Below are 115,343 nucleotides of genomic sequence, written 5' to 3'. Positions count from 1 at the left end.
TGAATCGTACGGTCAGAAGAGAAATAGCCCATATTGGCAATATTCAACAGCGCTTTACGCGTCCATTCATCCGGACGGCGATAGAGCTCATCTACCTTGTCCTGCGTATCCACATAGCTGCGGTAATCTGCCAGCAGCTGATAGTGGTCACCCAGATTCACCAGCGAATCAAAGATATTACGGTAGCGGCCAGGCTCCTGCGGGCTGAAGGCACCGGTGCCTATCTGCGTCAGGGCCTGATGCAATTCGGCGTCCTGCTCATAAAATTTATGTGCGCTGTAACCGGTCTTGCGCAACTCCTCTACCTGTGGCGTGGTATTGCCGAAGATAAAGATATTTTCCTCGCCCACATGCTCCAGCATCTCGACGTTTGCACCATCCAGCGTGCCGATAGTCAGCGCGCCGTTCAGGGCAAACTTCATGTTACTGGTGCCGGAAGCTTCAGTACCGGCCAGCGAGATCTGTTCAGAGAGATCGGCTGCCGGGATAATGATCTGCGCCAGGCTGACGCTGTAGTTGGGGATAAAGACCACCTTCAGCTTATTTTTCACCTGCGGATCGTTATTGATCACATTCGCCACATCATTGATCAAATGAATGATGTGCTTCGCCATGTAATAAGCCGAAGCCGCCTTACCGGCGAAGATGTTGACGCGGGGCACCCAGTCCGCTTCCGGATCGGCCTTGATGCGGTTATAGCGCGTGATGACATGCAGCACATTGAGCAGCTGACGTTTGTACTCATGAATACGTTTGATCTGCACGTCGAACAGCGCATTGGGATCGATAACCACATCCATTTTCTGCGCGATATACTCGGCCAGCCGCTTTTTGTTGTGCAGCTTGGACTCACTGATTTGGGCGAGGAAGCTGGGGTAATCGATGTGCTGTTTAAGCTCATCAAGCTGCCCTAACTCGGTACGCCAGTTGCGTCCTATCGCTTCATCCAGTACGCCAGATAAGGAAGGGTTAGCCAGCGCCAGCCAGCGACGCGGGGTAACGCCGTTGGTCTTGTTGCAGAAGCGGCCAGGGAAGAGCGCGGCGAAGTCCGCAAACAGCGACTGCACCATCAGATTGGAGTGCAGTTCAGAAACGCCATTGACTTTATGACTGACAATGACCGCCAGCCAGGCCATACGAATTTTCCGGCCATTATTTTCATCAATGATGGAAATACGCGACTGTAAATCCCAGTCGTCCGGATAGTAATCCTGGATGGTTTTCAGGAAGTAGTCGTTGATATCAAAAATAATCTGCAGATGACGCGGCAAAATTTTGCCGATCATATCCACCGGCCAGGTTTCAAGCGCCTCCTGCATCAGCGTATGGTTAGTGTAGGAGAACACCTGACAGGTCACTTCAAACGCATCGTCCCAGCTGAATTTATGCTCGTCAATCAGCAGCCGCATCAGCTCCGGGATCGCCAGCACCGGATGGGTGTCGTTGAGGTGAATGGCGATTTTGTCGCCCAGATTATCGTAGGTCTGGTGCATCATCCAGTGACGCTTCAGAATGTCCTGCACCGTGGCAGAGACCAGGAAATACTCCTGACGCAGCCGCAGTTCCCGTCCGGAATAGGTGGAATCATCCGGGTAGAGAACGCGGGAAACGTTTTCAGAGTGGTTCTTGTCTTCCACAGCCGCAAAGTAGTCGCCCTGATTGAATTTACCCAGATTGATCTCATTACTGGCCTGCGCCGACCACAACCGTAAGGTGTTGGTGGCATCAGTATCGAAACCGGGGATGATCTGGTCGTAGGCCATCGCCTGCACTTCTTCCGTTTCCAGCCAGCGGGAACGGCTACCTTCCACCTGAATTCGTCCGCCAAAACGCACTTTGTAGCGGGTATTGAAACGCTGGAACTCCCACGGGTTACCATACTCCAGCCAGTAGTCCGGCGACTCCGCCTGGCGACCCTCAACAATGTTCTGCTTGAACATGCCGTAATCATAGCGGATACCGTAGCCGCGTCCCGGCAAACCTAAGGTCGCCAGGGAGTCAAGGAAACAGGCTGCCAGACGTCCTAATCCGCCATTGCCTAATCCCGGATCGCTCTCTTCTTCAATCAGCTCTTCAAGATTAAAGCCCATCTCATCCAGCGCTGCCTGAGCATCTTCATAAATGCCCATCGCCAGCAGCGCGTTAGAGAGCGTTCTGCCTACCAGAAACTCCATCGACAGATAATAAACCTGGCGGACATCCTGAGAAAGCTGCGCCCTGTTCGATCGCAGCCAACGCTCCACCATCCTGTCACGCACTGCCAGCAGCGTGGCGTTAAGCCACTCATGTTTGTTGGCAATGGAAGGATCTTTTCCTATGGTAAACATCAGTTTATAAGCGATAGAGTGTTTCAACGCCTCAACGCTGAGTGTAGGTGCGGTATAGGTGAAAGGTGCTTTCATATCATTTGTCCCATATCCATTACAGCAGTCGTTGATAGAGATCGCGGTAGGCTACGGCCGCCACCTGCCAGCTAAAATCCATCCCCATCGCCTGACGCTGAACATAGCGCCAGAGTGAAGGACGGGACCAGAGAACGAAGGTACGCCGGATCGCTCTTAGCAGTGACCAGGCGTTGCTGTCCTCAAAGACAAATCCGCTTGCGATGCCGTCAGCCAGGTTTTCCAGCGAGCTGTCGTTAACCGTATCTGCCAGACCACCGGTGCGTCTGACCAGCGGCAGCGTGCCATATTTCAGGCCGTACAGCTGCGTCAGGCCGCAGGGTTCAAAGCGGCTTGGCACCATAATGACATCCGCGCCCCCCATGATGCGGTGTGAGAAGGCCTCGTGATAGCCGATCTGTACGCCCACTTGTCCTGGATATTCCGCCGCCGCCGCCAGGAATCCTTGCTGAAGTACCGCATCTCCGGCGCCCAGCAGAACCAGCTGTCCGCCCTGCTCCAGCAGGCCAGGCAACGCTTCCAGCACCAGATCCAACCCTTTCTGCCTGGTGAGGCGGCTGACCACCGCAAAGACCGGTACCTTGTCATCAATCTTCAGGCCCATAGTAATTTGCAGCTGACGCTTGTTCTCTATTTTGGCATCCAGCACGTCACGGTCGTAACGCGCGTTCAGCAGGAGATCGTGCGCCGGGTCCCAGATAGCGGGGTCCACGCCGTTAAGTATGCCGGTCAGCGTCCCTTCCAACTGCCGCTGCCGCAGCAAATCCTCCATGCCGTAACCAAACTCCGGCAGGGTGATTTCACGGGCGTAGGTTGGGCTTACTGCCGTGACATGGTCGGCATAGAACAAGCCCGCCTTCAGGTAGGAAATCTGGTTAAAGAATTCCAACCCGTACATGCTGAAAAACGACGGCGGAAGCTGAATCTCTTCCAGATGTTTCGCAGCGAACAGCCCCTGGTAGGCCAGGTTATGCACGGTGAACACCGATTTTGCTGGCCTTCCTCTTGCCGCCAGATAGGCGCAAGCAAGACCGGCATGCCAGTCATGCGCATGCACTACTTCCGGCCGCCAGTGTGGATCTGCCCCACAGGCAAGCTCACACCCCATCCAGCCCAGTAAGGCAAAACGGAGATAGTTATCCGTATAAGCGAACTGCGACTCATCGTGATAGGGGCTGCCGGGTCTGTCATAGAGTTCCGGGGCGTCTATCAGGTAGATACCCACGCCATCGTATTGCCCAAAGAGCAGATCTACCGGGCCAGCGAACGTTTGCAGCGTTGCCACGATCTGCGTATCGGGGATCCCCTTTTTCAAATCAGGAAACGCCGGAAGCAGGACTCTGGTATCAATGCCTTCTGCAATTTGCGCCGCCGGTAATGCCCCAACAACATCAGCAAGCCCGCCAGTTTTTAATAGCGGGAAAATTTCTGAACAGACATGTAAAACCTGCATTATCGGCTCCTTTACCTTGTGCTGACGCGGTCCTCCGCATCAAATACCTGTGCCTGAACTAACCAAATAGGGTGATAATTTGTTAATTTCGCCAGCCTAATTTGGCCAGCATGGATCGTGTTACCAACACTATCCCCTCTTCTGAACGGTAAAAGCGTCGCGCGTCGTCATCCGGGTTCTCCCCGATTACCGTTCCTTCAGGCAGTTCGCAGGCGCGGTCGATTACGCAGCGGCGCAGGCGACAGGATCGCCCCACGACAACATCCGGCGAGAGAACAGAAGACTCGATATTGCAGAAAGAATTAATTCGTACGCGGGAAAACAGTACTGAATTCACTACCACCGAGCCGGAAATAATGCAGCCGCCCGACACCAGTGAATTCATGGTCATGCCATGACTGCCTGAACGATCCTGAACAAATTTTGCCGGCGGTAGCGGCTCCATATGCGTGCGGATCGGCCAGTCGCGGTCATACATATCTAACTCTGGCGTCACGGAAGCCAGATCAAGATTGGCTTTCCAGTAAGCCTCCAGCGTCCCGACATCGCGCCAGTAAGGCGGCGACGTTTCGTCGTTTTGCACGCAGGAGATACTGAAGGAGTGCGCCAGAGCTTCTCCGGTAGCCACAATTTTTGGCAGGATGTCCTTGCCAAAATCGTGATTGGATTCCGGATTTTTAAGATCTTCCTCTAACAGCTCGTAGAGATAGTCGGCAGTGAAAGCATAGACGCCCATACTCGCCAGCGCCTGACCAGGATCGCCAGGCATATGCGGCGGTTCAGCCGGTTTTTCCAGAAACTCCACCACCTTGTTTTCATCACTGACCGCCATTACGCCAAAAGCGCTCGCTTCAGCGAGGGGTACTGGCAGGCAGGCGATGGTGCACTTGGCCTCGTTTTCAACGTGGTCGAGCAGCATCCGGGAATAGTCCATTTTATAGATATGGTCGCCCGCCAGGATCACGATATATTTCGCCTGATAGCGGCGAATAATATCCAGATTCTGGGTAACCGCATCCGCCGTGCCGCGATACCAGTGCTCGGTAGAGAGCCGCTGCTGCGCAGGCAGTAAATCAACAAACTCATTCATCTCTTCATTCAGAAATGACCAGCCACGCTGGATATGCTGAACCAGCGTATGCGACTGATACTGTGTGATCACCGCGATCCGACGGATCCCGGAGTTCAGACAGTTCGACAGCGCAAAATCGATAATACGAAACTTTCCGCCAAAGTGAACGGCGGGTTTTGCACGTTTAGCGGTCAGGTCTTTTAACCTGGTACCACGTCCACCCGCGAGGATCAGGGCTACAGTTTGTGTTGGCAATTGTCTTGCCAGCATCAGGGGATCGTTCTTCTCAATGACCATGTCTGACTCCTGTTATGATTGCTTTTGGAACACGCACACACCGTGGGCTGGTCCATGCCAGACAGTTACAAGGATCGGGTTATCATCCCCGGCGAAGGGCGGAATGGCGTGCCATCGCCCTTGAGGCAGTCTGATGTCGCACACTTCTTCGGTGGCGTTCAGGGTTATTAACCAATTTTGTGACAGCAAAATTTGCAGACGATGCTCGCCCCGCTGCCACTCCTGCGCGCTAAGCGGTTGACCTTCCTGGCCCAGCCACTCTACGTTTCCGTCTCCCTCCTGCCACCAGCTCTCCGCTTGCAGCGCAGGGATTTTCTTGCGCAGGTGAATCAAAGCGGCAGTAAAGGTAAATAACCCGCTGTCATTCTGTTCCCAATCGAGCCAGGTCAGCTCGTTATCCTGACAGTAGGCGTTATTGTTGCCATGCTGGCTGTGCCCGTGTTCATCACCGGCCAGCAGCATTGGCGTGCCTTGCGCTAACAGCAATGTGGTCAGCATCGCGTGCACGCTGCGGCGACGGTGTTCCACAATCAAAAGCGGAGCTCTCAGTCCTTCAACGCCATGGTTGTGACTGAAATTGTTGTTGCTGCCGTCACGGTTATCTTCCCCGTTGGCTTCATTATGTTTTTCGTTGAAGCACACCACATCCCGCAGGGTAAACCCGTCATGGGCTGTGACCAGATTAATGCTGGCGGCAGGTAAACGTCCCGGCTGCTGAAAAATATCGCTTGAGGCGGCAAATCTTTTGGCAAAGTCGCCGTTAGAGATCTCGCCGTACAGCCAGTAACGCCTGACGGTATCGCGGAAATGGTCGTTCCATTCAGCAAAGGACGCAGGAAAATTCCCTACCTGATAGCCACCCGGACCGATGTCCCAAGGCTCAGCAATCATTTTGCACTGCGAGAGGATCGGACAGGCTTCGATGGCGCGAAACAACTCCGCGTCACGCCTGTACTCAGGCGTTCTGCCCAATACGGTGGCCAGATCAAAGCGGAACCCATCAACGTGGCACTCTTCCACCCAGTAGCGCAGACAGTCCAGTGTCCAGTTCATTACCGCCGGGTGGCTGATATTCAGCGTGTTTCCGCAGCCGGTCCAGTTCTGATAGCCGCCCCGCCCATCGAGCCAGTAGTAGCACTGGTTATCAATGCCGCGCATGGAGAGCAGGGGTCCCGTCTCTTCCAGCTCGGCGGTGTGATTAAATACCACATCAAGGATCACCTCGATTCCCGCCGCATGCAGAGCCTTAACCGCCTGCTGGAACTCATTGCGGGCAGGCACGCCGTTCACGCCTGAAGCATAGCGCGTATCCAGCGCACAGGGAGCGAGCGGGTTATATCCCCAGTAATTGGTCAGGCCCTGGCGGAACAGACGCGGCTCATGGGCAAAACAGGCCACCGGCAACAGTTCCAGGCTGGTGATGCCGAGCCGTTTGAAATAGTCGATCATCACCGGATGGCCCAGCGCCGCGTAGGTTCCCCGTATTTCCGGGGGTATAGCGGGATGACGCTTTGTCAGCCCTCGGACATGCGCCTCATAAATTACTGTCGCCCCCCAGGGCACGCGCGGAAAAGCGTCATCTTCCCAGTCGAAATCGTCTGCCAGCACCACGCTTTTCGGGGCAACCGGCGCGCTGTCGAGGGTGTTCATCTCTGCTTCCCCACCCAGAAAACGCGGGTCGTCAGTGACTTCACCCTCTACCTGACGGGCGCAGGGATCGACCAGCAATTTATTTGGGTTGAAGCGGTGCCCCGCCCCGGGCTGCCACGGGCCATGTACCCGATAACCGTAACGCTGGCCGGGTTTAATAGCGGCCAGATAGCCGTGCCAGATATCGCCGGTACGGCCTGGTAAATCCATACGTGCTTCCTGTCCCTGTTCATCAAACAGGCAGAGTTCAACTCGCCTGGCATGCTGAGAAAACAGGGTAAAGTTCACGCCTTTGCCGTCATATACTGCGCCGGCAGGCGTGGCTTCTCCAGGAAGCAGTTGACTCATGACGCTTCCCTCACCAGCCACAAAGTGGATAACGGCGGCAACGTAATGCAGACCGAATGCTCACGGTTATGGCTGGAGTGCGCTTCGCTGTGAATAGTTCCCAGATTACCTGCGTTACTGCCGTGATAATGTTCTGAGTCGGTGTTCAGCACCTCTTTCCAGCTACCTGCACCCGTTACGCCAAAGCGGTAGTTCTCACGTAGCACTGGCGTAAAGTTGCTGACGACCATCATTTCGTTGCCTTCGCGATCGCGGCGCACAAAGACAAAGACTGAGTTTTCAAAGTCATCGACCACCAGCCACTCAAAGCCCATCGTGTCGAAGTCGAGCTGATAAAGCGCAGGATGGGCTCTGTAGGTGTGGTTCAGGTCGCGTACCAGCCGCTGTACGCCATTATGCCAGTTGTCGTGCCCCTCCAGCAGATGCCAGTCCAGGCTGCTGTCATGATCCCACTCTCTGCCCTGCGCAAACTCACAGCCCATAAACAGCAGCTTTTTACCCGGGAAGCCAAACATCCAGCCGTAATAGGCCCGCAGGTTGGCGAACTTTTGCCAGGCATCGCCAGGCATGCGGTCCAGAATCGAACGCTTGCCGTGTACCACTTCATCGTGAGAGAGCGGCAGCACGAAGTTTTCGGTGGAGTTGTAGAGCATACCGAAGGTCAGGTTGTTATGGTGATGCTTGCGGTACACCGGATCCAGCTTCATATAGTCAAGGGTGTCGTGCATCCAGCCCAGGTTCCATTTGTACCAGAAACCTAATCCCCCCATTTCAGGCGGTCTGGAAACGCCAGGGAAGTCGGTAGACTCCTCTGCAATAGTGACGGAGCCTGGTGCATTGGCCCCCAGGGTACGGTTGGTGTAACGCAGGAAGGCGATCGCTTCCAGATTCTCTCTGCCGCCCAGGTGATTAGGCACCCATTCGCCCTCTGCACGACTGTAGTCGCGGTAAATCATCGAGGCCACGGCATCCACACGCAGTCCGTCAATGCCAAACCGTTCGATCCAGTAGAGCGCGTTGCCGGAAAGGTAATTACTTACCTCACGGCGGCCAAAGTTGTAAATCAGTGTGTTCCAGTCCTGGTGATAACCTTCACGTGGATCACCGTGCTCATACAGCTCGGTGCCGTCAAATTTCGCCAGGCTAAAGTCATCAGAAGGGAAATGCCCCGGTACCCAGTCGAGCAGTACGTTAAGCCCCGCCTCATGCGCAGCAGCAATGAAATTGCGGAATTCGTCGCGGGTGCCGAAACGTCGGGTTGGCGCATACATACCGGTAGGCTGATAGCCCCAGCTTCCGTCGAACGGGTGCTCATTAATCGGCATCAGCTCAAGGTGAGTAAAGCCCATCTCTTTAGCATAGGGCACCAGCTGCTCAGCCAGCTCCTTGTAACTCAGCCAGAAATTATTATCGGTATGGCGACGCCAGGAGCCGAGGTGAACCTCATAGATAGAGATAGGCGCATCAAAATCGTTGGCTCTCTGCCGCGCTTCAGGTATCTCCATTTTAGGCGGAATACCGCAGATCACGGAGGCGCTGTCCGGCCGCATCTGCGCCTCGAAGGCGTAGGGATCGGCCTTCAGGCGCAAATTGCCATGCAGGTCAATAATCTCGAACTTATAGAGATGGCCCGGCACGGCACCGGGGACAAACAGCTCCCAGACGCCAATTTCACGGCGGAAACGCATCGGATGGCGACGACCATCCCAGAAGTTAAAGCTTCCCACCACAGAAACGCGCTGGGCATTTGGTGCCCAGACGGAAAAGCGGGTGCCGATCACCCCATCAATCACATCCGCATGGGCGCCCATGGTTTCATAGGGACGCAGGTGGGTACCTTCAGCCAGCAGCCAGCTGTCCATTTCAGCCAGCAACGGGCCAAAGCGGTAGGCATCATCAATCAGGTTCTGCTCACCATGCCAGGTAACAGCCAGCTGATACCGGAAAGGATTTTTACGTCTTGGGATCACCCCGTGAAAAAATCCGCGTGAATCGATGCACTCCAGCTGAGCGCATTTGCGCCCGGTATTGGTTTCAATTACCCAGACTTCCGTGGCATCGGGCAGCAACGCCCGCACTTCCAGACCCTGACTGGTCTGGTGCATACCAAGAAGTGAAAAAGGGTCGGCGTAATGGCCGGAAATCAATTCGTTAATATGCCGACGATCCGTAAGCTCGGACATGACTGTCTTCCCGTGATGTATGGCAGGCGATCTCCCATCCCGCTGGCGGGCGATGAGAAATGCACTGCTCTTCATTGAGCCAAAAGCACGCTGACGGGAATGGTGGCCATCCAGTGCGAAAACCGCCGCAGCGTGCGACAACTTCATCAGATAATGTAAAACGCTTCAGGCCGTATCGTGTTACCCGTTTCGGCCAGTTTTTTTCGGTAATGTTTTTAAGCATAGCCAGGGCGCCACTAAAGCCCGCACCGAAATCATAAAAATATGCTTTTCAGATCAAACTTTCGGAGATTAGTCAGGGTGAAAGTGGAGAATGGAGAAATTATGAACAAAACAAGACGTTTTTTGGCAACGTTTGGAAAGTAAAAAGGAAAAAACCCCTGAAACTGGAGAGTCAGGGGCAGAGACAGAAAAGATCGAGGGGGTTAGCCCACCAGCAGACGCAGCATACGACGCAGCGGTTCGGCCGCGCCCCACAGCAGCTGGTCACCGACGGTGAAGGCTGAAAGATACTCCGGCCCCATATTCAGCTTACGCAGGCGTCCAACCGGGGTTTTCAGCGTGCCGGTCACGGCAGCAGGCGTCAGCTCGCGCATAGTCAGTTCGCGATCGTTCGGCACCACATGAACCCAGTCGTTATGGGCAGCCAGCAACTGCTCCACTTCTTTCAGCGGCACATCCTTTTTCAGCTTCAGCGTGAAGGCCTGGCTGTGGCAACGCAGCGCGCCGACCCGGACGCAGAGGCCGTCAACCGGAATGGTGGCCGCAGGCTGCAGAATTTTGTTAGTTTCCGCCTGCCCTTTCCACTCTTCACGGCTCTGACCGTTTTCAAGCTGCTTGTCGATCCAGGGGATTAGGCTGCCGGCCAGCGGCACGCCAAAGTTGTCGGTCGGCAACACGCCGCTACGGCCCATCTCAGTGACCTTGCGTTCAATATCCAGGATAGCAGAAGCCGGATCCTGCAACTCTTTCGCCACGTGGTCGTGCAGCATGCCCATCTGCGTCAGCAGCTCGCGCATGTGCCGTGCGCCGCCGCCGGAAGCAGCCTGATAGGTAGCCACAGAAGCCCACTCCACCAGATTATTGCTAAAGAGGCCGCCCAACGACATCAGCATCAGGCTCACCGTACAGTTGCCGCCCGCAAAGGTTTTAATGCCTTTATCCAGCCCCTGCTGAATAACGTGGTGGTTAACCGGATCGAGGATAATCAGCGCGTCATCCTGCATACGCAGTGTGGAAGCCGCATCGATCCAGTATCCCTGCCAGCCAGCTGCCCGCAGTTTTGGATAAATTTCAGTGGTATAATCGCCGCCCTGGCAGGTAATGATGATATCCAGCGCCTTCAGCGCCTCGATATTATAGGCATCCTGCAGGGTTCCGGCAGAGTGGCCGCCGAACTCAGGGGCCGCCTGGCCGTGCTGAGAGGTGGAGAAAAATACCGGGCGAATGACATCAAAGTCCCGTTCTTCCACCATACGCTGCATAAGAACGGAGCCAACCATGCCGCGCCAACCGATAAGTCCTACTGATTTCATGTTGCACCTGCTGAAGGCGCTGCCGGGTACGACAGGCACGCCTGAACTGTTAGAGTGATAAGAAAGAGATCTGTTAACACCTTACAAAATGCTGGAAAAGTGGCAAGTGAATTAAATCGATTAGCAGCATTTTTTTAGCAATGCTGCTTATAACGTGCAGCGATCGGAACGAATCTGGGAAGTAATGCAATGACAGAAATGATCTCCGCGACAATATTATTGTTGCTTATTATGGATCCGCTGGGCAATTTGCCGATTTTTATGTCGGTTTTAAAGCATCTGGAGCCAAAACGTCGACGCCGCGTAGTCATGCGCGAGATGCTTATCGCGCTGGCTATCATGCTGCTGTTTCTGTTCGCCGGGGAAAAAATCCTCATCTTTTTAAATCTGCGAACAGAAACCGTGTCGATTTCCGGCGGCATCATTCTGTTTTTGATCGCGATTAAGATGATTTTTCCCTCCCATGAAAGTAACAGCACCGGGCTTCCTGCCGGAGAGGAGCCGTTTCTGGTGCCGCTGGCGATCCCGCTGGTGGCAGGCCCCTCTTTGCTGGCGACACTGATGCTGCTTTCCCATCAGTATCCTGACCAGATGGGACATTTAGTCGGCGCGTTGCTGATTGCCTGGGGAGCTACGGTAGTGATCCTGCTGCTTTCAGGGCTTTTTTTACGTTTGCTGGGGGAGAAAGGGGTAAATGCGCTGGAGCGTTTGATGGGGTTGATTCTGATTATGCTGGCGACCCAGATGTTTCTGGACGGCATCCGCGCCTATCTGAAAATCTAGTGAGACAGGGCGCGATATCGCGCCCCTTCTGTGGTCAGGATAACAGTTCGAAAGCGATCATTCCGACAATAGCGCCCACGGTGCCCAGCAGGGTTTCCATCATCGTCCAGGTTTTCAGCGTTTGCGCTTCGGTTGCACCGGTAAAGCGGCCAAACAGCCAGAATCCTGCGTCGTTAACGTGGCTGAAGATAATAGATCCGCCAGCAATACAGATAGAAAGCGCCGCCATCTGGGCGCCTGAGTAATGCAGCGGTTCAATTACCGGCATAATCAGGCCAACCGCCGTCAGGCAGGCCACGGTGGCCGATCCCTGAATGATGCGTACTGCGCCTGCCAGAATAAAGCAGGCCAGCGCAACCGGCAGGCCGGCACCGGTCAGCGCATTACCCAGCGCCGGACCCACACCTGAATCCACCAGTACCTGCTTGAACACGCCACCAGCTCCGATGACCAGCAGGATAATGCCCGCAGGCTGCAACGCGCTGCCGCAAATCTGCATCACGCGCTCTTTATCCATGCCCTGACGGTAAGCCAGGCCATACATCGCGACCAGACAGGCGAGCAGAATGGCAATAAACGGATGGCCGATAAATTCCAGCCATTGATAGAGCGTGGTGCCCGGTTCGGTAAAGCGCGCGCCGATTGTTTTCAGGCCTACCAGCACCAGCGGGAACAGGATCAGCGACAGGCTGAAGCCAAACGAAGGCAGCTTGCTCTCATCAAAGTCGGGATGCGACTCTTCCGTTGGCAGCGTGAATTCTACATGGCGGCTGATAAAGTTGCCGAACAGCGGACCGGCAATCAGCATACTGGGGATAGCCGCACAGAGGCCCAACAGGATCATCCAGCCAAAATCGACGTGCATCTGAGACGCCAGCAGCATCGGCGCAGGTCCGGGCAGCAGAAAGGCAGCAGAGGCGGCAACCCCGGCAAACAGCGGGATCACCAGCTTAACCAGGTTGTCGTGCGTGCGGCGAGCCACGGCAAAGGCAATGCTGATCAGCAGCACTATCGCCACCTCAAAGAACAGAGGCAGGGCGCAGATTAACCCGGCTATGCCCATCGCATAGTGCGCGCGGCTCTCGCCAAAGGTCTTCAACATCTTGATAGCGATCTGATCGACCGCCCCGGTTTCATGCAGGATTTTGCCGAACATGGCGCCCAGCGCCACCACGATTGCGAGGAAACCCAGCGTGCCACCCATGCCTTTTTGCATGGTGTCTGCAATTTTATCGAGGGGCATGCCGGAGAAGATCCCGGCACCGACGGAGACTAACATCAGGGCGACGAAAGCGTGCATACGCGCTTTCATCACGAGGAACAGCAGCAGTAACACGGAACCTGCTGCCGTTAAAACCAGTGTTGCAGTAGCCATTACATCCAACTTATTTTTTGATCGCACCTTCGATGGTGGCGATGGTATCGGCCACAACCTCATCCAGCGTTTGATTAATATCGACGATCAGAACATTGCCTTCATCAAGGCCAGGCTCCTGAAGCGTTTCAAATTGCGTGACCAGCATCTGCGGCTTGAAGAAGTGACCTTTTCTCGCCCGCAGGCGGGATTCAATGGTGTCAAAATCGCCCTTAAGATAGACAAAGGAGAGGTTCTCATTGCCTTTACGCAGGATGTCGCGATATTGCTTTTTCAGTGCGGAACAGACAATCAGCGAGATATCATTGGTGCGCTGCATGGCAAACGCCGCATCGTTGATCGCTTGCAGCCAGGGTCTGCGGTCATCATCGTTCAGAGGATGCCCTTCAGACATTTTCTGGATATTAGCGCGAGGATGAAGAAAATCCCCGTCGAGAAACGCCGCTTTCAGCTGGTAGGCAACGGCGTTAGCAACCGCTGATTTGCCGCTTCCTGATACGCCCATCAGCACGAAAACGTGGTGGGTCGAAGGGGTGGTTTTCATTTATTTATGCTCCGGCAGAGAGTCCAGGGAGAAGACCGTGCAGCTTCAGCCCAATTTGTTATCGGTAACATTGTCTGGACGGCCATGCAGTAAGGCAACAGCTGGGCGGGAAAAAGTGGTTATTTGTGAGGTGGTTCAAAAAAATGAGCGTTTCAGAGTCGTCGCGGCACAAAGAGACAAATTTTCCCTTCAGGCACCCATTAGCTGGAGAATTCTTCTCCAGCCGGTGCCGACTGCCTCTCAGATCCGCGGACTCAGATGCTGCCACCTTCGGAAATGGTAAACCCGACATCCACCTGGCTGGCTTCTTTCTGCTCGCCGCGAATACGGGCCAGCAGCAGCGAAGCGGATTCACTGCCCATTTTTTCACGCGGCGTCACCACCGTTGCCAGTTCAGGCGTGACTACCTGAGTAATATCATGGCCGTGAAAACCCGCTATCGCCATCTCCTGGGGTACGCGTAGCCCCTGACGCTGGCACTCAAACATCGCTCCTACTGCCAGATCATCGTTGGTACAGAACAGGCTGTCGGTCGCAGGGTAGCGTCGCTGGGCTTCCTGAAACAGGGTTGCCCCCATAGAGAAAGAGGAGGCTTCTTCCATCATAATGCTGTGAGGCTCAAAGCCCGCTTCCCGCATCGCCTGCTCGTAGCCCTGCTGCTTCAGCAGCGTTCGTTCATCCAGCCTGGCTCCCAGGTAAACGGTATGACGATACCCTTTTTTAAGGATGGCATGTGTCATCTGCCGCGCGGCTTCAACGTTGTCAAAGCCTACCGCCATATCCAGACAGGGCGAAACGGAGTCCATCATCTCCAGCACCGGGATACCGGCCGTCTCGATCATCCGCAGGCTGGCTGGCGTGTGCGTTCGCTCGGTCAGGATCAGCCCGTCAATGTTCCAGGCCAGCAGCGAGCGGATTTGCAGCTCTTCCTTTTCCGCGCTGTAACCAAAGTGGCCCAGCATGGTCTGATAGCCAGCCGCATCCGTCACCGCTTCAATTCCCCGCAGTACATCGGCAAAAACCTGATTGGTCAGTGACGGCAACAGGACGCCAATAGCCCGACTGGTAGAGTTGGACAAAATATCCGGTGCTTTATTAGGAATATAGCCCAGCTCATCCAGCGCCTCGGCAATGCGGCTCTGTAGCGCGACAGAGACCTGATCGGGGTTGCGCAGATAGCGGCTGACGGTCATTTTAGTGATGCCCACACGATCGGCAACGTCCTGTAATACCGGTCTTTTCTTCTTCATTATCGTCAGGGATTGGGGAGAGATAAGCAGAGTGTAACAAAAATGACAGGAAAACGGTGAAGGGTGCGGGAAACCGCACCCAAAGTGTGATGAAGTTAAACTGCGGGCAGATCAAACAGCAGGATTTCAGCATCGCTTCCGGCTTCAATCGCCAGAGCAGTTTCGTCCCAGATGGCGAAGGCATCGCTGGTAGAGGCGTTTTCACCGTTAACGGTGACATCCCCTTTCACCACCTGGATCCAGATACGGCGTCCAGCGTCCACCTCTACGGCGCCCTGCTCACCCTGTTTCAGCACCCAGCGGGAAAGCGTCATATCCTGGAACACCTTCAGGGAACCTTCACGGGCATCCGGCGACAGCACCAGCTGACGGCCCTGCACATCATCGAAACGGCGCTGGGCATAGCGAGGCTCAATGCCGGTTTTTTCCGGGATGATCCAGATCTGGTAGAGATGCAGCGGCACCTCTTTGCTGGCGTTGTACTCAGAATGGCGGACGCCGGTACCGGCGCTCATAATCTGGAATTCACCCGCCGGGATCTGCTCTTTGTTACCCATGCTGTCTTCATGCTCAACCGTACCGGAAAGCACATAGGTCAGAATTTCCATATCTTTATGAGGATGGGCGCCAAACCCCTGACCGCCATCGATCACATCTTCATTAATCACCCGCAACGCCGAGAAGCCCATGAAGTTGGCATCATGGTAGCTGGCGAAAGAAAATGTGTGATAGCTGTCCAGCCAGCCATGATTGGCGTGACCGCGATCTTCTGCTTTGCGTAAGTAAATCATGTTCAGTTCTCCTCAATGTTTTCACATAGTCTGGACCTGAACACTGGGGGATGATAGCGGAGAAAATTGTCTCCTCTGTTCAAAATATTCGATTAACGGAGCGGGCTTTTGGATAAGTTTTCAGACTAAGCAGCAGGCAAAAAAAAAGCCAGCACCCGAGCTGGCTAAATAATACTTGAAAGCAATGTGAGCAATGTCGTGCTTTCCCGCTGGTCCGTGAAGCCCATGCCGGAATGCATGGTAATAATAATCATTATCATTCGCACTTGTAAAGTATTTTTTTGCTTGATTTATCAGCTAAAGGCCATGATCTTAAAGTGGATTACCTAAAACAGGGAGCAGGGAAATGAGTGAGATCGTGATACGCCATGCCGAACCGGGCGATGCCGAAGCGTTGCACCGTATGCTGAGCCAGCCCGAAACTTACCGCGATACGCTACAGCTTCCCCATCCGGCGCTCAAAATCTGGCAGGATCGCGCGGCGGTTTCCCAGGCTGGTTGGCATCGTTTGGTCGCCTGCATTGAAGGTAAGGTGGTCGGCGACCTGACGCTGGAAGTGAACAGCCGCGCGCGCCGCCGTCATACCGCCTCTTTCGGGATCTCTGTGGATTACAATCATCGCGGCAAAGGCGTGGCGAAAGCGCTGATGCAGGAGATGGTCAACCTGTGCGACAACTGGCTGGGTGTGGACCGCATCGAACTGACGGTGTTTGCTGACAACGCCACGGCCATAGCGCTGTATGAAAAATTTGGCTTTGTTACTGAAGGCATCGCCCGCCGCTTCGCCGTCCGCGAAGGGAGGCAGGTAGATGCGCTCTATATGGCCCGCCTGAACGATGAGGGCTGAAGCTGTCAGCAGCGTGTTCACCGATAACCGGTAAAAGCGCCCTATATCGACAAACTCGCTTCCCCCGTGGGTCAGGTGGATATGCAGGCGCCCCCTGCCGATAAGCGACAAGACAGATAAAAGGCATTCCCGACCTCAGGAATGCCTTTTTAACACTGTCAGCCTTGCTCACTGACCGTTAAATCATAAGCTGGCTACTCAGTATCCCGCCGTTAAATCATCAATTGAGCGAGGATCTGACGCACCATACAGCGTGCCGTCCGGCCCAATCATAATGCTTTGCGTGCTGCCCATGGCAGGCAAAACTTTCACATGCTGCCCCCGAGCTTCCAGTAACTTAAGCGTATCCGGGCTGAAGCCCTTCTCTACGCGCAGCTGGTCAGGCAACCACTGATGATGGAAGCGCGGCGCATTGGTCGCCTCCGCGATGTTCATCCCATAATCGATGCTGTTCACCACCATTTGCAGCACGGTGGTAATAATGCGGCTGCCGCCGGGGCTGCCGGTTACCAGCCAGGTTTTGCCCTCTTTCGCCACAATAGTCGGCGACATCGATGACAGTGGGCGCTTATAAGGCTCCACGGCGTTGGCTTCTCCACCAACCAGCCCATAGACATTGGGCGTACCCGGCTTGGCCGAGAAGTCATCCATCTCATTATTCATCAGGATGCCGCTGCTGCCCGCCACAATACCGCTGCCGAAATAGGTATTCAGCGTGTAGGTGACGGCGACCGCATTGCCCTGCTTATCCACTACCGAGAAATGGGTGGTCTGATTGCTCTCGTAAGGGGCCAGTTTGCCGGGTTTAATTTCTGCAGAAGGGCGCGCTTTGTTGACGTCTATCTGCTGCGCCAGCGATTTAGCATAGGCTTTGCTGGTCAGCGCCTGCCACGGCACCTTCACAAAGTCTGGATCGCCGAGATATTCCGATCGGTCGGCATAGGCATATTTTTCCGCTTCTGCCATCACCTGCAGAGCATCTGCGCTGCCGAAGCCCATCTTCGCGAGGTCAAAATTCTCAAGGATATTCAGGATCTGCACAATATGAATCCCCCCTGAAGAAGGCGGCGGCATGGAGAAGACTTCATAGCCCCGATAAGTGCCGCTGATGGGTTTACGCTCAATGGCCTGATATTTCGCCAGATCCGCTTTACCGATCAGCCCGCCATGCGCCGCCATCTCCTGGTCAATCTGGTCAGCTATTTCGCCTTTATAAAAGGCATCAGGTCCCTGTTTCGCAATCAGTTCTAAACTGTGGGCAAGATTACGCTGCACTAACGTTTCACCGCGCCCATAAGGCATGCCGTCCTGTTTATAGAAAATGGCTTTGCTGTTGGGGTGGGCAATCAGCACCTCCTTGCCATACACCTTCAGATCGTCCGCCAGCGCTTCGTTCACCACAATTCCTTTGCTTGCCAGCTTGATGGCTGGCTGGATCAGACGGCTCAGCGGCATGGTGCCGTACTCTCTGTTCGCCAGAGCGAAACCGGCAACGGTTCCCGGCACGCCGGAAGCCAGGTGGCTGGTCAGGGACTTTTTGCTGTCGGCATTGCCCTGCGCGTCCAGGAACATATCACGGCTGGCGCGGGTGGGTGCCATTTCCCGGAAGTCGATGGCGGTGGTGCGGCCAGAAGCGGTGCGCAGCATCATAAAGCCGCCGCCGCCCAGATTGCCAGCCTGGGGATGCGTTACCGCCAGCGCATAGCCCACGGCAACTGCCGCATCAACGGCATTACCCCCCTGTTTAAGGATCTCCACCCCGACCTGCGTAGCGGTAGCATCTACTGAAGAGACCATCCCATGCTGCTCTTTAACGGGATGAAACGTATCGGCATTCACACCATAAGAGACCGCCGGTGCGGCAGGCGCAGCGTACGCACCCTGCCACAGCAACAGCCCGAGCGTCAGCCCCGCAAACCGCATCATCTTGCTCTGTCCTGTCATCTTCACCCCTTGTTAGTATTATTTACGTTTGTTTACTGCTGTTAAGCGTGTACGAAATAAGGGAAAAAGCGAGGCAGTAAACAAATTCGGGCAAGTTTTAACACCCGTTTTGTGAGCGTGACGTACACTTATGGAGAGAAATAAGGAGGGCAGTTTATGAAATGGTTAGTTATTTTTGCCGCACTGGTGCCGCTCAGCGGCATGGCAAACACGTTGAATAACAGCAATGAACCTAACAGGCCGGGTTACAATCCCAGCACGCAGCGCACGCAGCAGCAAATGCAGACGCAGCAGACCCAGCAGAAACTGAAGTTACAGCAGGATCAGCAGCAGCAGAGCCAGCAGATGCAGCGTAAAGTGCAGGAGCAGCGCAACAGCGCCTCCCAGCGCGTGCTGCAGTCCCAACCCGGCTCTGGCAGCATGCCGCCCGTGCAGCAGAACAACAGCAACAACAACAGTAATTAAGTTCAGCTAAAATCTGGTCCCAGGGTGTCGATAGCATCGGTACAAATTGCATCGACGCCCCATTTCAGAAGCTTTCTTGCCCGTTCAGGGCTGTTTACCGTATAAACCAGAATGCGCAGCCCAGCCTGTTTCAGCTTCGCCACGCGCTGTTCCGTCAGTACCCTGTGGTTGAAATGGATCGAGACGCACCCCAGCGCGGCGGTCATCTCCTGCCAGTTTTCATGCCATTCATCCAGCAACAGCCCACGGGGCAGCTCCGGTGCGGCTCCTTTGGCTGCCTCCAGCGCGGCGTAAGAGAACGAAGAGAGCAGCGGTGCCGTTTCCGTGTGCCACAGATCCCTGGCGGCCAGGGCGACCGCACGCCCCGTTTCCGCTTCCAGCCCGGTGGTGGGTTTGATTTCAATGTTAGCCATCATCTGATAGCCCGCACATCGCGCGGCAACCTGAGCCAGCAATGGCAGACGTTCGTCAGCAAAACGGCGGCCATACCAGCCGCCCACGTCCAGCTGAACCAGTTTTTCCCAGGAGAGCTGTCCGGCTACTCCCCAGCCATTGCTGGTTCTCTCCAGCGTGTCATCATGCAGCAGAAATATTTCGCCGTCCTGCGAGAGCTTGACGTCAAACTCGATCATCTTGTGGCCCAGTTTCGCCGCGACATCAATGCCTGCCAGCGTATTTTCCGGTGCCAGCTTTCCCCCGCCGCGGTGCGCGACAATTCCAGGGTAAGGCCAGGCTTTATTCATCATTCGAGCCGTTGTCCTGTAAAGGTATCAAAGAAGTGTAGTGATTCGTCGGGCAGATGCAGCCAGAGCGTGCTGCCCGGCGCCGGGCGCTCGCGGTGCGGCAGACGAACCACAACACTGTGGCCGCCCAATCTGCCGTGCGCCAGATTGTCCGCACCCAGCATTTCCAGCGTCTCTACCACCAGCGGCAAACCGCCAGCCTGCTGTGTGGCGAGCTTAATATGCTCCGGTCGGATGCCCAGCGTCAATGCACGTCCTGCCCATCGCGCTTTGGCTTGCGCTAATGGCACCACAAAACGGTCTGAAAGCGCCAGACGGGTGCCATCGTCGTTCAGCTCCCCTTCCAGCAGGTTCATGGCGGGCGCGCCGATAAAGCTGGCAACGAAGCGCGTGGCCGGGCGCTCATACACTTCCACCGGTGTTCCCAACTGTTCAAGCACGCCTTTATTCATCACCATCACCCGCTGCGCCAGCGTCATCGCTTCCACCTGATCGTGCGTGACATACAGGCTGGTGGTATTCAGACGGCGATGCAGTTGTTGCAACTCAAGGCGCATCTGCACGCGTAAACGCGCGTCCAAATTAGAGAGGGGTTCATCAAACAGGAATACCGCCGGTTCACGGACAATTGCTCTGCCCATCGCCACACGCTGGCGCTGTCCGCCGGAAAGCTCACGCGGACGGCGATGCAGCAGCGCTTCCAGTTCCAGACTTTTCGCCGCTTCCAGCACCCGCTGACGTACATGCTCTTTGCCCATCCCGCGGATTTTCAGGCCATAGCCCATATTCTGCTCCACGCTCATGTGCGGGTAGAGCGCATAGTTTTGAAATACCATCGCAATGCCGCGATCCTTTGGCTCAAGTTCGGTCACGCGCTGGTTATTGATATAGATATCGCCGCTGGTGACCTGCTCCAGCCCGGCGACCATGCGCAGCAGAGTGGATTTCCCGCAGCCTGAAGGCCCTACCATCACCATGAACTCACCGTCATGGATAGTGATATCCAGCGGCTGAATAATCTGGGTTTTACCGTCCCAGGATTTGGTAACGGCCTGAAGTTTTACGCCTGCCATAACTTATTTCTCGCTCTCAACCAGCCCGCGCACGAAGGCGCGCTGCATCACTAAAACAATCACAATGGGCGGGATCATGGTCAGCAACATTGCCGCCATCACCAGATTCCACTGGGTCGATCCGTCACCGTTACCAATCATGCTGCGAATACCGGCCACGGCGGTGCCGAGATCGGCTTCACTGATAATCAGCAGCGGCCACATATACTGGTTCCAACCGTAGATAAAGGTGATCACAAACAGCGCCGCCAGGTTCGTTTTTGACAGCGGCAGCACAATATCCCGAAAGAAGCGCATCGGACTGGCGCCGTCGATGCGCGCCGCCTCAATCAACTCATCCGGCAAGGTCATAAAGAACTGGCGAAACAGAAAGGTCGCGGTGGCCGAAGCCATCAGCGGCAGCGTTAAGCCGCTGTAGCTGTCGAGCATATTGAGGTTGGAAATCACCTCCACCGTGGGGAAAATCCTCACTTCAACCGGCAGCATCAGGGTGATAAATATCATCCAGAAAAAGAGCGAGCGCAGCGGAAAACGAAACCAGACCAGCGCAAAAGCTGAAAGCATCGATACGGTGATTTTTCCGGCGGTAATGCTTAACGCCATAATGGCGCTGTTCATCAGCATCCGGCCAAAGGGCGCGCTGTTCTGCGCCACGCCGTGCTGCCAGATATTGGCCATGTTATCCAGCAGATGTGTACCGGGGATCAGCGTCATCGGCACCTGAAACACTTCACTGTTACTGAGGCTGGCAGCCACAAATGCGACGTAAAGCGGAAACAGTACGGTAAGAATGCCTAATCCCAGCAGGGTATGGCTGAAAATGGTCAGCCCGCGACGGTGCTCAATCATTGGTAACGTATCCTCTTCTCAACGTAGCGGAACTGGATCACTGTCAGAAGGATGACCAGCACCATCAGCACCACCGACTGCGCGGAGGATGAAGAGAGATCGAGTCCGGCAAAGCCTTCACGGTAAATTTTATAAATCAGCGTGGTGGTGGACTGCACCGGGCCGCCGCCCGTAGCGGCATCAATCACCGGGAAGGTATCGAAGAAGGCGTAGACCAGGTTCACCACCACCAGGAAGAAGCCAACCGGGGTAATCAGCGGCAGGGAGAGCTGGAAAAACCGCCGTACCGGCCCGGCACCATCAATGGCCGCCGCTTCGGTCAGCGATTTCGGAATGGATTGCAGCGCGGCAAAGAAAAATAAAAAGTTGTAGCTCATCTGCTGCCAGACGGAGGCCAGCACCACCAGCAACATCGCCTGGCCGCTGTTCTGCGCATGGTTCCAGTCGTAGCCAATCAATCGCAGGAAATGGGTAATTAATCCCAGGCCAGGACTGAACAGGAACATCCACAACACGGCAGCCACGGCGGGCGCAACCGCATAAGGGAGTAAAAACAGTGTCTGATAGAAGCGCTTAAGGCGCAGGACGTGATCCACCAGTGCAGCGAAAAAGAGCGAGACCAGCAGGCCAATGACCGTGACCAGGCCGCTGAAGATCAGGGTGGTCAGGAAAGAGTCGAGATAGTACTCATCCCCCATCAGGCGTTTGAAGTTTTCCATGCCGACAAAGGTGCTGGAAAGGCCAAAGGGATCGACGCTCTGCACCGAATACCACAAGGCTTCACCGGCAGGCCAGAGGAAGAAAATCGTGGTAATCAGCAGCTGCGGCAGCACCAACAGATAAGGCAGCCAGCGCGAGCGAAATACGGGACGGGAAGAAGACATAGGGTCGCTCTGAAATAGGTGGAGGGCGGTAAAAAGCCGTCAGGCAGAAAACGGACTGTGGTGAAAGCGGCAATAAGGGGCAGCACGCCGGGAGATCATAGTTTTATCCCTGGTGACCTGGCAGCCGCATCCCTGCGGCTGACGCCCGGCTTATCTGTCCCTTCTGGCGTTTCATCACTTATGTAGTACTGGATAAACCCGGCCCTGATGGCAGCGCCTACTGCTTAACCGTCTGCCCGAAGCGGCGCAGCAGCAGGTTTCCACGGGTTACCGCATTATCCAACGCAGCCTGCGGGGTTTTCTTGCCAGTCCAGACGCTTTCCAGCTCTTCGTCAACAATGGTCCGGATCTGCGGCATGTTGCCCAGACGCAGGCCTTTGGTAAAAGGGAGTGGCGGCTTGTTCAGCATCTGACGGGTAGCGATATCCGCGCCCGGATTCTTGTCGTAGAAGCCCTGTTTGCGGGTCAGCTCATAGGCGGCGGTGGTAATCGGCAGATAGCCGGTTTTCTGGTGCCATTCCGCAGCGATTTCCGGTTCGGCCAGGAACTGCATAAACTCGGCAACGCCTTTGTAGGTGCCCGCATCTTTGCCTTTCATGACCCACAGGCTTGCTCCGCCGATGATGGCATTCTGTGGCGCGTTGGGGACGGTTGCGTCGTAAGGCATCATACCTACGCCGTAATTAAATTTGGCGTAATGGCGGATATCCGCCAGCGAACCGGAAGAGGCGGTGGTGATGGCGCAGTCGCCGTTATAGAACTTGGCGGTAGACTCATCTTTACGGCCAAAGTAGGTGAACTCGCCTTTCTTGTTCATCTCCTGCAGCATTTCGATGTGACGAACCTGCACCGGCTTGTTAAATTCCAGCACCGCATCAGTGCCGTCAAAGCCGTTGTTTTGGGTCGCCACTGGCAGACCATGCCAGGCGCTGAAGTTTTCGATCTGGATCCAGCCCTGCCAGCCGCTGGCGTAACCGCAGTTCATGCCTGCTTTACGCAGCGCAGCGGCATCCTTCTCCAGCTCCTGCCAGGTATTTGGCGGCTGTTCCGGGTTCAGGCCCGCTTTTTTAAAGGCGTCTTTGTTGTAATAAAGCACCGGCGTGGAGCTGTTAAACGGCTGAGAGATCAGGTGGCCATTCGCATCGCTGTAATAGCCCGCCACGGTCGGCACGAACTGCTTTTCATCGAACTCAATGCCCGCATTTTTGAACACATCGTAAACCGGCACGATAGCTTTAGAGGCCATCATGGTCGCCGTACCCACTTCGTAAACCTGCAAAATAGCGGGCGCTTTACCCGAACGCACAGCGGCAATCCCGGCGGCCAGGCTCTGCTCATAATTGCCTTTGTAGGTTGGCACGATTTTGTAATCGGGATGAGATTCGTTAAAGCGTTTTGCCAGTGAATCCACTTCCACGCCCAGCTCGCCTTCCATTGAGTGCCAGAAAGGGATCTCGGTGGCTGCCAGAGCGTGGCCGCTAAAGGTCACTCCCAGTACCATGCAAAGTGTGGTTTTACGGAATGAGAACGATGTCATATCGGTTTCCTGTGCCCGGTGTCATTCGCGCGATTTCGCGCATTCTTATTGTTCGGGAGGTAAAATGACACGGGAAAATGACAGAAAAATAACGGACTTATGACGGAAACGTGACAGGCAGGTGACAGCAACATCACTTGCTGATAAAAGCGCGAAAGCCATCCCTGGTGACAGCCCGGCTCGCGTTACAGGTGGCGCGAGCCGTTTTATTCACGAGCTATGCACTCGTTTTATCCTTGTTAACGATCGGTAAAAATAAAAGGCCAGCAGACTCTGGCCTTTTGCTTACAGCGTCAGCCGCCGAGATAGGCGCTGCGCACCGCTTCGTTAGCCAGCAGCGCGTCACCGGTATCTTCCAGCACCACGTGACCGTTTTCGAGCACATAGCCCCGGTCTGCCAGCTTCAGCGCCTGATTGGCATTCTGTTCCACAAGGAAGATGGTCATCCCCTCCTGACGCAACTGTTCAATGGTATCGAAGATCTGCTGAATGATAATCGGTGCCAGCCCCAGCGAAGGTTCGTCCAGCAGCAGCAGGCGCGGCTGGCTCATCAGCGCACGGCCTATCGCCAGCATCTGTTGCTCACCGCCCGACATGGTACCGGCACGCTGTACGCGGCGCTCATAAAGGCGCGGGAACAGCTCATAAACCCGCTTGATCCGCGTCTGATACTGCTGGCGATCGGCAAAAAAGCCGCCCATGGCCAGGTTTTCTTCCACGGTCATGCGGGAAAATACGCGCCGTCCTTCTGGTACAATCGCAATCGCTTCACGCATGATGCGCGCCGTTTGCCACTCAGTAATCGCCTTACCGTCAAAAGTAATCGAACCTTGAGTGGCGCGCGGTTCGCCGCAAAGCGTGCCCAGAAGGGTAGTTTTGCCTGCGCCGTTTGCGCCAATCAGCGTCACTATCTCGCCCTGATTGATCTGCAGGCTCACGTTGTGCAGCGCCTGGATCTTGCCGTAGTGCGCGCTGACGTTATCCAGTGAAAGCATCGGGTTCATATCAGGCTTCTCCCAGGTAGGCGCGGATCACGTCCGGGTTATTACGGATCTCTTCCGGCGTGCCGTTGGCCAGCGGCGTTCCCTGATTAACCACGTAAATACGGTCTGAAATACCCATTACCAGTTTCATATCATGTTCAATTAACAGTACCGAGACGTTGTGTTCGCCTCTCAGCTCCGCAATCAGCTCATCCAGCTCGTGCGTTTCTCTGGGGTTCAGTCCTGCGGCAGGCTCATCCAGCATCAGGATCTCTGGCCGGGTGACCATGCAGCGGGCAATTTCCAGGCGGCGCTGCTGGCCATAAGCCAGGTTCCCCGCCTGACGATTCGCCATCTCCAGCAGACCAACGCGATCGAGCCAGCTGGCGGCCCGATCCAGCGCATCGCTCTCAGCCTTACGAAACGCAGGCGTCTTCAGCAATCCGGCAAACACGCCGCTTTTCAGATGCTGATGCTGCGCCACCAGCAGGTTTTCAATCACTGTCATTTCACGGAACAGGCGGACGTGCTGGAAGGTCCGCACAATGCCCATCCGGGCAATTTTCTGCCCCGGCAGACCAGCAAGCTGTCTGTCGCCCAGCATAATGCTGCCGCCCGTCGGGCGATAAAAACCGGTCAGACAGTTAAATACGGTGGTTTTACCGGCACCGTTTGGGCCGATTAACGACACAATCTCTTTATGGCGCAGCTCCAGCTCAACGTTGTTTACGGCGAGCAGGCCGCCAAAGCGCATCATCAGACCATTTACGGCTAACAGCGGCTTCATGATGGCTCTCCTTTTGCCACACTCTTCAGCTTCAGGTGAGGCCGCTTCATCGGCAGCAGCCCCTGCGGACGCCAGATCATCATCAGCACCATCAGGCCACCCAGCACCAGCATGCTGTATTCATTCAGATCGCGCATCAGCTCGCGGGAAACTACCAGCAGTACCGCAGCCAGGATAACGGCAAACTGCGACCCCATCCCGCCCAGCACCACAATCGCCAGCACAAACGCGGACTCGGCAAAAGTGAAGGATTCAGGGCTGACAAATCCCTGACGCGCAGCAAACAGGCTCCCGGCAAAACCGGCAAACGCGGCGCTGATGGTGAATGCCGTCAGCTTAATACGCGTTGGGCTAAGGCCCAGCGAGCGGCAGGCGATTTCATCTTCACGCAGCGCTTCCCAGGCACGGCCCAGCGGCATACGCAGCAGGCGGTTGATTACAAACAGCGTGATCACCACCAGCAGTAGCGCCACCATATAGAGGAAGATAATGCGATCGCTGGGGTCGTACTTCAGACCAAAGAAGTTGTGGAAGGTATCCCAGCCGCCGTCGCGCACGCTGCGGTTGAATTCCAGACCAAACAGCGAAGGTTTTGGGATCTGGCTGATGCCGTTGGGGCCGCCGGTGATGGCGGTATTGTTCAGCAGCAGAATACGGACGATCTCTCCGAAGCCGAGCGTCACAATCGCCAGATAGTCACCACGCAGGCGCAGCACCGGGAAGCCCAGCAGCAGGCCAAACATGGCGGCCACCAGCCCGGCTAACGGCAGGCATTCCCAGAAGCTCATGCCGTAATAGTGATTCAGCAGCGCAAAGGTGTAGGCGCCGATAGCATAGAAGCCGCCATATCCCAGCACCAGCAGGCCGGACAAGCCCACCACCACGTTCAGCCCAAGGCCGAGCATCACGTAGATCAACGTCAGCGTGGCAATATCAACCGTACCGCGAGAGACCAGAAAAGGCCACGCAACCGCGGCAATAATCAGCAGCAGCATAAACAGTTTCTGTTTTGGCGTGGAGCCATCAATGCCCGGCAGCACCAGCGCAGGACCAGAGACTTTCTTGAGGCCTTTCTGCATCAGAGGGCGCAGCAGCTGGAAGAAAAATACCACTGCGGCACCTGTGGCAATCCAGTTCCAGCGTACGCTTCCGGCGTTATTGACCACCAGATGCGTGCCGTCCAGATTCAGCCGCATGCCCATAAAGAACGCGGCCAGCACCACCAGCATCAGCGAGGAAGCGATGGCATTAAGCAGGTTGAGCTGTTTCATACTTTCTCAACCTCCGGGCGGCCCAGGATGCCGGTTGGCATCACTAACAGCACCACAATCAGCAGCGCAAAGGAGACCACATCTTTGTATTCAGTACTGAGATAGGCGGAGGTTAACGCTTCAGCAATGCCGAGGATCAGCCCGCCGAGCATCGCGCCTGGAATACTGCCGATACCGCCCAATACGGCGGCAGTAAAGGCCTTCATGCCGGCCATAAAGCCGATATAGGGATTGATCACGCCGTAGAACTGCCCCAGCAGCACGCCAGCCACCGCCGCCATTGCGGCACCAATCACAAAGGTCAGGGAGATCACGCGGTCGGTGTTAATGCCCAGCAGGCTGGCCATTTTAAGGTCTTCTGCACAGGCACGACAGGCGCGGCCCATGCGGGAATAGCGGATAAACAGCGTCAGCGCCAGCATCGCAAGGAAAGTCACCACCCAGATAACCACCTGCATGGTAGAGATCGTTGCGGCAAAGCCATTGCTTTCGCCCAGCGTCCACTGCCCGGTAATCAGGCTTGGTAGCGCCAGATCGCGTGAGCCTTGAGTCAGGCTGACGTAGTTTTGCAGAAAGATCGACATCCCGATGGCGGAGATAAGCGCGATCAGGCGTTTCGACGAGCGTACGGGTTTGTAAGCCACGCGCTCAATGCTCCAGCCGTAGGCGCTGGCAATCACAATAGCGACAATAAATCCGGCACCGATCAGCATCCAGCTGACGTCGATGCCCATCATCATCAGCGCGGCGATCACGATAAACGAGACGTAGCTGCCGATCATATAGACCTCGCCGTGGGCGAAGTTGATCATGCCAATAATGCCGTAAACCATCGTGTAACCGATAGCGATCAGCGCATAGGTGCTGCCCAACGTCACGCCGTTGAACATTTGCTGCAGGAAATAGAGAAACTGCTCGGACATACCTTGGTACCTTACTCACTACCGCTTAACAAAGAGTAATCTGTGGCGAAACGGGCGACCCACTGGCCGCCCGTTCAGACTGGGTTATTTCACGGCGGATGAGGAACCGTCTGCGTGCCATTTGAAAATGCCGAACTCAAAGCCTTTCAGATCGCCTTTCGCGTCCCAGCTCAGGTCGCCCATTACGGTTGGAACGGGTGCGCCCTCTTTCAGGTTTTTCGCGATATCTTCTGGCTCTGCGCTTTTGCTGCGCTCCATGCCGGTAGTCAGCGCCTGCAGAGCAGCATAGGTGGTCCAGACGAAGGGTCCGGTTGAGTCCAGTTTTTTGGCTTTCAGCGCATCGACAATCGGTTTGTTCGCCGGAACCTGATCGTAACGCTTCGGCAAGGTAACCAGCATGCCTTCAGAAGCTGCACCGGCGATGTTAGAGAGGGAAGAGTTACCTACGCCTTCAGGTCCCATAAATTGAGTTTTCATACCGGCAGCACGAGCCTGACGCAGGATCTGGCCCATCTCCGGGTAGTAACCGCCGAAGTAGACAAAATCGACGTTCTCTTTCTTCAGGCGCGCTACCAGCGTGGAGAAATCTTTGTCGCCAGCGGTGATCCCTTCAAACATCACCACGTTGCCGCCCGCTTTTTTCAGGCTCTCCTGGACAGAGCGCGCCAGGCCTTCGCCATACTGCTGCTTGTCATGGATAACGGCAATGCGCTGCGGCTTGATTTCGCTAAGAACATATTTCGCCGCTGTAGGACCCTGATCGGAGTCCAGTCCGGTGGTACGCATGATCATTTTATAACCACGAGTGGTGAGATCGGCGTTAGTGGCAGCTGGCGTGATCATCAGCACACCTTCATCTTCATAGATGTCGGAAGCGGGCTGAGTGGAAGAGGAGCAGAGGTGACCAATCACGTAGCGAATGCCGTCGTTAATCACTTTGTTGGCAACGGCCACGGCCTGTTTTGGATCGCAGGCATCGTCATATTCCACGCCAACCAGTTTGTCGCCGTTAATGCCGCCTTTGGCGTTGATATCAGCAATCGCCTGTTTAGCCCCAGTGAATTCCATATCGCCATATTGCGCCACCGGTCCGGACATCGCGCCGACAATGGCCACTTTAATATCTTTAGCCACGGCAGCGTGGCTCATCGCCAGTGCCACACAACCCGCCAGGAACGCGCTACCTTTCGTGATTTTCATCCAAACTACCCCATCTGTTGTGATTGCTGTTTTATTACCGTTAAGCCGCATATAAACCTTCGTAGAAAGAAGGAGTTATCACGAATTAAGGCAATTTTTAGTAATAAGGCTTTAATTTTCAGGTTATTAAACAGGAGTTTTCTTCTGTAAATCAACTGACACATTCAGAAATCCCCCTGTTGCACAGAGGAAAACGCTGGCAGTAACCGTGGCATTTCACGCACCAGGATAGCGGGTTATGCTGCCTTTCAGAGCAAGGTTAAGTATTTGCTCTGGTCTGGGACGGCGCAATAAACAGATTGCTTTGTTTTCGTACAGGAAAAGTTACGCGCTCCTCTTTGCATAAATTCGCTACAATATGCCTTTCGTACTAGTCCGGTAATGACCATGAAACTCACTATCATCAGGCTGCAACACTTCTCCGATCAGGATCGGCTGGATCTGGCGAAAATCTGGCCCGCTGCCGATATCAAAACGCTGGAAAAGGCGCTCACTGAAGAGCAGCAGATCTGGGCGGCAAAGTTTAACGACCGCCTGCTGGCTGCGGTGCAGGTAACGATAAAAGGAACGCAGGGGGAGCTGGCGGATTTAACCGTGCGGGAAGTGACGCGTCGTCGGGGAGTGGGCAGTTATCTGCTTGCGGAGCTGCTGGCGCAAAACCCCTCAATAACCCAGTGGTGGCTGGCGGATTCTGACGTGGAAGAGCGGGCAACGATGGCCGCATTTATGCAGCACGGCGGGTTTGTTGCGCAGGCTGGGGGCTGGGTCAGGTTGGCTAACTACTGAGCAAGCCTGCAAAGTGAGGTCGCTGTAATTGCAGGGTACAGATACAGAAAAGGGCGACCAGAGTCGCCCTTTTCTTATTAACAGCATGCCTTACGCTTCAATCGCAACACGCAGTTTTTTCATCGCGTTCTTTTCCAGCTGACGAACGCGCTCTGCGGAAACGCCATATTTATCGGCCAGCTCCTGCAGCGTGGTTTTGTTGTCATCGTCCAGCCAGCGGGCACGGATGATATCCTGGCTACGCTCATCAAGACCCAGCATCGCATCGCTGAGTTTATCAGCCGCGTGAGAGTCCCAGTTATCTTCCTCAATGCCGTTGGCAAAGTCAGAGGATTTATCCTGCAGATAGAGCATAGGAGCCATGGAGCGACCTTCGCCTTCATCATCCGGCGTTGGATCAAAGGTCATGTCCTGAGCCGCCATACGCGACTCCATTTCCAGTACGTCTTTGCTGGAAACGCCCAGTTCACGCGCGACCATCTCTACCTCATCCTGATTAAACCAGCCCAGACGCTGCTTGGCTTTACGCAGGTTAAAGAAGAGTTTGCGCTGAGCTTTGGTGGTGGCCACTTTCACAATACGCCAGTTACGCAGGACATATTCGTGAATTTCAGCTTTGATCCAGTGCACCGCGAACGATACCAGACGCACGCCCACTTCCGGATTAAAACGGCGAACCGCTTTCATCAGGCCGATGTTTCCTTCCTGGATCAGGTCAGCCTGCGGCAGGCCATAGCCTGAGTAGTTACGAGCGACATGAACAACAAAGCGCAGGTGAGACAGGATCAGCGTTTTAGCTGCTTCCAGATCGCCCTGGTAATGCAGCCGTTCAGCCAGCGCTTTTTCCTCTTCTGCCGTCAGCATAGGCCAGGCATTGGCCGCCCGGATATAGGAATCCAGGTTGCCTAAGGGAGCAATAGCTAAAGTTTGCATTTCTTTGGTCATTCAAACCCTCTCTCTATTTAATAATGATGCTGCGCCCTCATACCTTAAAGCGGCGCCGGTTTCCCTGCTCAATCCACAAGATTACGTGAACGGCAGCCAGAATTAAACGCAATCTGTGCTACTTCGACGTCAAAGTTATCCACAAGTTCACTATTAACGGTGAATAAACTACACACCATCTGGCAGGAGAAGTATTGCTGGAGGAAGTGACAAAAAGATGACTTCCTCTGCGGCACAGTAGCCATGCAACAGAGGAACATTATAGCAAAAAAACGTGTAGAGGGGTTACTGTGGCGTAAATCGACGTAAATGTTGTACCGTCGCCAGCCAGGCGGCTATCCAGCCAATCATTGCTGAGATTAGCAGCAGCAGCAGGCTCTCATCCCACGCCAGCCCGGTCAGGTTAAAGGTAGTGCCGAATACGGCAGCCACCTGCGTCACCACCGTTTCCAGACGGAACACCAGCACCTCAGAAAGGATCAGCGAAAGCAGCGCCCCGGCAAAGCCCAGCAGCGCGCCGCCATAGAGGAACGGGCGCAGGATAAAGCCATCCGTCGCGCCAATCAGCTTCTGCACGTTTATGGTGTCACGGCGGGCAAAGATGCTCAGCCGTACGCTGTTCCCTATCACCAGGAACACCGCCACTATCATCAGCACGCCGATCATCGCCGCCACCTGCCCAACCAGACCAGTCAGCGCCGCCAGGCGGGCAAACCAGCTGTCATCCATTTTCACCTCATCCACGCCCTGCACTTTCGCTACGCGAGCGCTAAGGTTATTCATGGTGTCGGAATTCTGGAAGGTCAGTTTTGGGGTGATGATGGCTACCGCCGGCAACGGATTCTGCTCAAGCATATCCATCGCTCCGCCAAAGCCAGACCAGTTGCGGAATTCGCCCATCGCCTCTTCGCGCGACAGATAGTTAACCTTGTCGACACCCTCTTCTTTCTTCAGCTGCGCGACAACGTTTTCGGCGGCGTCATCATCCAGCGTTTTGCTCAGGTAGACCGTCAACTGCGGGGCCGGATACCACTGCTCCGCCGCCTGGTTGACGTTTTTCCACACCATATAGCAGACGCTGGGCAGCGTCAGCGAGATGGCAATCACCATTACCGTCAGCAGCGTAGCCAGCGGCTGACGCCACATATCAGACAGCGTGCCGCGCAGCGCATAGCGCCACTGTTCCTGCCAGCCGCCTTTCAGCGCCTTGCTTTTTGAGGGCTGCTTTTGCCTTGCCGCTTTAGGAGCGGGCGCCCGGGAATTGCGTTTATTCGCCACCCTGACCTCCGTGCAAACGTCCCTGATTCAGCGACATCAGGCGGTAGTTACGCCGGGCAATCAGCGCCCGATCGTGGGTTGCCATCAAAACGGTGACGCCAACCCTGTTAAACTCTTCAAACAGACGCAGAATATCTTCCGACAGCGCGTCGTCCAGGTTACCGGTAGGCTCATCTGCCAGCAGCACAGCGGGTTTATTCACCACCGCACGGGCGATGCCCACGCGCTGCTGCTCACCGCCGGAAAGCTGAATCGGATAACTTTTAGCTTTATCCAGCAGCCCCACCTTATCCAGCGCGGCAGAAACGCGACGGCGGATATCTTCTCCGCTGGCACCGGCGATAATCAGCGGGATCGCCACGTTGTCGTAGACGGAGCGATCCATTAACAGGTGGTGATCCTGGAAAATCATGCCGATCTGACGGCGTAAAAACGGCACTTCACTGCTTTTCAGGCGGCTGATGTCATGCCCGCTGAACCAGATATGACCAGCGCTTGGGCGCTCAATGCCACAAATCAGCTTCAGCAAGGTACTTTTCCCTGCGCCAGAGTGTCCGGTCAGAAACGCCATTTCTCCCGGGCGAAGATGGAAATCTACCCCCTGAAGCGCTTGCCGACCGCCGAGATAAGCCTTACTGACCTCTTCAAAGCGAATCATCCTAATTAGTCCTCTCGGGCAAAAAGTGCCTCTATAAAATCGTCAGCCTTAAACGAGCGTAAATCTTCAATGCCTTCCCCCACGCCGATATAGCGGATAGGAATGGCAAACTGATCGGCTACTGAGAAGATCACGCCCCCTTTTGCCGTGCCGTCCAGCTTGGTCAGGGTGATCCCCGTCAGGCCCACCGCCTCATGGAACAGCTTAGTCTGGCTGATGGCGTTCTGACCGGTACTGGCATCGATGGTCAGCATCACTTCATGCGGCGCCTGTTCGTCCAGCTTTTTCATCACGCGGGTAATTTTCTTTAACTCTTCCATCAGGTGCGCTTTGTTCTGCAGGCGTCCTGCAGTATCAGCAATCAATACGTCAACATGACGCGCTTTGGCGGCCTGAATGGCATCGAAAATCACCGAAGCGGAGTCCGCACCGGTTTGCTGCGCAATCACCGGAATATTATTGCGCTGTCCCCAGACCTGAAGCTGTTCCACCGCTGCGGCACGGAAGGTATCCCCTGCGGCCAGCATGACGGATTTGCCTTCAGCCTGATACTGGCGCGCCAGTTTACCGATAGTGGTGGTTTTACCCACGCCGTTGACGCCCACCATCAGAATAACGAAAGGCGTTTTGCGGCTGACATCCAGCGGCGCTTCCACTTTAGCCAGAATCTCTGACATTTCCTGCTTCAGCAGCCCGTAAAGCGCTTCTGCATCACGCAGCTGCTTGCGGTTTGCCTGCTGGGTAAGATTGCTGATGATACGGCGTGTGGTTTCCACCCCGACGTCAGCGATCAGCAGCTGCTCTTCCAGCTCCTCAAACAGATCGTCGTCAATCTTTTTGCCGCGGAACAGCCCAATAAACCCGGAGCCCAGATTCTGGCGCGTTTTCACCAGGCTGCGTTTCAGGCGGGCAAAAAAGCCCTCTTTGGTTGGCCGCTGTTGTTCCGCCTGCTCTGAGCTGTCGGCCTGTTCCACTTTGGCTAACGCGGCGGCAACAGACTCTTCTTCGTTAATTTGGCCGGACTCTGAATCATCAGCCGCCAGGGCCAGGGCTTCCAGCTCTTCCGGAGAGATCTCCTCTTCCGGCTCGACTTCAGCCGCTTCTTCCGGCAGGTATTCCTCTTCAGGTGCTGGCTTAACTTCAGCAACCTCTTCCGGCAGGTACTCTTCTTCTGGCGCTGGTTTAACTTCAGCAACCTCTTCCGGCAGGTACTCTTCTTCAGGCGCTGGTTTAACTTCAGCAACCTCTTCCGGCAGGTACTCTTCTTCAGGCGCTGGTTTAACTTCAGCAACCTCTTCCGGCAGAGTTTCTTCTGCCGGGCGCGCCTTCAACGCCTCTTCAGCGTGGGCGGCCTGCTGCTGAGCAACGGTTTCCGTCACTTCAACAATCGCTTCCGCGCGCTGTTCAGCCGCTGGCGTGGCCTCATCTGATGATGTCTCAGCCGCGGGATGCTGTTCCTCTGACGTCTCTTTTATCTCTTCCTGAGGCGCCTGCTCCTCACGCCCTAATCCCAGCCAGGAAAAAAAGCCACGTTTTTTATTTTTTGCCATGGTGCAACCACACTCCTCGCGGGGAAAAAACTGTCAGGTCTCTGAAAATCATCTTAATCCCCTAGTCTAACACTTTCCTGCTAACGCAACACAGCACCCTTTTTACGTTTCCTCCGCCCCGATCGCGCGTTAAACTGTGCAACAAATTATGTAGAGTTCAGCAGCATGAATAAAAAAACCCGTGGCGGTGGCGCCGGACAAATCCGCATTATTGGCGGTCTGTGGCGCGGCAGAAAACTTCCGGTACCGGACAGCGCCGGACTGCGTCCAACGACCGATCGCGTTCGTGAAACGTTATTTAACTGGCTGGCGCCCGATATCCAGGGCGCCCGCTGTCTCGATTGTTTTGCCGGAAGTGGGGCGCTGGGGCTGGAGGCTCTCTCCCGCCATGCCGCCTCAGCGACACTGCTGGAGCTGGAACGCCCGGTAGCCCAGCAGTTAGAGAAGAATCTGGCCACGCTGGGCGCAAAAACAGGCCGGGTGATAAACGTGAATACCCTGCAATTTCTGGCGCAGGGCGGCGAACCACACGACCTGATATTTATCGATCCGCCGTTTCGTAAGGGGCTGCTGGAACAGACCATCGCCCAGCTGGAAACCCAGGGCTGGCTGGCGGAAAGCGCGCTGATTTATGTGGAAAGCGAAGTGGAGCACGGCCTGCCGCCGGTGCCGGTAAGCTGGCAGCTCTGGCGGGAAAAGATAGCGGGTCAGGTAGCTTATCGCCTTTATCGCCGCCAGGTTACTGAGAAGGAGCAAAAAAATGCTGATTAATGCAGGCCGGTTACTGATGATCTGTGTCTGGGCATTTTTACTGCTCAACCTGGTGCATCCGTTTCCCAAACCGCTGAAATACTTTATTGATGTTGCGCTGTTTTTCATGGTGGTGATGCACGGCCTGCAGCTGGTGCTGATGCGTGCCACGCAGCCGAAGGATGCGCCAAAGCTGAGCGGCCTGATGCAGATCAAAATCTTCTTTTTTGGCGTATTTGAACTGCTGGCCTGGCAAAAAAAGTTTCTGCCGAAAAAGTAAAAGCAGAAAACCAGCCGAAAGCGCTGACAGGCCAGGCGCTTTCGGCAGGCTTTCAGTTAGCGTTAAAGGAGATAAAACGCGTCCCCTGCACCTTCAGCTGCCCTCTGTCGCCTTTATCTATCTGATTATAATCTTTTTCTTTGAGAACCAGCTTAAAATCCCCTGCGCCATTCAGCGGATGGAACCATGCCTCAAAGCGCATCTCCTCAACCGGTATAACTTCACGCTGGCGTGACCGACGGTCAGGCAGCGGGAACTCGCGCTTGGCTTTTACTTCAGCCGGCATAGAACGAACCGGAGAAGCGTCATTCACTGCGACTTCTCTGCGCTGCTTAATAAACTGGCGCGTAGCCAGTACGGCAATCACAGCCAGTACGACGAAAAACAGAAGTTTCATATTTTCCTTCTTTCTCCCTATCAGGCAATGCGGATGGTTTACTGGCCTGAAAGGATACAACCAGAGCCCTCCCATTGTCACATCGTGATAGCCTGGCCTAAACTCAATTCAGATTTGTGGAGTTTTGCATCTGAAAACAAAGGGACACATTATGATTTGGTCGTTTCTGGCAGTGCTTTTTTCCGGTTGGTTATACGTTGATGCCTCCTATCGTGGTCCTCAATGGCAACGCTGGGTATTTAAACCCGTCACGCTGCTGCTGCTGTTAGCGCTGGCCTGGCAGGCTCCGGTTCTCAACACTACAGATTATCTTATCCTGTTTGGCCTGCTCGCCACGCTTATTGGTGATGCGCTGACCCTGCTGCCTAACCGGCGTATGCTCTATGCGATGGGCGCTTTCTTCCTCTCTCACCTGCTCTACACTATCTGTTTCGCCAGTCATATGACGCTGACCTTTTTCTGGCCCATACCGCTGGCGCTGGTGATTATTGGCGCAGCGCTGATCGCCACCATCTGGTCGCGCCTGGAGGATCTGCGTTGGCCGATTTGTACCTTTATTGGCATGACGTTGCTGATGGTCTGGCTGACCACAGAGCACTATTTCTTCCGCCCAACGGATTACAGCTTCACGCTGATGATTGGTAGCTCACTGCTGCTGCTGGCGAATATCGTCTGGCTTATCAGCCACTATCGTCGTCGTTTTACCGCGGACAGCGCGATTGTTGCCGCTTGCTATTTTGTCGGCCACTTTATGATTGTGCGCTCACTCTACCTGTAAGCGCAGCAAAGGCCTTGACTCTGGAGTCGACTCCAGAGTGTATGATGGCGTGTCGGCGGGAGCGTTTCCCGCCGTTACTCATCAGGAGGCGTTATGCACTCACACTCATCCCTTTGCTCTTGTGGTCATCGCCATACCCCCGGTCAGCCTGAATGCGGCGCTAAACCTCGCCCCGTGATCAAAAAAATTTCGGCTATTACTCCAGCCACTCCTGAATCAAGCTGTTGCCCTGAGGTGGACGGTGGTTCAGGCAGCGAAGGTGATAAGGAAAGCGACAGAACACGTTTTAGCTGGTTAATCGAAGGGATGGACTGTCCAGCCTGCGCCCGTAAAATTGAAAAGGCCGTCGGCAATGTGCCTGATGTTGTTCAGGCGCGCGTGCTGTTTGCCACCGAAAAGCTGGTAGTCAGCGCAGATAAGGATATCCGCCAGCAGGTGGAAGCCGCCGTTTCCAGAGCGGGTTTCAGGCTGAAACTCAGCAATGCCCCTCATACAGCCGAACCCTCTCCCGGTTTCTGGCAGGAGAACCGCACCCTGCTTTTGCTGTGCGGATTAATGCTCGTCAGTTGGCTGATCCACATTTTCCACCCGCAGGCAGGCGAGATTGCCTTCACGCTGACCACTCTGGTCGGCGTCTGGCCTGTCGCCCGCAATGCCCTTCGCCTGATCCGCAGCGGAACGCCGTTTGCCATTGAAACGCTGATGAGCGTTGCGGCCATTGGCGCTCTGTTTATTGGCGCCACGGCGGAAGCGGCTATGGTGCTCCTGCTGTTCCTGTTCGGCGAGCGGCTTGAGTCTTTTGCTGCCGGTCGGGCGCGGCGCGGCGTAACGGCTTTAATGGCGCTGAAACCTGAAGAGGCTATCCGGCTGAACGGCAACGTGCGGGAAACGGTTCCGCTTAGCGCCCTGCGACCGGGCGACAAGATTGAGGTTGCGGCGGGTTCGCGGTTACCAGCGGATGCGCGTCTGCTCTCTCCCTTCGCCAGCTTTGATGAAAGTGCCCTGACCGGAGAGTCGGTGCCGGTTGAGCGCCAGCAGGGCGAAGCCGTTGCCGCAGGCTGCCTGAGCATTGACCGCCAGGTTCTGCTGGAAGTAGTTTCTGAGCCAGGCGAGAGCGCGATTGACCGCATCCTGCATCTGATTGAAGAGGCGGAATCGAATCGGGCGCCCATTGAGCGTTTTCTGGACCGTTTCAGCCGGATTTATACGCCGGTAATCATGGGGTTATCCCTGCTGACGGCAATAATCCCGCCGCTGCTGATGGCGGCAGAGTGGCAGCCGTGGATCTATAAAGGTCTGACACTGCTGCTGATTGGCTGCCCTTGCGCACTGGTGATATCGACGCCGGCAGCCATCACCTCTGGCCTGGCTGCCGCTTCCCGCCGTGGAGTGCTGATTAAAGGCGGCTCAGCGCTGGAAAGTCTGAATGCGGTTCGCACCCTGGCTTTCGATAAAACAGGCACGCTGACGCAAGGCAAACCGCAGGTTGTGGCCATTGTGCCGCTGACAGAAGAGCCTGAAGCTTCACTGCTGGCAAAAGCGGCGGCGGTGGAAAGCGGTTCTTCACACCCGTTGGCGAAAGCGATAGTGGCGCAGGCGGCGGAAAGAAAGCTGGCGCTACCTCCAGCCTGCGAGCAGCGGACGCTTGCGGGCAGCGGTGTGGAAGCAGTAGTTGGTGGTCACAAACTTTTAATCAGCGCGCCGGGTCGCCTGGCGGAAAAGGTGCTCTCTTCCCGTCAGGCGGAAGAGGTCATCCGGCTGGAAGCCGGGGGCAACACGGTAGTGGTTATGCTGGAGGAGAGCCAGCCAACCGCGCTGCTTGTGCTGCGTGATACGTTACGAGCCGATGCTTTAGCTGCGCTGGCTGAGCTGAAAGCAATGAAGATTCAGGCAGTGATGCTGACCGGCGATAACCCTCGTGCCGCAGCTGCCATTGCCGCAGAGCTGGGCATTGATTATCGTGCTGGCTTGCTGCCCGCAGACAAAGTGGCCGCCATCGGCGAGCTTAATCAGCAGCAGCCTGTCGCCATGGTCGGCGACGGCATTAATGATGCGCCCGCGATGAAAGCCGCCACTATCGGCATTGCCATGGGCAGCGGCAGCGATGTGGCGCTGGAAACCGCCGACGCCGCGCTGACGCATAATCGGCTGGGCGGTCTGGCAACCATGATCCGCTTGTCCAGAGCGACGCATGCCAATATCCGCCAGAACGTGACTATTGCGCTGGGGTTGAAAGGGATCTTTCTGATCACGACGCTGATGGGCATTACCGGCTTGTGGCTGGCGGTTCTCGCCGATTCAGGCGCTACAGCGTTAGTAACCGCTAACGCATTGCGCCTGCTGCGCAAAAGCTGACCAGATCCCAACCCGGCGTTATCTCACCAATGCTGAAGTTTTCGGGCAGACAACGTTGAAGCCGCAGGGGAAGGGAGAACGGGCTGATAAGCAAAGGCTAAGCGGCATGGACGCCGCTTCGCAGCCATCAGGGATAATTTCACGGCGTTTTTGTGTTCAGCCCATTCTCCCTGACCAGATCGCCTGCATTCACAGACGACCTGACCTTTCTGCACATCTTACTGCTGACGATATTCCTTCAGGCAACTTGCCTTAACACTGACTTCAGAAACTGTCATTGACAGCTCTACAGCCCCTTCTTCAACAGATACTTATAGGGCACCTGCTCGGTAAGTTGGGCCACCAGCGTATGCTCCATAAAACGGCAGAACCCTGGAATATCGCGGGTTGTGGCGGGATCGTCGGCAATAATCAGCAGGGTTTCGCCCTCCTGCATATGGCGCACGGTTTTACGCACCATCATCACAGGCTCGGGACAGCGTAGCCCCATAGCATCCAGGGTTTGGTCGGGATTGGCGAACAGATCGCTCATAACACTCTCTTTAAGGTTCAGTGACAGCATTTATTTTACCCACACCCTTCGCCTGTGCAAGCGCGCAGATAACGATAACGTTTGCGCTAAAATTAACCATTGCATTAGCACTCTGTTTCGGTAATATGCCGCGCACTTGCTACGCAAGACCATTTTCATTGGGTTCCCTCACCCCAACTTTCAAAAAGGCTACAAGATGATTTCATTCTCGAAAAGTCAGCGCACGCATGCGCTGGTCTGGCTGTCGTTGTTCCACGTCCTGGTGATCACCTCCAGTAACTATCTGGTACAGCTACCAATCTCTGTTTTCGGCCTCCATACCACATGGGGCGCCTTCAGCTTTCCGTTTATCTTCCTGGCAACCGATCTCACCGTGCGGATTTTTGGCGCGCCGCTGGCTCGTCGTATTATTCTGGCGGTAATGGTTCCGGCGCTGTTTATCTCTTACAGCATCTCCGCCCTCTTCTATCAGGGTGAATGGCAGGGATTTGCCGCGCTGAAAGAGGTAAACCTGTTTGTTGCCCGTATCGCCTGCGCCAGCTTTATGGCGTATGCGCTGGGACAGATTCTGGATGTCCATGTCTTTAACCGTCTGCGTAAGCTGCCTCAATGGTGGATTGCGCCAGCCTCCGCCATGTTCCTGGGCAACATCAGCGATACGCTGGCCTTCTTCTTTATCGCTTTCTATAAAAGCCCGGACCCGTTTATGGCGCAGAACTGGGTGGAGATCGCGCTGGTGGACTACAGCTTTAAGGTGCTTATCTGCATGATTTTCTTCCTGCCCGCTTACGGTTTGCTGTTAAATGCGATGCTTAAGCGCCTGGCGGAAAAATCGAGTCGCGCACAGGTCAACTTCGGTTAAGCTGAAGGCTGTAACAGGCCGGCGGTTGCTTTTGCCAGCTGATTGCTATTTTATGAGTGGCTCTATTGCAGCACACGACTAACGTAAAAGGGATCATGATGCGTAACTTACTGAAATATGCCGGTATCGGTTTACTGGTGGTTGGACTGGCCGCCTGCGACGGCAAAGATGATAAAGCCTCTGCTGATGACAACGGCGTCAGCAGCAGCCAAAGCTCGCAAAATGTGACCCTGATGGAGGGTAAATTAGGCTTCACGCTGCCTGCCGGCATGTCCGATCAGAGCGGCAAGCTCGGTACGCAGGCGAATAACATGCACGTCTATGCCGATGCGACCGGACAGAAAGCGATTATCGTTATCGAAGGCGATGCGACGACCGATGGCCTGGACGTGCTGGCTAAACGCCTTGAGCAGCAACAGCGCAATCGTGACCCGCAGTTGCAGGTGGTGACCAACAAATCGGTGGATCTGAAAGGCCAGCCTGCCCAGCGGCTCGATACGGTCATCTCTGCCAAGAATCAATCTTCCTGGTCCTCCGTGGTGCTGGCGAAGGTTGACGGCAAACTGCTGACGTTGCAGATCACTCTGCCCGCCGATAATCAGCAGCAGTCGCAGACCGATGCAGAAAACATCATCAATACTATTACGTTAAAATAAGCAGCGTTGACGTAAGCGCACGAACGCCTTAACAAAAAGCCCCGGTCAACTGACCGGGGCTTTTTTATGCGCTTTCAGCGGCATCTGTTGCAGCTACAGGCCCGCATGCTCGCGAATGTATTTTCTGGCCTTTACCGCGTATTCAAACGGATTGGCTAACGCCGGGTCCTGTTCAGCTTCCACCACCATCCAACCCTTATAGCCTGCTTCATCCAACAGGGAAAATACCGGCATAAAGTCGATAACGCCATCGCCCGGCACGGTGAACGTGCCCTTTTTCACGCCGTCCAGGAAGGACATTTTCTGACTCCTGACCTGAGCCACCACCTCATCACGCACGTCTTTCAGATGGATGTGATTGATACGCGGCAGGTACTTTTTCAGGATCGCCAGCATCTTCGTCTGGCTGCCTTCAGAGTAGTAAGCGTGGCCGGTGTCGAACAGCAGGTAGACATCATCGTTAGTCAGGGCCATAAAGCGGTCAATCTCTTCCGTAGTCTGAATGGCCGTGCCCATATGATGATGCAGAGCGACCTGCATACCTTTCTCTGCCGCCAGCTTCGCCAGCTCGTTGTAGCCTTCCGCCGTTAAGCGCCACTCTTCATCGCTGAAATTGGGCTTCTCATCCAGCACCGACAGCGTCGTACCCTGAATGCTTCTGCTCTGCTCAGAACAACCAATTACTTTGGCTCCCATGGCATGCAGAAAATCACGATGGTTAATAAATTCATCAATGGTCTTTGCTTTATCACCATTCGCAAAAAAGGTGCTGAACCAGGCGTTGCAAATTTGCAGACCACGTATCTCCAGCATCGGTTTCAGCACCGCAGGATTGCGCGGATACTTACTGCCAACCTCACTGCCGGTGAACCCTGCCAGCGCCATTTCGCTGACGATTTGCTGAAAGGTATTCTCCGCACCCAGCTCCGGCATATCGTCGTTGGTCCAGCCAATCGGCGCTATTGCCAGCTTCACGTTCTCTTTATTCATCGTCTTTTCTCGTAAGGGATAAGGCGGCGACGCCGCTACGGACTAACGGTTCAGCAGTTCACGCTCGATCAGCTCGCGGGTTTCCACCGCCTGACGCGGCATTTTTTCCGGATAACCGAACAGGGAAGAGGCAATAATCGACTCTCCGCCAACTTTGTAACTCCGGTTAGCGAAGTCCATTTCACGCAGAGTCTGGAACAGGGCGGCGAAATCGACCTCCCCTTCACCAACGCCTACATGCTGGTGGACAACGGCATCCACACCGGGCGGGTTCACGATATAGCGGCAATGCTTAGTGTGGTTCATGGTATCGGCAATCAGCACATGCGACAGATCGCCGCCTGCGTATTCCAGCATGCTTTTAACATCGCCCTTGCCTTTGTCGTAGAAGAAGGTGTGCGGCACGCTATAGAGATACTTGACGTTTTCACTGCGGAACGATTTTACCAGGTCCGCCGTTTCATTATTTTCTTCACAGAAGTCCCAGGGGTGGGACTGAATTTCGATACGAATACCTTCACGCTCGACGATCGGCAGCAGCTCTTCCATCGAGCGGTAGAACATCTCTTCGCAGATCTCCGGCTCGTTTGGCGTCCCGGATAGCTCGGTATTGATCACCTGCACGCCGGTTTCAACCGCAATCTCAATCATCCGCTTCCAGTTACGCACGGCGGCCTGACGGCGCGCCTCATCCGGTCCGGACCAGCGATAGACGACGATAAAGGAGGAGATCTCCACGCCCGTTTCACGCAGCGCATTTTTGTATTCGGTGATGATCTCCCGACTGGCCTTGGGGTGCTTGTAAAAGGGGTTGATCTGAGGATGCGGCGACTGCTCAATATATTTGTAGCCCCAGTCCGCCACCTGATGGACCATTCTGGTAATGCCCATCTCTTTGATGACATCAACGTCAAAAGCGATTTTCATCTGTTTCTCCCTGAGGATCGGTTCAGCGTTTTCCCCGCCACCGGCGGGGAAAAGGGCATTACTTGTTATAAAACGCCGGGCGAGGCGGCAGCTCAACGGCCTCAATGGCCCCGCTCTCCTGCGCTTTCAGACAGGCATCAGCCGCGACGGAGGCCGCATAGCCATCCCAGGCAGAAGGCCCTTGCAGCTTGCCAACCGTTGCATCGTTGATAAAGGCTTGTAGCTCAACGTCATAAGCGTCAATAAAACGATCTTTCCAGTCGGTGAGAATAGCGGTCGAGAGTTTTGCCTCTTTACGCATCTGCACCGCAGCAGGCTCTGGCAGTCTGGCGATTCCAGTTTCCCCAACCACCTCGCACTGAATGTCGTAGCCATAGGCACAGTTCACAAAGATTTCGACATCAATACGGGTGCCTTTCTGCGTTTCAAACAGCACTATCTGCGGGTCACGCAGCTTTGCATGGCTGTTTTTGGTGGAGCGCGGGAACACCACCTGCACAGATTTATAGTCGTCTTCCGTCAGCCAGCGCAGCACGTCCAGCTCATGGATCAGCGTATTGGTGATGGCCATATCCGTGGTATAGCTTTCAGGAACGGTGGGGTTGCGGTGCGCGCAGTGCAGCATCAGGGGTTCACCGATGTCGCCGTTGGTAATAACCTGCTTTAACGCACGATAGCCGGCATCATAAGGGCGCATAAAACCGACCTGCACCAGGCGCTTACCGTATGCAATTTCTGCATCAACAATACGGCGGCACCCTTCAGCGCTCAGCGCCAGCGGCTTTTCGCAAAATACTGGTTTACCGGCAGCCACGGCGGCAAGGGTAAACTCTTCGTGCGTGGGGTCCCACGAAGTCACAATCAGCGCATCCACATCGGAAGAGGCAATCACATCATGACCGTTGGCATAGACTTCCGCCTCCAGCCCTAAACGGCTGACGATGCCCTTTGCGCCATCAATATTGATGTCGGAGACGGCGACCACTTTTGCCCCCTGCAACACTTTGCTGCAGCGACGAATGTGTTCCTGACCAATTGCACCTGTACCGATAACACCGAGTCTGAGAGTCATAGCATATCCTTCATCATGTAGGGTTCAGCGCGGTATCGGGCCCCGCCACTATGCTGTGGCGGTGACCGGTTCCGATCTGTCATTAAGAGTAAAAAGAGGATCAGTATTCGCGTGCCTGTCCGATATGTTCGTTGAGCATGCGGGCAACGGCATCAACACGTTCTGATTCAGAAACCTGTGCGCCGCCCACGCGCCACCAGCTGAAGTATTTGTGCACCATGGTTTTTGGCAGCACTTTAATATCAATCAGCGTGGAAACGGTCTGCCTGCGGGCATCTTCCAGCGCCTCTTTCAGCTGTTCCAGCGTGGTCACGCGATAGGTTTTACAGCCGTAACCGGCCGCGATAGCGGCAAAGTCGACAGGTATAAAGCCGCCATTCAGCTTGCCGCTTTCGCTATTACGGAAACGGAACTCGGTGGTGAAGCTCTCCATGCCGTGTTCTATCTGAAGATTGTTGATACAGCCGTTGGTCATGTTATCGAACAGCACCACGTTGATTTTGGCCCGCTCCTGAATGGAGGTGACCAGCTCGGAGTGCAGCATCATAAATGAGCCATCGCCCACCAGCGTGTAGACCTCGCGGTGTGGCTCGGCCAGCTTCACGCCCAGTGACGCGCTAACCTCGTAGCCCATGCAGGAGTAGCCATACTCCACGTGGTAACTGTTGTAATCTTTGGTGCGCCAGACGCGCTGGAGATCGCCGGGCAAACTACCCGCAGCGGCGACGATCACCGAATCCTTTGGGAGGTGCTCATTCAGCGTCCCCAGCACGCTGCTCTGCGTCAGGAAGGAGTCGGTAAGGCGATTAAATTCGGCATAGACGGCTTCACGATCGAGGCTGTCGTCAATTTCCGGGATAAAGCCTTCGTTGCTGTAGACCGCCTGATAGACGCGCTGCGTCTCTTTCAGCAGCCTGCTTTGCGCTTGTGGGATCTGCTCGCCCCAGCCGCTGCTGAAACCTTGCTGAGCCAGACGTTCATCCAGCGCCGTCAGGGCTTCCCGCGCATCCGCTACGACCTGTACCGCATCCAGCTTGTAAGCGTCGAAGTTACTGACGTTAATATTGATGTAGCTGACATCCGGATTCTGGAAAATCCATTTCGAGGCGGTGGTGAAATCGGTGTAGCGTGTGCCCACGCCAATCACCAGATCCGCCTCTTTCGCCAGTAAATTGGCGGCCAGGCAACCAGTTTCACCCACACCACCCACATTAAGCGGATGATCGGAGACGAGGGTGCCTTTTCCTGCCTGCGTTTCCGCAAAGGGGATCTGATGGCGTTCCGCGAACTGGCGCAGCGCTTCACCAGCTTCGGAGTACTTCACGCCGCCGCCGCAAACGATCATCGGCTTACGTTTACCCGCCATAAGTTGCAGAGCGGCGGCAAGCTGGGCTTCTGTCGGCAGGCGACGGTCAAGTAAATGGACGCGTTTCTGGAAAAAATAGTCCGGGTAATCATAGGCCTCGCCCTGCACATCCTGCGGCAGCGAGATGGTTACCGCGCCGGTCTCTGCCGGATCGGTCAAAACACGCATCGCATTGATACAGGCCGTCATCAGCTGTTCCGGACGGTTTATCCTGTCCCAGTATTTGCTCACTGCGCGGAAGGCATCGTTGGTGCTGATGCTGAGATCGTGGCTCTGCTCAATCTGCTGCAAAACCGGGTCTGGCTGGCGGGTGGCAAACACATCGCCCGGCAGCAGTAATAAAGGAATGCGGTTAGCTGAGGCGGTGCCCGCTGCGGTGATCATATTGGCGGCACCCGGACCGACAGAGGAGGTACAGGCGATAATTTCACGGCGCAATTTCTGCTTAGCGTAGCCGATGGCCGCATGGGCCATGCCCTGCTCGTTACGTCCCTGATGCACCACCAGATCGCCGCTATCCTGCTCCAGCGCCTGGCCCAACCCCAGCACGTTGCCATGGCCAAAGATGGCGAAAATACCTTTGACGAATTTGGTTTCAACGCCATCTACCGACAGATACTGGTTATCCAGAAATCTGACCAGAGCCTGTGCTGTGGTTAATCTGATCTTACCCATTTGCTCTTCCTTAACGGTTCGGCGGAAAGTCAGCAACCTTCCGGGTTCGCAATCCTGGCCGCCAGGATAAAAACAAGCGACGGCTGTAAGTGAAACGTGAGGCGATTATAAACAAATATTTTTTTCACTAAACACAATTACAGAAGAAACATTTCATTTTGCGAGTGAGATCAAATTATGCCGTTAAACGGCTCTGAGCAGGGTGAGGGGACACGGCGTTTTGGAACAAGAAAGAAGAGTTGGTACAGAGAGAGAAAATTACGTTTCACTTCAACGAGTTTACGATTCGCGCATTCAGGGTTTGCGAGGCGGCTCACACTGCCCCATCTCCCTGAAGCCAGGGGGGAATTTGATCCTGTTCGATCCGTTGCAGCAGAGTTTTATCCACCTCACACTTTTGGGGTATTAGTTTCATTTTGTGTTGAAGTTGAAATATTTATTCCCCATACTGACTCGCATATCAAATCCGGGCGTCACGCTCAGGCGACTCCGCTGGAGAAGCGCGGCACATCACAGAAGGAAAAAACAGGTATGAGTACACAACAGAAGCGGCTTGATGTGATTTGTATCGGGCGCATTGCCGTTGACCTTTATGGCCAGCAAATTGGCGCCCGCCTTGAAGATACCAGCACGTTCGCTAAGTATCTCGGCGGATCGTCCGGCAATGTGGCTTACGGCACGGCGATTCAGGGCCTGAAGTCGGGGATGCTGGCACGCGTGGGTGATGAGCATATGGGGCGTTTTCTGCGCGAAGAGTTGCAGCGTGCAGGTGCCGACACCGAATGCCTGATTACCGATAAAACCCGTCTGACCGGTCTGGTGATCCTGGGGATCAAAGATCAGGATACCTTCCCGCTGGTGTTCTACCGCGATAATTGTGCGGATATGGGACTGACCCCGGAAGATATTAAAGAAGAGTACATTACCTCTTCCCGATCCGTTGCCGTCACCGGCACGCACCTCTCCCATCCTGATACCCGCGCGGCGGTGTTGAAAGCGCTCGATATTGCACGTAACAACGGCTTACGCACGGCGCTGGATATTGATTATCGTCCGGTGTTATGGGGCCTGACTTCGCTGGGAGACGGGGAAACGCGTTTCGTGGAGTCACAGCATGTTACTCAGCAGTTGCAGGAAGTACTGCACTATTTCGATCTGGTGGTGGGAACAGAAGAAGAGTTTCATATCGCCGGGGGCAGCACGGATACACTTACCGCCCTGAAAAATGTCCGCCAGGCGACCAAAGCGACACTGGTGTGCAAACGTGGCCCGATGGGCTGTGTGGTGCTGGAAGGCGAGATCCCGACGAGCTGGGAACAGACTAAATTGCAGAGCGGCGTGCGCGTTGAGGTACTGAACGTGCTGGGTGCAGGCGATGCCTTTATGTCCGGCCTGCTACGTGGCTGGCTGAATGATGAAGGTTGGGAACAGGCGTGCCGCTATGCCAACGCCTGTGGTGCGCTGGTGGTTTCACGCCACGGCTGCGCCCCGGCAATGCCCACCAAAGCGGAGCTGGACGATTTCCTGAGCCGCGCTGACGAAGTGAAACGTCCCGATCTGGACAAACGCCTCAAACATCTGCATCGCGTTACCACGCGGAAGCAGCAGTGGCCGGAACTGTGCGTCTTTGCCTTTGACCATCGTAAGCAGCTGCTGGATATGGCCAGTGAAGCGGGTGTCGACCCTTCCCGTCTGCCTGAACTCAAGCTGTTGCTGCTGCGGGCAGCGGAAGAGGCGGCAGGGGAAGCGGGCCTGGAGAGCCGTAGCGGCATTCTGGCCGACACCACTTACGGTCAGCCAGCGCTGAACGCCATTACCGGCAAAGGGTGGTGGATTGGTCGGCCGATTGAGCTGCCCAGCTCGCGTCCTCTGCGCCTTGAGCACGGCAACATCGGTTCTCAGTTAGTCGACTGGCCGCAGGAGCACGTGGTGAAATGCCTGGTGTTCTATCATCCCCATGACAGCGCCGAACTGCGCAAAGAGCAGGATGAACTGGTGCTGGACGTCTGGAACGGCTGTAACAAAACGGGCCATGAACTGCTGCTGGAAGTGATCCTGCCGGAGAGCAACCCGGACAAGCAGGAGTCCTACTATCTCGATATTCTGACGCACTTCTATTCACTGGGCATTCAGCCCGACTGGTGGAAGCTGCCGCCGCTTAAGCTTGAGAGCTGGGAAGCGATAAGCGGAGTGATCGAGCAGCATGACCCTTACTGTCGTGGCATCCTGATCCTGGGACTGGACGCGCCGGAAGAGAAGTTGAAAGCAGGTTTTGCCGATGCCGCCAGAGCGCCGTGGGTAAAAGGGTTCGCCGTGGGCCGTACCATCTTTGGGCAGCCTTCGCGCCAGTGGTTGCAGGGTGAGCTGGATGATGAGGCGCTCATCGCTCAGGTGAAGAGCAATTATCATCAGTTGATCAACTACTGGCGTGAAGTTCGTCCGGCGAAGTAAACCTCTGCTAAAGGACGGTGACCGAAGAGGATCCTGCGGGTGGCTAATTTTCTGCCCCTCGCGGAGCCGGATCGGCTCCCGCTCCTTTTCTTCTTCAGCGCCCTCTTTTTTGCTTCTGAAATGCTTCCGGGCATAGCTGAAGATCCCCACTTATTTCAGAGCACGAAGTTAAATACCTGCCTGGCGACCTGTTTTGCCATCTGAAGTGTGATTAGTTTCATAACCCCGATGAAATAGATCCCCTGATTTCCGTTAGCAAGTGAAATTTTTTGTTCATCTGGTAGAATATCGACCAGAAGAAGATGACTTATTTTATTTGGTGAGCCGAAGTAATGACCAATAACCCGACGCAGCTTTCCCTGTTACAGGACGACATCCGTCGTCGCTACGATACTCTGAGTAAGCGCCTGAAACAGGTTGCTCGCTATATTCTAGACAACAGCAACAGCATCGCTTTTGATACCGTGGCCTCTATTGCCCAACAGGCTGATGTGCCGCCCTCCACCCTTATTCGCTTCTCTAACGCCTTTGGTTTCAGCGGCTTTAACGAGATGAAACAGGTTTTCCGTCAGCATCTGATGGAAGAGACGGTGAATTACACCGAGCGCGCGCGTCTTTTCCGCCAGACCTCAACCGACGAGTCGGCAACGCCACCTGAAAATCCCGCTGAAATTCTTAATGTGTTCACTATGGTAAACTCGCAGGCGCTGCAACAGCTGGCGATGCAGACCAACCCTGAGCAGTTGAATAAAGCCGTGGAGCTGCTTAATCAGGCGGACAATATCTATGTGATTGGCCTGCGCCGCTCTTTCAGTGTCGCTTCTTACCTGACCTATGCGCTGCGTCATCTGGAGCGCCGCGCCTTTCTGATTGATGGTCTTGGCGGCATGTTTACCGAGCAGTTAAGCATGGTAAACCCAAAGGACGTAGTGATTGCTATCAGCTACTCCCCCTATGCGCGGGAAGCGGTTGAGCTGGTTGAGCTGGGCGCTAAACGTGGCGCGCACCTGATTGCCATAACCGACAGCCAGGTCAGCCCGCTTGCGGCGTTCAGCGATGTCTGCTTTGTGGTGCGTGAAGCGCAGGTGGATGGTTTCCGTTCGCAGGTCGCTTCCCTGTGCCTTGCCCAGACGCTGGCCGTTTCACTGGCGCTGAATAACGTTGCGAAAGCATAAAAAACGGGTGGAAAATTCCACCCGTTTTTCACTGACTCGTTTCATTTATCCGGCGTTACTTTTCGCGCGGATACGCCTCGCTGTTAATCCAGGCGTGATCGTGTTCCCAGCTAAACTTCCATAATCTTACCGGTCCTGCCATCACGTTCAGATAATAATTATCGTAGCCGGCAATAGTTGCTACCGGATGGTAGCCACGCGGCACGGTGACCACATCATGGTTGTAGACAGCCATGCACTCATCCAGCGAACGATCGTCCGTATAGACGCGCTGCATGGCAAAACCCTGCTGCGGATTAAAGCGGTGGTAATAGGTTTCTTCCAGATAGGTTTCCGACTCTGAGTCTTCCCTATCGTGTTTATGGCTGGGGTAGGAGCTGGTATCCCCTTCATTGGTGTAGACTTCCACCACCAGCAGGCTGTCCGCTGGCTTATCGTCAGGCAGAATATTGTGTACCAGCCGCTTGTTGCGACCTTTGCCGCGCTGCTCCACGCCCACGTCGGCAGGCGTAATCAGCCTGGCGGGCAGCGTCCCTTTACCTGGCGCGTTACACACGGCCAGCTCCAGATCCGTGTCCGCGTAAATTTCGACCTTATCGTGATTGGGTACATAGACGGAATAAGGTGGCGTGCGCTCAAAGGGCGACATGCGCTTGCCGATACCGGGAAACTCCGCGTGCAGCGTTTTCACCGAAGCCAGCCCCGCTACCAGCACCAGACACAGCTCTCTATCGCCACTTTCCAGCTGCAGCCTTTGCCCTTTTTCCAACTGGTAAGCATCAAAGCCCACATAGCGCCAGCTTGCGCTCTCCGGAGTAACATGCTGGATGCGCCCTTGCGCATCCGGTTGTTTTACTTTGTTAAGCAATGACATTCTGCTTTTCCCCTGCTCGTGGATTAACCCAACGTTGGCATGCTGAACTCAGAAACGGTTTTCTGACCGCCCGGCCAGCGTACGGTGGCCGTTTTCATACGGGTATAGAAACGCACGCCGTCTGGCCCGTGCACGTTCAGTGCGCCAAAGACGGAGCGCTTCCAGCCGCCAAAGCTGTGGAACGCCATTGGCACCGGCACCGGCACGTTTACGCCAACCATCCCTGCCTGCACTTCACGCACAAAATCACGTCCGGTATGACCATTGCTGGTGAAGATGGCGCTGCCGTTGCCAAATTCGTGGCTGTTAACCAGCTTCAGAGCAGTAGCATAGTCTGGCGCGCGCATAATGCTGAGCACCGGTCCGAAGATCTCTTCACGCCAGATGACCATATCGGCGGTGACGTTATCAAACAGCGTGCCGCCAACGTAGTAACCTTCGCTGTAGCCTTCAACCTGACAGTTACGCCCATCCACCACCAGCTTCGCGCCTTCCTGCTCGCCCTGGTTGATGTAACCCAGCACTTTTTTCTGGTGCGCGGCAGAGACAACCGGCCCCATTTCGTTCTCTTCGCTGCCTTTTTTGATGCCAGGCCCTACGCGCAGCGCTTTAACCAGCGGCGTCAGGGCGGCAATTAATTTGTCTGCGGTATCATCGCCAACCGCAACCACCACCGGCAGCGCCATGCAGCGTTCGCCTGCAGAGCCAAACGCGCCGCCCATAATGGCGTTCACGGTGCTTTCCAGCTCGGCATCCGGCATCACGATGGCATGATTTTTTGCCGCGCCGAAAGCCTGAACACGCTTACCGTGGGCGCTGGCGGTTTTATAGATGTGCTCCGCCACGCCAGAAGAGCCAACAAAACTTACGGCCTGCACGCGCGGATCGGTATAGAGCTGCTCTGCATCTTCGTTAGAACAGTGAATAACGTTGAACACGCCGTCCGGCAGCCCCGCTTCGGTCAGCAGCTCAGCCATACGTACCGAGGCTGAAGGGTCCAGAGCTGGCGGCTTCAGCACGAAGGTGTTGCCGCAGGCGAGCGCGATCGGGAACATCCATAACGGCACCATAGCCGGGAAGTTAAACGGGGTGATCCCGGCCACCACGCCCAGCGGCTGCATCAGAGAATAGCTGTCCACGCCAGTTGCCACGTCAGCAGAGTTTTCACCTTTGATCAGATGAGGAATACCGCAGGCATATTCAATCACTTCTATGCCACGGGTCAGTTCCCCCAGCGCGTCAGACCAGACTTTACCGTGTTCGCTGACAATCAGCGCAGCCAGCTCTTCACGGTGCTCTTCCATCAGGGCTTTAAAGTTGAACATAACGCGCGCGCGGCGAAGTGGCGAGGTGCGGGACCACTCATCAAAAGCGTTATGCGCTACTTCAATCGCTTTTGTCACTTCCTCTGCGCTGCTTTGCGTCAGCTCGCGCACCGGTTTGCCTGTCGCCGGATCGTAAACCGGAATGGTTTCATTGCTGGCGCTCAGAGACGTTTTTCCGCCAATAAAGTTTCCTACGATAGTCATGTTCTGGCCTCTTTAATGTGAGTATTCCTGCAGGCCGCAGCCTGACCGGACAAATCCTGAATGCGTGCAACGACACTATTATATTGGAACAAATTTTTCAAATAATTCACTTTAGAAAATTCATTTTTAGCGGGGCAGATCGCATTTTTATTTATCGGGGCGCTCAGACCCGGGGTGCATAACAGGGGCAGAAGCAAAAAGGGCTTAGCGCAAGGTGGCTGCGGCTCCCCACTGTTCACCAGCCAGACACCTCTTGCCTATATGACGTTGCGATACGGTTCACAAATCAACCACCTGGCGCTGTTCTGAACGGCAATAAAACGAAATTTTGCGAGAGCGATCCAAAAATTTAAATTTCATAATTCACCATTCATGAAATAAATGTTCTTTTATACGCCATAACCTGAGAACGCCGCCTGATGGCGATCCATACGGCTTAACCATCCTTCCCTTCTCTACTTGCAGGAGCAGTAAAATGGCTATTGATCCCACCCGTTTTTGTATTAACCGAAAAATTGCCCCCAACCTCAGTATTGAAGAGTTCTTTCAGCTGGTGCATAAGCTCGGCCTGAATAAAGTTGAACTGCGCAATGATATGCGTGGAGGCAGCGTGACGGATGAGCTCACTCATGCGGAAGTGAAAGCCCTGGCGCAACGCTATGGGCTGGAAATTGTCACTATCAATGCCGTTTACCCCTTTAACCAGATAAATGAAGCGCTGCTGGCGAAGACGGAAGGATTGCTGAAAGATGCTCAGGGAGTGGGTGCCAAGGCGCTGGTGCTCTGCCCACTGAACGACGGTACGCCGGTTTCTGAGGAGGAGACGCTAGCTGCCCTGAAAACGCTGGCTCCGCTGTTTGCCCACTATGGGATTGAAGGGTTGGTTGAGCCGCTGGGCTTCAGGGTCAGCTCGCTGCGCTCTGCGGTTAAAGCGCAAAAGCTGATCCGCGAGGCGAATGTTCCTTTCCGCCTGTTACTCGATACTTTCCATCATCATCTGTATGAAAATGCTGAGGCGGAATTTGAAACGGCGATCGATATCAATGCGATCGGGCTTATCCATCTTTCCGGGGTGGAAGACAGCCGTCCAACCAGCGAACTCACCGATGAAGAACGTATCATGCTTACAGAAGGTGACCTGCTGAATACCACCACTCAGGTGCAGCGTCTGGAGCGGATGGGTTACCGGGGCGTTTACGCCTTTGAGCCCTTCTCATCAGTGATGGAGAGCTGGCAGGCGGAAGATATAGAGCGGGAGATTCGCCGCAGTATCGCTTTCCTGCAGGATTAACCCAGGGGCGGTGTCGCCCCTGGCTTACAGGTGTCACTTTGGCGGCCCTGGCCGCCCTGTTCAGGAGCGTTCCACCAGCGCCTCTTTTTGTCGTCGCAGCGTCCGTTTCAGGCGGGCCGTCAGCACTATCGCCACGCAGACCAGCAGCCCGCTAAGCAGATAGATCACCGGTACCCCGAGATAGCTCATGGCAAACCCGGCCAGAGGCCCGGTTATCCCTAAAGAGAGATCCATAAAGGTGGTATAGGCCGCCAGCGCACTGCCCTGATTCTGTGGCGGTACGGCTTTAACCGCCACCACGCCAATGGCTGGAAACACCAGCGAGAAGCCTGCCCCGGTCAGGAATGCGCCCAGTTTCGCCATCCAGGGATCGACCGATCCCCAGACCAGAAACAGGCCCACCGCCTCCACCGCAAAGCACACCAGCGCCACGCTAAGCCCGCCGTGTCGGTTAATCGCATTGGGAAAGAGCAGGCGGGTTCCGACGAAAGCGCCGCTGAAAAGCGTCAACGCCCAGGCAGCGCCTTCCCACCCTTTGGCCTGATAAAATAGCGTGATAAAGGTGGCAATCACCCCAAACCCTGCCGACCCCATCGCCAGCAGTACGCCGTAACCCCACACCTTGCCCAGCACCGCGCGGAACGGCAGCTGTTTACCTTTGCTGCTTTTCACTGTGGGACGGGGAAGCGCAAAGAGAAAGGCAATAAGGGCAATAGCTATGATGATACCGGAGAGCAGCAGCAGCCCGCCCCAGTGATAAATCCCCACGCCCAGCGGAGCGCCGATGGCCATTGCGCCATAGGTGAAGATACCGTTCCAGGAGATTACGCGGCCAATATGCAGCGACCCCACCACGCCAACGCCCCAGAGAGTAGAGCCAGTCCCGGTAAAACTCTGCCCGATCCCCAGGATCACTCGTCCCAGGCATAGCATCACCAGGCTCAGCACCGGCAGGCTGGCTCCAAACGCCGCCAGCGCATAACAGAGCCCGCTGAGGAAGCAGCCGCACAGCCCAAAGACCACCACTTTTTTTGGCCCCCACAGATCGGCAAACCGGCCGGCGTGAGGACGACTCAGCAGCGTGGCGAAATATTGCAGGCTGACCACCAGCCCTGCCCAGAAAGCGCTGTAGCCCATCACATCATGAACATAGCCGGGTAAAACGGCCAGCGGCAGGCCGATGGTCAGGTAACTGGCAAAATTGAATATCACTACGGAAATGATACGCAAATTAAGGCGTAAACCGCTTTGAGCAGGTTCTGCCGCAGGTTGCTCGGACATGGGAATCGTGAACCGGTTAACAAAAAGAGAGAGTTAACTATACCCTGCTTTTCCCTCTTTCTCTTACCCCGGTTGGCCTCTTCGGGATAATTGCCGCCATAAATCCGTCACATAGCGCGCTTATAGCGTCCTGTTAATGAAATCCCGGAGAGGATAAAACTGATGGCTTCCCGGATTTCCCCCAGGGAGCGCGTGTCCCCTCTGTCCCGGCTGGCATGGTGGTGGGCATGATCCTGCCGTGGAACCCTGCTGCTGGCGCCAGCAGGCATGCAGAGGGTGGCCATTTTTACCTGGTGCCAGTTTGAACAAGACTCAATCGGTCAGGGCATGGCAGTAACCACTATTGCCATAACAATCAGCCTGCTACAGATGCTGGCAGCCATTGGGCTGATGCAGCGGCAGGTAAAAGCTTCCGACCTTTCTTAAAATCAGCGATTTACTGCTTAAAGGCGCTAAACTTACGCATCTGAAGCTGAAATGGAATGGGAATGAGCGAACTGCAGCAGGAAAAAATCGGGCAGAACATGCTGTTAAAGATGGCGATGCTGGTGGTGATCCTTGCGGGCATCAAGGCCGCTTCGGACATTATGGTGCCCTTTTTACTGGCTATGTTTCTGGCCATTGTACTGAATCCGTTGGTCACTATTTTGATGCGCCGGGGCGTCAGACGCGGGCTGGCGATAGGCCTGGTGATGACCGGCGTGCTTATCTGTTTCGCTCTGCTGGTGGCGATGGTGGCCGGAGCAGCGAACGAATTCAGCGATATTTATCCGCAGCTCCGCAGCCAGCTGGAGCATAAGCTCAGCCTGGTTCAGCATTTTGCCGCCACGTTTAATATCAATCTCTCCACCGACCGGATGGTGGAACGGCTCGATCCTAACGCCATGATGAATATGGCGACCACCGTGCTGAGTCAGTTCTCAGGAGTGATGACTAATATCGTGCTGCTGATGATGACCGTGGTCTTTATGCTGTTTGAAGTCCACCACCTGCCTTACAAACTCCGCTTTGCGCTGGTAAACCCAAAAATTCGCATCGCCGGACTGCATAAGGCGCTGAAAGGTGTTACCCACTATCTGGCGCTTAAAACATTGATCAGCCTGATAACCGGTGCCTCGGTCTGGCTGGCATTGCTGCTGCTGGATGTTAAGTTTGCCCTGCTGTGGGGCGTGGTTGCCTTTATCCTTAACTACATTCCGAATATCGGCCCGATCATCGCCGGAATTCCTCCGCTGATTCAGGCGCTGCTGCTGAACAGCGTTTATGATGCTGCGCTGGTCGGCGCCCTGTTTATCGCCATTCATATGGTGTTCGGCAATATGCTTGAACCCAGAGTGATGGGAAAAGGACTGGGCCTTTCCAGCCTGGTGGTATTCCTGTCGCTGATTTTCTGGGGCTGGCTGCTGGGGCCGGTGGGGATGCTGCTGTCGGTGCCGCTGACCAGTATCTGTAAAATTCTGATGGAAACCACGCCAGGGGGCAGCAAGCTGGCGATCCTGCTGGGCAACGGCCGGCCTAAAGTGAAGCGCTTTAGTGTGCAGAAAACGACCATCGATCAAAACCCTGAAAACAAGTTAAAGATTGGCCGAAGGTAAACCGCCCGCTGCCACAAGCGGGTGGTCGGCAGCCGTAAACGCTCTTTCACCGGCAGACGGAACAGGACCCTCTTCACGCTTTGGCTTGCTGAGTATCGCCTTCGACAATGGCTCAGGCGATACTGAGCAGCCCGATTGCATTCCTGCTTAGGTTAAGGAGTATTCAGATGGAACACACATGGCGCTGGTACGGCCCGAACGATCCGGTCTCGCTGGATGATGCCCGTCAGGCGGGCGCCACCGGCATTGTTACCGCCCTGCATCATATTCCCAACGGCGAGATCTGGCCGGTTGAAGAGATTAAAGCGCGCCAGGCGTTGCTCGCTGAAAAAGGGCTGGTCTGGTCGGTGGTCGAGAGTATTCCTGTTCATGAGTCGATTAAAACGCAGCGTGGAGATTATCAGCATTTTATCGCTAACTATCAGCAGTCGATTCGCAATCTGGGTCTCTGCGGTATTGATACCGTTTGCTATAACTTCATGCCGGTACTTGACTGGACGCGTACCGATCTGGCCTGGACCTTGCCGGACGGCGCCAAAGCGCTGCGTTTTGACCATATCGCCTTTGCCGCTTTCGAACTGCATATTTTGCAGCGGCCAGGCGCTACTCAGGATTACGACGAGCAGGAACAAAAAGAGGCAGCTGACTATTTCGCTGCAATGACGCCTGAGGCGATTGCAACGCTGACGCGTAACATTATTGCAGGTCTGCCAGGTGCCGAAGAGGGCTACACCCTGGAGCAGTTCCAGGCGCAGCTTTCCCAGTATGACGGCATTGATAAAGCGGGTTTACGCAGGCATATGGCCGAGTTTCTGACGGCTATCGTTCCCGTAGCGGAAACTGCCGGGATTATGCTGGCGGTCCATCCTGACGATCCACCGCGTCCAATACTCGGCCTGCCGCGCATTGTTTCTACTCAGGAAGATATGCAGTGGCTGAAAGAGAGCGTGGAGAGCGTGCACAACGGCTTTACCTTCTGCACCGGCTCTTACGGCGTGCGTCCTGACAACAACCTGGTGGAGATGGCAACGGCGTTCTCGGATCGCATTCATTTCGCCCATCTGCGCGCAACAAAACGGGAAGCTAATCCGAAAAGCTTCCATGAAGCCGCGCATCTGGCAGGAGATGTGGATATGGTCGGCGTGGTGAAGGTGATCCTCGCCGAAGAGCAGCGCCGTCGTCAGCAGGGCAATCTGCGCAGTATTCCGATGCGTCCCGATCACGGCCATCAGATGCTGGATGATCTGCAGAAAAAAACCAATCCCGGCTATTCCGCAATTGGCCGTCTGAAGGGGCTGGCCGAGGTCAGAGGGGTGGAAGTAGCCTTAAAACAGATCTACTTCCAAGAGTAAATTCACGCTTGCGGCGGCAGGCAAATAGCTGCCGCCGCCTCCCTTATCGTTAATCCACGATAAACAGCTGCGCACCGGCATCACTCCAGGAGCGGTGCGCTTCTGCGCCATCAGCCACCTGATAGCTCATGCCCGGCGTCAGCGTAAATACCCTTCCGTCATCTAATTCGGTATGCAGCTCACCGGAAAGGCAAAACAGAATATGCCCTTTTGAACACCAGTGATCCGCCAGGTAACCAGGAGTATATTCCACCATTCGGACACGAACTTCGCCGAACTGCTGCGTACGCCAGAGCGCTTTGCCTGTTTCGCCAGGATGCTCTGTGGCGGCCAGGGCAGCCCAGGCGGTGGTACCAAACGGAATGTCGCTCATTTTCATGCTGCCGTCGTCTCCGGTTCAGGTATGTGGTTATGCAGCATACCAATGCGCTGAAAATATTGCCTGCTTAACGCTCAGGGTTCAAAAATGGGCATAACGGGTGTAGATCAGCAGCGGCGTGTAGATATTCTGAATCTGCCCGCCGGTTCGCAAGCGACCCAGGGCGTCCACGCCAAGCTCTATTTCACGCTGGATATCATGGCCCAGCACGATATCCATTTCTCCCGTTTCCAGCAGGGTTCGCGTGTAGTCGCTTAGCTCATGACCGATAAACAGCACATCGTTCGCCAGCCCTTTTTCCGTCAGCGCTTTAGCCACGCCGCGGTTCCCTCCAGCCATGTTGTAGATGCCAGCCATGGGCGGATTCTCTTCAAGAAACTTTTTGACGCTTTGGTATGAGCTTTCTGATTCATCGTTGGTGTTCACCCTCTCCACGATGGTCAGATGGGGAAATTCGGCCCGTAAAGCCCGCCGGAAGCCAACTTCGCGCTCCTCCTGGGTCCGGTAAGTGGAGCTGAAGATCAGCAAAATATTTCCGGGCCGTTTTGGCAACATGCGGCCCATCAGCCAGCCAGCCGTGGCTCCCGTGCTGATCTGTTCCAGTCCGACATAGGCGGTACGCCGTGAATTGGGCAGATCGCTGGTCAGACAGATCGTCGGCACGCCATTATCGATAGCCTCACGGACCGCCCGATTGATCTTTACATCATCACGGCACACCAGCAGCAGCGCGTCAGATTCGGCAGCACGCCGGGCGATCAGCTGGCTGAAGCGGTCGGTATTGACCTGAACGTTAGGCACGCTGTCAAAACTGAAGGCAATTTCAGGATGCGCCGCGATGTAACGCCGCGCTTCTTTCTCGACCAGGCTGATAAAACTGGTGCCGGACTCGCAGATAAAAGCGATGCGCCGGCGCAATGCTGGCGTCCCACCTTCATCCCACTGCCCGCCCAGCCGTTGGATCGCCAGCATCACCTTTTTACGCGTGACTTCACGTACACCAGGGCGGGCGTTCACGACTCTGTCGACGGTAGCCATGCTCAATCCCGCCTCTTCCGCGATGGTGGCGATAGTGGGACCTTTCCAGCCGCTTTTCTCCGACATGCTTGCTCTCAAAGAGGTAATGAGGTGTTTTTCATCATAGCGAAAAGTGGTGATTAAGCCAGCGGCAGCTAAGCCTTTGATTCCATCCAGTTAAGTGAGTTTTGATGGGTTTAACCTCAATTAAATCTGTGATTTACCGCATTTTTTGACGATGCCGTTTGCCCTTTGTTTTGACTTTATTCCGGCCAAAAACGATCACTCTCTGCAGACATTTCGTCTGTTAACCAAGGAATCTGATCATGTATAACGTCGCCCTGTTTGGTGCCGGTCGTATCGGCCAAATTCACGCCGCCAATATTGCTGCCCATCCTGACTGTCACTTGCAGTATGTGGTAGACCTCTACCAACCTGCCGCGCAGGCGCTGGCTGAAAAATTTAATGCCCGGGTGGTGACGGTGGATCAGGCTCTGAATGACAGCAGCATCCAGCTTGTTGCTATCTGTAGCGCGACCAATACCCATGCGGATCTGATTGAGGCAGCAGCGCGGGCCGGTAAAGCCATTTTCTGTGAGAAGCCGGTTGACCTGAGTCTGGAACGGGTGGAACGCTGCCTGGCCACAGTGCAAGAAACAGGCGTGACGTTAATGGTGGGTTTCAACCGCCGTTTTGATCCCAGCATGGCGCAGCTACAGCAAAGTCTGGTTGCAGGGGAAATCGGTCAAACCGAGATTGTCACCATCAGTTCTCGTGACCCTGGCGCACCGCCTGCGGAATACCTGAAAACCTCAGGTGGACTGTTCCGCGATATGACTATTCACGACTTTGATATGGCGCGCTGGCTGCTACAGGAAGAACCCGTTACCGTCTATGCCAGCGCCTCGTCGCTGGTTGATCCGGCCATCAAAGCGCTAGGCGATATCGATACGGCTATTGTCACCCTGACCTGCGCCAGCGGCAAAATGGCGGTGATCACCAACAGCCGCCGCGCCACTTATGGTTACGATCAGCGTATTGAAGTGCATGGCAGTGAAGGGATGCTGGCGGTAACCAATCTGCCTGAAAGTAGCCTGGTGAAATCCTCAGTGAGCGGCGTGGTGGCGCAGAAGCCGATGTATTTCTTCCTGCAACGCTACGCGGAGGCCTACCGGCTTGAGTTCGCCAGCCTGATAGCGCATCTGAAAAGCGGCACCGCAGTAACGCCAGGCGGCGAGGATGGACTACAGGCGTTACGGCTGGCCGATGCTGCGCTGGCGTCGATGACCAGCGGGCAGGTAGTTCAGCTGTAAGCTTAACAGACTGATGCTGAGGCTTTATCTCGCCATCTGCTGTCATAAACGGTAATGCCTGAAGGTGAAAGATGAGGCGGCCCCCAGCCAGAGGAGAAGCGCAGTCAATCCAACAATAGTGTGCAGAAACTTGACCAAAGTCCCCGCGCTGAGCTTATGATGCAAACAGACTGCGCGGCCGTATTCATCCGGGGCGGTCAGGAGCGCAGGAGAGTGAGAGGGATTTGCCACTTTTGTTGGATGACAGGGGAATAATGTGGATTCAATTTTTAAAAGAACCCCCGAGCGAAAGGGGTTGCTGTTAACCATTGCCGGGCTAACACCGTTACTCCTCTGCCTGATTTTTACCTTTATAGATGCCCGACAAATCGTTATGCGCCAGCAAGCCGTTACGGCTGCAATGCTGCTGACCCAGGCAGAAGCGATCAGCGATCAGGCCTGGAATATGATTGGCTATCTGCGCAAACTCTCCGGCAAAAGATGCAGCGATATTAACGAGCAGCTTCAACAATACGCCTCGCAGTTTCCCTACTTCCGCGCTATTGGCCTGATGCAGGATGGAGTGGTGACCTGCTCCTCCATCTATGGTGGACTGAGGGGCGATCTCTCAACCATGCTGCTGCGCCCTGCGCCGGAGCCGCGTAAAGCTCGGTGGATGCTCTCTCTCTCCGGCACGTTTTCCGTTAAGGATCGCCCGGCCGTTATCTATATGCGCGATCTGCCCAATCAGTTCAGTAGCTATGCCGTGGTGGAGGGACAGTATCTGCTGGATTTCATGCATGCGGTGGGGAAAAGCCATGGGTATAACATTTCGCTGCAGTTTGGTGGCGGCTACGCCATAGACAGCGGCTTCACCCCGACCGATCGCCCTTCGCTGCTCCGCTCGCATACGCTGACTGCCAGCTCCGGGCGTTATCCTGTTGTGGCAACCATCATCTCGCCGCCTGCCGATCTCGCTCTCACCTGGCGGGAGGGATTGATGACCTATTTCCCTATGGCGATCATTTTTTCCCTGCTCTTAATGATGGTCACCAATAACTGGCTGAAGCGCAAACTCTCGATCCACGATCAGCTGCGTCAGGCACTGTTACGACGAGAGTTTTCGGTTCATTATCAGCCGGTTTATAACATTGAAACCGGCACTTTTAGCGGCGTTGAGGCGCTGATGCGCTGGCAGTTGCCAAACGGTAACTGGGCGCGGCCCGACCTCTTTATCGGCGCAGCAGAAGAGGAAGAGATGATTGTGCCGCTTACGCAGCATCTTCTGCAGACGATTGCGAAAGAGGCCCGCAGCTGGCAGGTACCGCCGGGCTTTCATATCGCCATCAATATTGCCGGCGAGCATATTCAGCATCCCGATTTCGTGGCGGATATCAGAAACTTTGCCGCTCAGGTTGCCTCTCATCAACCCACTATTACCCTTGAGCTGACGGAGCGCAGCCTGATCTCAGACGGGGATGAGGTGATTCAGAAGCTGAAGACGCTGCGCAGGGAAGGAGTCCGGATAGCCATTGATGACTTCGGTACCGGCCACTGTTCGCTCTCTTACTTACAGACCTTCCCGCTCGACTACCTGAAAATCGATCGAGGCTTCGTAAACGCCATCGAGTCGGCAGAGGAGGAAGCGCCGGTGCTGGACGCCATTATTATGCTCAGCCATAAGCTAAAGCTCAGCATAGTGGCAGAGGGAGTGGAAACAGCGAAACAGCTGGCGTATTTGCAAGCGCGCGGCGTGATATTTATTCAGGGTTATCTTTATGCACGGCCGATGAACAGTGAAGCATTAATGGCGTGGTTCCAGCAGGAAGGTCAGCATCCGCTGTCTTCATCACCCCGGCAGCAAGGAGAAACCTGAAACAGCGTCAGGTACGGCGTTTTAATGCGGCACGTAAGGGCACGTCCAGCGCTTCATCTGCTGCGGGCCATTTTGCTGCGGCGGCCGGAATACCTGGGGCTTTGCGTCGGGCTTCCACCCGCTGATTAATCCGGGCCAGGGTGGGTAAAATATGGTCGGCCAGTTGCTGATATTCCTGCAAAATAGCCTGTTTCTGCGGATCGCCCGTTTGTTCTTCCACCATTTCACTGACTGTCTGAAAGCGTTTAATCATGCTCTGCATCTGTTTATTCAGCAGGCCACGATTGTTTAATTTTTCTGCCTGATGAAAAATAGTTTTACGCTGAATAACCCCTTTCTCCAGCGCAATATCGACTCTGGTTGCGCATTTTAACCACGCATTTTGTGGAGGAATATCCTGACAGTTAACAGGGAAAAAGGCTCGATACGGTCGCCAGATCTGCAAATTAACTTTAATGCTATCAATACTATTAAGAAAATGATTTTCAAATACGAGGATTTTTTTATTATACATTACTGGCTCCGCGATAAAGCGCCACGGAGTATTACCTGTACTTTGTTCACGCGCAACAAATAACTTTATTGATAATATTCATTAATTTAACTTAATCTACAATATAAAAAATGCGCACTTTCTTCTTATAAACGCACCTGGCTGCTGCTGCCAGAATTAATATATTTTTGTTGTCTGTTTACCCTGAAGGTTTACCCACTCTGGTGCGGAGCGTTAAGGCAAAACGCGGCTACATAAAATGTTCAGAGAAGATCCGCATTCAGGTTAAATGCAGGCAGAAATTATGTTGATGCCGGAAGAAACGATATACTGATAGCAGACAGATATTTGTTGCGGGAGGCAAATACCCCCTACAAATCGCTGCCTGTAGGGTATATAGCCCTACACTATTTGTACCATTTTGCCTTGAGCTTCCGGCATCGCTCTGGCAAAACGGACAACATTTAATTGGGAAACAGACAATTACAGGGTGTTTTTATGAAGCTACGTAGGAAGCGTGTTAAGCCAATAGGCTTAAAAGACGTAACGATCATTGATGATGCCAGGTTACGCAAAGCCATTACCGCAGCGTCGTTGGGCAACGCCATGGAGTGGTTTGACTTTGGGGTTTATGGCTTTGTGGCCTATGCATTGGGTCAGGTATTCTTCCCGGGTGCCGATCCCGGCCTGCAGATGATTGCCGCACTGGCAACCTTCTCTGTTCCTTTCCTTATTCGTCCGCTGGGTGGCCTGTTCTTCGGGGCGCTGGGTGACAAGTATGGTCGTCAGAAAATCCTCTCCATCACTATTGTGATTATGTCCGTCAGTACTTTCTGTATTGGCCTGATACCCTCCTACGCCTCCATTGGCGTCTGGGCGCCGGTGCTGCTGCTGCTCTGTAAAATGGCTCAGGGTTTCTCGGTGGGTGGCGAATATACTGGTGCTTCCATCTTTGTGGCGGAATATTCCCCGGACCGCAAACGCGGCTTTATGGGAAGCTGGCTGGATTTCGGTTCCATCGTCGGTTTTGTGACCGGTGCAGGTCTGGTAGTACTGATTTCAGCAGTGATTGGTGAAGCCAGATTCCTTGAATGGGGCTGGCGTGTTCCCTTCTTTGTCGCGCTGCCGCTCGGTCTGGTTGGTATTTATCTGCGTAACGCGCTGGAAGAGACGCCTGCGTTCCAGCAGCATGTGGATAAACTGGAAAAAGGCGATCGCGAAGGTCTGGCCGAAGGGCCAAAAGTCTCTTTCAAAGAGATCGCTACCAAACACTGGAAAAGTTTGCTGGCGTGTATCGGTCTGGTGCTCTCGACCAACGTGACTTACTACATGCTGTTGACATACATGCCAAGCTATTTGTCGCACAATCTTCACTATTCTGAAGATCACGGCGTGTTAATCATTATCGCGATTATGATTGGTATGCTGTTCGTTCAGCCAGTGATGGGCTTGATGAGTGATAAGTTTGGCCGTCGTCCGTTTGTGATTATCGGAAGCGTGGCGCTGCTGTTGCTGGCTATTCCCTGCTTCATGCTGATCAACAGTAACGTGATGGGGCTGATTTTTGCCGGGCTGCTGATCCTGGCTGTGGTCCTGAACTGCTTTACCGGCGTAATGGCTTCCTCGCTTCCCGCGATGTTTCCTACGCATATCCGTTACAGCGCACTGGCAAGCGCCTTCAATATTTCGATTTTAGTCGCAGGGTTAACGCCAACGCTGGCGGCCTGGCTGGTCGAATATACCGCTAACCTCTACATGCCTGCTTATTACCTGATGGTGGTTGCGGTTGTGGGCCTGGTGACCGGTATTATGATGAAGGAAACCGCAAATATGCCTCTGCGTGGCGCAACGCCTGCCGCTTCAGATATCCATGAAGCCAAAGAGATCCTGCAGGAGCATCACGATAATATCGAAAGCAAAATTGACGATATCAGCGAGCAGATAGCAGAGCTGGAAGAGAAGCGTAAACATCTGATCAATCAGCATCCCAATATTAACGAATAGCTGCAGTAATTAACGTCAAAGGCCCGCCTGGAAGCGGGCCTTTTTTATTTCAGAACCCGACGGCACCCGTTCAGGGGCACAGAGACCATCGCCTCTGGCCCTCGTTGCGAGGCTTTAAACCAGCACGTCCATCCGGACGGGGAACGCTCTGCAAGTTCGACGCACCCTGGCAGCTTGTCTATCCTTTCCTTTTGGAATTTATTTCTGACCCAAGGAGAGAACATGCAATTTCTGTCACGCTTCGGTTTTTTCAACCTGATGATGACCCCCTCGTTCTGGATAGGAACCGCCACCGTGGTTGTGGTGACGCTGGTCATGTACTGGGTGATCAATCGGCTGCTCTCTTTCATTCAGAAAGCGATCAACAACTGGGGAGAGAAACACGCCACGGCCAATAAAGGCCGCATCATCCTCACGGATATGCTGAAAAGAACCAGCAAATCGCTGATTTTCATCTCCGCTTTTTTATTCAGCCTGCGCTTCGTCAACCTGCCGGATAACCTCTATAACACCATCAGCCACGCCTGGTTCCTGGTACTGGCGGTGCAGATGGCGCTCTGGCTGGATCAGGGGGTAGTTTCCTGGCTCCGTCAGCTGATGACTCAGCCCGGCATGATAAAAAATCCGGTTACGCTGGTGATCACAGGCCTGCTCCTGCGCACCGTGGTCTGGGCAGTGATGCTGCTGTCAATCCTGGCTAACGCTGGGGTCGATATCACTGCGCTGGTAGCCAGTCTGGGTGTCGGCGGTATTGCTATTGCACTTGCTGTGCAGACTATCCTTAGCGACGTGTTCGCCTCGCTCTCAATTGGCTTTGATAAGCCGTTCGAGATCGGTGACTTCGTAGTCTTTAATGATGTTGCCGGTACTATCGAGCATATCGGGCTGAAAACCACCCGCATCCGGAGTCTGAGCGGTGAACAGATTGTCTGTGGTAACGCCATCCTGCTTCAACAGACGCTGCACAATTACAAGCGCATGCAGACCCGACGCATCGTGTTTACCTTTGGCGTGGCGCTGAATACGCCGCCGGAGAAACTGCGCAAGATCGGTAAAATTGTGGGTGAGATTATTACCGAAGCAGGCGAAACAAAGTTCGACCGGGCTCATCTGCTGGGCTTTGGCACCGACCGACTGAACTATGAAGTGGTACATATCGTCAACACGGCAGACTACAACAAATATATGGATATTCAGCAGGAGATTAATATTCAGATTATTGAGCGCCTGCAGGCGATAGGTGTTGAGATGGCGCTGCCAAATCTGGTGGTTAAAAACCCTTACCTTGCGGAAACGGAAGAAGCCGCGCCTGAAGCTGAGGGCATGCCAGCCACTCAGTAACGGAACCCGTCGTCTTGCAGCCATTTGCCTGCAAGACGCTTTTATCAGCCACTGCGCACCGAGCCGCGCCACACCACATTTGCCTCATAGATCAGGCTGTGGTTAAGCTGTCCGGTGCGCGGTCGCAGTTCATCAGAGTGGTTATCCTGCTCAATCAGCCAGCGAACAGCCTCGCGTGCAAACTGTTCGATGGGCTGGGTAAAGGTCGTCAGGTTATAGGATGACCAGCCGCTTTGCGGAATATTGTCATAGCCTACCACGCAAAGATCTTCCGGGATGCGCAGGCCAAAGCGATGCCGCGCTTCATCCATCACCCCACAGGCTACCAGGTCGGTGACGCAGTAGATTGCATCGGGACGCTGCTGCCGCGTCAGCAGGCGATGCGCAAGGATCTGACCGCTCTCATAAGAGGTACTGCCAAAGCGTTCCACTGTGACCGCGATTTCAGCACGGGCGGCGGCGGCCAGAAAATCGGCCTCTCGTTTCATCAGGCTGGGCGTCCCTGCCAGTGAATTGGCGAAAGCAAGATGGCGACACCCCGCCCGCTGGAAAGCCATTAACGCGGTTTCGGCAGCCTGCGTAGAGTCAAGGTTGATGCTTAGCGACCCAGGCAGCGTCTCGTCGCGGTTGATCAGTACCAGATGTTGCCCATGCTGGTAACAGAGACGGGTGATAGTACGATCGGGCATGCCGGAGAGAATAATCGACGCATCGGCACGAAAATTAATCGCCTGCTGCAGAGCCGCCGAAACGCGGCTGTCAGAGCGATCGGTATTGATAATCATCGCCACTTTTCCCGCCTCCTGCAGTAGCTGAGTCAGCCAGCTGACCAACGTGGCGCGATAGGGTGTGGCCACCTCTGAAACAATCAAACAGACGATGCCGCTGCGGTTTCTTACCAGGCTGCGGGCCAGATGATTTACGTGATAGCCCAGCTCTTCTGCCGCTTTCAGTACGCGGGCGCGCATGGGTTCAGAGACGCTGGCACCCGGCGTGAATACGCGGGATACCGCAGAACGTGATACGCCAGCCCGCAGAGCAACATCCTGGGCACTGACCACTGTTTTCTCCTGCATCAGGCTTATTCCCACCAATTTGTCATCAACGACCCCAGTGTGCCCTGAACTGCACAGCTGTGCAAAATAAAATCACCTGGTAATGTTGCATTTTTGTGACGACAACCGCCAATTGCAGCAGAGCTGGATTGACAGGCTATTTTTTGTCCCTTACTAATCTGCACAGCTGTGCAAAAAAAGATGCCAGTGAAGCATCACCTCAACCCCAAGGAGAACACCATGCGTTATACCTTGCTGACCCCTGTCCTCACGCTCTGCTGCTCGCTCTCGCCGTTTGCGGCCAGCGCGGCAGGCAATCTCAATATGATCTGTTCGGCAGACGTGGTGGTCTGTGAGCAGATGACCCGCGTTTTCAGCCAGACGCATGCTGATATAAAAGTCAGCATGGTGCGACTCTCCGCAGGAGAAGCCTATGCCCGCCTTCGCAGTGAGGCGCGCAATCCTCGTACCGATATCTGGTGGGCGGGAACGGGCGATCCCCACATGCAGGCGGCCGAAGAGGGATTAACCCAGGTCTACAAATCACCGTTGCTCACTCAGCAGCATGATTGGGCGCAAAAGCAGGCTGAAATCTCCGGTTACCGCACGGTTGGTATTTACGCAGGAGCGCTGGGTTGGGGATATAACAGCAAACTGCTGGCAGAAAAAAAGCTTAAAGCTCCGGCATGCTGGAAGGATCTGCTTGATCCGGGATTGAAGGGTGAAATCCAGATCGCCAATCCAAACTCCTCCGGTACCGCCTACAACACCCTGGCTACGCTGGTGCAGATCATGGGGGAAGATCAGGCCTTTGCTTATCTGAAAAAGCTGAACGCCAATATTTCGCAATATACCAAATCCGGCTCTGCGCCGGTGAAAGCGGCAGCGCGTGGCGAGACCACCGTCGGCATCGTGTTTATGCATGATGCGGTAGCGATGGAAGTTGAGGGTTTTCCCATAAAAACCGTCGCACCCTGTGAAGGTACCGGCTATGAGATTGGCTCAATGTCGATTGTGAAAGGCGCACGTAATCTGCCCAGCGCCAAAGTCTGGTATGACTGGGCGCTCTCAGCAGAAGCGCAGTCACATATGAAAGAAGCCAAATCTTTCCAGCTTCCCTCTAACACCAAAGCGGAAATCTCAGAGTACGCGCCGCGCTTCGAGAAGATCAAACTTATCGATTATGACTTTAAAACCTACGGGGATTCCGCCAAACGCAAAGCGCTGCTTGGCCGTTGGGATAAAGAGATTGGCTCCAGCGCGGAGTAATTCTGCCCATTTAACGTAACTGCGGTGGCCTGCGCCTGATGTCCGCCTGCCTGAACCAGGTCGAGGTGATAGATGAATGCAAATAACCGGCGATTAGTCATCGCGCTGGCTCTGGGGGCCGTGGCACTCACGCTACTGCCGTGGTACAGCCTTGAAAACGGCTTCTTTGATTTTAGCTGGCTCCTCACGCTGTGGCGTGATGAAGCCTCAGCGCCTGCTCTCTGGCAGATATTACTCTATTCCCATCCCTGGCTGGGCGTCATTGTTGCTCTGCTGGCTCTGGCGGCACTCTGCGGACTTATGCAACGCAGCGGCAGGCGCAGCGGGTTGCTGCTTGTTATTAGCGGCACCGGCGTGCTGTTTATGGTGCTGGAAGGTCACGCCATCGGCTATAGCGGCTGGAACTGGCAGTGGCTGGAAGGTCTGTTCGGAACGCTGACGCAAGGCCAGCCCGCGATGGGGGCAGGTGCGCTGCTGATGCTTACCGTTTTTCTGCTGCTGTTCGCCTTTGCGCTGGCAGAGCGTGGCGCGTTGCGCGGTGATGCCTTTGTGGTTGCCGCAATAGTTTTACTGGTCGCCCTGGTCACCACCTTTGTGCTCTACCCGGTGATAAGTCTGTTTATCGTCTCTGTTCAGGATGTTGACGGCAGCTTCAGGCCGGATGGCCTGATTAACAATATGCGCGATCCGTCAATCTGGAGCCTTGCCTGTTTTGTGGGCGGTAACTGCGGCACAGCCTGGCGTACGCTGGCGCTGGCGCTGATGACGGCGACAGGCTCCACGCTGCTTGGTCTGGCGTTTGCCCTGGCCGCTACGCGCACCGCTCTGCCCTACAAAAAAGCGCTGCGTCTGCTGACCATTCTTCCCATTATCACCCCGCCTTTTGTGATTGGGCTGGCTTTGATTCTGCTGTTCGGGCGCTCGGGCGTGGTGACTGCACAGCTGGCAGCGCTGTTTGGCATCGAACCGGGCCGCTGGCTGTATGGTATGACCGGCATCTGGATCGCTCAGGTTCTCTCCTTCACGCCGGTGGCCTTTATGGTGCTGATCGGCGTGGTAGAAGGGGTAAGCCCGTCGCTGGAGGAGGCTTCACAAACTCTGCGAGCCAACCGCTGGCGTACTTTTTCCCGCGTTTCACTGCCGCTGATGGCGCCGGGCCTGGCCAACGCCTTTTTAATCAGTTTTATCGAAAGCATGGCTGATTTCGGCAACCCTATGGTGCTGGGCGGTAGCCACGGCGTCCTCTCTACGGAAATTTTCTTCTCCGTTGTGGGCGCGCAAAACGATCCCAGCCGCGCGGCGGTCCTGGCGATGATCCTGCTGGGCTTTACGCTATGCGCCTTTATTATCCAGCGACTCTGGCTCTCGGGTAAAAGTTTTGCCACCGTGACCGGCAAAGGTGATGGCGGCCGTCACACTACGCTGCCAAAACCCCTGCGGGCTGGCATTTACGGGATGGTTATCCCCTGGGGCCTGTTTACGCTGGTGGTCTACGGCATGATCATGGTAGGCGGATTTGTGCAGTCATGGGGGCTGGATAACAGCCTGACGCTGGATCACTATATCCGCGCCTTCCGCGTTACCCTACAGGATGGTCACCTGCTCTGGAGCGGCGTGGCGTGGAACTCCTTCTGGACCACGCTGGAAATTGCGCTGATTGCCGCCCCGCTCACTGCCGTGGTTGGCTTACTCACCGCGTGGCTTATCGTCAGGCAAAAGTTTGCCGGCCGTCAGACCTTTGAATTCATGCTGATGCTGAGTTTTGCTATCCCCGGCACGGTCATTGGCGTCAGCTACGTGATGGCTTATAACCTGCCGCCGCTGGAGATCACCGGCACGGCGCTGATCCTTGTCGCCTGTTTTGTTTTCCGCAACATGCCGGTGGGCGTTCGTGGGGGGATTGCGGCGATGAGCCAGCTGGATAAAAGCCTGGATGAAGCCTCGCTGACGCTGGGTGCAAACAGCTTCCGCACGCTGACCCGCGTCATTCTGCCATTGCTGAAACCCGCCATCAGCGCTGCGCTGGTCTATGCCTTTGTTCGTGCCATAACCTCTATCAGCGCCGTGATCTTTCTGGTTAGCGCCCAGTACAACATGGCCACCTCTTACATTGTCGGGCTGGTTGAAAACGGCGAGTACGGCGTAGCGATTGCTTACTCATCCGTTTTGATTGTAGTGATGCTGGCGATCATCGCCCTCTTCCAGCTGCTGGTCGGCGAGCGGCGCTTACGTCGTACCACCGCCCTTATCCCCGCCACCGTTGCCCCTCTTTCCCGGAAACCGTTCATTCAGGAGAACGCCATATGAGCATCGTTACAGCAGGAACAGTGGTGTTTGAGCAGGTGTCCAAACGCTTCGCCGGTTTTAACGCTATACCCGATCTTTCATTAACCGTGGAGGCGGGCACGCTGGTGACCCTTCTCGGCCCTTCGGGCTGCGGTAAAACCACCACTCTGCGCTTGCTGGCCGGGCTGGAGCATCCCACATCAGGCCGCATCCTGATCGGTGGTAAAGAGGTGACTCAACTCCCCGCCAACGAGCGCGACGTGGCGATGGTGTTTCAGTCTTATGCGCTGTTCCCTCATATGTCTGCCCTGGAAAATGTCATGTACGGGCTACAGTCGGGCGGGCTGCGTAAGCGGGAAGCGCAGGATCGCGCCAGAGAGGGACTAAAGCTGGTCGGTCTGGAACAACAGGGGAACCGGCTGCCGTCAGAGCTTTCCGGCGGGCAGCAACAGCGTATAGCCGTGGCGCGTGCGCTGGTGCTGGAACCGCAGGTATTGTTGCTGGATGAACCGCTTTCAAACCTGGATGAGCGTTTGCGCCGTCGCGTACGCACCGATATTCGCGACCTGCAACAACGGCTGGGCTTTACCGCCGTCTACGTCACCCATGATCAGGAAGAGGCGCTGGCGGTCTCCGATAAAATTATCGTGATGAAGGAGGGACAGATTGCACAGCAGGGCGCGCCAGATACGCTCTACCACTCGCCAAACTCGGTCTTTATTGCCGACTTTATGGGAGAGGCGAATATTCTGCCTTGTGACGTTGACACAACAGACGGCGAGTACGCCCTGGTAAGCGTGGGCAAACAGCGCTATCGGGTACGCAGCAGCGGCGCGAAACCGGGTAAAGCCCAGCTTTCCGTACGACCACAATATATTACCCTCAACTCAGGCGGCGAAGGTGCGCTGGCAGGGCAAATCGTGCATGCAACTTGGCTGGGCGACCATATCGAATATGAAGTCAGTACGTCGCTTGGCGCACTGTTTATTATTGACAGCCAGATGGAGCTGATATTACCGCTGGCTGCCCATGTAAATGTGGATTTCAAACCGCAGGGACTGGCATTAATCGCCTCTTAACGCTCGCTACTCTGGAGAAAAGTATGACCGGAACAGAAGATCACGCGCTACTGGCGCGCCTTGCACTGGCAGAAGAAACGGCGCGTGCCGCAGGCCAACTGGCGTTAAGCTGGTTTAATCAGCGCGACAGCCTGATTGTGGAAACCAAAAAAGATGCTCAGGATGTGGTTTCGCAGGCCGACCGCGAAGTTGAGCAGATGATTGACCAGCGTATTCGCCAGGCCTGGGCAGAAGATGGCTTTCTGGGGGAGGAGTCGGGCCTGCAATCCGGCACGTCAGGCTATACGTGGGTTGTGGACCCCATTGACGGCACCAGCCCGTATCTCAACGGCATGCCGAGCTGGTGCGTATCGATAGCGGTGCTTTTTGAGGGCGAGCCGATTATCGGGGTGATTTATGCTCCCTGCTACGATGAATGTTACGTTGCGGCGTCAGGCAAAGGAGCCACATTAAACGGGCGTAAGTTGCAGGTTGACCCTGCGCGCACCTTGCAAAACCATGTGGTTGGCTTCGGGGCTAACAGTTACGTTTCACCTCAGGCTGTGGGTGAGCTGCTGGCGGCGCTGCTGACCAAAGGCGGGAACTTTATCCGTATCGGCTCCGGCGCGTTAATGCTGGCCTGGGTCGCTGCGGGTCGGGTTGTAGGCTATTTTGAACCTTATATGCACGCGTGGGATTGTCTGGCCGGATACTGTCTGGTGAAAGAGGCGGGTGGCTGGTATTTGCCTTTTGATACAGAAGGAGAGCGGCTGACTAAAGGCGCCAAAGTGCTGGCGGTGGCACCGGGCGCGCAACAAGAATTAAGAGAGATTATGGGCGTGTGAATTTACCGCGCCTGAGGCAGGCCTGCTCAGGCGCGCAACGTTATTATAAAGCCCCATAAATCCGGGCGCTTAAACTCTCTGACTACAAGGCCTGAGCGCAAGCCCAGGCAGAAGCCCAGGCCCACTGGAAGTTATAGCCACCCAGCCAGCCAGTCACATCTACCACTTCACCAATGAAATATAAGCCGGGCACATTGCGCGCCTCCATAGTCCTGGAGGAGAGCATGGTGGTATCTACGCCGCCCAGCGTCACCTCCGCCGTGCGGTAGCCTTCGGTGCCGTTAGGCTGTACCCGCCACTGGTGCAGCGAGTCAACCAGTTCGCCCTGCTGACGCCGGTTGAGCTGCTTCAGCGTACATTCCGGTACGCTGCCCAGTAGCTGCAGGCACTCCACCAGACGGCGCGGCAATATTTTTGCCAGCGTGTTTTTCAGGCTCTGATTCGGGTGGGCTTCACGCTCTCCATCAATAAAGCCGCCGAGTTCGCGCTCCGGAGAAAGGTTAATAGTCACAAACTCGCCGGGCTGCCAGTAGCTGGATAATTGCAGAACTGCCGGACCTGATAACCCGCGATGGGTAAACAGCAACGCTTCTTTAAATTGGGTGCCATCTTCAGCACCGATCGCTGAAGGTACGGCAACGCCAGAGAGGGTTTGCAACTGCTCCAGCAGGGGCTTGTGCAGCGTGAAAGGCACCAGCCCGGCGCGGGTAGGAAACACCTTAAGGCCAAACTGCTCTGCAATTTTATAACCGAAAGGCGAAGCGCCCAGAGCCGGCATGGAGAGTCCGCCAGAGGCCACCACCAGTTTTTCCGCCTGCACCGTGTTGCCGTTCAGCTCCAGCGTATAGCCCGCCTCATCGCGCGCCACGCTCAGCACTTCGCTGCGCAACCGCAGGGTGACGTTGCCCGCTTCGCACTCTTTCAGCAGCAGGTCAACAATCTGCTGGGCAGAGTCATCGCAGAAGAGCTGACCCAGCGTCTTTTCATGCCAGGCGATGCCGTGGCGGTTCACCAGGTCAATAAAGTCCCACTGGGTATAACGCGCCAGCGCCGATTTACAGAAATGGGGATTGTGCGAAAGATAAGCCGCCGGTTCGGTATAGAGGTTGGTAAAATTACAGCGGCCGCCGCCGGACATCACTATTTTACGACCCGCTTTTTTGCCGTTATCCAGCAGCAGCACTCGCTTGCCCCGCTGCCCCGCCTGCGCCGCGCAGAACAGGCCAGCCGCGCCAGCGCCAATGATGATAACGTCAAACTTTTCCACAACTCGCTCCGGGCTTTAAAAAACGCTGATTGTAATGACAAGGGGCGGGTGATGCCAGAGTAACAAAAATGTCATTGCTGAAACATTTTGCAACTGAATGATATTTAAGTGAAAGCAGAGACGATTTTCATCAGGCTGACACACTATTGTCAAAAAAAGTCTATATTTTCCTTTCCCCAGCCGCGTATTCTCGCTGATAATGCGCCGCGTTCATGTCCCCCAAAATGGCTTAACGCTTATGTTACATCTGTTCGCTGGTCTCGATTTTCATACTGGCTTGTTACTGGTACTCGCGCTGCTCTTTGTGCTGTTCTACGAGGCCATTAACGGCTTCCATGATACGGCCAACGCAGTCGCTACTGTGATCTATACCCGGGCAATGCGATCGCAAGTGGCGGTGGTGATGGCCGGGGTGTTCAACTTCTTTGGCGTCCTGCTCGGCGGACTGAGCGTGGCCTATGCCATTGTTCATCTGCTGCCCACCGATCTGCTGCTTAACGTAGGTTCAGCTCATGGCCTTGCCATGGTCTTCTCTATGCTGCTTGCGGCAATTATCTGGAACCTCGGCACCTGGTACTTTGGTCTGCCGGCCTCCAGCTCTCATACCCTTATCGGGGCCATCATCGGTATTGGCCTGACCAACGCACTGATTACCGGCACCTCGGTGGTAGATGCATTAAACATCCCCAAAATGATCGGCATCTTTATGTCGCTGGTGATTTCACCCATTGTTGGCCTGGTGCTGGCTGGCGGCCTGGTATTTATCCTGCGCCGTTACTGGAGCGGGAACAAAAAGCGCCGTCGTATTCATATGACGCCTGCGGAACGTGAAAAGATCGACGGCAAAAAGAAGCCGCCGTTCTGGACCCGGATTGCCCTGATTGTCTCCGCCATTGGTGTGAGCTACTCGCACGGTGCCAATGATGGTCAGAAAGGCATTGGCCTGATTATGTTGGTATTGATTGGCGTGGCGCCAGCCGGGTTCGTGGTCAACATGAACTCCACCGGCTACGACATCACCCGCACCCGTGACGCGGTAAACCATCTGGAGCAGTACTATCAGCAGCACGCTGATTCACTGGCGCACATCGTGCAGATGGCGCCGCCTGTGGTGCCAACGCCAGAAGAGGTGCCAAGCGGCCCGAAAGAGTTCCACTGCGATGCTGCCCGCGCTCTGCCAGCTATTCAGCAAGCCCAGGGCCTGCTGAACAACCTGCAAAGCTACGATAAGCTGACAGTGGACCAGCGAGCGCAGCTTCGTCGTCTGTTGATGTGCATCTCTGACACTTCAGAAAAAGCGTCGAAACTGCCGGGCGTCACCAGTGACGATCAGCGTTTCCTCAGCAAGCTGAAAGGCGACCTGCTGGGCACGATTGAATATGCTCCGGTCTGGATTATCGTAGCCGTAGCCCTGGCGCTGTCGCTGGGAACTATGGTGGGCTGGCGTCGTGTGGCGACCACTATCGGTGAGAAGATCGGTAAGAAAGGCATGACCTATGCTCAGGGGATGTCCGCGCAGTTAACGGCGGCGGTCTCTATCGGCGTGGCGAGTTATACCGGAATGCCGGTTTCAACCACTCACGTCCTCTCCTCTTCCGTTGCCGGCACCATGCTGGTTGATGGCGGCGGCGTACAGAGCAAAACCATCAAGAATATCCTGCTTGCCTGGATATTCACGCTGCCTGTCTCCATCCTGCTGTCAGGTTCGCTTTACTGGATTGCGTTGAAATTCATCGTTTAAGTGCCTTCCTGGCACAGCAAAAGGGCGGGAATATCCCCGCCCTTTTTTGTTTCTGCCGTTTGCTGACTCAGTGCCAGATCAGCAGCCCAACCAGACTAATCACCACCAGCCCACACAACGCGCTGGTCAGGATAAACTGCCCCCGTACCCGCTCGCAGCGACGAATAAACTCATCATCGTGATGGTCGCGATAGCGCTGTGACCAGATGTACCGCACCAGCCGGACCTGTTTACCAGGCTGACCGTGTGAGGTAAAGAAGCCCGCGCCATCCACATATTGATAGAGCAAAGGATCGCACCCACGAAGCACCACTAATAACGCACGCAAAGAGGAAAAGTAGCGCGCCATATTCACCACACATACCACACAAAGAGCCCAGAAAAGCGCGATGGTGCTGATCATGATCCCCTCCCGACAGCCATCAAAGAGCTTATGCAGCGGGGTACGCCAGACAAGCCCTGCGATGAGTAGCCAATCACCTCATTAAACCAGACTGATTTTAGTTGTAACAGAAAAGCGACTGCTATTAGCGCATAACAGGTCGTTAATATCAGTGTAGGAGATCTGCTTAAATTTTTTCCAGCGATGTTTTACCTGACCGTCAGAAATCGAGAAAAATTCAGTATGATCCCGCTCGCAAACGGCGCGGCCTGGCCGCTCTGCCGTTAACAATTGGGGTTATAATAGAGGTGAAAATAATAACGTCGTCGATGCATTCCTCCCCATCAGGCGCGGCTCAGTGCATTAAACATTAGCAACGGATTTCAATGTGTTATGATGCAAAAAGAGAATTTTTTCGGCGGATATCCCTCCGCAACGAATGAAAGGAGTATCGTTATGTCTTACAAACACATTCTGATTGCAGTCGACCTTTCTCCGGAAAGCCAGCTGCTGGTCGCCAAAGCGGTGTCCATGGCACGCCCTTACGATGCCAAAGTGTCACTGATCCACGTTGATGTGAACTATTCCGATCTCTATACCGGATTGATTGACGTCAACTTAGGCGATATGCAAAAACGTATCTCTGAAGAGACCCATACCGCACTGACCGACCTCTCTGATAGCGCAGGCTACCCTATTTCTGAAACCCTGAGCGGCAGCGGCGATCTGGGCCAGGTGCTGGTCGATGCGATCAAAAAATATGATGTGGATTTGGTGGTGTGTGGTCACCATCAGGACTTCTGGAGCAAGCTGATGTCATCGGCTCGCCAGCTGATCAATACCGTGCACATTGATATGCTGATCGTGCCGCTGCGCGATGAAGAAGACGAATAAACAGAAAAGGGCGGAATAATCTCCGCCCTTTTTTCAGATGTTGTGCTGTAAAACCGCTTCTCGCTGGCGCTGTTCTGTCGGCGCGGAAGATCGTTCGCTTCACCCCGTAACGCTTGCGCTAAACGTCACTCTGATGAGCTGACGTTGGCTCCACGGAGTCGCCGGGCAGCGGTGGGTAGATATCAAAGCGGTGGCTTTTGGTCACCACAGCGGCCTGCGTAACCACGCCTGCCAGCGGAGGCGCATAATCCGGGCGTTTTACAACCACCCTTTTCTTCGCCAGCCGCCTCGCCGGGGCCAGCAGGCCATCCGCATCGTTATCCGCCCCCACCAGCGTCTGAAATACCCGCATCTCTTTCTTTACCAGCGCGCTTTTCTGCTTGTGAGGATACATCGGGTCGAGATAGACCACATCGGGCTTGTCGGCGATTTCGCTCAGAGCGTCAAGGCTTGAAGCGTGAATCAGCGTCAGACGTTGCCGTAGCCAGCCGCCAATTTCCGCATTCTGGTAGCCGCGCTGCAGACCGTCATCCAGCAGGGCTGCCACCACAGGATGACGCTCCAGCATCTGCACGCGGCAGCCTACAGAAGCCAGCACAAAGGCATCGCGCCCCAGACCCGCCGTGGCATCGATCACTGAGGGCAGATAGCCGCTTTTAATGCCCACCGCTTTTGCCACCGCCTCGCCCCGACCGCCGCCAAAACGGCGTCGGTGGGCCATTGCTCCCTCCACGAAATCCACAAAAATTCCGCCAAGTTTAGGCTCATCAAGCTTACGCAGCTCAAGGTGTGTGGCCGTCATAACCAGCGCCATCGGCGCGTCGGCATCATGCTCCAGCTGCCAGCGGGCGGCTAAAACAGATAAGGCGCCGTCTCCGGCGCCCGATTCATCCACTAAACAGATCTTCACTGCACGCTATTCCTGAATACCGTAATGTTTGAGCATGGCATCCAGCTGCGGCTCGCGGCCACGGAAGCGCCTGAACAGCTCCATCGGCTCTTCGGAACCCCCGCGCGTCAGGATGTTATCCAGGAAGGACTGACCCGTTTCGCGGTTGAAAATACCTTCCTCTTCAAAGCGCGAGTAAGCGTCAGCCGCCAGCACGTCTGCCCACAGATAGCTGTAGTAACCCGCAGCATAGCCACCGGCAAAGATATGGCTGAAAGCGTGTGGGAAGCGGCCCCAGGAAGGAGCTGGCACCACGGCTACCAGCTGTTTGATCTCTTTCAGCATCTCAAGGATTTGCGCGCCTTTGGCCGGGTCAAACTCGGCATGCAGACGGAAGTCAAACAGGCCAAACTCCAGCTGACGCAGGATAAACAGCGCCGCCTGGTAGTTTTTTGCCGCCAGCATTTTGTCCAGCAGCTCCTGCGGCAGCGGCTCGCCGGTTTCATAATGGCCAGAGATAAACGCCAGCGCTTCCGGTTCCCAGCACCAGTTTTCCATAAACTGGCTTGGCAATTCGACCGCATCCCACGGCACCCCGCTGATGCCTGCTACGCCCGGCGTTTCGATACGCGTCAGCATATGGTGCAGGCCATGGCCAAACTCGTGGAACAGCGTAGTCACTTCATCGTGGGTAAACAGCGCAGGCTTGCCCTTCAGCGGCCGGTTGAAGTTGCAGGTCAGGTAAGCCACCGGCTTTTGCAGGGAACCGTCGGCAAGGCGCATCTGGCCTACGCAGTCGTCCATCCATGCCCCGCCACGCTTGTTTTCACGCGCGTAGAGATCGAGATAGAAGCTGCCGCGCAGCTCGCCGCTCTCATCAAACAGGTCGAAGAAACGCACGTCGGGATGGTAAACGTCCACATCCTTGCGCTCTTTGGCAGTGATGCCATAAATACGCTTAACCACTTCGAACAGGCCGTTAACGGCACGCTCTTCCGGGAAGTAAGGACGAAGCTGCTCGTCGCTGATAGCGTACAGGTGCTGCTTCTGCTTTTCGCCTAACCAGGTTAAATCCCACGGATTCAGCTCATCCATTCCGTACTCTTTTTTCGCAAAGGTGCGCAGCTGCTCCAGCTCTTTCTCTGCCTGCGGCCGGGCGCGTTTTGCCAGATCGGTCAGGAAGTCAGTCACCTGAGCAGGGTTTTCGGCCATTTTCGTAGCCAGTGATTTATGCGCATAAGAGTCGAAGCCCAGCAGCTGAGCCAGCTCGTGGCGCAGCGCCAGCTCTTCCGCCATCACTTCGCTGTTATCCCATTTGCCCGCATTCGGCCCCTGATCGGAGGCTCGCGTGGCGTAGGCGCGGTACATCTCTTCGCGCAGCGCCTGATTGTCGCAGTAGGTCATCACCGGCAGATAGCTTGGGATATCCAGCGTCAGCAGCCATCCCTCCTGCTCTTTGGCTTCCGCCTGCGCCTTCGCTGCACCCAGTGCGCTTTCCGGCATACCGGAGAGTTCGCTTTCATCAGCGATCAGCTTGCTCCAGCCCATGGTGGCATCGAGCACGTTATTGCTGTATTTCGAACCCAGCTCAGAGAGGCGTGCAGCAATTTCGCCATAGCGCTGCTGTTTTTCTTTGCTTAAACCAATACCGGAGAGTTCAAAGTCACGCAGGGCATTATCGACGGCCTTTTTCTGTGGCGCGCTCAATCCGGCGTAGCTGGTCTCTTTCAGGTTGCGATAAGCCTGATAGAGGCCTTCGTGCTGACCCACCCAGGTGCTGTACTCTGAAAGCAGCGGCAGCGTTTGCTCATAGGCTTCGCGCAGTTCCGGGCTGTTTTTCACTGAATTCAGATGGCTGACCGGGGAGAAAAGACGACCTAAGCGATCGTCCACTTCCGCCAGCGGCTGAACCAGATTATCCCAGGTATAGGGCGCGCCCTGAGCGACCGCTTTTTCCACCGCAGCACGGCAATCGGCCAGCGCCTGAGTCACAGCGGGAACCACGTGTTCGGGTTTGATCGCAGAAAACGGCGGAAGCGTAAAAGAAGTAAGTAACGGATTGGTCATTGCGCAGTCCTTGTTATGATGACTTGTCTGAGGCGCTGTTTAGCGCGCGATAAAGTTAACATGAGGCTAAGTGTAGTGAAAATCAATGGTGGGCAGGCGGGTAAAGGTGACGAAAGGTGTCGGTAATGGCGCATGCCGCACGGCGGCAGACGTTTGTTATTGCCCTCCTTAACGCGTTATTGATCTCAGTCACGGCTCACGCCACTATCTGATTGATTTCACCGGTTCGCAGTTGCCTGCTGTGGCCCGCCACCGCATAATTTTGCCGGTTTTTCTGCTTACTCACACGGAGTGTTGTTATGTGGTATCTCTTTGCTGCCTCACTGCTACTGCTTTCTTTCCACCGACGCGCTTCACTGGGGTTACTGGCAATAGCGCTGGTTCTGGCGACGATTGATGAAACGCTCCAGTGGCAGGCCCTCGGCGCCCTGGTTGTTATTGGGGCTGTCGCGCTCTGGCAAATGAGAATAAAAGAGCGAGGCACCACGGCTGTCGCTGGCGAAGCGCTGCTGCTGCTCAGCGCCGTCGCGCTGATGCTGCATTTTATTCCGGGCTTTAATAACTTGAAGATTATCAACGCCGTTAAAGTCGGACCGGAAAGTGCCCCCTTCAGCTTTTACTACAATTTCGATAAAGCCCTGATCCCCTTTGTGTTGCTAGCCTGCCTGCCCACGCTGCTGAAACGTCCGGCTGTGGGGCCAAAAAACCGGCTGTGGTGGCTGGTGCTGATGCTCACTATGCCGCTTCTGCTGCTGGTCGCCACGCTGGCCGGCGGCTTGCGTGTCGAGCTGCATCAGCCTGAATGGCTTGGCGCTTTTATGCTGGCAAACCTGTTCTTTGTCTCATTTGCGGAAGAAGCGCTGTTTCGCGGCTATCTTCAGCAGCGCGTCAGCCAGAAGCTCGGCAATCTCTGGGGCTTGTTGATTGCAGCGGTAATATTTGGTCTGGCACACCTTGCTGGCGGGCCGCTGCTGGTGTTCTTTGCCGCGCTGACTGGCCTTATCTACGGCCTGGCCTGGCTCTGGAGCGGCAGAGTGTGGGTCTCCACGCTGGTGCATTTCGCCTTTAATCTGCTGCATCTGCTGTTCTTCACCTATCCGGTCTGGCAACGCCTGCCAGGATAACAGAGCATTTTCAGCGCAGGGCGGTTATACTGGGGCCAACATGTGCCGCCACCGGCGGCACGCACCTCACTTCCCACCGGACAGATCCCAAGACATGCTGAGTTATCGCCACAGTTTTCATGCCGGCAACCATGCCGACGTTCTCAAACATACCGTTCAGAGCCTGATCATCACCGCGCTTAATGAGAAGGATAAACCCTACCTCTATCTGGATACCCATGCCGGGGCCGGGCGCTATCAGCTGAGCGGCGAGCACGCCGAGCGTACGGGTGAATATCTGGAAGGGATCGCCCGCATCTGGCAACAGGATGACCTGCCAGAAGAGCTGGAGAGCTATATCTCCTGCATCAAGGCGCTGAACCCGAACGGCAAGTTGCGTTATTACCCTGGTTCGCCGCTGATTGCGCGTCACCTGCTACGCCCTTATGACAAGCTGAACCTGACGGAACTGCATCCCAGCGACTACCCGATGCTACGCAATGAGTTCCAGAAGGATGAACGCGCCCGCACCGAGAAAGCGGACGGCTTCCAGCAGCTGAAATCGAAATTGCCGCCGCCGTCGCGCCGTGGTCTGGTTCTGATCGATCCCCCTTACGAGCTGAAATCGGATTATCAGGCGGTGGTAACCGGGCTGCTGGAAGGGTACAAACGTTTCGGCACCGGCGTGTTTGCGCTGTGGTATCCGGTGGTACTGCGTCAGCAGATCAAACGCATTACCAAAGAGCTTGAAGCCTCCGGCATTCGTCGCATTCTGCAGATCGAGCTGGGCGTCCGCCCGGACAGCGACCGCTTCGGCATGACCGCCTCAGGTATGATTGTGATCAACCCGCCGTGGAAGCTGGAGCAGCAGATGAACAACGTGCTGCCATGGCTGCTGAAGCACCTGGTTCCCGCAGGAACCGGCCACACCAAAGTCAGCTGGATTGTGCCGGAATAATCGGCCGCATCCCGGACGCATTAAATAGCAGAAGGGTGCCTGATTAAGCGCTGGAGAATAGCAGCGCCATTTCTGCTCTGCTACAACCTGAATACCGAGAAATCATGTGCCATCTCGGTATTCGGGAAAATCTCCCGGCATTCTGCCAGCAATCTTTCCGAATCCTCCCGCAGATAACGTGAACTGAGATGCGTGACAATCAGCCTTTTTGCCCCCGCCTGTTTTGCGGCCGTGGCTGCCTGTACGGTAGAAGAGTGCCCTCGCCCGTTGGCTTTCTCCTCCATCGCGGCTTCCAGCGTGGCTTCATGCACCATCACATCCGCCCCTGCTGCCAGTTCGCTGGTCGCAGGCGTAGGGCTGGTATCGCCGAAGATGGCCAGCGTCACGCCTTTTGTGGCGGGGCCAAGATAGGCTTTTCCCTCCACCACCCGTCCATCTTCCATCGTCACCGTCTTACCCAGCTTGAGCTGCTGAAACAGCGCGCCGGGCTTTATACCGTCGGCAAGAAGCCTTTCGGCATCCAGCGCGCCGGGCTTATCATGTTCTTCGATACGAAAACCGTAACACTCTACCGGGTGCGTCAGCGGATAAGCCGTCACGCGAAAATGCTCGTCATTAAACACTTCCCCCGCCTCTATCTCCATAATCTCCAGTGGAAAGGTGAGCCAGGAGCCGCTCAGGCTCAGGGTGGTGTCGACAAAGGACCTGATACCTTTCGGCCCGTATATCGTCATGGTATCGCTGATACCGTTCATCGATCGGCTGGTCAACAGCCCCGGCAGGCCAAAGATGTGGTCTCCGTGCAGATGGGTAATAAAAATCTTTTCGATTTTGCCGCTCTTCACTCTGGAGCGCATCATCTGATGCTGTGTCCCTTCTCCGCAGTCAAACAGCCAGCATCTGCTGCGCACGCCATGCAGATTCAGCGCAATGCTGGTGACGTTGCGCTGGCGGCTGGGCGTACCCGCGCCGGTTCCTAAAAATAGCAGTTCCATCCGGTTTCTCTCAGCCCTTGTAGCCGTTAAAAAAGTGAGGGGGATCGCAGTAAAACAGGATTATTGCGCATTTCATTGCCCCCGCCCTATTACAATCATAGATGCAAACTTTGCGGCATTTAACCGAGTGGCGTTACACTACTGCCAATTCATTTCACTAACTTTGGAATTCCCGATGACCAGACATTATGACTATCTTGCCATTGGCGGCGGCAGCGGCGGTATCGCCTCTATTAACCGTGCGGCTATGTACGGCCAGAAATGTGCGTTGATCGAAGCGAAAGATCTTGGCGGTACCTGCGTGAACGTCGGCTGCGTTCCGAAGAAAGTGATGTGGCACGCGGCGCAAATCGCTGAAGCTATTCACCAGTATGGCCCTGACTATGGTTTCGATACCACCGTCAACAGCTTTAACTGGGGCACGCTGGTAAAAAACCGCACCGCCTATATCGATCGTATTCATACCTCATACGACAACGTGCTGGGTAAAAACAATGTTGACGTAATCAAAGGTTACGCACGCTTTGTGGATGCGCATACCGTAGAAGTGAACGGCGAAAAAATCACTGCCGACCATATCCTGATCGCCACTGGCGGCCGTCCAAGCCATCCGTCGATCCCTGGTGCGGAATACGGTATCGATTCTGACGGCTTCTTTGAGCTGGATGCTCTGCCAAAACGCACCGCTGTCGTGGGCGCTGGCTATATCGCGGTTGAAATCGCAGGCGTGGTTAACGCGCTGGGTTCAGAAACGCACCTGTTTGTGCGTAAGCATGCGCCGCTGCGTACTTTCGATCCGCTGATTGTTGAAACGCTGGTTGAAGTGATGAATGCTGAAGGGCCGGAGCTGCACACTGACTCTGTTCCTGAGGCGGTGATTAAAAATGGTGACGGCAGCCTGACGCTGAAACTGGCAAACGGCAAGGATCAGACGGTTGACTGCCTGGTCTGGGCCATTGGTCGTGAGCCAATGACTGATAACCTGAACCTGGATGTCACCGGCGTGAAGCTGAACGAAAAAGGTTACATCAGCGTCGATAAATACCAGAACACCAACGTTCCGGGCATCTATGCCGTGGGCGACAATACCGGTGCGGTTGAGCTGACGCCGGTAGCCGTTGCCGCAGGGCGTCGTCTGTCAGAACGTCTGTTTAACAACAAGCCGGAAGAGCACCTGGATTACAGCAACGTGCCAACGGTGGTCTTCAGCCACCCGCCAATCGGCACCGTGGGTCTGAGCGAGCCAGAAGCGCGTGCAAAATATGGTGATGACGAAGTGAAAGTCTATAAATCCGCTTTCACCGCCATGTACACCGCAGTTACCCAACACCGCCAGCCGTGCCGCATGAAGCTGGTTTGCGTGGGCAAGGATGAAAAAATTGTCGGTATTCACGGTATCGGTTACGGCATGGATGAGATGCTACAGGGCTTCGCCGTGGCGCTGAAGATGGGCGCAACCAAGAAAGACTTCGACAACACCGTCGCTATCCATCCGACCGGTTCTGAAGAGTTCGTTACCATGCGCTAATGCGCTAAGCACCAAAAGAAAAAGCCAGCGAATGCTGGCTTTTTTTATGCGCTATTTTCCACAGACGGATCACGATTTTTTATTCGCTGAGGAGAGAAAATTTTACAGGCTGGGGTAAAGCGCAGGGGTCGCGCTGCACAATCTTCCGCCTCTTTCAGCCCAACGCCCTGACAATCCTATACAAAAACCCTGTTTATTCCCCGCCTCGTTCGCGTATTATTGACACAAATTTAAATACGAATCATTAGCATTCAATAATTATCCCCCTTTCACTTTCAGGAGAGAAAATGAAAATTCGTTCAGCGCTGGCATCATTACTGGTGGTAACAGGATTAGCGATGGGATCTTTTCAGCCCGCTTTAGCGGCTGAAAAAACAGAAACGATATCAGTCGAGCATGCGCAAGGAACAACGCAGGTGCCGCTCAACCCGAAAAAGGTGATTATTCTTAACCCGGCAACGCTGGATAATGCCGATGCGCTGAAGATTCCGGTAGCGGGCGTCCCCAAAAACAGCGCCCACCTTCCCCCCTTTCTGGCGAAATATCAGAGCGAAGATTACCTGAATGCAGGCACCCTGTTTGAACCTGATTATGAGGCGCTGGTGAACGCCAGACCGGATCTGATTATTGCTGGCGGCCGCGCCCGCGATGCGTATGACAAGCTTAGCGAAATCGCGCCCACTATTGCGCTCGATACAGACCCGCAGCATTTTGTCGCCAGCCTGACGCAACGCACAAAGCAGCTGGCGGCCATTTTTGGTAAGCAGGAGCAGGCAAAAACGCTGCTGGCAGACTTTGATGCGAAGATTGCCGCGATCAAAGCGAAGTCAGCGCAGGCGGGCACCGCCATGGTTATTATGATCAACGGCGGGAAAATGTCGGCCTATACTCCCGGTTCCCGCTTTGGCTTTATCTATGACGCTTTAGGGTTTGCGCCTGCTACCAGCTTCAGGCAAACCGGCCGCCACGGTAACGTCGTCTCCCCGGAGTTTATTCTGCAAACCAATCCTGAATGGCTTTTTGTGCTGGATCGCGATAACGCCATTGGCCGCAAAGAGGGACAGTCTGCTCAGCAGGTGCTGGATAACCCGCTGATCCGCAAAACCAACGCATGGCAGCATCAGCATATTGTCTACCTTGACTCTGCTTCGCTCTATATCGCTGGCGGTCTGCAAAGCTACAGCCAGCTGATGGAGACTATCAGTACCGCGCTGGATTAACGCAAGGCCCTTTTCACAGATGAAAAACCTGACTTTTGTTGCCGGGCTGGCAGCTCTGCTGGGCCTGATGGTCTGGAGCCTGTTTGTAGGCGCAGGCCCGATGAGCTGGAGCGGGATCTGGCACGATGAAGATATGCGCGACATCTTTCTGCTCAGCCGCGTACCCCGCACGCTGGCGCTGCTGCTGGCAGGCAGCGCGATGAGCGTGGCGGGGCTGATTATGCAAATGCTGACGCAGAACCGCTTTGTGGAACCCTCAATAGCGGGAACCACGCAGTCGGCCAGTCTGGGCCTGCTGCTGGTGATGATGGTGAATCCCGCCGCCTCCGTGCTGACGAAAATGGTGATTGCGGTGATGTTTGCCATGGGCGGAACGGCGTTATTTATGACGATGCTGCAACGGATGCGTATCAAAACCCCGCTGATGGTGCCGCTGACCGGCATCATGCTTGGTGCTATTTTCAGTTCGGTGACCACTTTCCTGGCGATGGAGTCTGACCTTCTGCAATCGCTGGGCGGCTGGGAGTCGGGTGATTTCTCCGGCGTGCTTCAGGGGCGTTATGAACTTCTCTGGCTGGTTGGCGCGCTGACCCTGGTCGCGATGCTGATTGCCGACAGGTTCACCGTGGCAGGAATGGGGCGGGAATTTTCCGTCAACGTTGGCCTGAACTATCACTCTATTTTGCTGACCGGCATGGCGATTGTCTCTGTCATCAGCGGCGTGGTGGTGGTGGTGATCGGCGTGCTGCCGTTCCTCGGGCTGATTGTGCCCAATATCATCAGCCTGGCGATGGGCGATAACCTGCGCAGAACCCTGCCCTGGGTCGCCTTATGCGGCGGCGGGTTGGTGGTGCTGTGCGACATCGTCGGGCGGCTGATTGTCTGGCCGTTCGAGATGCCGGTCAGCGTCATTCTTGGCGTGATCGGGGCGCTGGTGTTTCTCTGGCTGCTGACAAGGAGGCCGCAACATGCAGGCTGATACCTCTTTATCCGCGCCGTTGCCCGCAACCAGGAAGCCTTCTCCCCATAAACGTCTGCTACTGCTTGCCGCCATGGCGCTTGCGGCCATGGTGCTGTTTATGACGGTGAATCTGCATGGCAATCTGCGCTATATCCTTGTTCACCGTGGCCTGATTCTGGCCACCATGCTGCTGGTAGCGTTCGCCGCTGGCGTAGGTACGCTGCTGTTCCAGACCGTCACCAGTAATCGCATCCTGACGCCCTCCATTATGGGCCTGGAAGCGCTGTTTATCCTGATTCAGACCGCACTGATCTTTTTTATCGATGCGGATGGCTTCAGGATGCTGGGAATCGTTGGCAAATTTCTTTGTGAAACCTCGCTGCTGCTGCTGTTTTCAGTGATGCTCTACCGCTGGCTGCTGGCTGGCAGAGGTGCTGATTTACATAAAGTTTTGCTGGTGGGTCTGGTATTTGGCACGCTGTTCCGCAGCCTTTCTGGCCTGATGCAACGCCTGCTGGCGCCAGGTGAATTTGCGGTGTTGCAAGGGCGGGTGTTCGCCACCTTTACCCGCGCCGCGCCGGAAATTATTGCTCTCTCTGCGGTAATTGTGCTGCTGGCCGCAGTGGTTATCTGGCGTCTGCGACATCTGCTGGATGTGCTGGCGCTGGGCCGGGAGGCGGCTGTTAATCTTGGCGTGGCTTATCAGCAAAAGGTGATGGCCGTACTGCTGCTGGTTTCCCTGCTGGTGGCAGTCTCCACCGTGCTGGTTGGGCCGCTGACGTTTTTGGGGCTGCTGGTGGCAAACCTCAGTTACCAGATTATCGGTTCGCACCGTCACCAGTATCTTCTGCCTGGCGTGATCCTGACGGGTATCATCACGCTTGTCGGCGGTCAGCTGGTGCTGGAGCGTCTGCTGAACAGGGCGGGCACGCTGTCCGTGGTCATTGAGTTCGCTGGCGGCGCACTGTTCCTTTATCTGTTGATCAGGAAGACAACGAAGTGATCGAAATAAACGGTGTCGTAAAAAAATATCAGCAAACTACGGTGCTGGACAATATCAGTGAATCTCTGCCGGATGGCGGGCTGACCTCGATTATTGGCGCGAATGGCGCAGGGAAATCAACGCTGCTGGCAGTGATGAGCCGTTTGCTCCAACCGGAAGCGGGCAGCGTCTCGGTAAAGGGGCTGGATGTGCAGCGTACCCCAGGCAGGCAGCTGGCAAAAGTGCTCTCTGTTCTTCGCCAGGAGAACCATTTTACCGGCCGTTTGACCCTGTATGACCTGGTGAGCTTTGGACGCTATCCCTGGTCGCAGGGACGACTGACGCAAGAGGACTGTAAGCATATTGATGCCGCCTTACTCTTTCTGGATCTGATGCCGCTGAAGGCACGCTATCTTGATGAACTCTCTGGTGGACAGCGGCAGCGGGCGTATGTCGCGATGGTGCTCTGTCAGAATACCCAATATGTGCTGCTGGATGAGCCGTTAAATAATCTCGATATCCGGCACAGCGTGGCGATGATGAAACAGCTCAGACGTGCTGTGGATGAGCTGAAGAAGACCATCGTTCTGGTGATCCACGATATCAATTTCGCCTCGGCCTATTCGGACCATATTATTGCGATGAAACAGGGCCGGATCCTCTATCGCGGCACGCCGCAGGCGATCATGACCTCTGCGGTGCTCGGCGATATTTTCGATACTGAGGTCACTATCGAGCAGATCCACGGCCAGCCCGTGGCGGTATATTATCGTTGAGAGCTGAGCCAGTTTTTAAGCAGACGCGTAACGATCGGCATCCACAAAAAGACCACCAAAGCCACCACTGAAGCATCGTTAAGAAGATGTCCCCAGTGCGTTCCTTTCGCAGCAGGCAGGAGCAGCCCCCAGAACCAGGGAACAAGGTTGGTGGAAGGATAAATCACCGCCAGCGTTACCAGATACTGCTTCCACCGCGCCGGAGCAGGATGAGCAGCGCTCGCCGGCGTAAACCAGAATGCCGCACCGGGACGCAGTTCGATATGCTCCTGAGCGCTGAGCAGCGGGGCCAGCTCTGCTATCCTGGCTTTGCGCCGATCCGATTTTATCCAGTGATAAAGATTCACCAGGTTATCGAAACGGATCAGCACCGTATAGGTCATCTCGCCATGTACCGGACGAAGCACGTTCACCCCAAGATGGCCGAGGGAGAGCGCGGCTTCCGGCATGATAGCCTCAAGCCAGCGCTCATATTCTTGCTGTTTGTCCGCCAGCACGCTGTGCGTGATCACCAGGGTGATATGCTCGGGTTGATGAGGGTATTCCACCGTTATCTCCTTCACTGAAAATCGCCGGGCCGGGAAAGAGCGCTGATTTCCTTCGCGCCAGGCATTTAGAGGTTGCGTTGCGTAGGGAAACAATACGAAATAGCAACGGTGGTTGATAACGGAAAGATTTTGGGTTGTTGTTCAACGAATTTTGGGATTGATAAAGGCCATGAGACTGAACCTTGAAGCGCTGCTGATTCTGGATGCCCTCGATCGCCATGGCACCTTCGCCGCCGCCGCCGCCAGGCTGTTTAAAACCGCTTCTGCCCTGAGCTATACCGTGCAGAAGATGGAAAGCGATCTCAATATCAAATTGTTAGATCGCTCTGGTCACCGGGCCACCTTCACGCCCACAGGACGACTGATGCTGGAAAAAGGGCGGGTGTTATTACGCGCGGTCAGTGAGCTTGAGCAACAGGCGCAGTATGTGGAAAGCGGCTGGGAGAGCAAACTCACGATAAGCGTGGATGCCTCGGTGCCGTTTGCGCTGCTGACGCCGCTGGTCGATCGCTTTTATCAGGAGCACCAGCACACGCAGCTGCTGTTTCGTCAGGACGTGCTGGCAGGCTGCTGGGAAGCGCTGAGCTATGGCGATGCGGATATCGTGTTTGGCGCCGTGCAGGAACCCGCTACCCGCAGCGGTATCGACTGCGTGCCGGTTGGCTGGCTGGAATATCTGTTTGCCGTTGCGCCTGAGCACCCCCTGGCAAAGCTGCCCGAGCCGTTGCTGCGCGACCAGGTTCGTCAGTACCGTGCGGTAGTGGTGCGCGATACTTCTCGACACGCAGCCGGGACGGACTTACGCGTGCTGGATGAACAGAAGATCCTCAGCGTGCATGATTTCGGTGCAAAGGTGCAGGCCCAGCTCGCCGGACTGGGATGCGGCTATCTGCCTCGCTACCTGGCTGAACCCCACCTTGTCAGCGGTACGCTGGTGGAACGCCGGCTGGAGAGTGAAACGCGTCGCGATCGGGCTTTCCTGGCATGGAATGAAAACGCCACCGGCAATGCTGCTTTGTGGTGGCGGGAGAATCTGCAACGTTTTGAAGGGTTGAGCAGCGTTTACTGCATCGACTAACGCAGCGAACCCGCTATCTCTCATGACGATGGCAGGTTTACTCGTTTTATCACTCCCTGTCCGCGCCAGAATGGGCGGCAGAGAGTGATGCCTTTCCGCAGTATGAGCCTGAACGTAAGCAGGCCGCCAGACTTCAGACGACCTGCTCTGGCACTATTTCAGACGGGCGGGCGCGTTATGCACCATGGTGTAGGCATAATCCACACCCATGCCGTAGGCGCCGCTGTGTTCGCGCACCAGATCCATCACCGCATCGTAGGTCTCTTTACGTGACCAGTCACGCTGGTACTCCAGCAAGACCTGCTGCCAGGTCACCGGCACTGCACCGGCCTGTACCATGCGGTCAACAGAACGCTCATGCGCATCCACGCTGGTGCCGCCAGAGGTATCCGTCACCACATAGACTTCAAATCCCTCTTTCAGCGCCATCAGCGCCGGGAAGGTCAGACAAACTTCCGTCCAGAGTGCAGAGATAATCAGCTTTTTGCGGCCGGTCGCTTTGACTGCTTCGACAAAAGCCGCATCTTCCCAGGAGTTCATGGAGGTGCGTTCAATCGGCTTCACCTCAGGGTGCACCGCCAGCAGTTCCGGCCAGATAAAGCCGCTGAAACTCTCTGTTTCTACCGAGGTATAAATCACCGGCACGTTAAAAACTTTGCCCGCTTTGGCTAACGCCACGGTATTATTTTTAAGCTGCTGGCGGTCGATGTTGGCTACGCCGAAAGACATCTGCGGCTGATGGTCGATGAAAATCAGCGTGGAGTTCTGTGGGTCAAGCAGGTCGAGTGTAGACATTTTAAAATCCTCTCAAAGCGTAGTGTGGGTGACGTAATGTCGTTATGTTGTGCTGTTGGAACTCACAATACGGCAGGCCACACCGGGCTGATAGCGGAAAGAATTTGGCAACTTGTTGAGAAATTTTTGACAGAGTGGAAACGGCAAATAGCGAGCACGATCAGTGGGATAACTTGATAAAAAACCTTTAACAAGTCATCAAAAAATCCTGACTATGGCGGGAAAAAGAGGCGCGTTGCGGCGTTATCTGCGGGCGTCCAGCCAGATGGCGTAGGCTTCATCCCACAGGGCGGCTGGCGTGCCCGCTTTGCCTAAACCGAAGCCATGTCCGCCACGGGTGATGTTGATCTGCTCCACCGGCACGCCCATTCTGCGGCAGGTATCATGCATGATCACGGTGTTGTGAGGATTGGAAATCGGATCGTCTTCCGCCTGAGCAAGAAACGTTGGCGGGAAGTGCCGGGTCACGTAATTTTCTACTGACCAGTTCGCCTCCTGATTCGCAGAGGCATTTTTCCCGACCAGCTGCTGATGCGTCATGGTATGCGTATAGGGAGGCTCCAGGGTGATCACGGGATAGATTAGCCCGACGCTGTCTACCACAGGAACCACCTGATCCAGCGCATCCTGAGGTTCATAAGTCACAAAATCTGGACGGGCAGCCGCCATACCAAAGAGGTGACCGCCCGCCGAGAAGCCCAGCAGATGCACCTTTCTTTCCATTGAGCGAACCAGACGAATAGCACGCTGCGCATCCTGCAGCGGCGCCAGACTCGCGGCATGCCACTTCTCGTGCGGCAGACGATAGCTGAGGACGTAGGCCGTATAACCACGGGCGTTCAGCCAGCGCGCGACGGGCCAGGCTTCTCCGCCCATGCCAATCCAGCGATAGCCGCCGCCCGCCGCAATCAGCACGGCCGACCCGTTAGGGTTTTCCGGCTGGAAACGCTGGATCGCCGGGCTGACAATATTCGACCATGAGCCATTGGCAGAAACCCGCAGGTTTCCGCTCGGTCCACCGCCGCCCGGTGGGTCATCCTGCCAGAGCGGAATAATGTCTTCTCTGGCAAACAGTTTTCCGGTGGTCATGGCAAGTAAAGTGGCGCCGGTGCCCATTATCAACCGACGACGACTAATCATCTGGCATATCCGTCCTCAATAAACAGAGACCCATTACATTCTGTGAAAAACTCATGCAATGAAGATGCCAGTAAAAAAAGGCGACAATCGCCATTTCACTGGATGGAAAAGGAGTGTTATCGGGAATATCTGTGTTTATCGGCATGAGGTAACGGCTCTTCACCGCTTTTTATGCGATCTGGCCCGTCTGATGCAAGCAAAAATGTGATCTGACCGAAAAAAGTCTTCTGCCCGTGTCAGCCGGGCAGAGAGGGGATCAGTGGCTGTTGGCTTTATCTTTGCGTGACAGGCTGTCGAGATAGCCCATAACAAAGGCGGAGAGCACAAACGTCAGGTGAATGATCACGTACCACATCAGTTTATTATCAGGGATATTTTTAGCATCCATAAACACCCGAAGCAGGTGGATGGAAGAGATAGCGACAATTGAGGCGGCCACTTTATTTTTCAGCGAGCCGGAGTCCATTTTGCCCAGCCAGCTGAGCTTTTCTTTATGGTCGTCAATATCGAGCTTTGAGACAAAGTTCTCGTAGCCAGAGAGCATCACCATCACCAACAGCCCACCCACCAGCGTCAGGTCGATCATCGACAGTAACACCAGCACCAGATCGTTTTCCGCCATGGCCAGCACGTTGGGCAGCAGGTGAAAAACTTCCTGGAAGAACTTGATCGCCAGCGCCAGCAGCCCTAAAGAGAGCCCAATATAAATTGGCGCCAGCAGCCAGCGAGAAGCATAAATGAGATTTTCAGCAAAACGTTCCATAGCTTTCCGTAAGCAATTCAACACGAGCGTCAGTATAACTGAGGAAGTATTGCATTACGCTAGCAGGGCTGGCCGGAATTTAAGTGATTTTACGTTAGCGGCTCCGTGCCGATAAATTCACAGCGTTAGCAGAGCCGACTTCATCAACTTGCTTCATGACTCGCTGAACCTGACGATCGTAACCGGCTACCCCCTGAGTCAGGTCATAGCCCGATCCGGTTTCAGTAAAGCAGCTGCCCGGATCGCACGGGATAATCTTAACGGGCGCATGCAGCGCAGCGGTAGCGGCAAAAACCGGGCTGCTCATCACCAGAGTAATAAGCAACAGTGTCTGTTTTTTCATGGATGTATCAATTTATCAAGTAAGAGGGTTGGCCTGACTCAGTGCCATTCACGATGCTGGTTGCGGTAATCTCTTGGCGTAACGTTAAAATGCTTTTTAAAGACGCGCTGAAAACATTGCTGGGAGGAAAAACCAAGATCCATGGAAATGGTCATAATGGTTTTATGTGAGCTGACCAGGCTTTTTGCCGCTTCATCCAGCCTGCGGCAGCGGATAAAGGTGCCAAGCGTCATGCCTTTCTTCTCTTTAAAAGCGCGTTGCAGGTGCCATTTTGAGTAACCTGAACGTGCCGCTACAGCTTCAATATTTAATCCATCGTCCAGATGTTGTTCAATCCAGTCGATAATAACCTCTACGATTTCGCCTTTCACTTGACCTCTCCCCTGACAACAGCCTGCACGAAGCCGTCGCCACTTGCGCGATGAATTTTATAAGTTTATGTTTTTATTGGAAAAACTAGAGATATGCAAAAAATACTGCAACATATCAAAAGAAGATGGTGCGAATGTTATAAAGAAGAATAAAATAGTTCAAATAGATATTTTAAATCTTCCTTAATAGATAACCTCTATAGGCTGTTGTTATGCTGGATCTTAACCTTGTTCGCGTTTTTACGGCTATCTATGAAACACGCAGCGTAAGCGGTGCCGCGGAGCGGCTGTTTATTACCCAACCTTCCGCCAGCTATGCGTTATCCCGCCTGAGAAATGAAACCAATGACGAACTTTTCAAGCGCAGCCGTACCGGTATGCAACCTACGCCGACGGCCGTCCAGCTCTATAAAGTCTTTAAAAAATCGCTGACCGGCATCGAAAAAGCCGTGGCCGACACGCAAACCTTTGTTCCCGCTACCTCGCGGCATAAATTCCGCCTGGCGCTTTCAGATTTAGGCGAGCTGTTGATATTGCCCAGGCTGGTTGCTGCGCTGCGCGCCGTAGCGCCTTCGATCCAGCTGGAGGTGATTGCGGTAGATACTGTGAGACTTAACGACTGGCTGCTGACCGGCAAGATTGATGCCGCTATCTGCAACCGTAATGAGACCGTCTCTTCCGCGCAGCGTGAGCTGATTTTATACGAGCGCTACGTCTGCCTGCTGAACAGCAACCATCCCCGGATTGGTGCAACGCTCTCGCTGGATGAGTATATGCAGGAGCAGCACATCATTGTCGCGGCCACCAGCGGTCATCACAGCGTGGAAGATCGGCTGAAAGAGTATGGTCTGGAGCGAGACATTGCGCTGGAAGTCCCCCATTTTGCGGCATTAGGTGAACTTATCGCCTCCAGTGAACTGCTGGTTACTCTTCCCTCGCTGGCAGCCAAAATCTACCTGCGCCGCGGCAATGGTCGCCTGCTTGAGCTGCCGTTTCAGGTCCCAAACCAGGAGGTTTTTGTCTACGCGCACACGGAAATTGGCGATATCACCGCTAAAACCTGGTTTTATAATTTCCTTAAAGAGACCGGCCCCAGCATGATGGACCCCTGAGCGGATCAGCGCCTGCCATAGATAAGTCTGGTAAGAGAATCCTCGACAGAGAGCACATTCCTGCAAAGCCTTTTTGCGCGCCAGCCCTACAGTTGCAGGAATGTGAACCGCCTCATGCCAGGCTGTGACTCTGGCTGAATTCGACCCTGAATTTCCGCGCTTATTTCGACAAAAGCCCAATGACCAGCCCGCCAGGGCACTCCTATAGTTGACTGAACACGAATTAGCAGAGGCGCCCTACACTCTCCTGCCCGCCTGAATTACTGGCTAATGCTAATGACTGAATCACTTCATCTGCCCCGGCGATAATAAATAAAAGGGTCATTACTATGACGGCTAAAAATGGGTCGCATGTCCGCGTCTGGATATTAATGTTGATATTATTCCTGTCGGTTATTGCCTATGCGGACAGATCTATTCTGTCGATAGCGGGCGGGGCTATCAAAGATGAATTCGGCCTCTCGCCCATTCAGTTGGGGTTTGTGCTCTCCGCCTTTAGCTGGGCCTATGTGATTGGACAGATCCCCGGCGGCTTATTTCTGGACCGCTTCGGCACCAAAAAAGTGTATGGCGTCACGCTGGTGTTATGGTCCCTCTCCACGCTGGCGATGGGCTTTGTGGGGGAATTTGCCAATGGGATCACCAGTGCATTAATTATCATGTTCAGCCTGCGCTTTGCCCTGGGGCTGATTGAAGCACCCAGCTTCCCGGCAAACGCTCGCGTGGCCATTATGTGGTTCCCCAAAGCTGAGCGGGGTCGCGCCTCCTCTCTTTTCGCCTCTTCACAATACTTTGCCGTTGCCATTTTCTCTCCGCTTTCCGGCTGGCTGGTTTCTGAGTTCGGCTGGCCCTGGCCCTTTTTTGTGCTGGGCGCCATCGGTCTGGCCGCCCTCTTTGCCTGGCTCTGGTATATGAAAGAACCACGTCTGCACCCCCGCGTCTCCTCCCAGGAGCTGAACTATATTGTTGAGGGCGGTGGGCTGATTGATATCGATTCCACTGAGGCGAGAAAAGATAAAAACCGTGTTTCACGGGCAACCTTCCGTAAATTACTGACCAACCGGATGCTCTGGTGCGCTTATATCGGGCAATATTGCACTATCGCGCTGAGCTATTTCTTTATTACCTGGTTCCCTATCTATCTGGTGCAGGCGCGGGGGATGGATATCCTGCATGCCGGCTTTGCCACGGTGGCACCTGCGCTGTTTGGTTTTGCGGGCGGGATTTCGGGCGGCATTATCTCAGACTACCTGATCCGCACCGGCTGGTCGGTCTCCTGGGCGCGTAAAACGCCCTATATCGTCGGTATGCTGATGGCCGCCACGCTGATAGCCGCTGCCGGTGCCAACAGCAATTTCTGGGTGATTGCCATTATGTCTTTTGCTTTCTATGGCAAAGGAATTGCGGCGGGTGCGGGCACCTGGGCGATCATCAGCGATACCGCGCCGAAGGAGGCCGTTGGCCTGGCGGGCGCTATCTTTAACTGCGTGGGCAACATTGCCGGCATCGTCACGCCTGTTATGTTTGGTTATCTGGTTGCGCTTACCGGCAGTTACAGCGTGGGGCTGATCTTTGTTGGCGCGCATTGCATCGTCGCGGCGATCTGCTTCCTGTTTATTATGGGGCCAATTGTCCGCGTAGGCGGTGAAACGCCAGAGGAGAGTCAGCGTTATACGCTGACGGATGGCGTGCGCTAAGCGTCCTGCCATCGCACGGGTTTAGCGCCGCGTGCGATGGCGTCATCAGCCGTTGATCTTCGCGCTGAAAACCTTCACCTTAGGGCTTCCGGTACGGACTCCCGTACGTACAATCTCCACGGAGTGCTTCTATGTCTCTTACCCTTCTGACGCAGCTGGCCGATCTTCCCGCCAGTCAGTGGGATGCCCTGACGCCAGACGATCAGCCGTTTATCAGCCATGCCTTTCTCAGCACCCTGGAAGAGAGCGGCTGTCTGGGCAAAGGCAGCGGCTGGCAGCCTGAACATCTGCTGTGGAAAGAAAAGGGAGAAGTGCGGGCGGCGCTGCCCGGCTACCGCAAATTGCACTCCAGAGGGGAATACGTTTTCGATCACGCCTGGGCCGAGGCCTGCGAGCGCGCCGGTTTACCTTACTATCCTAAGTGGCTCGCTGCCGTGCCGTTCAGTCCGGTCACTGGCGCCAGGCTGCTGGGAGAGGCCGAAGCGGGCCGCCAGCTGCTGGAAGCCATACCCGACTTTTTGCGCCAGCGCCAGTTGCACAGCGCGCATATCAATTTCGGCAACAGGCAAACGCGCGAGCTGCTGGCAGAAAAGGCGCAGTGGCTTCCCCGGCTTGGTTGTCAGTACCACTGGCACAATCCCGGCTACCGCGATTTTCAGGACTTCCTGGATACGCTGATGTCGCGCAAGCGCAAGCAGATCCGCAAAGAGCGAGAGCTGGTTGCCAGCCAGGGGTTTGAGTTTGAGTGGCTGACGGGTAGCCAGCTCAGCGAATCCCACTGGGACTTTGTCTATGCCTGCTATGCAAACACCTACGCGGTGCGCGGCCAGCGGCCCTATCTGACCCGGACCTTTTTCAGTCTGCTGGCAGAGAGAATGCCGCAGGCCATCCGGGTTGTGTTCGCCACGCAAAACGGGCTGGCAGCGGCAATGGCTTTCAGTCTGCTCGACGGGACCACGATGTATGGCCGCTACTGGGGCTGTCTGGAAGAATTTAACCGCCTGCATTTTGAAACCTGTTTTTACCAGGGTATGGATTATGCCATTGCGCAGGGACTGCAGCGTTTTGATGCCGGAGCGCAAGGGGAGCATAAGCTGATCCGCGGCTTTGAACCGGTGATCACCGAATCCTGGCATTATCTCCGCCATCAGGGTCTGCATGAAGCCGTAGCGGATTTTCTACAACAGGAACGTGCCGGGGTAATGGCCTGGGCAGAAGAGGCGCGTGAAGCTTTACCTTATCGTCGCCAGACGAAAGAGAACTGAAAATATCGGGTAGATTAATATCAAACGGTGAAATCGCCACAAAGCGACTGCGAGGGAGAGTGGTGCAGATAAACCTATTCGTAGCGCTGAGGTAAAGTCCCTTATTGCCAGCAATGGCCCTGCATCAGCAGGGCCATTCTGGTTAATCCTCGCCCACAAAGCCGCCGGTCTGGTGCGCCCAGAGACGGGCATATAATCCTCCTTTCTCCAGCAGCTCGCGGTGGCTGCCCATCTCGGCAATGCGGCCTTTTTCCAGTACCACCAGACGGTCCATTTTGGCAATGGTCGACAGGCGGTGCGCGATGGCGATGACCGTTTTACCGCCCATTAACGTTTCCAGACTCTCCTGAATAGCCGCTTCCACTTCAGAGTCCAGCGCCGACGTGGCTTCATCCATAATCAGGATCGGCGCATCTTTCAGCAGCACCCTGGCGATGGCGATGCGCTGACGCTGCCCGCCGGAGAGTTTAACCCCGCGCTCACCCACGTGTGCATCCAGCCCGTAACGGCCCTGCGGATCTGACAGCAGAGGAATAAACTCATCAGCTTTGGCCTGATGAATAGCGCGTTCAAGCTCCGCTTCTGTGGCGTGAGGGCGACCATAGAGCAGGTTGTCGCGGATGGAGCGATGCAGCAGAGAAGTATCCTGAGTAATCATGCCAATCTGCGCGCGCAGGCTTTCCTGGCTGACCCGCGAAATGTCCTGTCCATCAATCACAATTCGTCCGCCGTCCAGATCGTATAAACGCAGCAGCAGGTTGACCAGCGTGGACTTCCCTGCCCCCGAAGGACCAATCAGGCCAATCTTCTCGCCTGGCCGAATGGTGAGTTGCAGGTCATCAATGACCCGACGATCGCTACCATAGTTAAAATTAACGTGGTCGTAACGGATCTCACCACTGTGCACCTTAAGCGCTGGCGCTTTGGGCTTATCCGTGACGCTGACGGGCTGAGCTATTGTCTGCAAGCCATCCTGCACCATACCGATGTTCTCGAAAATGCCGTTAACCACCCACATGATCCAGCCGGACATATTGACGATACGGATCACCAGTCCGGTGGCCAGGGCAATCGCCCCCACGCTGATTAAAGAGTGCGTCCAGAGCCATAACGCCAGGCCGGTGGTGCTGACGATCAGCAGACCATTCAGCGTGGTGACCACCACGTCCATGTTGGTTACCATCCTGCCCTGCTGGCGGGTTTTCTCGGTCTGGTCACCAATGGCTTCACGGGCGTATGCGCGTTCCAGATCGCTGTGTGCAAACAGTTTGAGGGTGGTGATATTGGTGTAGCCATCCACAATGGTGCCCATGAGTTTTGAGCGGGCATCGCTGGAAGCCACCGACCGGGATTTTACGCGCGGCACAAAATAACGCAGGCTGATGATATAGCCAGCAATCCAGATCAGCAGCGGCACCATCAGCCGCCAGTCCGCTTCCGCAAACAGCACCAGCGCGGTGATCGCATAAATCAGCACGTGCCAGAGCGCATCTACCGCCTGCACCGCAGAATCACGCAGGGCGTTACCGGTTTGCATAATGCGCTGGGCGATGCGTCCGGCGAAATCATTCTGGAAGAAGTTCAGGCTCTGGCGCAGTACGTAATTGTGATTTTGCCAGCGGATCATACTGGTCATGCCGGGGTTGATGGTCTGGTGGACCAGCAGATCGTGCAGGCCGATAAAGATCGGCCTCAGCACCAGCGCCACCACCACCATCCAGATTAATTCAGTGGCATGATCGCGGAAAAAGGTGGCAGCGGGCGTGCTGTTAACCATATCGATAATGGTGCTGAGATAGCGAAACAGCGCCACCTCAATTAACGAACCAATCAGCCCCACCACCAGCAGCATGGCGAAGCTTTGCCACACCTGGCGAAGGTAGTAAAGGTAGAAGGCCCAGACGCTGTCGGGCGGCGTGGCGCTGGGCGCCTCCTGGAAAATATCGATCAGTTTCTCAAAGCGGCGAAACAGCATTACAGGCTCACTTTTACGGCTAAAAGAACTGATTTTAGTGCATATCTGGCGTGACCTGCGGCACGGAGTGCGATTGAATTATTTATAGACGATATCGAAATGCCAGGATGCACCGCATGCTCTGGCGTAGCGTTCCAGCGTTTTAAGACTGGCGCCAAGTGGGTTTTTTTCCAGTCTGGTGATCGCACTTGGCGCAATATCCAAACGTTCTGCCAGCTCTACTTTTGACAGTTTCGCCTTTTCTCTCATAGCGTGCAGCGCTTCCAATACCCGGAGTTCACGGTCAGCATCCTCATACGCCTCGCGTGATTCAGCGGTATTAAGCATGCGTTTTTTTAACGCTTTGATCGCTACTGGTTTCATTCAAAATCCTCCAGGCGTTGCCGCGCCAGCTTTATCGCGTTCGCGGGGGTTTTCTCGGTTTTCTTAATAAAAGCGTGAAGCAAATAAATATTTTGGTCTTTTACATAACAATATAGCGACCTGGCTATGACTGTTCCGCCTACCCGCAGTTCGAACAAGCCGCCACCGATCGCTTTACTGTGTGGCATCTTCAATTGCCCTTCCGTTTCGAGACGCTCAATCAATCTGAACATCTGACCTCGAAGGCGCCCCGGTAGATCTTCCAGTTCCTGAGCGGCCAATTCATGTGCTAAAACCTTGTACATGGCTCCTCCCTTTCAGCGGCATAAATATAACGCCAGGAGAAATTTCACGCAATAAGTTAAATTCTCTAAAAAGAGAAATTTACTTTTACAATAAAAAATACCAATGTAATTTTTCACCACCCCCAGGCTCCTACGCCCGAGAAAATCACGCCCCTTCCAGCGGCACCACTACCAGGCGGGAGCCGTACTTTGTCCGCTGTTTCAGCGTGGGCGACGCTTCGGTAATAATCTGGCTGACATCGTTTAACGGACAGACAGGAGCCAGCGCACGATAGCCAATTTTGGAACTGTCGGCCAGCACTACGGTGTTCTCCGCCGCACGGATCATCGCCTGTTTAACCGGAATTTCAATTGTATTGATGTTGGTGATGCCGCTGTCAAAATGCACGCCTTCAGAGCCGAGGAACGCCCAGTCAACGTGGATGCTGTTGATTTTATCCACCGTCTCCTGTCCTACCAGCGTATAGACGCTCTCCAGCATCAGTCCACCAGCCACATGCACGGTGATACCGGGATGGCTACCAAGCGCCATCGCCGTATAAATATCGTTGGTCACGACCGTCAGGTTTTTCTTCTCCTTGAGCGCCAGTGCCAGCGCATAGACTGAAGAACCGTTATCGAGGATCAGCGATTGTCCATCCTGCACCAGGCTGGCAGCATACCGGGCAATGGCCGTTTTCGCCGCGGCGTTCATCAGCAGCCGCTCGTTGAAGGGCGTATCCCGACCGTTTTCTGATTCAACCGGTAATAACCCGCCGTGCGTGCGCATTACCTTACCGGTTTTTTGCAGCAGGGAGAGATCCCGGCGTATGGTTGAGCTGTCCACGCCAAAGATTTCTGAAAGCTCGCCCGCATTCAGGTAGCCGCGTTCGGCGATCATTTCAACAATTTGTGCTCTGCGTTGTGCCGCTGTCATCCCTGCTCCTTTTATCTCTTTTGCACACTTTCATGCATATATTGGCTTACAACGTGCAATCTGTCACCTGAGAACCGCATCACAGGCGGTAAAATTAATCAAATTGCACAAAATAGCAGCTTGACTGCACGAATTCGTGCAGATATGTTTAAAGTCATCAGGATTATTCATTTCTAAGAGAAGAGGCCTATGTCGGCACTGTACGTTAGCGACTATGAAAAAGAGCTGGGGCAGCAGGTTGATGCTCTGACAGACCAGCTTAACTATGCCCTGCCGGGCGCACTGAACTCGCTGGATCTCAGCCAGTACGATCGTATCGTGCTGACGGGAATGGGATCTTCCGATTACGCGCTGATCCCGATCGAGCGTGAGCTGGTCGCCTCAGGGTTCCCGGTATGGCGTACAGATGCGGGCCGCTTACTTGATATGCCCAACCTGATCACGCCGGGAACGCTTTTATGGATCACTTCTCAGTCCGGTATGAGCGGTGAAGTAGTGGCGGTGCTGGAAACCCTCCCGGCAGCAAAAACGCTGATTGGCGTGACTAACGATCCCCAGAGCCTGCTGGCTAAAAAAGCAGACATTGTGGTGGAGTTGAAAAGTGGCGAAGAGGCTACCGTCAGCGCCAAAAGCTATCTCAATACCCTGGTCGCCAGCTACCGCACGCTTTACGCCCTGACCGGGCGCGACGAACAACCGCTTTTAGAGGATGTCCGTGCGGTGTTACCGAAAGTGGCGGAAATTGTGCAGAATCGCTCGCCGGTGCAAACCGTTACCGACCGTTTATTCAGCCATGCAAAACCTCGTGTGGCGCTGATTGGCATGGGCGCGGATGCCGCGACCGCCTTAACGGGTGCGCTGATCACCAAAGAAGCGTCGAAAGTGAGTGCGGAAGGCTTTATTGGTGGCGAATTCCGCCATGGTCCGATGGAAACCTCTGGGGAAGGTATGCTGGCCCTGCTGTTCGGCGATGGCCGCGATGCCACGCTGCAAACGCTGGCAGCCGACTTAGAGAAGAATGGCACTGAAGTGGTTACCGTAGGTCCACAGGCTTACGCCAACAGCCAGCGGTGGGAAGTCTCAGGGGACACTCCGCTGACCCGCCTGCTCTGCGCTATGCTCTGGGTCCAGCATCTTACCGTTACGCTTGCCAGGGGTAATGGCATGGTGCCAGGAGAATTTCTCTACGGCAAAAAGATCACGGTAAAAATATGACAACCAATACGCTTCCTCTTCGCGCTGGTATTGATATGGGTGGCACCGGCACCCGCATTGTGTTGCTGGATGGTGAAAAGGAAGTAGTGTCAGAAACGATCCCTTCAGCCTGGTTTGCCACGCTGCCGCAGGAGCTGCGCGCCAAAGCGCTGGCGGACAAGATTTATGCCTTACTGCCAGCAGGATCGTCGCTGGCAAGCGTCGGCATCGGTGCCAGCGGCCCGGTCAATAATCAGACCGAAATCATTGAAAACAACGATACGCTGGCCTGTTTCTCCTTTTACCCGCTGGTGGCACAGCTGCGCGAGCTGCTGGCAATACCGGTGGCCATTGATAACGATGCGGTAGTGGCCGCGCTGGGTGAATATCACCTGGGCGCGGGCCGTGGCAGTCAACGCATGATGATGGTTACGCTGGGTACTGGCATTGGCGTCGCGCTGCTGGATAAAGGCGAGCCGCTGCGCAGTTTCGACGGCAGACATCCTGAAGCGGGACATATTCCGGTCTCTGGCGACCCGGTAATCTGCTATTGCGGACTGCAGGGATGCTGGGAAATGCTGGCCTCGCGCAGTTGGTTACAGCGGGCGCTGCTGGCGGAGATCCCTGACCTGACCTGGGATGCCCGCACGGTGCTGGTATTAACCGAGCTAAGAGCAGAGAACGCACGAGTCGCCGCCATTCTGCATAAATATGGTCAGACGGTAGGGCGCGGTTTAAATACTCTGCTGACGCTTTACGGCCCCGATATCACCCTGTTAAGCGGGAGTGCGGCTCTGCTGCTTCCTCTTTATCAGGCAGGTCTGGACCAGGCGCTTCATCGCGCGGACGGCTATGCCGTCAACCGGCATATTTCTTACGCTTCTCTTGGTGATGCGGCGGGCGCATTGGGTGCGGCAATCCTGCCCACGCTAAGGCAAGCCTCGCAGCCATAAACATTAACTATCTTTCGACGCGTGGCGGGCGCGTCGGAAGCGGCGAATCGGCCAACAGTCAGGGGAACCCGCTAACCGTAAGACTAAAATAAGAAAGTGCCTGTAATAAAGTCCTGGCCTCTCTGATCTGCAGAGAGCCAGGCATTTTACCGAACGTGAAAAATAACGACCCATCGTTTTTCCTTTACCGTATTGGAGAGTTTTTATGACGAGTCGATTCACCCCCCGTATCACCAGTTATTTACTTCCCCTGCTGGCTCTCAGCGCCTCCGGGATCGCTTCGGCAAAAACAGAAATTAACGCCCTGTTTATGTCGCAGGCTGCCTACAGCGAAACCGACGTGCGCGCCATGACCAGTGACTTTGAAAAAGCCCATCCCGACGTCAGCGTCAACCTGGAGTTTGTTCCTTACGAAGCGTTGCATGACAAAATCATCGCGGCGCGTGGTGCGGGCAGCAACGGCTACGATGTGGTGCTGTTTGATGACATGTGGCCTGCTGAATTTGGCAAATTCAACATGCTGAAAGATATCAGCAGCAACATTACGCCGGAGGAAAAAGCCAAAGTCTTTGAGGGCGCCTGGAGCACCGTAAGCTGGAATAACAAACAGTGGGGAATGCCGTGGATCCTCGACACCAAATACCTTTACTACAACAAAGCGATGCTGAGCAAAGCAGGGATCAGCAAACCGCCTGAAACCTGGCAACAGGTAATGGAGCAGTCGCAGATCCTGAAAGAGAAAGGCATCGTGAAGTATCCGCTGGTCTGGAGCTGGTCACAGGCTGAAGCGCTGGTATGTGACTACACCACGCTGGTCTCTGCCTTTGGCGGCCAGTTCTGGCAAAACGGCAAGCTGAACTTCAGCGATGCCGGATCGGTGAAAGCGGTCAATTATATGAAGGCCTCGCTGGATAAAGGCGTGACCAATCCCAATTCCCGTGAATACCTGGAAGAGGATGTGCGCAAGGTCTTCTCCAATGGCGATGCCGCCTTTGCCCTGAACTGGACCTACATGTACAACATGGCTAACGATCCGAAACAGAGCAAAGTGGCCGGCAACGTCGGCATTGTCCCGGCACCTTCCGAGAAGCCGGGCGCAGTCGCGGCGATGAATGGATCTATGGGGCTGGGCGTGACGCAAGCCAGCGGCCATCCCAATGAGTCCTGGGAGTATATCCGCTATCTCACCTCGCAGCCGGTGCAGAACAAATATGCCCGTCTGAGCCTGCCGATCTGGAAATCTTCCTATGATGACCCGGCCGTGCAAAAAGGTCAGGAGCCGCTGATCGCGGCCGCGAAGCCAGCGCTGGATGTGATGCTGATGCGCCCGATTACTGCCGACTATTCCCGTCTCTCCAACACCCTGCAGCAACAGCTTCAGCAGGTCTTGCAGGGTCAGGTAACGCCGGAAGCGGGTATGCAAGCGGTAACCAAAAGCGCACAACGTCTGCACTAAGGAATAACGATGCTCAGTTTGTCACAACGTGAGCAACGTCAGGCATGGGTGCTGCTGGCACCCATGCTGATCGTGATGGGGCTGCTGACCGCCTGGCCCCTGCTGCGTACTATCTGGCTCAGCTTTACCGATGCCGCGCTGATCGGCAACGGCGGCGAGGTAAATTATGTGGGGATCGAGAATTATCTCTATGCCCTGACCGATCCCGATTTCCTCTCTTCACTCTGGCGTACGCTCTATTTCACCGTCGCCTCGGTGCTGCTGGAGGGAATTATTGGGGTGCTGGTCGCGCTGCTGCTGAATCAGAAATTCTACGGTCGCAGCGTGCTGCGCGTGCTGGTGATTTTGCCGTGGGCGCTGCCGACCATTGTTAACGCCATGATGTGGCGGCTCAACTTCAACCCTGATTACGGCAGTATCAACGCGCTGCTGACGCAGTGGGGGATTATTGACGGCTACCGCAGCTGGCTGGGGTCGCCTGACTCTGCGCTGAATGCGGTGATGCTGGCCGACGTGTGGAAAAACTATCCGCTGGTGACGCTTTTAACGCTGGCGGCGATGCAGTCCATTCCGGACGATCTGTTTGAAGCCGCACGGCTGGATGGCGCTTCTGCTTTCAGACGATTTCGGGCAATTACCTTTCCTGCCATTGTCGGCCCGCTTAGCGTGGCGCTGGTGCTGCGTACCATCGATGCCTTCAAAATTTTTGACATCATCTATGTGATGACGCGCGGCGGCCCGGTGGACAGTACCAAAACGCTCAGCTTCTTTGTTTATCAGGAATCTTTCAGCTATCTGCGCGCGGGCAGCGGTGCCGCCTACGCCATTCTGATGACCCTGATGTGCAGCGTGCTGATTGCTCTCTATATGGCGATGCTCTATCGCCAGCGACGCAGGAGCGTGATTAATGAAGCGTAATATCAGGACTATTCTGCGTTATCTGGTCGCGTTACTGGTGGCGGCCACCATTCTGGGGCCGATGTTCTGGCTGTTTCTGATGAGCGTCAGCTCAAATAACGATCTGACACGCATCCCGCTGGAGTGGCTGCCGCGTCAGTGGGACTTCAGCCGTTACGCCGCGCTGGTCTCGCTGGAACCGGGTCAGCCGGGCGTCCTGTTCCTGCACGCGCTGGGTAACAGCGTGCTGGTGGCCTGCGGCGCCACGCTGATCTCCCTGCTGTTAGCCATTCCGGCCGCCTTCAGCTTTTCACGCTATCCTGGCCGCGACGGCTGGCTGTTCGGCAGCCTGGCGATCTATATGGTGCCGCCGGTAGCCTTTGTGCTGCCGCTCTACTTTGTGATGCAACAGCTCAGTTTGCTGAATACCCATCTTGGCCTGGTGCTGGTTTACTGCTCGCTGATTTTGCCCTTCCTCACCTGGATGCTGAAAAATCAGTTTGATGCGCTCCCGCGTGATATCGAACAGGCAGCAAGGCTGGACGGGCTGCGTTTCTGGCAGGTGCTGCTGCGGATCACGCTGCCGCTGGCAAAGCCGGTGCTGGGGGCTTCGGCGCTGTTTGGCTGGCTGCTGGCATGGGATGAGTTCTTTTATGCGCTGCTGTTCACCAGCAATATCAGCGCCCAGACGCTTCCGGTGACCATTGCCGGGTTTACCGCCGGACGTGCGACCGATGATGGCCTGATTGCCGCCGTCGGCATTCTGGCTTCGGTACCGCCGCTGTTTATCGCCATCTGGCTGCAAAAAAGCCTTGTCAGCGGGCTGGCAAGTGGCGGCAGTAAAGGCTGACGGCTCTTCACCACTTTTTTGGGGAATTACTGAATTATGGCTCGTGTTGAACTGGTCAAGGTCGCTAAGCGTTACGCTAAACAAACGGTGCTCCACCCGCTGGATCTCACCATTCCTGACGGCAGCTTTACCGTGCTGGTTGGCCCCTCCGGCTGTGGGAAATCCACGCTGCTGCGCCTGCTGGCGGGGCTGGATACCCTCTCGGAGGGGGCGATCCTGCTGGATAACAAACAGATTAACGATCTCGATCCTGCGGATCGTGATATCGCCATGGTGTTCCAGAGCTATGCGCTTTATCCCCACCTGACCGTGGCGGAGAACCTGGGTTTTCATATGAAAGTGAAGCGGGTTAAGCGGGAAGAGCAGGAGAGCAAAATTTCCCGCGTGGCGGAGATCCTCGGCATCGGTAAACTGCTGAACCGCTTCCCGCGCGCGCTCTCCGGTGGGCAGCGTCAGCGGGTGGCGATGGGTCGCGCCATGGTCCGCAACCCCCAGGTTTTTCTGTTTGACGAACCGCTGTCAAACCTGGATGCCCAGCTGCGTATGGAGCTGCGGGCAGAGATCAAAGCGCTGCATCAGCGGTTTAAGACCACCATGGTCTATGTCACCCACGACCAGGTTGAAGCGATGACGCTGGCCGACCAGATTGTGGTGATGCGTGACGGCGTGATCGTTCAGCAGGGCAAACCGCTGGAGATCTACGATCGTCCGGTCGATACCTTTGTCGCCCGATTTATTGGTTCTCCGCCGATGAACCTGCTGGAAGGGCTGCCTGAAAGTCGTGCAGGCGTGCCTGGCGTACGGTGCAACGGACTCTGGTTTGCGCTGCCTGCCCACTGGCATCAAGCGGCGGCTCAGCAGGGAACCCGACCGGTACTGGTAGGGATCAGGGCGCAGGACTTTCTGTTAGCCGCTGCTCCTGTTTCAGATCCTGCTTCTGCAGCGGCACCTGTTATGACGCCGCCGCTGCCGGAGGCTAGTGTCCGGCTGGTGGAAATCACCGGTGAATCGAGCCTGCTGCACGTTGACTGGCAGGGCTACCCGCTGCATGTCCAGTTTACTGGTCGCGTTGATGTCCGGCCGGAGCAGCCGCTGTCGCTGGCAGTTAACAGTGAGAAAATACATCTGTTTGATGCCAGCAGCGGGAAAAGGCTCTGATTTATTCCTGACTGAGCAATTTACGATTTTTCAGGGGTAATAATCCGCAAAATAACCGTGTAGCCTTGTGATCATGGCAGCAGCCGCTCACTGACTCTTCCCCTGATATGAGGCTTACATGGCAAAAGGATTGGTTATTTTACTGCACGGCGTTGGTAGCAACGGCGAGGATCTGGCCGGTCTCGGCGCTCACTGGGCCAGCGACCTGCCCGATGTGGCGTTCTTCAGCCCCAACGCTCCTTACCGGTTTGACCATGGTCCGGGCTACCAGTGGTTCAGCCTGGCTGGCGTTACCCCTGATAATCGCGCGGCACGCGTGGAGGCGGCACGTGAAGCCTTTGACCAGCAGCTCAACGCCATCCTTGTACAGCATCAGATGCAGGAGCAGCTGAATAAAGTCGTGCTGGTGGGCTTTTCGCAAGGCTCGATTATGGGTCTGGATGCGGTAATCTCCGGGCGCTGGCCGGTGGCCGGGCTGGTCGCTTTCTCGGGCCGACTGGCCTCGCCAATGCCATATTATCCGGCAACATCCACACCGGTGATCCTTATCCATGGCATGGCTGACAGCGTGATCCCCTACAGCGAAAGCGAAACGGCGGCAAAGGCCTTGGCGGCAGCTGGCGTTACCGTCAGTACGCAGTTTGACCCCTCCACAGGCCACACGATTTCCGCACAGGGCGCGCGCTCGGCGGCGGAATTTATCGGCAGCTGCCTTTCAGCCTGAAAGTGTGATCAAGATCGCATTTATTGTTAATCCGCTAATAGTTTCATTGGTTATTATCACTGCCATCGAAGAGACACACTCTTCCCAAGCAAACCATAGAGAAGGATTTTAACCATGAAAACTATCAAAACATTGTCTGTTGCCGCTCTTGCTGCCCTGTCACTGGTCTCTTTCGGTAGCTTCGCTGCCCAGAGCATCTCTGCACAAGGTTCTACCCTTGACAGCGCAGAAGCGCAAATCGCGGCACAGGCTAAAGCATCCGGCGCTGATTCTTACAAAATCACCAGCGCACGTGCAGACAACGGCGTGTACATGACCGCTGAACTGTACAAATAAGGATGGTTGCATAAGGAAGTGCCAGAAGAGGCTGCCCAAGGGCGGCCTTTTTTGTTTTTGTCCCTGACTGCTCCAGCCAGCCTTACCAGGCGCCCGGCCTGATACCGGCTGCATTCTCCCCCCGTTTCGCCCTGTCGCTTCAGAGCCTGCCTGCTTCACGCTGTCGCTTCAGAACCAGCCTGCCCGTTCCAATGCTACTGATACTCTTCAATGACTGGAGGTATTTGCATCGGCAGCGTAATCACGAAACTGGCACCGCCTTCAGGACGATTCTCTGCACGGATCTTGCCCTGGTGCAGCGTGACGACAGCCTGACAAATGGCCAGGCCAAGCCCCACGCCAGGTATGGCCGACTCTTTTTCTCCCCGTAAAAACTTCTCAAAAATCTGCGTTTCCAGCCCGCGCGGAATGCCCGGCCCGCTGTCCCACACTTCAAGCGTCAGCCAGCTTGCCGGGGAGAAAGCCACACGGATGCCTATCTGCGCCGCTGGCCCGGCATATTTCAGCGCGTTTTCCAGCAGGTTGGTCAGTACCCTTTCCATCAACGGCCCATCGACGTAAATCAGCAGCATCTCATCCGGTAGCGACAGGTTAATTTCCCTTGCGCCCAGCGAAGGCGCCATCATTTTCAGGGTGCTGCCTATCAGCTCATCAATCGCCATCCATTCGGCACGCAGGCTGAACCCGCCTGACTGCAGCCGCGCCATATCCAGCAGATTGTTGACCAGCCGGATGGTATTCAGCGTCTGCTCCCGCATGGCGCTGGCCTGAACAGCATGGGGCGAGCCTTCACTGGCCAGATCTAAGGTGAGGATTTCAGCCTGACCGAACAACACCGTCAGCGGCGTCCGCAGATCGTGCGAGAGGGCCGAAAGCAGCGCGTTTCGTAGCTGTTCACGCTCGGCAGCCAGGCGAGCTACCGCTTCACGCTGGCTGAGAGCGATACGCTCCAGCGCATTGGCAATCAGCACCGTAAAGGTTTCAACCAGCCGCTGCTGCTCCGGGATCATCAGTTGCCGCAGGTTGAGCGGTTCCAGCACCAGCAGCCCCAGCGTCTGGTTGCCGCTTTTCAGCGGCAGGATCTGCCAGGGTACGCCAGGCAGCGTATCCGTTCCCGCACCCGCAGGCTGCCCTTTATCAAAGCTCCAGCGGGCAATCGCTCTGTCCGGCACCGTACTGAGACGCGACTCACCGACCGCCACCAGTTCCCCTTTTTCATCCGGCAATAACAGCTCGCTCCTCGCCTGCAATCCGAGGCCGTTCGGCAGGGCCTGAGCAATATCCTGCTGGCTGAGCGCACGGCTCAGGGTTTTCGCCATTTCATACAGGCGGCGGGCGCGCTGTTCACGGTGTCGCGCCACTCTGGCCTGATAGCGCACGCCAGCGGTAAGATTACCGACAATCACGCCCACCGCCAGCATCACGCCAAACGTTACCAGATACTGCACATCAGAGACCGCAATGGTGCCGGTAGGCATCACAAACACCAGGTCAAACGCGACAATATTCAGCAGGGTCGCCACCACGGAAGGCCAGCGGCCATAGCGCAGCGCCACCACTACCACGGCCAGCAGGTAGACCATTACCAGGTTAACGGAGTCAACGCCGGGCAGCAGCCAGCGTCCCCCCAGCGTCACCAGCCCACAGGAGAGGAGTGCAGCAAGCGATCCCCGTAAGGGAAGACGCCACTTCTCATTCAACGGACGCGCGTCAGAGAGCGTGCTGGCAGAAGGCGAAGGAAGCTCATCCAGCGCCACAATCACCCGGTCCAGTTCCGGCCCAAGTTTACCCAGCCGTTCGGCAAAGCTGTGCCGCCGCCAGGGCCGCACAGGCCGGTGGCCGAGCAGGATTTTGCCAAGGTTATTTTCCCTGGCATAGCGCACCACGGCGTTCGCTTCATCCGGATCGGAGAGTGTGGCGGTCTCTGCCCCAAGATCCTGTGCCAGCTGCAGGGTGCGCAAAATCCCCCGGCGTTTGGCTTCAGAAAGGCGGTGCAGGCGCGGCGTTTCCACGTACACCGCATGCCAGACGCAGTCGAGTCGGGCGGCGAGGCGGGCAGCGGTTCGCACCAGCTTTTCGCTGCCGCTGTTATCGCCAATGCAGAGCAGAATAGCGTCACGCGTGTGCCAGACTTTCTCCCGCCCCTGGCTGTCTCGCCAGGCCCGCATCTGATCGTCAACGCGGTCAGCGGTACGGCGCAGCGCCAGTTCACGCAGCGCAAACAGGTTGCCCTTGCGGAAGAAATTCTCAATGGCGCGCTCGGCCCGGTCGCCAATATAGACCTTGCCCTCCTTCAGCCGCTGGCGCAGGTCGTCGGCGGGCAAATCCACCAGCACCACTTCATCAGCCGCATCAAAAAAGGGGTCCGGCACGGTTTCCCGCACGCGGATGCCGGTGACGCCGCCAACCACATCGTTCAGGCTCTCCAGATGCTGCACGTTGACGGTGGTCATCACGTCCATACCGGCGTCCAGCAGTTCGTCAATATCTTGCCAGCGTTTAGGGTGCCGGGAACCTGGCGCGTTGCTGTGCGCCAGCTCATCCATCAGGATCACCGCCGGGTGGCGGGCCAGGGCGCCATCCAGATCGAATTCCGGATGGCGATTCTGCCCCGTCGCCCGGCGCGGCAGTACGGTTAACCCTTCCAGCAACGCAGCCGTCTCCTCGCGGCCATGCGTCTCTACCACGCCTACCAGCACCTCCAGCCCCTGCATACGCAGCCGACGCGCCTCCTGTAGCATCGCCCAGGTTTTACCTACTCCGGCACAGGCGCCAAAATAGATTTTCAGCTTGCCACGACCGCTCTCCCTGGCTTGCAGCAGCAGCGCATCCGGATCGGGGCGCTGCAGTTCATCATTCATGAGCACTTCCTGTTATCAGCTACTGCACTGCATCCAGCGCCAGGTTCAGTTTCAGCACGTTCACGGCTGGCTCGCCAATAAATCCTGGGAACGGCACAAAGGTGTTCTCTTCTATCAGTCGCTTCACCTCTTCGACAGGCATTTTCCTGGCTGCCGCAACGCGAGGAGCCTGCCAGTAAGCGGCTTCAGGTGAGATTTGCGGGTCAAGCCCGCTGCCGGAAGCGGTCACCAGATCGACCGGGACCGCCGCGTCTGCCTGCGGATTGGCCTGGCGTAAGGCGGCTATCCGCTGCTTAACCGCCTCATCCAGCGCCGGATTGCTGCCGGCCAGGTTACTCCCTGATGAAGCCGCCGGATTATAGGGCGAGGCGGCGGTAGCGGAAGGACGCCCCCAGAAATAGTCAGACGCGGTAAAATTTTGCCCAATCAGCGCCGAACCCTGCACTTTCCCTGCTTTTTGCAGCAAAGTACCGTTCGCCTGCACGGGAAACCACCATTGTGCCAGCAGCGTGGTGAGTAAAGGATAAAGCAGTCCGGTGATGAGCGTTAGTAACAGCAGTAAAATCACCGCAGGGCGCAATTGACTCATGATACTACTCCTTAAAACCAACCGGTCACGGTCAGCAACATATCGATTAACTTAATGCCGACAAACGGCACCAGCAGACCACCAACACCGTAAATCCACAGGTTGCGACGCAGTAGCGCGGCGGCACTCAGCGGACGATAGCTGACGCCGCGTAACGCCAGCGGGATCAGAAACACAATCACCAGCGCGTTAAAGATAACCGCCGACAGAATGGCGGAATCCGGCGAGTGCAACCTCATAACATTCAGGGCATTAAGCTGCGGATAAGTCACGGCAAATGCCGCCGGGATGATGGCAAAATACTTGGCGACGTCGTTGGCGATGCTGAAAGTAGTCAGCGAGCCACGGGTCATCAGCATCTGCTTACCGATATGCACGACCTCCAGCAGTTTGGTCGGGTTTGAATCCAGATCCACCATATTCCCCGCCTCTTTGGCCGCCTGGGTGCCGGAATTCATCGCTACGGCTACGTCGGCCTGCGCCAGCGCTGGCGCATCATTAGTGCCGTCTCCGGTCATCGCCACCAGTCGGCCTTCAGCCTGATACTGACGGATCAGCGCCAGCTTCGCTTCCGGCGTCGCTTCTGAAAGGAAGTCATCCACCCCTGCCTCGGCAGCGATGGCGGCAGCGGTGAGCGGATTGTCGCCGGTGATCATAATGGTTTTGATACCCATTTTGCGCAGCTCGGCAAAGCGCTCTTTGATGCCGCCCTTAACGATATCTTTCAGCGCCACCACGCCCAGCACTTTTGCCCCTTCACTGACGACCAGCGGCGTTCCGCCTGCGCGTGCCACCTCTTCCACCAGTTTATTAACCGCTGAAGGAAATTCGCCGCCGCTGCTCTCTGTATGGCGACGAACCGCATCCACCGCCCCTTTGCGCACCATACGGTGCTGCACGTTGACGCCGCTCATCCGCGTTTGCGCCGAGAAGGGGATAAAGGTCGCCCCCATGCTGTTGAGATCGCGTTCGCGCAGGTTAAATTTCTGTTTAGCCAGCACCACAATACTGCGCCCTTCCGGCGTTTCATCCGCCAGCGAGGCGAGCTGGGCAGCATCGGCCAGCTGCTCTTCCGTCACGCCCGGCGCAGGCATAAACTGTGTGGCCTGCCGGTTCCCAAGGGTGATGGTGCCGGTTTTGTCGAGCATCAGCACATCCACATCCCCTGCTGCTTCCACGGCACGCCCGCTGGTAGCAATCACGTTGGCCGCCAGCATGCGGCTCATGCCCGCCACGCCAATGGCGGACAGCAGGCCGCCAATGGTGGTCGGGATCAGGCAGACCAGCAGCGCCACCAGCACGGTGATGCTTACCGGGTTACCGCCCCATACCGTAAAGGGATAGAGGGTTGCGGTCGCCAGCAGAAAGACAATGGTCAGCGCCACCAGCAGGATAGTCAGCGCGATTTCATTAGGCGTTTTGCGGCGGGTTGCGCCTTCCACCATAGCAATCATCCGGTCGAGAAACGTTTCGCCCGGGTTAACGCTGCACTGCACTACCAGCCAGTCTGAGAGAATGCGCGTGCCGCCGGTGACCGAAGCGAAGTCGCCGCCGGACTCACGAATAACCGGCGCAGACTCGCCGGTTATAGCACTTTCGTCCACCGAGGCGCCGCCCTCCAGCACTTCCCCATCGCAGGGAATGATGTCCCCCGCTTCCACCAGCACCACATCGCCCCTGCGCAGGGAATCTGCCGCCACCTGCTGATGCGCAGAACCATATTTCGGCGTGCTCATCTTTTTGGCATAGCTGGTTTTCTGAATGCCTTTCAGGCTGTTGGCCTGTGCCTTACTGCGCCCTTCTGCCAGCGCCTCGGCAAAATTGGCAAACAGCACAGTGAACCACAGCCAGAGCGAAATCGCCCCGGTAAACGCGGCGTTGCCTGGCGTTTTTCCTGCCAGCATCATCAGCGCCAGCAGCGTGGTCAGCACACTGCCGAGCCACACCACAAACATTACCGGGTTACGGAACTGCACGCGCGGGCTCATTTTTTTCAGGGCGTCACTCAGGGCGACACGCATCAGCGCACCGTCAAACAGCGCCTGTTGATTACGACTCATGATTCTTCTCTCCGGCGATTAATGACCGACTAACTGCAAATGTTCCGCAACCGGCCCCAGAGCCAGTGCAGGGATAAACGTCAGTGCGCCCACCAGCAGCACGGTGCCGATCAGAAGGGCGATAAACAGCGCGCCATGCGTCGGCAGCGTGCCGTTGCCCACTGGCTGCACGTTTTTCTGCGCCAGCGAACCAGCAATGGCCAGCACCGGAAGAATGATGCCGAAGCGACCCAGCAGCATGCAGAAGGCCAGCAGCAGGTTCCAGAACGGCGTGTTGGCACTCAGTCCCGCAAAGGCGCTGCCGTTGTTGTTGGCGGCTGACGACACCGCATAGAGCACTTCACTGAAGCCGTGTATGCCCGGATTCGCCATCGCACTGCGACCTGCTTCGGTCATCATCGCCAGCGCGCTACCCAGCAACACCAGCGTGGGCGTGACCAGGATCGCCAGCGCGGTCATCTTCATCTCCCGGACGTCGATTTTCTTGCCGAGATATTCGGGGGTGCGACCGATCATCAACCCGGCAATAAACACCGCCAGCATTACAAACAGCAGCATGCCGTACAGTCCGGCACCCACGCCGCCAAAGACCACTTCACCAATCTGCATCAGCCACATCGGCACCATGCCGCCCAGCGCGGTAAAGGAGTCATGCATCGCATTGACGGCCCCGCACGATGCCGCCGTGGTGATCACGGCAAACAGGCTGGAATTGAGGATACCGAAGCGGGTCTCCTTGCCCTCCATATTGCTGCTGTTCTCTGCACCCAGAGTGAGGAAGTGCGGGTTGCCGTTTACTTCCGCCCACATCACCACCGCGACCGCCATCACGAACATGATTGACATAGCCCAGAGCAGCGCGTGGCCCTGACGACGATCTTTCACCACGTCGCCAAAAGCGAAGCAGAGCGCCGCCGGGATCAAAAAGATCGCCAGCATCTGCACAAAATTGCTCAGGGCGGTGGGGTTTTCAAACGGATGCGCCGAGTTAACGTTGAAGAAGCCGCCGCCGTTGGTGCCCAACATCTTGATCGCTTCCTGAGAGGCCACCGGCCCCATCGGCAGCGTCTGCCTGGCCCCTTCCAGCGTGGTCAGATCAAGGTAGCCGTTGAGGTTTTGTAGGCTTCCCTGACTGACAAAAAACAGGGCAATCACCAGAGAGAGCGGCAGCAGCACGTAGAGCGTAATACGGGTAAGATCGCGCCAGGCGTTGCCCAGCGTTCCCAGGGAGCGATTAGCAAAGCCCCGGATCAGCGCAAACGCCACGGCAATACCGGTGGCGGCAGAGAGGAAGTTTTGCACCGTCAGCCCTGCCATCTGAC

102 protein-coding genes (2 of these 102 only partly in view) are annotated in these 115,343 nt (G+C 55.4%); 45 read left to right on the top strand and 57 right to left on the bottom strand.

Translation table 11 applies throughout. From position 1 onward, the window contains the following. The 6 genes from glgP to asd form a co-directional block, all read right to left on the bottom strand. On the bottom strand, positions 1–2,402 hold the 5' portion of the coding sequence (gene glgP, locus SD961_RS05140; protein WP_318789310.1) for a glycogen phosphorylase. 46 nt of this gene lie to the left of the window's left edge; 2,402 of the gene's 2,448 nt are visible here — the first part of the coding sequence; its start codon is at positions 2,400–2,402; its stop codon lies beyond the left edge, outside the window. 19 nt (positions 2,403–2,421) lie between these two features. After that, positions 2,422–3,855: a glycogen synthase GlgA gene (gene glgA, locus SD961_RS05135; protein ID WP_318789309.1), complete on the bottom strand. Its 1,434-nt coding sequence runs from the start codon at positions 3,853–3,855 to the stop codon at positions 2,422–2,424. An 82-nt stretch (positions 3,856–3,937) separates the two neighbouring features. After that, entirely contained in the window at positions 3,938–5,224 is a 1,287-nt protein-coding gene (glgC, locus tag SD961_RS05130) for a glucose-1-phosphate adenylyltransferase (protein ID WP_318789308.1), read from the bottom strand. Between the two features lie 12 nt (positions 5,225–5,236). Next, the gene (glgX, locus tag SD961_RS05125; protein WP_318789307.1) at positions 5,237–7,222 is read right to left on the bottom strand and encodes a glycogen debranching protein GlgX; all 1,986 of its coding nucleotides are present in this window, start codon (positions 7,220–7,222) and stop codon (positions 5,237–5,239) included. Then, positions 7,219–9,405 carry a 1,4-alpha-glucan branching enzyme gene (glgB, locus tag SD961_RS05120; protein ID WP_318789306.1) on the bottom strand — a complete coding sequence of 729 codons (2,187 nt, stop codon included), beginning with the start codon at positions 9,403–9,405 and terminating at the stop codon, positions 7,219–7,221. The genes glgX and glgB overlap by 4 nt, the downstream gene beginning before the upstream one ends. Positions 9,406–9,830: 425 nt before the next feature. Continuing rightward, a complete protein-coding gene (gene asd / locus SD961_RS05115; protein WP_318789305.1) occupies positions 9,831–10,940 on the bottom strand; it encodes an aspartate-semialdehyde dehydrogenase in 1,110 nt (369 codons plus the stop codon). A 189-nt stretch (positions 10,941–11,129) separates the two neighbouring features. Here asd and SD961_RS05110 point away from each other — a divergent pair, with 189 nt between their 5' ends. Beyond that, on the top strand, positions 11,130–11,723 hold the full coding sequence (locus SD961_RS05110; protein WP_318789304.1) for a YhgN family NAAT transporter: 594 nt from the start codon (positions 11,130–11,132) through the stop codon (positions 11,721–11,723). Positions 11,724–11,757: 34 nt separating this feature from the next. Here SD961_RS05110 and gntU read toward each other — a convergent pair whose 3' ends face one another. From gntU to SD961_RS05090, 4 genes are all read right to left on the bottom strand, one after another. Then, a complete protein-coding gene (gene gntU / locus SD961_RS05105; RefSeq protein WP_318789303.1) occupies positions 11,758–13,098 on the bottom strand; it encodes a gluconate transporter in 1,341 nt (446 codons plus the stop codon). A gap of 10 nt (positions 13,099–13,108) precedes the next feature. After that, on the bottom strand, positions 13,109–13,642 hold the full coding sequence (gntK, locus tag SD961_RS05100) for a gluconokinase (RefSeq protein ID WP_318789302.1): 534 nt from the start codon (positions 13,640–13,642) through the stop codon (positions 13,109–13,111). Positions 13,643–13,896: 254 nt separating this feature from the next. Then, positions 13,897–14,892, bottom strand: coding sequence for a gluconate operon transcriptional repressor GntR (gene gntR, locus SD961_RS05095; protein WP_318789301.1), 996 nt, complete (start codon positions 14,890–14,892; stop codon positions 13,897–13,899). A gap of 95 nt (positions 14,893–14,987) precedes the next feature. After that, complete coding sequence (locus SD961_RS05090) at positions 14,988–15,683, bottom strand: pirin family protein (protein WP_318789300.1); 696 nt, start codon at positions 15,681–15,683, stop codon at positions 14,988–14,990. 346 nt (positions 15,684–16,029) lie between these two features. Here SD961_RS05090 and SD961_RS05085 point away from each other — a divergent pair, with 346 nt between their 5' ends. Further along, the gene (locus SD961_RS05085; protein WP_318789299.1) at positions 16,030–16,530 is read left to right on the top strand and encodes a GNAT family N-acetyltransferase; all 501 of its coding nucleotides are present in this window, start codon (positions 16,030–16,032) and stop codon (positions 16,528–16,530) included. Positions 16,531–16,728: 198 nt separating this feature from the next. On the opposite strand, the gene ggt is transcribed toward SD961_RS05085, so the two are convergent. Continuing rightward, positions 16,729–18,456 (bottom strand): gamma-glutamyltransferase, encoded by a 1,728-nt coding sequence (gene ggt / locus SD961_RS05080; RefSeq protein WP_318789404.1) that lies wholly within the window; start codon positions 18,454–18,456, stop codon positions 16,729–16,731. A 174-nt stretch (positions 18,457–18,630) separates the two neighbouring features. On the opposite strand from ggt, the gene SD961_RS05075 reads away from it, so the two are divergent. Then, entirely contained in the window at positions 18,631–18,939 is a 309-nt protein-coding gene (locus SD961_RS05075) for a DUF2756 domain-containing protein (protein ID WP_318789298.1), read from the top strand. A 2-nt stretch (positions 18,940–18,941) separates the two neighbouring features. On the opposite strand, the gene ugpQ is transcribed toward SD961_RS05075, so the two are convergent. From ugpQ to SD961_RS05025, 10 genes are all read right to left on the bottom strand, one after another. After that, positions 18,942–19,682 carry a glycerophosphodiester phosphodiesterase gene (gene ugpQ / locus SD961_RS05070; RefSeq protein ID WP_318789403.1) on the bottom strand — a complete coding sequence of 247 codons (741 nt, stop codon included), beginning with the start codon at positions 19,680–19,682 and terminating at the stop codon, positions 18,942–18,944. After that, positions 19,682–20,755, bottom strand: a complete 1,074-nt coding sequence (locus tag SD961_RS05065) for a sn-glycerol-3-phosphate import ATP-binding protein UgpC (protein WP_318789297.1) — start codon at positions 20,753–20,755, stop codon at positions 19,682–19,684. Before SD961_RS05065 ends, ugpQ begins: the two co-directional genes overlap by 1 nt. Before the next feature lie 3 nt (positions 20,756–20,758). Next, a complete protein-coding gene (gene ugpE / locus SD961_RS05060; RefSeq protein ID WP_318789296.1) occupies positions 20,759–21,604 on the bottom strand; it encodes a sn-glycerol-3-phosphate ABC transporter permease UgpE in 846 nt (281 codons plus the stop codon). Continuing rightward, positions 21,601–22,488: a sn-glycerol-3-phosphate ABC transporter permease UgpA gene (gene ugpA, locus SD961_RS05055; RefSeq protein ID WP_318789295.1), complete on the bottom strand. Its 888-nt coding sequence runs from the start codon at positions 22,486–22,488 to the stop codon at positions 21,601–21,603. The genes ugpE and ugpA overlap by 4 nt, the downstream gene beginning before the upstream one ends. Positions 22,489–22,705: 217 nt before the next feature. Further along, the gene (gene ugpB / locus SD961_RS05050; RefSeq protein ID WP_318789294.1) at positions 22,706–24,025 is read right to left on the bottom strand and encodes a sn-glycerol-3-phosphate ABC transporter substrate-binding protein UgpB; all 1,320 of its coding nucleotides are present in this window, start codon (positions 24,023–24,025) and stop codon (positions 22,706–22,708) included. A 293-nt stretch (positions 24,026–24,318) separates the two neighbouring features. Beyond that, positions 24,319–25,029: a high-affinity branched-chain amino acid ABC transporter ATP-binding protein LivF gene (gene livF, locus SD961_RS05045; protein WP_318789293.1), complete on the bottom strand. Its 711-nt coding sequence runs from the start codon at positions 25,027–25,029 to the stop codon at positions 24,319–24,321. A gap of 1 nt (position 25,030) precedes the next feature. After that, complete coding sequence (livG, locus tag SD961_RS05040) at positions 25,031–25,798, bottom strand: high-affinity branched-chain amino acid ABC transporter ATP-binding protein LivG (RefSeq protein WP_318789402.1); 768 nt, start codon at positions 25,796–25,798, stop codon at positions 25,031–25,033. Continuing rightward, on the bottom strand, positions 25,792–27,066 hold the full coding sequence (locus SD961_RS05035; protein WP_318789292.1) for a high-affinity branched-chain amino acid ABC transporter permease LivM: 1,275 nt from the start codon (positions 27,064–27,066) through the stop codon (positions 25,792–25,794). The genes livG and SD961_RS05035 overlap by 7 nt, the downstream gene beginning before the upstream one ends. Then, the gene (livH, locus tag SD961_RS05030; RefSeq protein WP_306209811.1) at positions 27,063–27,989 is read right to left on the bottom strand and encodes a high-affinity branched-chain amino acid ABC transporter permease LivH; all 927 of its coding nucleotides are present in this window, start codon (positions 27,987–27,989) and stop codon (positions 27,063–27,065) included. Before livH ends, SD961_RS05035 begins: the two co-directional genes overlap by 4 nt. An 84-nt stretch (positions 27,990–28,073) precedes the next feature. Beyond that, positions 28,074–29,189 carry a branched-chain amino acid ABC transporter substrate-binding protein gene (locus SD961_RS05025; protein ID WP_318789291.1) on the bottom strand — a complete coding sequence of 372 codons (1,116 nt, stop codon included), beginning with the start codon at positions 29,187–29,189 and terminating at the stop codon, positions 28,074–28,076. A gap of 387 nt (positions 29,190–29,576) precedes the next feature. On the opposite strand from SD961_RS05025, the gene panM reads away from it, so the two are divergent. Next, positions 29,577–29,975: an aspartate 1-decarboxylase autocleavage activator PanM gene (gene panM / locus SD961_RS05020; protein ID WP_318789290.1), complete on the top strand. Its 399-nt coding sequence runs from the start codon at positions 29,577–29,579 to the stop codon at positions 29,973–29,975. 90 nt (positions 29,976–30,065) lie between these two features. Here panM and rpoH read toward each other — a convergent pair whose 3' ends face one another. From rpoH to ftsY, 4 genes are all read right to left on the bottom strand, one after another. After that, positions 30,066–30,920: an RNA polymerase sigma factor RpoH gene (rpoH, locus tag SD961_RS05015; RefSeq protein ID WP_318789289.1), complete on the bottom strand. Its 855-nt coding sequence runs from the start codon at positions 30,918–30,920 to the stop codon at positions 30,066–30,068. Between the two features lie 285 nt (positions 30,921–31,205). After that, positions 31,206–32,198: a permease-like cell division protein FtsX gene (gene ftsX, locus SD961_RS05010; protein WP_318789288.1), complete on the bottom strand. Its 993-nt coding sequence runs from the start codon at positions 32,196–32,198 to the stop codon at positions 31,206–31,208. Then, on the bottom strand, positions 32,188–32,856 hold the full coding sequence (ftsE, locus tag SD961_RS05005; protein ID WP_318789287.1) for a cell division ATP-binding protein FtsE: 669 nt from the start codon (positions 32,854–32,856) through the stop codon (positions 32,188–32,190). The genes ftsX and ftsE overlap by 11 nt, the downstream gene beginning before the upstream one ends. 5 nt (positions 32,857–32,861) lie before the next feature. Further along, entirely contained in the window at positions 32,862–34,406 is a 1,545-nt protein-coding gene (gene ftsY / locus SD961_RS05000) for a signal recognition particle-docking protein FtsY (protein WP_318789286.1), read from the bottom strand. A gap of 165 nt (positions 34,407–34,571) precedes the next feature. On the opposite strand from ftsY, the gene rsmD reads away from it, so the two are divergent. Both rsmD and SD961_RS04990 read left to right on the top strand, forming a co-directional pair. Further along, positions 34,572–35,177 (top strand): 16S rRNA (guanine(966)-N(2))-methyltransferase, encoded by a 606-nt coding sequence (gene rsmD / locus SD961_RS04995; protein ID WP_318789285.1) that lies wholly within the window; start codon positions 34,572–34,574, stop codon positions 35,175–35,177. Further along, positions 35,167–35,436, top strand: coding sequence for a DUF1145 family protein (locus SD961_RS04990; RefSeq protein ID WP_318789284.1), 270 nt, complete (start codon positions 35,167–35,169; stop codon positions 35,434–35,436). The genes rsmD and SD961_RS04990 overlap by 11 nt, the downstream gene beginning before the upstream one ends. Before the next feature lie 52 nt (positions 35,437–35,488). Here the strand turns inward: SD961_RS04990 and SD961_RS04985 are convergent, their stop codons facing one another. Next, a complete protein-coding gene (locus SD961_RS04985) occupies positions 35,489–35,833 on the bottom strand; it encodes a DUF2500 domain-containing protein (RefSeq protein WP_318789283.1) in 345 nt (114 codons plus the stop codon). 151 nt (positions 35,834–35,984) lie between these two features. Here SD961_RS04985 and SD961_RS04980 point away from each other — a divergent pair, with 151 nt between their 5' ends. Then, positions 35,985–36,611, top strand: coding sequence for a lysoplasmalogenase (locus tag SD961_RS04980; RefSeq protein WP_318789282.1), 627 nt, complete (start codon positions 35,985–35,987; stop codon positions 36,609–36,611). A 93-nt stretch (positions 36,612–36,704) separates the two neighbouring features. Beyond that, positions 36,705–38,966 carry a zinc/cadmium/mercury/lead-transporting ATPase gene (locus tag SD961_RS04975; RefSeq protein WP_318789281.1) on the top strand — a complete coding sequence of 754 codons (2,262 nt, stop codon included), beginning with the start codon at positions 36,705–36,707 and terminating at the stop codon, positions 38,964–38,966. 286 nt (positions 38,967–39,252) lie between these two features. On the opposite strand, the gene tusA is transcribed toward SD961_RS04975, so the two are convergent. After that, positions 39,253–39,498 (bottom strand): sulfurtransferase TusA, encoded by a 246-nt coding sequence (gene tusA, locus SD961_RS04970; RefSeq protein WP_318789280.1) that lies wholly within the window; start codon positions 39,496–39,498, stop codon positions 39,253–39,255. A gap of 196 nt (positions 39,499–39,694) precedes the next feature. Between tusA and SD961_RS04965 the strand changes: the two genes are divergently transcribed. Both SD961_RS04965 and SD961_RS04960 read left to right on the top strand, forming a co-directional pair. Beyond that, on the top strand, positions 39,695–40,360 hold the full coding sequence (locus tag SD961_RS04965; RefSeq protein WP_318789279.1) for a 7-cyano-7-deazaguanine/7-aminomethyl-7-deazaguanine transporter: 666 nt from the start codon (positions 39,695–39,697) through the stop codon (positions 40,358–40,360). Between the two features lie 98 nt (positions 40,361–40,458). Continuing rightward, positions 40,459–41,016 carry a DcrB family lipoprotein gene (locus SD961_RS04960; protein WP_318789401.1) on the top strand — a complete coding sequence of 186 codons (558 nt, stop codon included), beginning with the start codon at positions 40,459–40,461 and terminating at the stop codon, positions 41,014–41,016. Between the two features lie 93 nt (positions 41,017–41,109). Here the strand turns inward: SD961_RS04960 and iolE are convergent, their stop codons facing one another. The 4 genes from iolE to iolD form a co-directional block, all read right to left on the bottom strand. After that, entirely contained in the window at positions 41,110–42,006 is an 897-nt protein-coding gene (gene iolE / locus SD961_RS04955; RefSeq protein ID WP_318789278.1) for a myo-inosose-2 dehydratase, read from the bottom strand. A gap of 42 nt (positions 42,007–42,048) precedes the next feature. Next, positions 42,049–42,933 carry a sugar phosphate isomerase/epimerase gene (locus SD961_RS04950; protein WP_318789277.1) on the bottom strand — a complete coding sequence of 295 codons (885 nt, stop codon included), beginning with the start codon at positions 42,931–42,933 and terminating at the stop codon, positions 42,049–42,051. Positions 42,934–42,991: 58 nt separating this feature from the next. Continuing rightward, the gene (locus tag SD961_RS04945; RefSeq protein WP_318789276.1) at positions 42,992–44,005 is read right to left on the bottom strand and encodes a Gfo/Idh/MocA family oxidoreductase; all 1,014 of its coding nucleotides are present in this window, start codon (positions 44,003–44,005) and stop codon (positions 42,992–42,994) included. A gap of 100 nt (positions 44,006–44,105) precedes the next feature. Then, positions 44,106–46,046, bottom strand: a complete 1,941-nt coding sequence (gene iolD, locus SD961_RS04940; RefSeq protein WP_318789275.1) for a 3D-(3,5/4)-trihydroxycyclohexane-1,2-dione acylhydrolase (decyclizing) — start codon at positions 46,044–46,046, stop codon at positions 44,106–44,108. Positions 46,047–46,577: 531 nt separating this feature from the next. Here iolD and SD961_RS04935 point away from each other — a divergent pair. Then, a complete protein-coding gene (locus SD961_RS04935) occupies positions 46,578–48,497 on the top strand; it encodes a bifunctional 5-dehydro-2-deoxygluconokinase/5-dehydro-2-deoxyphosphogluconate aldolase (protein WP_318789274.1) in 1,920 nt (639 codons plus the stop codon). 332 nt (positions 48,498–48,829) lie between these two features. Continuing rightward, a complete protein-coding gene (locus tag SD961_RS04930) occupies positions 48,830–49,672 on the top strand; it encodes a MurR/RpiR family transcriptional regulator (RefSeq protein ID WP_318789273.1) in 843 nt (280 codons plus the stop codon). A gap of 55 nt (positions 49,673–49,727) precedes the next feature. Here SD961_RS04930 and iolB read toward each other — a convergent pair whose 3' ends face one another. Together iolB and SD961_RS04920 are read right to left on the bottom strand one after the other, a co-directional pair. Further along, on the bottom strand, positions 49,728–50,546 hold the full coding sequence (iolB, locus tag SD961_RS04925) for a 5-deoxy-glucuronate isomerase (RefSeq protein ID WP_318789272.1): 819 nt from the start codon (positions 50,544–50,546) through the stop codon (positions 49,728–49,730). Positions 50,547–50,569: 23 nt separating this feature from the next. After that, positions 50,570–52,075, bottom strand: coding sequence for a CoA-acylating methylmalonate-semialdehyde dehydrogenase (locus SD961_RS04920; RefSeq protein WP_318789271.1), 1,506 nt, complete (start codon positions 52,073–52,075; stop codon positions 50,570–50,572). A gap of 475 nt (positions 52,076–52,550) precedes the next feature. Here SD961_RS04920 and SD961_RS04915 point away from each other — a divergent pair, with 475 nt between their 5' ends. Then, positions 52,551–53,366, top strand: a complete 816-nt coding sequence (locus SD961_RS04915) for a TIM barrel protein (RefSeq protein ID WP_318789270.1) — start codon at positions 52,551–52,553, stop codon at positions 53,364–53,366. A 60-nt stretch (positions 53,367–53,426) separates the two neighbouring features. Here the strand turns inward: SD961_RS04915 and SD961_RS04910 are convergent, their stop codons facing one another. Then, positions 53,427–54,647, bottom strand: coding sequence for an MFS transporter (locus tag SD961_RS04910; protein WP_318789269.1), 1,221 nt, complete (start codon positions 54,645–54,647; stop codon positions 53,427–53,429). A gap of 276 nt (positions 54,648–54,923) precedes the next feature. Between SD961_RS04910 and SD961_RS04905 the strand changes: the two genes are divergently transcribed. From SD961_RS04905 to uxuA, 3 genes are all read left to right on the top strand, one after another. Next, positions 54,924–55,073, top strand: coding sequence for a hypothetical protein (locus SD961_RS04905; protein WP_318789268.1), 150 nt, complete (start codon positions 54,924–54,926; stop codon positions 55,071–55,073). 62 nt (positions 55,074–55,135) lie between these two features. Beyond that, positions 55,136–56,242 carry an AI-2E family transporter gene (locus SD961_RS04900; RefSeq protein WP_318789267.1) on the top strand — a complete coding sequence of 369 codons (1,107 nt, stop codon included), beginning with the start codon at positions 55,136–55,138 and terminating at the stop codon, positions 56,240–56,242. A gap of 167 nt (positions 56,243–56,409) precedes the next feature. Continuing rightward, positions 56,410–57,594 carry a mannonate dehydratase gene (gene uxuA / locus SD961_RS04895; RefSeq protein ID WP_318789266.1) on the top strand — a complete coding sequence of 395 codons (1,185 nt, stop codon included), beginning with the start codon at positions 56,410–56,412 and terminating at the stop codon, positions 57,592–57,594. A 49-nt stretch (positions 57,595–57,643) separates the two neighbouring features. Here the strand turns inward: uxuA and SD961_RS04890 are convergent, their stop codons facing one another. Further along, positions 57,644–57,973: a DHCW motif cupin fold protein gene (locus tag SD961_RS04890; protein WP_318789265.1), complete on the bottom strand. Its 330-nt coding sequence runs from the start codon at positions 57,971–57,973 to the stop codon at positions 57,644–57,646. A gap of 81 nt (positions 57,974–58,054) precedes the next feature. Continuing rightward, positions 58,055–59,077 (bottom strand): LacI family DNA-binding transcriptional regulator, encoded by a 1,023-nt coding sequence (locus SD961_RS04885; protein ID WP_318789264.1) that lies wholly within the window; start codon positions 59,075–59,077, stop codon positions 58,055–58,057. Between the two features lie 239 nt (positions 59,078–59,316). Between SD961_RS04885 and iolG the strand changes: the two genes are divergently transcribed. Together iolG and SD961_RS04875 are read left to right on the top strand one after the other, a co-directional pair. Further along, entirely contained in the window at positions 59,317–60,303 is a 987-nt protein-coding gene (gene iolG, locus SD961_RS04880; RefSeq protein ID WP_318789263.1) for an inositol 2-dehydrogenase, read from the top strand. A gap of 256 nt (positions 60,304–60,559) precedes the next feature. Further along, positions 60,560–62,158 (top strand): EAL domain-containing protein, encoded by a 1,599-nt coding sequence (locus SD961_RS04875; RefSeq protein WP_318789262.1) that lies wholly within the window; start codon positions 60,560–60,562, stop codon positions 62,156–62,158. A 7-nt stretch (positions 62,159–62,165) separates the two neighbouring features. On the opposite strand, the gene SD961_RS04870 is transcribed toward SD961_RS04875, so the two are convergent. Further along, positions 62,166–62,672: a hypothetical protein gene (locus SD961_RS04870; RefSeq protein ID WP_318789261.1), complete on the bottom strand. Its 507-nt coding sequence runs from the start codon at positions 62,670–62,672 to the stop codon at positions 62,166–62,168. A 477-nt stretch (positions 62,673–63,149) separates the two neighbouring features. Between SD961_RS04870 and proP the strand changes: the two genes are divergently transcribed. Both proP and SD961_RS04860 read left to right on the top strand, forming a co-directional pair. Continuing rightward, on the top strand, positions 63,150–64,655 hold the full coding sequence (gene proP / locus SD961_RS04865) for a glycine betaine/L-proline transporter ProP (RefSeq protein WP_318789260.1): 1,506 nt from the start codon (positions 63,150–63,152) through the stop codon (positions 64,653–64,655). A gap of 222 nt (positions 64,656–64,877) precedes the next feature. Beyond that, positions 64,878–65,996, top strand: a complete 1,119-nt coding sequence (locus SD961_RS04860) for a mechanosensitive ion channel family protein (protein WP_318789259.1) — start codon at positions 64,878–64,880, stop codon at positions 65,994–65,996. A 44-nt stretch (positions 65,997–66,040) separates the two neighbouring features. Here the strand turns inward: SD961_RS04860 and SD961_RS04855 are convergent, their stop codons facing one another. Further along, positions 66,041–67,072, bottom strand: coding sequence for a substrate-binding domain-containing protein (locus tag SD961_RS04855; RefSeq protein ID WP_412916652.1), 1,032 nt, complete (start codon positions 67,070–67,072; stop codon positions 66,041–66,043). A gap of 219 nt (positions 67,073–67,291) precedes the next feature. On the opposite strand from SD961_RS04855, the gene SD961_RS04850 reads away from it, so the two are divergent. The 4 genes from SD961_RS04850 to SD961_RS04835 all read left to right on the top strand — a co-directional run bounded on the left by SD961_RS04850 (position 67,292) and on the right by SD961_RS04835 (position 72,509). Beyond that, the gene (locus SD961_RS04850) at positions 67,292–68,320 is read left to right on the top strand and encodes an ABC transporter substrate-binding protein (RefSeq protein ID WP_318789258.1); all 1,029 of its coding nucleotides are present in this window, start codon (positions 67,292–67,294) and stop codon (positions 68,318–68,320) included. Positions 68,321–68,392: 72 nt separating this feature from the next. Then, positions 68,393–70,627 (top strand): iron ABC transporter permease, encoded by a 2,235-nt coding sequence (locus SD961_RS04845; protein WP_318789257.1) that lies wholly within the window; start codon positions 68,393–68,395, stop codon positions 70,625–70,627. Then, positions 70,624–71,685: an ABC transporter ATP-binding protein gene (locus SD961_RS04840; protein WP_318789256.1), complete on the top strand. Its 1,062-nt coding sequence runs from the start codon at positions 70,624–70,626 to the stop codon at positions 71,683–71,685. The genes SD961_RS04845 and SD961_RS04840 overlap by 4 nt, the downstream gene beginning before the upstream one ends. Before the next feature lie 23 nt (positions 71,686–71,708). Then, complete coding sequence (locus tag SD961_RS04835; protein WP_318789255.1) at positions 71,709–72,509, top strand: inositol monophosphatase; 801 nt, start codon at positions 71,709–71,711, stop codon at positions 72,507–72,509. Positions 72,510–72,591: 82 nt separating this feature from the next. Here SD961_RS04835 and SD961_RS04830 read toward each other — a convergent pair whose 3' ends face one another. Continuing rightward, a complete protein-coding gene (locus tag SD961_RS04830) occupies positions 72,592–73,776 on the bottom strand; it encodes an NAD(P)/FAD-dependent oxidoreductase (protein ID WP_318789254.1) in 1,185 nt (394 codons plus the stop codon). Positions 73,777–74,014: 238 nt separating this feature from the next. Between SD961_RS04830 and pitA the strand changes: the two genes are divergently transcribed. Then, positions 74,015–75,517: an inorganic phosphate transporter PitA gene (pitA, locus tag SD961_RS04825; RefSeq protein ID WP_318789253.1), complete on the top strand. Its 1,503-nt coding sequence runs from the start codon at positions 74,015–74,017 to the stop codon at positions 75,515–75,517. A 67-nt stretch (positions 75,518–75,584) separates the two neighbouring features. On the opposite strand, the gene uspB is transcribed toward pitA, so the two are convergent. Next, positions 75,585–75,920 (bottom strand): universal stress protein UspB, encoded by a 336-nt coding sequence (gene uspB, locus SD961_RS04820; RefSeq protein ID WP_306209734.1) that lies wholly within the window; start codon positions 75,918–75,920, stop codon positions 75,585–75,587. A 435-nt stretch (positions 75,921–76,355) separates the two neighbouring features. On the opposite strand from uspB, the gene uspA reads away from it, so the two are divergent. Further along, positions 76,356–76,793, top strand: a complete 438-nt coding sequence (uspA, locus tag SD961_RS04815) for a universal stress protein UspA (RefSeq protein ID WP_318789252.1) — start codon at positions 76,356–76,358, stop codon at positions 76,791–76,793. A gap of 118 nt (positions 76,794–76,911) precedes the next feature. On the opposite strand, the gene rsmJ is transcribed toward uspA, so the two are convergent. Both rsmJ and prlC read right to left on the bottom strand, forming a co-directional pair. Then, positions 76,912–77,703, bottom strand: a complete 792-nt coding sequence (gene rsmJ / locus SD961_RS04810) for a 16S rRNA (guanine(1516)-N(2))-methyltransferase RsmJ (protein ID WP_318789251.1) — start codon at positions 77,701–77,703, stop codon at positions 76,912–76,914. Between the two features lie 6 nt (positions 77,704–77,709). Beyond that, on the bottom strand, positions 77,710–79,749 hold the full coding sequence (gene prlC, locus SD961_RS04805; RefSeq protein WP_318789250.1) for an oligopeptidase A: 2,040 nt from the start codon (positions 79,747–79,749) through the stop codon (positions 77,710–77,712). A 299-nt stretch (positions 79,750–80,048) separates the two neighbouring features. Between prlC and SD961_RS04800 the strand changes: the two genes are divergently transcribed. Continuing rightward, positions 80,049–80,873, top strand: a complete 825-nt coding sequence (locus tag SD961_RS04800) for a CPBP family intramembrane glutamic endopeptidase (protein WP_318789249.1) — start codon at positions 80,049–80,051, stop codon at positions 80,871–80,873. A gap of 94 nt (positions 80,874–80,967) precedes the next feature. After that, the gene (locus tag SD961_RS04795; RefSeq protein ID WP_318789248.1) at positions 80,968–81,810 is read left to right on the top strand and encodes a 23S rRNA (adenine(2030)-N(6))-methyltransferase RlmJ; all 843 of its coding nucleotides are present in this window, start codon (positions 80,968–80,970) and stop codon (positions 81,808–81,810) included. A gap of 80 nt (positions 81,811–81,890) precedes the next feature. Here the strand turns inward: SD961_RS04795 and rnz are convergent, their stop codons facing one another. Continuing rightward, positions 81,891–82,805: a ribonuclease Z gene (gene rnz, locus SD961_RS04790; RefSeq protein ID WP_318789247.1), complete on the bottom strand. Its 915-nt coding sequence runs from the start codon at positions 82,803–82,805 to the stop codon at positions 81,891–81,893. A gap of 175 nt (positions 82,806–82,980) precedes the next feature. Between rnz and gorA the strand changes: the two genes are divergently transcribed. From gorA to SD961_RS04765, 5 genes are all read left to right on the top strand, one after another. After that, positions 82,981–84,333 carry a glutathione-disulfide reductase gene (gene gorA, locus SD961_RS04785; protein ID WP_318789246.1) on the top strand — a complete coding sequence of 451 codons (1,353 nt, stop codon included), beginning with the start codon at positions 82,981–82,983 and terminating at the stop codon, positions 84,331–84,333. 287 nt (positions 84,334–84,620) lie between these two features. Beyond that, positions 84,621–85,553, top strand: coding sequence for a siderophore ABC transporter substrate-binding protein (locus tag SD961_RS04780; protein WP_318789245.1), 933 nt, complete (start codon positions 84,621–84,623; stop codon positions 85,551–85,553). Positions 85,554–85,572: 19 nt separating this feature from the next. Continuing rightward, positions 85,573–86,532 carry an ABC transporter permease gene (locus SD961_RS04775; RefSeq protein ID WP_318789244.1) on the top strand — a complete coding sequence of 320 codons (960 nt, stop codon included), beginning with the start codon at positions 85,573–85,575 and terminating at the stop codon, positions 86,530–86,532. Next, on the top strand, positions 86,522–87,517 hold the full coding sequence (locus SD961_RS04770; RefSeq protein WP_318789243.1) for an iron chelate uptake ABC transporter family permease subunit: 996 nt from the start codon (positions 86,522–86,524) through the stop codon (positions 87,515–87,517). The genes SD961_RS04775 and SD961_RS04770 overlap by 11 nt, the downstream gene beginning before the upstream one ends. Further along, entirely contained in the window at positions 87,514–88,272 is a 759-nt protein-coding gene (locus tag SD961_RS04765; protein WP_318789242.1) for an ABC transporter ATP-binding protein, read from the top strand. The genes SD961_RS04770 and SD961_RS04765 overlap by 4 nt, the downstream gene beginning before the upstream one ends. On the opposite strand, the gene SD961_RS04760 is transcribed toward SD961_RS04765, so the two are convergent. Beyond that, positions 88,263–88,820, bottom strand: a complete 558-nt coding sequence (locus tag SD961_RS04760; protein ID WP_318789241.1) for an antibiotic biosynthesis monooxygenase — start codon at positions 88,818–88,820, stop codon at positions 88,263–88,265. The two genes, SD961_RS04765 and SD961_RS04760, sit on opposite strands and share 10 nt — an antisense overlap. A 169-nt stretch (positions 88,821–88,989) precedes the next feature. Here SD961_RS04760 and SD961_RS04755 point away from each other — a divergent pair, with 169 nt between their 5' ends. Beyond that, positions 88,990–89,898, top strand: coding sequence for a LysR family transcriptional regulator (locus SD961_RS04755; RefSeq protein ID WP_318789240.1), 909 nt, complete (start codon positions 88,990–88,992; stop codon positions 89,896–89,898). A gap of 153 nt (positions 89,899–90,051) precedes the next feature. Here the strand turns inward: SD961_RS04755 and SD961_RS04750 are convergent, their stop codons facing one another. The 5 genes from SD961_RS04750 to SD961_RS04730 form a co-directional block, all read right to left on the bottom strand. After that, entirely contained in the window at positions 90,052–90,693 is a 642-nt protein-coding gene (locus SD961_RS04750) for a hydrolase (protein WP_318789239.1), read from the bottom strand. Positions 90,694–90,936: 243 nt separating this feature from the next. Then, positions 90,937–91,833 (bottom strand): alpha/beta hydrolase, encoded by an 897-nt coding sequence (locus tag SD961_RS04745; RefSeq protein ID WP_318789238.1) that lies wholly within the window; start codon positions 91,831–91,833, stop codon positions 90,937–90,939. A gap of 256 nt (positions 91,834–92,089) precedes the next feature. Next, entirely contained in the window at positions 92,090–92,596 is a 507-nt protein-coding gene (locus SD961_RS04740) for a TIGR00645 family protein (protein WP_318789237.1), read from the bottom strand. A 94-nt stretch (positions 92,597–92,690) separates the two neighbouring features. Next, positions 92,691–92,939 (bottom strand): hypothetical protein, encoded by a 249-nt coding sequence (locus tag SD961_RS04735; protein ID WP_318789236.1) that lies wholly within the window; start codon positions 92,937–92,939, stop codon positions 92,691–92,693. A 38-nt stretch (positions 92,940–92,977) separates the two neighbouring features. Continuing rightward, a complete protein-coding gene (locus tag SD961_RS04730) occupies positions 92,978–93,310 on the bottom strand; it encodes a helix-turn-helix domain-containing protein (RefSeq protein WP_318789235.1) in 333 nt (110 codons plus the stop codon). Positions 93,311–93,522: 212 nt separating this feature from the next. On the opposite strand from SD961_RS04730, the gene SD961_RS04725 reads away from it, so the two are divergent. From SD961_RS04725 to SD961_RS04715, 3 genes are all read left to right on the top strand, one after another. After that, positions 93,523–94,422, top strand: a complete 900-nt coding sequence (locus tag SD961_RS04725) for a LysR family transcriptional regulator (RefSeq protein WP_318789234.1) — start codon at positions 93,523–93,525, stop codon at positions 94,420–94,422. Between the two features lie 329 nt (positions 94,423–94,751). Next, complete coding sequence (locus SD961_RS04720; RefSeq protein WP_318789233.1) at positions 94,752–96,119, top strand: MFS transporter; 1,368 nt, start codon at positions 94,752–94,754, stop codon at positions 96,117–96,119. Positions 96,120–96,250: 131 nt separating this feature from the next. Beyond that, on the top strand, positions 96,251–97,384 hold the full coding sequence (locus SD961_RS04715; RefSeq protein ID WP_318789232.1) for a GNAT family N-acetyltransferase: 1,134 nt from the start codon (positions 96,251–96,253) through the stop codon (positions 97,382–97,384). Between the two features lie 142 nt (positions 97,385–97,526). Here the strand turns inward: SD961_RS04715 and SD961_RS04710 are convergent, their stop codons facing one another. The 4 genes from SD961_RS04710 to SD961_RS04695 form a co-directional block, all read right to left on the bottom strand. Next, entirely contained in the window at positions 97,527–99,359 is a 1,833-nt protein-coding gene (locus SD961_RS04710; protein WP_318789231.1) for an ABC transporter ATP-binding protein, read from the bottom strand. Positions 99,360–99,437: 78 nt separating this feature from the next. Beyond that, complete coding sequence (locus tag SD961_RS04705) at positions 99,438–99,722, bottom strand: helix-turn-helix transcriptional regulator (RefSeq protein ID WP_318789230.1); 285 nt, start codon at positions 99,720–99,722, stop codon at positions 99,438–99,440. Continuing rightward, positions 99,719–100,027: a type II toxin-antitoxin system RelE/ParE family toxin gene (locus tag SD961_RS04700; RefSeq protein ID WP_318789229.1), complete on the bottom strand. Its 309-nt coding sequence runs from the start codon at positions 100,025–100,027 to the stop codon at positions 99,719–99,721. The genes SD961_RS04705 and SD961_RS04700 overlap by 4 nt, the downstream gene beginning before the upstream one ends. A gap of 145 nt (positions 100,028–100,172) precedes the next feature. Beyond that, positions 100,173–100,943: a DeoR/GlpR family DNA-binding transcription regulator gene (locus tag SD961_RS04695; protein ID WP_318789228.1), complete on the bottom strand. Its 771-nt coding sequence runs from the start codon at positions 100,941–100,943 to the stop codon at positions 100,173–100,175. 189 nt (positions 100,944–101,132) lie between these two features. Between SD961_RS04695 and SD961_RS04690 the strand changes: the two genes are divergently transcribed. The 8 genes from SD961_RS04690 (at position 101,133) to SD961_RS04655 (ending at position 108,511) form a co-directional block, all read left to right on the top strand. Then, complete coding sequence (locus tag SD961_RS04690) at positions 101,133–102,158, top strand: SIS domain-containing protein (protein ID WP_318789227.1); 1,026 nt, start codon at positions 101,133–101,135, stop codon at positions 102,156–102,158. Next, on the top strand, positions 102,155–103,090 hold the full coding sequence (locus SD961_RS04685) for an ROK family protein (RefSeq protein ID WP_318789226.1): 936 nt from the start codon (positions 102,155–102,157) through the stop codon (positions 103,088–103,090). Before SD961_RS04690 ends, SD961_RS04685 begins: the two co-directional genes overlap by 4 nt. 205 nt (positions 103,091–103,295) lie before the next feature. Beyond that, a complete protein-coding gene (locus SD961_RS04680) occupies positions 103,296–104,546 on the top strand; it encodes an extracellular solute-binding protein (protein WP_318789225.1) in 1,251 nt (416 codons plus the stop codon). A 9-nt stretch (positions 104,547–104,555) separates the two neighbouring features. Beyond that, on the top strand, positions 104,556–105,464 hold the full coding sequence (locus tag SD961_RS04675) for a sugar ABC transporter permease (RefSeq protein ID WP_318789224.1): 909 nt from the start codon (positions 104,556–104,558) through the stop codon (positions 105,462–105,464). Beyond that, positions 105,454–106,293 (top strand): carbohydrate ABC transporter permease, encoded by an 840-nt coding sequence (locus SD961_RS04670; protein WP_318789223.1) that lies wholly within the window; start codon positions 105,454–105,456, stop codon positions 106,291–106,293. Before SD961_RS04675 ends, SD961_RS04670 begins: the two co-directional genes overlap by 11 nt. 36 nt (positions 106,294–106,329) lie before the next feature. After that, the gene (locus tag SD961_RS04665) at positions 106,330–107,451 is read left to right on the top strand and encodes a sn-glycerol-3-phosphate ABC transporter ATP-binding protein UgpC (RefSeq protein ID WP_318789222.1); all 1,122 of its coding nucleotides are present in this window, start codon (positions 106,330–106,332) and stop codon (positions 107,449–107,451) included. A gap of 118 nt (positions 107,452–107,569) precedes the next feature. Further along, the gene (locus tag SD961_RS04660; RefSeq protein ID WP_318789221.1) at positions 107,570–108,175 is read left to right on the top strand and encodes an alpha/beta hydrolase; all 606 of its coding nucleotides are present in this window, start codon (positions 107,570–107,572) and stop codon (positions 108,173–108,175) included. Between the two features lie 114 nt (positions 108,176–108,289). Then, positions 108,290–108,511 (top strand): YdgH/BhsA/McbA-like domain containing protein, encoded by a 222-nt coding sequence (locus tag SD961_RS04655; RefSeq protein WP_318789220.1) that lies wholly within the window; start codon positions 108,290–108,292, stop codon positions 108,509–108,511. A 194-nt stretch (positions 108,512–108,705) separates the two neighbouring features. On the opposite strand, the gene kdpD is transcribed toward SD961_RS04655, so the two are convergent. The 4 genes in view from kdpD to kdpA are tightly spaced (at most 19 nt apart) and all read right to left on the bottom strand, a layout consistent with a single transcriptional unit that may run on beyond the window. Continuing rightward, on the bottom strand, positions 108,706–111,372 hold the full coding sequence (kdpD, locus tag SD961_RS04650; RefSeq protein ID WP_318789219.1) for a two-component system sensor histidine kinase KdpD: 2,667 nt from the start codon (positions 111,370–111,372) through the stop codon (positions 108,706–108,708). 19 nt (positions 111,373–111,391) lie between these two features. Then, positions 111,392–111,961: a potassium-transporting ATPase subunit KdpC gene (gene kdpC / locus SD961_RS04645; protein WP_318789218.1), complete on the bottom strand. Its 570-nt coding sequence runs from the start codon at positions 111,959–111,961 to the stop codon at positions 111,392–111,394. A gap of 11 nt (positions 111,962–111,972) precedes the next feature. Beyond that, positions 111,973–114,021: a potassium-transporting ATPase subunit KdpB gene (gene kdpB, locus SD961_RS04640; protein ID WP_318789217.1), complete on the bottom strand. Its 2,049-nt coding sequence runs from the start codon at positions 114,019–114,021 to the stop codon at positions 111,973–111,975. Positions 114,022–114,039: 18 nt separating this feature from the next. Then, positions 114,040–115,343, bottom strand: the 3' portion of a protein-coding gene (gene kdpA / locus SD961_RS04635; RefSeq protein WP_318789216.1) for a potassium-transporting ATPase subunit KdpA. It continues 382 nt past the right edge of the window; only the last 1,304 of its 1,686 coding nucleotides appear in the window; its start codon lies off the right edge, out of view; the stop codon is at positions 114,040–114,042.

Source organism: Erwinia sp. MMLR14_017 (genome assembly GCF_033657285.1).
GTDB lineage: Bacteria > Pseudomonadota > Gammaproteobacteria > Enterobacterales > Enterobacteriaceae > Erwinia.
Note: the sequence above shows the minus strand (reverse complement) of the source record. Positions and strands in the feature narration are given on the sequence as shown.

What these genes read in the sequence shown, in the direction of transcription:
- SD961_RS05110 (WP_318789304.1), top strand. Translation starts at nt 11,130, where the DNA reads ATGACAGAAATGATCTCCGCGACAATATTATTGTTGCTTATTATGGAT.
- SD961_RS04770 (WP_318789243.1), top strand. Translation starts at nt 86,522, where the DNA reads ATGCAGGCTGATACCTCTTTATCCGCGCCGTTGCCCGCAACCAGGAAG.
- SD961_RS04855 (WP_412916652.1), bottom strand. Translation starts at nt 67,072, where the DNA reads ATGCAGGAGAAAACAGTGGTCAGTGCCCAGGATGTTGCTCTGCGGGCT.
- SD961_RS04775 (WP_318789244.1), top strand. Translation starts at nt 85,573, where the DNA reads ATGAAAAACCTGACTTTTGTTGCCGGGCTGGCAGCTCTGCTGGGCCTG.
- SD961_RS04885 (WP_318789264.1), bottom strand. Translation starts at nt 59,077, where the DNA reads ATGTCGGAGAAAAGCGGCTGGAAAGGTCCCACTATCGCCACCATCGCG.
- uxuA (WP_318789266.1), top strand. Translation starts at nt 56,410, where the DNA reads ATGGAACACACATGGCGCTGGTACGGCCCGAACGATCCGGTCTCGCTG.
- SD961_RS05075 (WP_318789298.1), top strand. Translation starts at nt 18,631, where the DNA reads ATGAAATGGTTAGTTATTTTTGCCGCACTGGTGCCGCTCAGCGGCATG.
- panM (WP_318789290.1), top strand. Translation starts at nt 29,577, where the DNA reads ATGAAACTCACTATCATCAGGCTGCAACACTTCTCCGATCAGGATCGG.
- livF (WP_318789293.1), bottom strand. Translation starts at nt 25,029, where the DNA reads ATGAACCCGATGCTTTCACTGGATAACGTCAGCGCGCACTACGGCAAG.
- SD961_RS04840 (WP_318789256.1), top strand. Translation starts at nt 70,624, where the DNA reads ATGAGCATCGTTACAGCAGGAACAGTGGTGTTTGAGCAGGTGTCCAAA.
- SD961_RS04975 (WP_318789281.1), top strand. Translation starts at nt 36,705, where the DNA reads ATGCACTCACACTCATCCCTTTGCTCTTGTGGTCATCGCCATACCCCC.
- ftsY (WP_318789286.1), bottom strand. Translation starts at nt 34,406, where the DNA reads ATGGCAAAAAATAAAAAACGTGGCTTTTTTTCCTGGCTGGGATTAGGG.
- SD961_RS04845 (WP_318789257.1), top strand. Translation starts at nt 68,393, where the DNA reads ATGAATGCAAATAACCGGCGATTAGTCATCGCGCTGGCTCTGGGGGCC.
- SD961_RS04900 (WP_318789267.1), top strand. Translation starts at nt 55,136, where the DNA reads ATGAGCGAACTGCAGCAGGAAAAAATCGGGCAGAACATGCTGTTAAAG.
- SD961_RS04755 (WP_318789240.1), top strand. Translation starts at nt 88,990, where the DNA reads ATGAGACTGAACCTTGAAGCGCTGCTGATTCTGGATGCCCTCGATCGC.
- iolG (WP_318789263.1), top strand. Translation starts at nt 59,317, where the DNA reads ATGTATAACGTCGCCCTGTTTGGTGCCGGTCGTATCGGCCAAATTCAC.
- rnz (WP_318789247.1), bottom strand. Translation starts at nt 82,805, where the DNA reads ATGGAACTGCTATTTTTAGGAACCGGCGCGGGTACGCCCAGCCGCCAG.
- SD961_RS04910 (WP_318789269.1), bottom strand. Translation starts at nt 54,647, where the DNA reads ATGTCCGAGCAACCTGCGGCAGAACCTGCTCAAAGCGGTTTACGCCTT.
- ugpQ (WP_318789403.1), bottom strand. Translation starts at nt 19,682, where the DNA reads ATGAATAAAGCCTGGCCTTACCCTGGAATTGTCGCGCACCGCGGCGGG.
- SD961_RS04695 (WP_318789228.1), bottom strand. Translation starts at nt 100,943, where the DNA reads ATGACAGCGGCACAACGCAGAGCACAAATTGTTGAAATGATCGCCGAA.
- SD961_RS04680 (WP_318789225.1), top strand. Translation starts at nt 103,296, where the DNA reads ATGACGAGTCGATTCACCCCCCGTATCACCAGTTATTTACTTCCCCTG.
- rpoH (WP_318789289.1), bottom strand. Translation starts at nt 30,920, where the DNA reads ATGACCAAAGAAATGCAAACTTTAGCTATTGCTCCCTTAGGCAACCTG.
- SD961_RS04890 (WP_318789265.1), bottom strand. Translation starts at nt 57,973, where the DNA reads ATGAAAATGAGCGACATTCCGTTTGGTACCACCGCCTGGGCTGCCCTG.
- ugpA (WP_318789295.1), bottom strand. Translation starts at nt 22,488, where the DNA reads ATGTCTTCTTCCCGTCCCGTATTTCGCTCGCGCTGGCTGCCTTATCTG.
- SD961_RS04660 (WP_318789221.1), top strand. Translation starts at nt 107,570, where the DNA reads ATGGCAAAAGGATTGGTTATTTTACTGCACGGCGTTGGTAGCAACGGC.
- SD961_RS04715 (WP_318789232.1), top strand. Translation starts at nt 96,251, where the DNA reads ATGTCTCTTACCCTTCTGACGCAGCTGGCCGATCTTCCCGCCAGTCAG.
- SD961_RS05085 (WP_318789299.1), top strand. Translation starts at nt 16,030, where the DNA reads ATGAGTGAGATCGTGATACGCCATGCCGAACCGGGCGATGCCGAAGCG.
- gorA (WP_318789246.1), top strand. Translation starts at nt 82,981, where the DNA reads ATGACCAGACATTATGACTATCTTGCCATTGGCGGCGGCAGCGGCGGT.
- SD961_RS04655 (WP_318789220.1), top strand. Translation starts at nt 108,290, where the DNA reads ATGAAAACTATCAAAACATTGTCTGTTGCCGCTCTTGCTGCCCTGTCA.
- SD961_RS04700 (WP_318789229.1), bottom strand. Translation starts at nt 100,027, where the DNA reads ATGTACAAGGTTTTAGCACATGAATTGGCCGCTCAGGAACTGGAAGAT.
- SD961_RS04780 (WP_318789245.1), top strand. Translation starts at nt 84,621, where the DNA reads ATGAAAATTCGTTCAGCGCTGGCATCATTACTGGTGGTAACAGGATTA.
- SD961_RS04965 (WP_318789279.1), top strand. Translation starts at nt 39,695, where the DNA reads ATGATTTCATTCTCGAAAAGTCAGCGCACGCATGCGCTGGTCTGGCTG.
- livH (WP_306209811.1), bottom strand. Translation starts at nt 27,989, where the DNA reads ATGTCCGAGCAGTTTCTCTATTTCCTGCAGCAAATGTTCAACGGCGTG.
- glgB (WP_318789306.1), bottom strand. Translation starts at nt 9,405, where the DNA reads ATGTCCGAGCTTACGGATCGTCGGCATATTAACGAATTGATTTCCGGC.
- kdpB (WP_318789217.1), bottom strand. Translation starts at nt 114,021, where the DNA reads ATGAGTCGTAATCAACAGGCGCTGTTTGACGGTGCGCTGATGCGTGTC.
- SD961_RS04860 (WP_318789259.1), top strand. Translation starts at nt 64,878, where the DNA reads ATGCAATTTCTGTCACGCTTCGGTTTTTTCAACCTGATGATGACCCCC.
- SD961_RS05065 (WP_318789297.1), bottom strand. Translation starts at nt 20,755, where the DNA reads ATGGCAGGCGTAAAACTTCAGGCCGTTACCAAATCCTGGGACGGTAAA.
- SD961_RS04735 (WP_318789236.1), bottom strand. Translation starts at nt 92,939, where the DNA reads ATGAAAAAACAGACACTGTTGCTTATTACTCTGGTGATGAGCAGCCCG.
- SD961_RS04850 (WP_318789258.1), top strand. Translation starts at nt 67,292, where the DNA reads ATGCGTTATACCTTGCTGACCCCTGTCCTCACGCTCTGCTGCTCGCTC.
- SD961_RS05090 (WP_318789300.1), bottom strand. Translation starts at nt 15,683, where the DNA reads ATGATTTACTTACGCAAAGCAGAAGATCGCGGTCACGCCAATCATGGC.
- iolE (WP_318789278.1), bottom strand. Translation starts at nt 42,006, where the DNA reads ATGAATAAAGAGAACGTGAAGCTGGCAATAGCGCCGATTGGCTGGACC.
- SD961_RS04800 (WP_318789249.1), top strand. Translation starts at nt 80,049, where the DNA reads ATGTGGTATCTCTTTGCTGCCTCACTGCTACTGCTTTCTTTCCACCGA.
- ugpB (WP_318789294.1), bottom strand. Translation starts at nt 24,025, where the DNA reads ATGACATCGTTCTCATTCCGTAAAACCACACTTTGCATGGTACTGGGA.
- proP (WP_318789260.1), top strand. Translation starts at nt 63,150, where the DNA reads ATGAAGCTACGTAGGAAGCGTGTTAAGCCAATAGGCTTAAAAGACGTA.
- SD961_RS04980 (WP_318789282.1), top strand. Translation starts at nt 35,985, where the DNA reads ATGATTTGGTCGTTTCTGGCAGTGCTTTTTTCCGGTTGGTTATACGTT.
- ftsE (WP_318789287.1), bottom strand. Translation starts at nt 32,856, where the DNA reads ATGATTCGCTTTGAAGAGGTCAGTAAGGCTTATCTCGGCGGTCGGCAA.
- SD961_RS05025 (WP_318789291.1), bottom strand. Translation starts at nt 29,189, where the DNA reads ATGAAAATCACGAAAGGTAGCGCGTTCCTGGCGGGTTGTGTGGCACTG.
- kdpC (WP_318789218.1), bottom strand. Translation starts at nt 111,961, where the DNA reads ATGAGTCAATTGCGCCCTGCGGTGATTTTACTGCTGTTACTAACGCTC.
- gntK (WP_318789302.1), bottom strand. Translation starts at nt 13,642, where the DNA reads ATGAAAACCACCCCTTCGACCCACCACGTTTTCGTGCTGATGGGCGTA.
- glgA (WP_318789309.1), bottom strand. Translation starts at nt 3,855, where the DNA reads ATGCAGGTTTTACATGTCTGTTCAGAAATTTTCCCGCTATTAAAAACT.
- glgC (WP_318789308.1), bottom strand. Translation starts at nt 5,224, where the DNA reads ATGGTCATTGAGAAGAACGATCCCCTGATGCTGGCAAGACAATTGCCA.
- pitA (WP_318789253.1), top strand. Translation starts at nt 74,015, where the DNA reads ATGTTACATCTGTTCGCTGGTCTCGATTTTCATACTGGCTTGTTACTG.
- SD961_RS04665 (WP_318789222.1), top strand. Translation starts at nt 106,330, where the DNA reads ATGGCTCGTGTTGAACTGGTCAAGGTCGCTAAGCGTTACGCTAAACAA.
- SD961_RS04915 (WP_318789270.1), top strand. Translation starts at nt 52,551, where the DNA reads ATGGCTATTGATCCCACCCGTTTTTGTATTAACCGAAAAATTGCCCCC.
- SD961_RS04705 (WP_318789230.1), bottom strand. Translation starts at nt 99,722, where the DNA reads ATGAAACCAGTAGCGATCAAAGCGTTAAAAAAACGCATGCTTAATACC.
- SD961_RS04685 (WP_318789226.1), top strand. Translation starts at nt 102,155, where the DNA reads ATGACAACCAATACGCTTCCTCTTCGCGCTGGTATTGATATGGGTGGC.
- glgX (WP_318789307.1), bottom strand. Translation starts at nt 7,222, where the DNA reads ATGAGTCAACTGCTTCCTGGAGAAGCCACGCCTGCCGGCGCAGTATAT.
- prlC (WP_318789250.1), bottom strand. Translation starts at nt 79,749, where the DNA reads ATGACCAATCCGTTACTTACTTCTTTTACGCTTCCGCCGTTTTCTGCG.
- SD961_RS04675 (WP_318789224.1), top strand. Translation starts at nt 104,556, where the DNA reads ATGCTCAGTTTGTCACAACGTGAGCAACGTCAGGCATGGGTGCTGCTG.
- iolB (WP_318789272.1), bottom strand. Translation starts at nt 50,546, where the DNA reads ATGTCATTGCTTAACAAAGTAAAACAACCGGATGCGCAAGGGCGCATC.
- gntR (WP_318789301.1), bottom strand. Translation starts at nt 14,892, where the DNA reads ATGAAGAAGAAAAGACCGGTATTACAGGACGTTGCCGATCGTGTGGGC.
- SD961_RS04690 (WP_318789227.1), top strand. Translation starts at nt 101,133, where the DNA reads ATGTCGGCACTGTACGTTAGCGACTATGAAAAAGAGCTGGGGCAGCAG.
- ugpE (WP_318789296.1), bottom strand. Translation starts at nt 21,604, where the DNA reads ATGATTGAGCACCGTCGCGGGCTGACCATTTTCAGCCATACCCTGCTG.
- SD961_RS04740 (WP_318789237.1), bottom strand. Translation starts at nt 92,596, where the DNA reads ATGGAACGTTTTGCTGAAAATCTCATTTATGCTTCTCGCTGGCTGCTG.
- SD961_RS04745 (WP_318789238.1), bottom strand. Translation starts at nt 91,833, where the DNA reads ATGATTAGTCGTCGTCGGTTGATAATGGGCACCGGCGCCACTTTACTT.
- tusA (WP_318789280.1), bottom strand. Translation starts at nt 39,498, where the DNA reads ATGAGCGATCTGTTCGCCAATCCCGACCAAACCCTGGATGCTATGGGG.
- asd (WP_318789305.1), bottom strand. Translation starts at nt 10,940, where the DNA reads ATGAAATCAGTAGGACTTATCGGTTGGCGCGGCATGGTTGGCTCCGTT.
- iolD (WP_318789275.1), bottom strand. Translation starts at nt 46,046, where the DNA reads ATGGGTAAGATCAGATTAACCACAGCACAGGCTCTGGTCAGATTTCTG.
- SD961_RS04945 (WP_318789276.1), bottom strand. Translation starts at nt 44,005, where the DNA reads ATGACTCTCAGACTCGGTGTTATCGGTACAGGTGCAATTGGTCAGGAA.
- SD961_RS04870 (WP_318789261.1), bottom strand. Translation starts at nt 62,672, where the DNA reads ATGTATAATAAAAAAATCCTCGTATTTGAAAATCATTTTCTTAATAGT.
- SD961_RS04985 (WP_318789283.1), bottom strand. Translation starts at nt 35,833, where the DNA reads ATGAAACTTCTGTTTTTCGTCGTACTGGCTGTGATTGCCGTACTGGCT.
- uspA (WP_318789252.1), top strand. Translation starts at nt 76,356, where the DNA reads ATGTCTTACAAACACATTCTGATTGCAGTCGACCTTTCTCCGGAAAGC.
- ggt (WP_318789404.1), bottom strand. Translation starts at nt 18,456, where the DNA reads ATGATGCGGTTTGCGGGGCTGACGCTCGGGCTGTTGCTGTGGCAGGGT.
- kdpD (WP_318789219.1), bottom strand. Translation starts at nt 111,372, where the DNA reads ATGAATGATGAACTGCAGCGCCCCGATCCGGATGCGCTGCTGCTGCAA.
- SD961_RS04920 (WP_318789271.1), bottom strand. Translation starts at nt 52,075, where the DNA reads ATGACTATCGTAGGAAACTTTATTGGCGGAAAAACGTCTCTGAGCGCC.
- SD961_RS04725 (WP_318789234.1), top strand. Translation starts at nt 93,523, where the DNA reads ATGCTGGATCTTAACCTTGTTCGCGTTTTTACGGCTATCTATGAAACA.
- SD961_RS04835 (WP_318789255.1), top strand. Translation starts at nt 71,709, where the DNA reads ATGACCGGAACAGAAGATCACGCGCTACTGGCGCGCCTTGCACTGGCA.
- SD961_RS04935 (WP_318789274.1), top strand. Translation starts at nt 46,578, where the DNA reads ATGAGTACACAACAGAAGCGGCTTGATGTGATTTGTATCGGGCGCATT.
- SD961_RS04930 (WP_318789273.1), top strand. Translation starts at nt 48,830, where the DNA reads ATGACCAATAACCCGACGCAGCTTTCCCTGTTACAGGACGACATCCGT.
- SD961_RS04795 (WP_318789248.1), top strand. Translation starts at nt 80,968, where the DNA reads ATGCTGAGTTATCGCCACAGTTTTCATGCCGGCAACCATGCCGACGTT.
- rsmD (WP_318789285.1), top strand. Translation starts at nt 34,572, where the DNA reads ATGAATAAAAAAACCCGTGGCGGTGGCGCCGGACAAATCCGCATTATT.
- SD961_RS05035 (WP_318789292.1), bottom strand. Translation starts at nt 27,066, where the DNA reads ATGAAACAGCTCAACCTGCTTAATGCCATCGCTTCCTCGCTGATGCTG.
- uspB (WP_306209734.1), bottom strand. Translation starts at nt 75,920, where the DNA reads ATGATCAGCACCATCGCGCTTTTCTGGGCTCTTTGTGTGGTATGTGTG.
- SD961_RS04990 (WP_318789284.1), top strand. Translation starts at nt 35,167, where the DNA reads ATGCTGATTAATGCAGGCCGGTTACTGATGATCTGTGTCTGGGCATTT.
- SD961_RS04670 (WP_318789223.1), top strand. Translation starts at nt 105,454, where the DNA reads ATGAAGCGTAATATCAGGACTATTCTGCGTTATCTGGTCGCGTTACTG.
- SD961_RS04950 (WP_318789277.1), bottom strand. Translation starts at nt 42,933, where the DNA reads ATGAAAATCGCTTTTGACGTTGATGTCATCAAAGAGATGGGCATTACC.
- SD961_RS04750 (WP_318789239.1), bottom strand. Translation starts at nt 90,693, where the DNA reads ATGTCTACACTCGACCTGCTTGACCCACAGAACTCCACGCTGATTTTC.
- SD961_RS04720 (WP_318789233.1), top strand. Translation starts at nt 94,752, where the DNA reads ATGACGGCTAAAAATGGGTCGCATGTCCGCGTCTGGATATTAATGTTG.
- SD961_RS04710 (WP_318789231.1), bottom strand. Translation starts at nt 99,359, where the DNA reads ATGCTGTTTCGCCGCTTTGAGAAACTGATCGATATTTTCCAGGAGGCG.
- gntU (WP_318789303.1), bottom strand. Translation starts at nt 13,098, where the DNA reads ATGGCTACTGCAACACTGGTTTTAACGGCAGCAGGTTCCGTGTTACTG.
- SD961_RS04960 (WP_318789401.1), top strand. Translation starts at nt 40,459, where the DNA reads ATGCGTAACTTACTGAAATATGCCGGTATCGGTTTACTGGTGGTTGGA.